The sequence below is a fragment of the Gluconobacter cerinus genome (assembly GCF_002723935.1).
GTDB lineage: Bacteria > Pseudomonadota > Alphaproteobacteria > Acetobacterales > Acetobacteraceae > Gluconobacter > Gluconobacter cerinus.
Map to the genome: position 1 here is coordinate 1 of NZ_BEWM01000003.1, position 115,343 is coordinate 115,343.

Below are 115,343 nucleotides of genomic sequence, written 5' to 3' on the forward strand. Positions count from 1 at the left end.
ATAACAAGAGACGAACCGTCAGCATCCAACAGAGCCGGACGACCGTCGTTACCCTTCAAAGATACAAAAGTTGAATAAACTTCAGCTTTGGCCGTTCCGTCGCTGCCTGCAAAAATGTTGGGAAGATCCCCAGAGTCATTTTCTCCGGCATTGAGCAGCCCATGCGTGACTGGTTTTGTGGTGTGCACATGCGAGCCTGCGCTGGTAAACGCAGGTGCGCTACAATTTCCTTTTTCATGAAAATGCATGCCATGCCAGCCAGGTGTCAGTCCACTGACTTCAATGTGGAGCACAACGCCTCTTGGAGCCTCAGTAATCTGTGCAGTGCCAACCGTTTTTCCGTCAGTTCCTGTGAGGGATGCGGTAGCTGTCTCTGCTGAGAATGCTAGTGAAGGCGTAAGAGCTATTGATCCCGCTACAAATGCGAGACGCTTTAAGCGTGCGAAAGTCATTGAAGTCTTTCTCCGGTCTGTAGATCGTTAGAACCATCTTATGACATGATTGGTTGGTAGTGGATTTTGTCGCAACTGCGACGCAATAGCAATAAGCGCATTTCATGCGCCCCGACATATCCGAGAGAACGCTAACCATTATCCCGCAATGCGACGTTCACATTGTCATGAGTTACAAAATTTCGGATGTGAGGCTGGTCGGCTACAGCCGATAAGTACTTTTATTATGTAACATAATGTTGGTAACGAGAGAAAAAAGAACCTTAAGTGAACTTCATTTCTTTCGTTTTGTTTTGGAAGAAAGCATGGCAGAAGGCGCGCTTGCGTAACGCGATTAATGCTGCACTGTATTCAGGGAAATTATGCTTTTCAAAACTCTCCCCAAGCAGACCATTATTGGTTTGTGCGCACTATTCGCGTGCACGTTCACGGCACTGACAAGTGAAGTGGCACCTGTCGGTCTACTGATCGATATGGCGCAGGGTTTTAGCATTTCAGAAGGGCAGGCAGGACTGGCTGTAAGTGCTTTTGCTCTTATGGTTGCTTTGGGTGCAGTGCCTCTGACCATCCTGACGGCAAAGGTTGACCGTAAGAAACTCATGCTCCTTTCATTGGGAGGATATGTTCTTTCCAATTTGATTGCAGCGGTTGCTCCGACATTTCTCGTTTTATGTGCTGGGCGTGCTATCGGCGGAATCGCGCACGCCCTGCTAATGTCAATTGTTTCTGCCTATGCTGCCCGGCTTGTCCCGCCCAAGATGACGGGAAGAGCTATTTCGTTTGTATACGGTGGGACGTCTCTCGGCTCCATTTTAGGTGTGCCTGGGGCAGCGGCCATTGGCCATTTTGCAAGCTGGCGTATTGCCATGCTTGTGATGACTGGTATTGCCGTCCTGCTGACGGTTTGCATTGCTGTTTTCCTGCCGCCAGTCGTAACGTCTGGAGATGCCAGCACGAACCTGCCATCGGTGGGGTCACGCAAGGCTATGAAGATCTTTCTCATAGTTGTGGCCATTGATGCGATCTTTTTCGTAGCTCACAACATGCTTTATACTTATGTTACACCACTTCTTCTGGCGCATGGTCTGCCCAAAAGTGCTCTGAGTATCGCTCTCTTGTTGACAGGTGCCGTGAGTATTCTAGGGCTATGGGGGGCGGGTCAGATTGTTGATCGTTGGCCAGCTGCGGGCATGTTGGCAGGCGGAATGGCCATGCTTATCGGAATGGGCCTCATGTATGGTCACATTCTGTCTGGCTGGGGTTCTGTTGCATCTGTTGCGCTTTGGTGTACCGGCTATTCAGCACTCATTCCATTTGTGATGTCCGGCGCAATTCGTGCGAGAGCGACACGCCCGGATGTGGCGGGAGCAGCGATCAACGGCGGGAGCAATCTTGGGATTTTGCTTGGATCGGCACTTGGTGGTCAGGTGCTAACCTGGAGTGGGTTCGGCGTTCTAACGCCAATTGCCATTGTCATTACGCTAACCGCTATCCTTCTGGCGATTTTTAATCCAGAGGCATTTCCAAGAATACTGAACTCTTCAGAAGAAGAAGCTGCTTCCTGACAATGAGAAAGGGCCCCCGGATAGACATCCGGGGGCCCTTTTTTTATTTATCCAGTCTCGGTGTACCGAAGCTGATCAGAATGATGTGGACAGTGTGCCCATCATCGCGAATGGCGGCATGATATAATAGGTCGGTGCCGTGTCTGCGCCGATCTTGTGGCCATAGACACCCGTTGTCGCCCGGGCATTATTCGAGAAGTAATAGACGCCACCCAGCTTGTACTGGCTGGTTAGGTTGGTGAAGTTCAGCTTGAATGTCGGGGACTGTGCAATGAAGAACTTTGGCAGATGATAGCCAAGCGTCAGGGAGTCCGAGAAGTAAGACGGCATGTACTGATCGTTCATGAAGGATGATGCCTGCTTGGACGTGTAGTGCACGCTGGCATTCATGAAGAACGGGCCTTCATTATAGGTCAGGCCAACGCTGCCTGAGAACTTCGGAGACATGACGGCTGTCTTGCCCTTGGTCCGTAGATAGTCAACGGAGCCATCGTCTGCCGTGGTCTGCAGGTTGTTGTCCATCGTTGTGTGCAGGTATTCGAATGCGAAATACGGGCTGAAACGATGGAACAGTGGACGGGTGGACAGCATGACATCCACGCCGCGGATTGTTTCACCACCTGCGTTGATGGTCTGGCTGACCTGAACGTCATTGCTGAACATGTTAACGGACAGCAGACGGTTAGAGACGTTCATGTTGAAGAAGCTGATATCAGCCAGGAACAGATCGTCGCTGTAACGATAGCCCAGTTCTTCCTTGATCGAGTACTGCGGCTTTGCCCCTGCACCTGATGTTGTCATTTTGCCCGTGCTGGTGCTGTAGCGCGAGATCATGTTGATCGGGGAGGGTGCACGGAAATCGCCTTCAGCATTGATGTAAAGCTGATGATGAGGGGCGAAATTGTACGACCAGGAAAAGCGCGGCGTCGGCGAGACATAGGTGTGATTGGTGTGGCTGGCCGTGCTGGGCAGGTAGTCCTGACCTTCCAGCGTCATGGACGTCACCTTGATGCCGGCTGTGATGTTCATCTTGCGGTTCAGCAGGTGGACCGTGTCTTCCAGGAAGCCCGAGTTCAGGCTGTAAGACCCTAGGTAGTCAACGGAATTGTAAATGCTGCCGCTGGTTGTACGGTAATAGGACGACTTGTCCGTGTCAGACGGCTGCGCACCCGTTGTCTGGTTCATCTTGGACATAGGCGTCTTCAGGGAATAACGATATTCCTCGTGCCAGTAGCCGATTTGACCGTCGTTATTCTCGGAGTGCCAACCCAGTGCAGCAACAACGCCGCCCTGCTGGGTCACGGACATGGAGTTTGTGGAGACTGCGGCACGCGTTGCCGTGCTGATTTTGCCGTCGCCGTTCAGGTCAACCCGCTGAAGCGCTGATCCGGCATAAGTATAGCCTTCCTGCAAACGGGATGCACTGTTCAACGTAATGTCGGAGCGCTCGTAGTATGGTGAGATGTTCAGCGTGAAGGTGTTGTTCAGCGCAAACTTCATCGGCATGGAGATGTAGAACTGGTCCTTGTCCGTACCGTGCACGCCATAATAGCTGCTCGGAGACGTGGCGCTGAACTGGGCATTGTAGCTCAGAGGCGTGGAGACCGGACGTCCATGCTTGTCGTTCTGGAAGTTGGCCAGTGTCGGATAGCGGTTCAGGTAGTAGTGTGAGTGGTTGTAACCGGCGAACAGATCAATGGAGCTCCGGTTGCCAATCAGCTTCTGGGCACGGAAATCCATATGCTTGCGATCGCTGTCGCCCGACCCGCGCCATGCATCGGAGTGGGTGTTGGAAAACGACGCGTAGCTTGTGATTCCGGTATGCCCGATTTCACCGGAGTCCACACGGATGAAGCCTCGTGTGCGGTTAAAGGACCCGTAGCTGCCGGACACCAGGCCGCCAAATTTCTTGGAGGGTGCGCGCGTGGTGATGCTCAGGGCGCCTGCGCCCGCTGAAGTCACCGGATCTTCCACGGAGATGGAGCCTGGGCTCATGCTCTCGGCAGAGATGTTGTTGCTGTCGATGTAGTTCTGGACGAAGTTTGAGGCCGATGACGTGCCGCCGTTTGCAATCGGCATGCCATTCAGCATGATGCCGATATCGTTGTCATACAGACCGCGGCTCTGCATGGAGCCGCCTTCATTGCCGCTCGGGTCCGGCGTCGTGATGTTCACGCTCGGCAGATTGGCAATCAGGTCGAGCGGGCTGCTCGTCGGGCTCTGCATTTCGATATAGTTCTGCGTCACGGTCTGTACAGCGCGGGATGCTGTCTCGGCGCGCATCATGCCTCCGCCAGGCTGATGATGTGTTCCTGTGACGCTGATGGACTCTTTGCCTGCTTCGACTTCTGTGCGTGCTGCGTGCGCACGGTGCTTCGTAGGCTCTGTTGTCGCAGATGTTGCGGCATAGGCCGTTGGAACAGTCACGGAAAGACCGCTCAGAAACGTAGCTGCCGCAAGAGCTTTCTTTCCCGGCCCGAAAAGAGCGTTAAGCGGAACGGACATTCCGGAACGGCTGGAGCGACTGGGAGAGAAAGTACAGGAAGACATTTCTGGAACTCATTCTGCAGGAGACTAACGCTTCGATAGCGTTATGAATTTGGTAAACGAAGATAAAGGAGAGAATTATAAGAACATTCCAAAGAAAAAATTGATAGTTTCAATTTTTGTCTGAAGGGATGCCTGTGTCAGGAGCGGCGTGTCAGCAAAGGCTTAGCCAAAAGCACGCTCATGAAAGAAATAATGGCCGTCAGGATCATATAAAGTGCCGGAGCATGGCTCATCCCGCTCCATGCAATCAGCGCGGCGTTGGTCATGGGGGCGAGGCCTCCGAACAGCACCACGCCGAATGAATACCCCATCGTGAGGCCGCGTCCTCGCCGTTCGCTGGGGAAGATCTGTCCGATGAAGCCATCGAGGGCTGCAAAATAGAAAAGCCCGCTGAGATTGAAGATTAGCGGCATGAGCAAAACTGTAGCCGGAGCAATGCGGATCAACTGAAATGCAGGCAATGGCAGAAGGATTAAAAAGGCGCAGGACAGAAGCATGGGACGGATGCTGTGTGTTCTGTCAAAGCGGTCTGCCAGCTTCCAGCGCAGGGGCGTGAAAAGCAGTTGTCCGCCATAGGTCAGGAGTGGCGCAAGGGACGTGCTGATGCTCGAGAGACTATATTGGCTGCGCGCATAATGCGGCATGTAGAGGCCAAGATAGGTGATTCCGCTTCCGAGTGCGACAGACCCCATGATGAGCGCAGTCCGCAGGATCGTGTCAGACTGGAAAAAGGGTGCCACAACAGCAGGGGCGGGCTGACGTGTTGGCGGGTTCTGACGGTTCAGGATGAGGCGTAAAATCAACCCACCCGTGCCCACAGCCGCACCAAGTCCTGTGGCGATACGAAAGGCATAGTCGTTGAATGCTGCTGTCGGGAGGCATAGGTTCAGAGCAAGGACGACAGTGGCAGCGCAGAGAGAGGCCGTAATTTGCCCGATAGCCTGCCAGCTTGCAGCACGCGCTTCATGGTGAGGCGCATGCTCGATCAGAAAAGATGTTGCGCTGCCAAATTCGCCACCAAGCGAGAAGCCATGAATAAGCCGAGCCACCACAATCAGAACAGGTGCCGCAATGCCGATGCTGGCGTAAGATGGCGTTACGGTGAGGAGTAGACTACCTGCCGCCATGAGAAGAATGCAGATCATCATGGTGGGGACGCGCCCCCGCCGATCTGCATAATTGCCCAGTACGATAGCTCCGAGCGGGCGAGCAAGAAGCGTCAGGCCGAACGTTGCAAGAGAAAGGCCAAGCTGCGACAGCGGAAGACCCGACGGAAAAAAGGTTCGGCCAATCGAAGCGGAAAAATACGCGTAAATGACGAAGTCGTAGTACTCAATGATATTGCCAATGATCGAAGCAATAACAGCCTGATCTGGCTTTTTTTGGAACAGGGTACCCGTCTTCGCCATCAACCCTGGATGCCCCCGAGTTTCTGGATCAGGAACTGAATGAACGAACGCAGTGTCGGCGCGGTGTAGCGCTCCTTGTGATACAGAAGATAAATAGGCCGAGACGGAAGCGTATAATCCGGAAGCAGGGCCTGGAGTTTTCCGTCCCGGATATCTTCGCGCACCAGATCTGAGGGCAGCATGGCAATTCCCATGCCCGATAGCGCGGCGCGGCGCATGGCCTGCGTGTTATTGAAAAGACCCTTGCGGTGCATTTCCACCGAGACATGACCTTGCGGCCCTTCAAAATGCCATTCCCGTCGAGCCCAGTGCCAAGGTGATGCGGGGGTATAGGAAAAGGCCAGAGCGTCATGTGTGGCCAGTTGCTGAGGCGTTAGAAGCTCTTCACGGCGTGAAAGATACGCGGGAGAGGCGCAAAGCGTCATGGTGTAGTTGGAGAGCCGACGACAGATCAGGGAGGAAGGCTCCGGCACGCCCAGCCTGATGGCGATATCGAACTTCTCATGCGTTAGATCAACGCTGCGTTCCGTCAGAACAAGATCGATATCCACGGAAGGATGCTCGTTCAAGTAATCCGCAATGCAGGGCGTGATGCTTTGTGTGCCATACGTGACCGGAGCGGTAATTCTCAGGGTGCCAGACGGCAGACTCTGGGCGGCTTCCGCCATGCGCTCCGTTTCGTCCAACATGCTGAGAATTTTCTGGCACTTGGCGAAGTAAACGGCCCCGAATGCGGTCAGGCTCTGTCGACGCGTTGTACGTCTCAGCAGACTGGTGCCCAGTCGCTCCTCCAGCAGGCGCACGTAATTGCCCACCATTGTGGGTGAGATGCCGCATCGCTCTGCGGCAGACGTCATGCTTCCTGTTTCAACGACCGCGATAAAGGTCGTCATGGCCTGAAAAACGTTCATTGCAAACCGCAGATTAGTAATTATCGCACCATAACAGCATTTATCGAAGAGATCGAAGACCGTAACGGTTTGACGTAGATGCTCCCGATCAGGAACTGAAGGTTGATGTTTTCCATGCGTATCAGAAGTGCGGCTCTCTCCCAAAGAAAGCTTTCTGCCAGAACCCCGGTTCTTGTCGGCCTGCTTGGAGCAACGGCCCTCGGACTGAGCGCCTGTGCACATCAGCTTCAACCTGTTCAGCCTGTCTCCCAGCCCACAGTGGCCCATGATTTTATGGCTGCCACAGCCAATCCCATGGCATCCCGTGCTGCTTCTGATGTTCTGCAGAAGGGTGGAAGTGCAGTCGATGCTGCCATTGCGGCCCAGATGGTTCTTGCCGTGGTGGAGCCCCAGGCTTCCGGTCTGGGGGGTGGTTCCACCATCCTCTACTGGGACAAAGCGGCTGATCATCTAAGCTTCTTTGACGGTCTGGCCAGTGCCCCAGCCGGCATGCATCGGGACTACATGCATGATCGTAATGGCGTCCGGATTCCGGAAGTAACATTGCAGCGGACGGGCCGTGTGGTTGGTGTTCCTGGAACCTTGCGAACGCTGGCACTTCTGCATGAGCGCTATGGCAAGCTGCCTTGGAGCGACCTTTTCCAGCCCGCAATTTCAGCTGCCAGAGACGGCTTTCCGCTTGCCGGATATCTGCATCTTGTCCTGACCGAACGTCCGGAACTCGCGAAAGAACCGCAGTTTTCGGCATATTTTGATGCCAGCGGTCAGCCTCTGCCTAAAGGTACGATCCTGCACAATGCCGACCTGGCAGGCACCCTTGAACATGTAGCGCACGATGGGGCGGAATACTTCTATACGGGCGCTTTTGCGAAAAAGCTGTCCGCTGCGGTTACGAGTGGCGCTTATCCCGGGGCGCTGTCTCCTGCGGATTTGAAGAACTACAAGGTGCGTGAGCGGGCTCCTCTGTGTGTTACGGCCTTTAATCGTCGCATTTGCTCCGCGGCTCCCCCGGTTGCGGGCGGACTGTCCGTTCTGCAACAGCTTGCCATTCTGGATCGTCTGAACATTGGTCAGTACAAGCCGGGCAGTGTGGAAGCTGCCCATCTGCTGCTTGAAGCCTCCCGTCTGGCCGAGGCCGATCGCCGGAAATATGCTGCGGATCCGGATTATACGCGTGTGGATACGGCAGCTATGCTTGATCCAGCGTATCTCGATCGCCGGGCAAAGCTTGTGTCAATGGGTGAAGCGGCCAGCCGCGTGGTGGCAGGGCAACTTGCCGGGAAGCTGGCGCTTTTGCCATCGTCCGACCCGATGACTGTGCCTGCAACAACGCATCTGTCCATCCGTGATGCATCTGGCAATGCACTGTCTTTCACAACCACGATCAATCTGAATTTCGGATCGGATATTATTGTGGATGGTGTCGTCCTGAATAATGCCATCACGAATTTTGCGTCCCATCCTTTCGTGAATGGGCAGCCTGCGGCCAATATTGCAGCACCGGGGAAGCGTCCTATCACCACCATGTCTCCAACCATCGTCTTTGGGCAGAACGGGCAGCCTGAAGTCATCGTTGGTGCGGGCGGTGGTGCCCGGATTATTGATTCCGTCGTGCAGACGCTTGTGGGCTATCTGGCGTGGGGACAAAATATCCGCACGGCTATTGAGCAGCCTCGGATTGGTGCCCAGAATCATGCCGAGGAACTGGAGCAGGGCACATCTGCCGCTGGGCTTGCTTCCGCTTTGAGTGCCATGGGGCATCACCCGAAAATTGACGTCATGAATGCCGCCGTGCAGGGCATCACCATTCATCCGGACGGCCTTACGGGATGGGGTGACCCGCACCGTGACGGCGTCGCCGTCGGTCAGTAATATCTGCCTCGATCTGCTGGAGACCACAATGAAGCTTTCTTTCCGCGCTGCCCTCAGCGCTGCCACACTCCTGTCTCTCGCGGCCTGCGCCGAACCTGCCCAGACTGCAAAGCCTGCAGGTGTGGCAGAGGTGGATCGTGCTCTAGGTGATGGTGGGGTCAGCGATTTTTACACACCGCCCGCTCAGGTGCCGGCAACGGTGGGTCAGATGATCCGCACGCAGCCTATTACCGATCGTCCGCTGCCGGAAAATGCAGGCCAGGCCGTGCGGACGCTTTACACGTCCATCAGTGGGGTGAATGCTCCTGATCCCGTCACGGTTTCCGGTCAGATCATCTTTCCCAAGGGTACGCCCCCTAAAGGTGGCTGGCCTGTTGTGGCATGGGAACACGGCACAACAGGGATTGCGGATATCTGCGCCCCGTCCTGGCGGGGATATCTCTCCCGGGATCGTGCCTATCTGGATCATTGGCTGAAGGCGGGCTTTGCCGTTGTGGCCAGTGATTATCAAGGACTGGGAACACCGGGCCCGCATCCGTATCTGATGTACCGGCCGGAAGGTTACAGCGTTCTGAACGGGTTGCGCGCCGCTCTGGCTCAGTACAAGGGCACGCTTCAGAACCGTATCATTCTTGTTGGTCAGTCGCAGGGCGGTGGCGCTGCGTTGGGTACGGCCTGGCTTTCACCGCAATATGCACCGGATCTGCATGTCCTTGGAACGGTTGCAACAGGCGTCGTAACGCAATTTAAGCTGCCGGATCATCCCAAGCATGAGCCGCTTCCACGCCTGAATGTCGAACCACCGCACATGGCTGCGGCTTTTGGTATCCTGACGATTGAGGGGGCGCGGAAGAGCCTGCATCCTGAGGTGGATGTCCGTGCGAACATGACGGATAAGGGCAAGGATCTGTCTCATCAGGCTCGTCAGACCTGCCTTGGCGATCTGTTCCGGTACACGGAGGCGCATGACATCACCGAAGACAATGCGTACGCAGGTGATACATCCAGGCTTGAAGCTGACTTTCAGGACGCATTCACCATCCCGGATGCGCACATGACGATGCCGGTTTTCGTGGGTACAGGCCTCGCCGATAATGAGGCTGGTGTGGCCCAGCAGTACAACGCTGTGGCGGCCATGTGTGACGCAGGCACGAACGTAACGTGGAAGACCTATTCCGGTCTGACTCACAACGGGGCAGTGAACGGCTCTGCGGCTGATTCTGTTCCGTTTGCGCTGGCGCTGCTGAAAGGCCATCATCCGAAAGGAAACTGTGCAACGATCAAGCCCGTTTCCGAAGTGGAGAAGGCATTGCCGGGAATTCGCTGGAACAACTGAGTTCTGTCGGCCTGTGCGTTCTCCTGTCTGGGAAAGGAACGTTTATGCCGACGCTTGAAATCTGTGTTGAAGATGCCGTTGGGTTACAGACAGCCCAGCGGCCCGGCGTCTCGCGGATTGAACTGTGTTCTGCTCTGGCGCTAGGGGGCCTGACCCCTTCCGCAGGGCTGATGCACCTTGCTGCAAAATCGACGGTTCCAGTTTACGCCATGATCCGCCCCCGAGAGGGCGGCTTTGTGTTTGCCGAAGCGGAAATTGATCAGATGCTGGCTGACATTGATGCCGCCCGTGCAGCAGGGCTGGCTGGTGTAGTTCTCGGAGCGTCTCTGGACGATCACACGCTTGATATCGCGACTCTGAAGCGTTTGTCTGAGGCCGCCGGGTCAATGGGGCGCACGCTTCATCGCGTCTTTGATCTCACGCCTAACCCACTCATGGCCGTGGATCAGGCGGTTGAGTTGGGTTTTGAAAGAATACTGACGTCCGGGCAGGCAATTAGCGCCCCCAAGGGACATTCTGTTCTGAAGAATATTGTGCATCATGCCGCCGGGCGTATCGAAATCATGGCGGGAAGTGGTGTGCGTGTCGGAAACGCGCGTGATCTTCTGCGCGACACAGGTGTCACCAGTCTTCATGCCTCCTGCCGGGGGCCATCTGTCGGGCAGGCCTGTCGCGTCTGGGACCTGGGATTTGGGCGACTGGCATCTCGAACCAGTGGTCGGATTATCGACCAGATGCTGGCTATTTTGGCTGAAGAAACAGCATCGGCAGATGCTTGAAGAAGAGTGATCCTAGACGTCACTCAGCGGTTCTCATGAAAACCGCAATGACGCTAATGGATTATAGTAATCCGTTAGCGTCGAAGAAAACCGAAAGCCAAATTAGCTTCAGGCTCTCTTGGCGGCCTCACGTGCGGCAAGCTTTTCTTCTTCAGTCCAGACTTTTCGCTCTCGCTTGACTTGTGGTTTGACCTGCTTGACCGGGCCACCCCCTAAGACGGGAGCGCGCATGGTGGAGTGCCGTGCGGTTTCTGAGTGCCATGGATGGTCGGTGTGAACCGTCAATGTACGACCGATTTCTCGTTCCACATCGTGCAGCCACGCACGTTGTTCGGCATCGCACAGGGTGATGGCGAAACCACTGCGCCCGGCGCGCCCGGTTCGGCAGATGCTTGAAGAAGAGTGATCCTAGACGTCACTCAGCGGTTCTCATGAAAACCGCAATGACGCTAATGGATTATAGTAATCCGTTAGCGTCGAAGAAAACCGAAAGCCAAATTAGCTTCAGGCTCTCTTGGCGGCCTCACGTGCGGCAAGCTTTTCTTCTTCAGTCCAGACTTTTCGCTCTCGCTTGACTTGTGGTTTGACCTGCTTGACCGGGCCACCCCCTAAGACGGGAGCGCGCATGGTGGAGTGCCGTGCGGTTTCTGAGTGCCATGGATGGTCGGTGTGAACCGTCAATGTACGACCGATTTCTCGTTCCACATCGTGCAGCCACGCACGTTGTTCGGCATCGCACAGGGTGATGGCGAAACCACTGCGCCCGGCGCGCCCGGTGCGGCCGATGCGATGGACATAGCTTTCAGGCAGACTTGGAAGATCGTGGTTGAAAACATGTGTGACGGTGTCAACGTCGATGCCACGGGCGGCGATATCCGTGGCAACGAGGACTTGTACGGTTCCGTCACGGAATGCGCTGAGTGCGCGTTCCCGCTGGCCCTGGGACCTGTTGCCGTGCAAGGCTTCTGCGGTGATCCCGGCCTCGGTCAGGAAAGCACAGACCTCATTGGCAATATTCTTTTGAAGTGTGAAAACGACGGCCTGACCGACATCCTGTGTTTCAAGCTGGGCTAGGAGAGCCGTTTTTTTGTGAGCTGCATCCATAAACATCACGGATTGCTCAATGCGGTCCACGGTGGTTGATGGAGGAGCAATTTCGACTTTTACCGGATCATTGAGAAGGCTCTCAACCAATGCCGCGATAGATTTCGGCATCGTGGCCGAAAACAGAACGGTATGCCGATCTTTCGGTAGTGTTGCGACGATACGCTCAATCGGTTTTGCGAAGCCCATATCCAGCATCTGATCGGCCTCATCAAGTACAAGCGCTTCAAGCTGCGATAGATCGCATAAGCCTTGCTCGATAAGATCCAGAAGCCGCCCTGGGGCGGCGACAATAATGTCCACGCCATTCTCAAGTGCATTCACCTGATGAAACTGGCTGACACCGCCGAAAATCGTCGTCACGCGAAGATTCAGATGACGACCAAAGCTCTCAAAGCCATCCGCAATCTGGGAGACAAGCTCGCGTGTCGGTGCGAGCACGAGGACGCGTGCGCCACCCTTTGGTGCTGTGCGAGGATCAGCCGCGAGGCGGTGCAACAGTGGAAGAGCGAAAGATGCTGTCTTCCCTGTACCAGTCTGCGCCATACCCAATAGGTCACGGCCCTCCAGCAGCATGGGAATTGACTGTGCCTGGATAGGGGTAGGTGTGACATATCCTTCTTCAGCCAGAGCGCTCAGAAGAGTGGGCGCCAAGCAAAGATCGGCGAAAGTCATGGACATGGACACGCGGCGCCTCCGGCGCTCAATAATGCTGCGCCTGGTTGGGCTTCGCTGTTTCAGAACGCGGAGTTCTACGGGTGATGCCGGCCTGGGTCAACGCGCTACAGCGGCTCTTTTATCTCCGTGGAAGCATCGAATTTCCAGTCATCCTTACGACTGCATTCATCCATGATCATAATTTATGATTTGGCGACATCACGCATCGCAACCACCAGGTTCATATGAGAGGCCAGAAGTCGCTGGGGAAGCGTGGGGAGATAAATGCGGATGGCTTCCAGTCTTTTGGACTCTGGTAGAGTAGCAAAAGGTGGACGCGAGCCTTCGCCATCGCTGCCCGCATCGTAGCTCTTAGCGATCGCATTAATGAGGGAGGCAGGCACGGAAGCCAGTAGTGTCCTTTGGGCAGGACTTAAAACTTTGTCCCGAAGAGGGCCAGATAGAGTTCGAATTTCAGAAACTTTTGGAGGTTCGTAAGGCTTCAACTGAGACAGTGGGAATTCAACTTCCACACCATTGCTTTGCATCACGTAGCCAGTGGAACCTTCAATATCCACAAGCTTGCCATCATGGGCGCCTTTGAGGTCTGAAACATGATCGCCGATTGATAACTGTGCCATGGTTAATTTCCCAGTAAGATGCGTCATAGGGGGCCATGAAATGCCTGACCGTCAAGCAGGCAACACCACCCGAGGCGCGTTTCTTCCTCTGGCATCGGGATCGATCTCTGTTAGTTTCTGAGTGCCTCCCTTAGGGGGATATTTCTGGCAGTCAGCAGTGCCGGTATGACACGCTCATTTCCCAAGGCCCATGCACTCGATATGTTTGTGATTCATAATTTATAAAAATAATAATCGTTTGTTCTTTAGTAATTAAAAAATGAGATTTTATACAAAACAATTACAAGCCGAACTGCTGGAAGATTTTATGGCGATAGAGAGCTTGCTTCTCAAGCCGCTCTTGCGAAAAAGGTAATCGCTTTGCAAAAAGCTCATGCATAAAATTTATTTCTTCGAGATGAGTAGCCTGATTTAACATATGTGTCGAAGATGATTGATGTCGTCTATGGATGTTCATGGCATCGCTGACATAAACAACGCCAACGTCAGGGCTATCGAGCAACTCAAGATAGACTCTCCAGTCACCAGCCACTTTCAAGGTTTTCAAATCTTTTTTGCACGTTTTGAGCGCCGCTTGCATGGCCGTTCGTTGGAAAATTGCGCCGCTGACATTGAGAACCAGATTGCGCTCAGACAGGCATGTTTGCAGAAAATCCCGCCCGCTGAATTGGCCATCATGCTCAAGAAGATTTCCAGCCGCCTCTACACAGTATGGCTGATAGGAGGCGAAGAGAGGCGCGCCGCTCTCATCTATTGAGCGGCTATCGCAGAACGCCATGACCGCGTTCGGACACTGGTGCACAGCGTGAACAAGCTTTTCCAGAAAATGAGGATCGCAAAGGTCATCTGCTTCCGCAATCCAAACCCATTCGCCCTGTGCCTGCTTGAGTGCTTTCTGCCATTGAGCAAAGACGGACCCGGACGGCTGTCTTCCTTTGATAATACGAACGTCACGCCCCCATTCGGCGGCAGCGCCCATGGCGACTTCGATACTGTTATCCTCGGATGCATCATCAAGGACGATAATTTCCAGGACTGGGAATGTCTGCGTGAAAATAGAGACGAGCCGGGCTTCTAAATAACGCGCATAATTATACGACGGTACCACGACGGAAATTGACGGAATTTTTGGTGCGGCCAAGCGCAGGAGTTGCTGGGCATAGGGGCGGAAAAGAAACGATTTTCCAAGTTTGCGTGCGGCAGCCTGTCGGGTGTTTTGACCGCGAGCTTTTGACCACTCGGCAAGCTCCAGCGCCGCCAAACTCATGGCTCTCACATCTGCGAACGGAACGACCATATTGAAAGTCGTCGGATTGTTTTGAAGGCTTTTAAGTAACTCTGGAATGCCGCCATTATCGGCAAAAGATGTGCATGGCAGGCCTGATGCCAGAGCCTCAAGGACGACGGAAGGATAGGGGTCTTCGCGGGACGTCAAAGTAAAGACGTCCGAAGCAGACAGCCAGTCCGCAACGTTATGCACACGACCTGGCATATGGAAGGTGCCGCTTGCGCGGGCATGATCGATTTCGGTTCTCAAACCATCCTGAAGAACCGGATCAATCGCGCCGACCCATACACAGTGTGCTTGCCCAGCGAGTTTCCGCCAGAGCTGGAGAAACAGGTCAAAGCCTTTCCGCATATCCGCGTAGCCAACGCCAATGACCAGCAGATCCTGAGCGTTAAGGCCCAACTGCGATCTGAGTGCTTCCCGGGAAGACCGGTTGAAGGTTGTCTGATCATACAGACCCTGCGGCAGGATCGTTGTGTGAGGGTGTTTCTCCAATCCCAGGCGTGCCGCACAGGAGTGTGCGGGGACGACAATTGATTGTGCCGCCTCGCATGCGTCCCGCATGGCTTTCCGTAGATCTCGGCTTTGCAGGAGATGGGGGAGCTCATGAATGAGGAATGTGTAGGTGATTGCATTGTTATGCAGTGCAGGAGCAATGGCTGATGATGCCGCGCTGTTCAATATCGCACATTCAAAACCTTCTGCCCGCAACGTATTGAGGCGCGCCATCACGTCACTGGAGGTGGGAGACAGGATTTCAACAGGAGCAACAGCCCTGTAGTCTTCCATCATTGCGCCGCCTTCGAGAAGCACGAAGCGGATATCAACACCGAAAGATCGCCGGAATGTACGGCCTGTCTCCAGAAGGAGTTTTTGGGCTCCAGCCGGGAAGGCATCGTGGCCAATCAGCAGCAGGCGCACCTTATTTGAGGAGCTGTTAAAGCCGGTGCAGGCTCTGGCTGTTGCATTCAGATAGGCGCTGCCGAAGTGAACGTCAGGCTCCAGATAGGCACCTTCTGCCCATTCGTTCCATGCGTTAACGCAGACAATAGATTCCCCGAAAAAACGGTTTTTCTGCGCTGAATTGACGAGGCTATTGAGCCATTTCTCATAAAGCTCAGGAGTTGAGCCGTGCATGACGAGACCGTTGCCCTGACGTCGTGCGTCATTATCCCATGAAGGTGCCGCTGTGCGGATAAGGGGAAAAGACGGACTTGGCTGTCGGAGCGCATTTTCTACAATATCGGCGTAATCGTAGATCTGCCCTCTGAAGTCTTCGTCAAGAATTTGAACGTTTTCATTGATGAGGCGGCAGTCGGAAACAACTTTGTGGGGAGGAAATTCGATAGCTCCTTCAACACCAAAGGAATGAGGGTCTTCATCTCCAAAGGCCTGCCCCATAATAAAGATAGGGTTAATGCCGTGCCTCTCCCGAAAGAGTTCACGCCAGCGCGCAAAGGCTTGGCGTGCATTAGGAATGGTTCCAGGGCGATACACCATGAGGAGAGGGCGATCCCCAATCCTGATATATCGGGGATCGTGCATATGTCTGGAGAAGCAGTCTACGAGAGCGATGTCATCCGCATCTCTGTAATGCTGGGCAATCAGAATATCATCTTCTGACCCGTCCCAGCGGCGGCTCCAGTTCTCGTTGGCCCACATCAGGCAGAATGGAAGGTCAATCTGAGGGTTGGCCAGAAGCATTTCCAGCGGCCCATCAAGCAGACGCTTTTGATTGAACCAGTAAAAATAGAAGACAAAACCTTCAATTCCGGCGGCCTTGGCCATTCTGGCCTGACGGTCGAGAAGGTCTGGAGAATTCAGAGTGTAATGACCCAGGTCACGTGGAATGCGGGGTTGATAATGGTCTGCGAAGCGAGGGAGCGCGCGCGATGTGTTGGTCCACTCTGTAAAACCCTTTCCCCACCATTCATCGTTTTCTGCTGTGGCATGATATTGGGGCAAGTAATACGCAAGGACACGGGCGCGTCTGATTGCGCTCTGGGGAAGTGGGTTGAAATCCTCAAATGAAGGGCCTGGCGCGCTACGCCGCCGAACTTCCCGAAAGACGGTGACTTCATTCGCCGGGCATGAGGAATGAATTCCCGAACGGTTCTTGTTCTCAAGGTAGTGAAGAAGCGGATTACTTTCTGGGGCATGCCGTAGATAATTCTTCCGGTAGTAAACCGGATCAAAGCCTTCGAACGGCTGCCTGGCCTCACGAAAGCCCTGGATCATGTAATGTTCCAGCGGGTCGAGACCGGCGGCGGCTACATCGGGGTAGGTTTTCAAATAGAAGGCTGGATCAAACTCAGCAATAGGTTTCAGTTTCTGTGTATGGCGGTTGAGCAGATAATGAGCGAGCGCCAGCATCCCTTGCGGAATGGCGTAAGTCTGAGTGTACCAGCCAGGATCAAACCAACCGATTGGTCGGCGGCCTTCTTTCTCGCCTTTTGTGACGTAATGTAAAAGTGGGTCTCCCAGAACATCCCGATTTTGGGCGACATACCAGTGAGGATCAAAAAACGGATTGGGTTTACGACCCTCTCTCCAGCCATGCTGGTGATAATGCCGAAGGGCTGCTGTTCCGAGGTTGTGGAGGTCCGGATTGCTCTTCAGATAATATGTTGCGTCAAATACTCCCGAATACCCAAGAATTTGGAGCGCACTTGGTGCGAAGGCATCCGAGGCTGCAGAAACGGCTGGGCTGGATGAATCCGGGAGGGCGTGAAGCATGAAACGGTTTTTTACTGTTTCTTAATGAATTTCAAGTGCGTTAATTTATCGTCAATAAGAAGGGTGATTTGCCGTGGGGTGCGGAGAATGTCATACCGTCGGCCCCGAAGGGCATCGACGCCCTCCCGTCGGCATCGGAGGTGGAAGACTGATGGACCGCAGTGTGTCTTCCTTTGAGGAAGATAGTCCCGTTTACACGCATCAGACCATGTACCTGGAAGAGGGGATGGATCTGGAATGTGGCGTTCATCTTGCGCCGCTCGAAGTTGCTTACTGCACCTATGGCACCCTCGCGCCTGATCGCGGTAACGCCATACTGGTCTGTCACGCTCTGACCGGAGACCAGTATTTAGCCGAGCCTAATCCATTGACTGGCAAGCCAGGCTGGTGGAACCGCATGGTTGGGCCTGGCCTTCCAATCGATACGGACAGATTTTTTGTTATCTGCCCCAATGTATTGGGCGGGTGCATGGGGTCTACCGGTCCGAAGTCCATTCGGGCAGAGACCGGGCGGCCTTGGGATAGTGAATTTCCTCCCATCACCATGCACGACATCGTCGCCTCTCAGGCATGTCTGTTGGACCATCTGGGCATCCAGCGTCTTTTCGCTGTCGTGGGCGGCTCCATGGGAGGTATGCAGGCACTGACGTGGATTGCCGATTATCCCGAGCGCGTTTTTGCGGCTTTGCCGATTGCAACGTCGCCGTTCCACTCAGCCCAGAATATTGCATTCAACGAAGTCAGCCGTCAGGCGATCTTTGCGGATCCTGACTGGCATGATGGCCATTACAGAGACTTCGGCGCCATTCCGGCGCGTGGCTTGGGGGTCGCGCGGATGATGGCCCACATTACTTATCTGTCTGAAGAGGCTCTGAGCCGGAAGTTTGGACGTAAAGTTCGAAGTGAAGCTCCAACGGCTGTGCCAGCTGCCAGCAGTCCTTCTCTGTTTGGTGAGATGTTCGAAGTTGAGAGTTATCTGCGGCATCAGGGCTCAACATTCGTGCGCCGGTTTGATGCAAATTCGTATCTGACGGTAACGCGGGCGATGGATTATTTTGATCTGGCCGCTGAGCATGATGGCGATCTTTCGGCACCGTTTCGCAAGTGCGAGACGCGTTTCTGCGTTGTGTCCTTTAGTTCAGACTGGCTTTTCCCCACGTCTCAGTCCCGTCTTCTGGTGCGGGCTTTGAACAAAGCCGGCGCAAACGTCTCTTTTGTGGAAATCGAGAGCGATCGTGGACATGACGCGTTCCTGCTGGACGAGCCTGATCTGGATCGAACGGTTCGGGGTTTCCTGAATGGTGCAGCTGAGCACGCAGGTCTGACGAAAGTGGAGGGGGTCTGATGCGGCTGGATCAGCGTCTGATTGCGGAGATGATTCCAACCCGGGCCCGCGTTCTGGATGTCGGAAGTGGTGACGGTACGCTCATCGATTATCTTTACCGGACGCGAAACTGTGACGCCCGTGGCATTGAAATCGACATGCAGAGCGTGACGCAATCCGTTGCCCATGGTCTGCCGGTTATGCACGGAGATGCAGATCACGATCTGTCCTACTATCCCGATGACTCGTTTGACTATGTTGTTCTGCAAAGAACACTGCAGGCGGTTGAGCGTCCCCGGGAAGTGTTACGGCAAATGTTGCGGATAGGGCGTCATGCGATCATCTCCTTCCCGAATTTTGGTCATTGGAGATTGCGTTTACAGCTTCTGACCACCGGCCGCATGCCGATGACATCGGTATGGAGTACGCCTTGGTATTCCACGCCCAATATCCATCCATGCACCATTCGGGATTTCCTCGCGTTATGTGAAGAGGAGGGGTACATTGTGCAGCAGTGGCTCGCCATCGACGAGGATGGATTGAAGGCTCCATGGCGCCGCTCAATCCGCTTCGCAAACCTTTTCGGTGAACAGGCGCTTTTTCTGCTGCGACGCGGGTAGAGGGTCAGTTCTTTTCTCTCTGTGCATCATTGATGCGCAGGAAGTTCGCGATTTTGCAAAACGCGTTAAATAATAATGATTTTTTAGAAATCGGACCTCTCAACTCCCTTGCAGGGCAAGGGAAGCTGCCTTACATCCGTTTGCAGATATCCTTGTGTGAAAGCAGGGAGATGCTGACGGTCTCTTCGTTATGCTGGTCGATTGAGCACACGGTGCTTTGCTTCTCTGACTTTGGTGGGGAAAGTGAAGTGGGCAATGTGCAGGGCTTTTTGGGCTCTTGCACATGTCCAGCTGTGTGTCTGCGTCTCAGTTTGACGGTTCGTCTTTCATCAACTTTCTAGGCTCAAAGCAGGCATTTTATTCGTGCATTCAAAAGTGCGAACTAGCTGTGCGAGCCAGGCCTTGTTATCCCTCAGGAGGGGTCCATGACCAGTTTCGCAGAGCTCAAACTTGCCGAGCCACTTCAGAAAGCACTTGCTGAAGAAGGTTACACCACGCCAACGCCGATTCAGGCTGGCTCTATTCCTTACTTGCTGGAAGGCCGTGACCTTCTTGGTCTGGCTCAGACTGGCACGGGTAAGACAGCTGCCTTCGCGCTGCCAATCTTGGACTACCTGCTGCGGCATCGCCGCCCGGCAGCTCTCAAGAGTGTCCGGGTGCTGGTTCTGGCGCCGACGCGTGAGCTGGCTTCCCAGATCGACGAGAGCTTTGCTGCATACGCACGCCACATGAAGCTGACTCATGCAGTCGTGTTCGGTGGGGTAGGGCAGGGACGCCAGGTCGAGGCAACGCGCCGTGGCGTGGATGTTCTCGTGGCTGCGCCGGGCCGTCTGCTGGATCTGGTTGGGCAGGGTCACATCGACCTTTCTGCCCTGGAGGTTCTGGTGCTGGACGAAGCCGATCGTATGCTCGACATGGGCTTCGTTCGTGATATCCGCCGCATCATGGCTCTCTTGCCTGCGCGTCGTCAGACGGTTCTGTTCTCGGCAACGATGCCGCAGTCCATTAGCGATCTTGCGCATTCCCTGCTGAAGGACCCTGCTACTGTTCAGGTAACGCCTGAGTCCAGCACGGTTGATCGCATCCGTCAGGCTGTGATGTTCGTGGAGACGGACAAGAAAAAGGATGCGACACTGATGCTCGTTGAGAGCTCAAATGTCGTACGTGCAGTCGTGTTCACGCTGATGAAGCATGAAGCGAACAAGGTTGCGGAATTCCTGAACAAGAACGGCATTACGTCCGAAGCACTGCACGGGAACAAGTCTCAGGGTGCGCGTGAACGTGCCATGGCTGGCTTCCGCAACGGGACGATCAAGGTTCTGGTCGCAACGGATATTGCCGCACGTGGCATCGACGTTGATGATGTTTCTCACGTCTTCAATTACGATCTGCCAAATGTTCCTGAATCTTACGTTCATCGTATCGGTCGTACGGCGCGTGCAGGCCGTGATGGTTGGGCAGTATCACTCTGCGATGCGGAGCAGCGTGCATGGCTTCGGGATATCGAGAAAAAGATCGATAAGGCTATTCCTGTCGTAACTGATCATCCGTACCACTCTGACGCTGCTCAGAATTCCACAATGCGTCCGCCAGTGCTTGGTGGTGGTCGTGGTGGTGGCGGTCAGCGAGGCGGTGGTGGAAATGGCGGCGGGCGCCGTCGTTCCGGTCCCCCTGCTGGTGGACGCAGTGGCGACGCCGCTCGCCGTGGCGGCGGTGGTGGCCGTCCGACGGGGCGTCGTTGATCTGTTAAATATGAAGTGATTGCGCGCAATCCTTAGAAAATTTTCTACGTCTCCGCCCGGTTGTTCGGGCGGAGATTTTTTATATATGGCGCATGACATTCATGATTAATTTGAAATTAAGTAGTAATTTTATTTTCTAATCTAGGTAATATTTCTTATTTTTAAATAGCGCCTCTATTAACTTGGGGCCCCATCAGGTCTCGTACATGATTAGCCAGTGTATGCAGGCTACTCATGGAAGTGTCTGCTACCATACTAATTCCCAAACCGTCTTGCGCCCAAAGATAGCCTGGCAGATGACGCATCGGACGCATAGGCGCTGTGACGTCCATGCCATACATCGGCCGCACGAACAGAGAAATTCTGGCACCGCTGTCATCCTTGTAGAAAAAAACGCAAGCTGGCCCATGATCCGTTGTGATCAGTTGTCCTCCCGTAAGGCGATAACCTGCTGCAGACAGGTCCGGTGGTCGTACAGGACGGCCTAATGTTCTTCCTCCCCATGCTGCCAATTGTGCAGAGAGTATCTCGCGGGGGATTACTCAGTGGCCGATATCGCTTGTATTGGCTGGATCGTGCCGCATGAGAAGCAGAGCCAGCATCTTGGAAATTTTTTCCCCGCTTGAAAATATGGTTCGATACCGTGATGGCAAGGCCCGCTGTGATACGCGGTATGGCAGTCGGACGCGAGCAACGGGAAAAAACCGACTTTGCGGCAATTTCCGGCGTCCGGGGGCATCATTCTCCCTGAGAACAAAACCTTTTACTCATTAGCCCCAGCCCGATACAGATACGGAATACGTAGAGAGGCTTCAAACGCCTATATGCCGGACATCTGGCGGTTGCATTATGCTTCCGAAGGCAGACTACGTAGATAGATATTCTTCAGTCGTCATTCGCTTTATGAGCGATGCAGTAGCTTTTGATCCAATCCGGAGCCTCCTGCTCTAAAGCTCCATTCACTTTAATCTGTCTTTCTCTTGCCCAGCGGTATCCCCATGCAGGACCATATTTCGTCGTCACTGCGGGTTCCAAGTTATAGACAGGATCAGACTGCGCTTGGGACAGAGTGACAAACCTGTAGTTGTTCTGTCGAAAAATCTTAAGAACCTCTTTTAGAACAACTGCATTCAACCTGCTCGCATGGAGAAGCATCACGGCAGGAGTATCCCGCCCCATAACGGTTTCATTCAGGTGTTGGTAGTACGGTACCTCAATACGAACATAATCAAGAAAGGCGCTTCTGATTTTTGTCATATCTTCATCATAGTGATGACTATATGCACAGTCGTAGGCCTGGGCGAATAGGTAGTCTTCAGTATCTATTGTTGTCGCAGCCAGAGAGTAGCCATGTTTCTTGAGAACGTCGGCAAGTGCAATCCTCTGTTCTTCAGTGTCTCCAGTATGATTGTAGGGAAAGCGGAAAAACTTTAGATCTCTACCAACGCTTTCTGCCAGAGGGCGAATATGCGTCTCACCTCTCACAATTTCCTGCTCAATATCGGAAACGCTCAGGTTATTACTATCAAAGTGATGATAACCATGATTGCCAAGCTCAAGTTCATTTTGGTTCCATTCCGTCAGAAGGTCGATACCTGTCTGGCCAAGAGCTTCTACTTTGTCTTCATTTACAAATCCCGTTGCAGGAATATGCTCCGTGCGAAGAGTTAAAAGGATATGCTTCTCTGTATCGAGAGCATCGCGCTGGTTGATCGAGGGCCTGTCATGGCCACCACTAACAAATGGAAGATCATCGAAGGTTATGGCCACTTGACGCTTTGCTTGTTTAGGAACGTCAGTTGCAAACGAGAAACTGCTAACATATATCGGAGTCATTATACTTAAAGACAAAAGGGAACATATATAAACGATTTTTCTCATCACCATAAAATCCATTATATTTTAATTATCAATTCGTAAAACATGAAAATATCTACTTTATCCGTCAAAATTATGTCTTTGGTGAAACCATTTCCGCTTTTCGTGGTGGAAGCCCGAAAGCAGACGTTCCACTTCCCCCCCCCAAAAAAAAGCTGCCGCGACAACCAGAATGGTTACAGACCTGCGTGGGTTAAAATGTCTCTCGCAAAGAGGGCCAGAGACGATCACGCTGTCTTTCCAGGAGTAAACTTTATCCTTGCATAAGCGTCCTTGGAACACGCTTCGAGAGACCCTCGCGGGTCCTATTTTTATGCTCCTTACCCTATGTCTAATAATAAGAAAAAACCAAAATAGGCTATAAAGAATGAGTGATTGTTCAGAAAAAGGCGGAGGATTACGCTTTTAAAAGCGTTAGGGTGTCTTAATGTCAGGCTTGTAAGAATTTTGGAGCGAACGGCACATTGAGGTATTTCTACTGTACTCGCCAGTATTCGGCTTATTTTAAGGTGCGGTAGGAGAACATTACTGCAGCGCTGCAGATGATCAATACGAGCATTCTTCCCACGAGGCCAGCATGAGAGCTTTTCCTGCACGACAGTTAGAAAACACCATCATCAATCCGGACGTTTTTTTGGAAACCGATACAGGCCGTATCTGGACGCCCGAACGAAATGTTCAAGCGTGGCAATGCGCCTTTGCTGCACTCCAGCGTCTTCTTTCCACAACTCCCGATGCCACGGTGATCGTCGTCTGCGGTTTGCAAGGGGCAGGCAAATCAACATGGATTGCAACTCAGCTGCCTCAGCGTAAAAAAGTTTACTTCGACGCAGCTCTCCCAGGTGCTCGGCATCGCCAGCCGATCATCGACATTGCCCGCTCAGCCGACGCCGTGCTGGAAGCCGTTTGGATCAGGGTTTCTCTCGACACTGCGCTTGCGCAAAACGCGCTGCGGGCTCCCGACAAGCAGGTTCCGGAAAAATCCATACGCTCTGTTCATAACCTGTTTGAGCCGCCAACGATTAAGGAGGGCTTTGAAAGCGTTCGGATCATTGATGTTGCCAACCCATCAGACCACGGAATTAAATACCACGCGGGACGTGCTATGGCAGGCGGAATTTAGTCTATATCGGATTTCGCTGTTGGGTTGAAATGGAGCACGTGGGGCACTCTGATGAATGGAAGCCACATCGAACAATTCTCAGTCAGCTGCATGCAAATGCGCCGTATCCTGCCTCCGCACTGCTCATGAGCAATTTCTTTGTCGGCGCGACTGAGAAACCTTTTCGCAGCTCAGTCCGCGGCTCTTGCTGTGGCTATGTGCTCTAGCCTGAGAGCATGCTTGGAAAATCGGCCTGATGTGATTCAAGTGCTGGACGTGGATGCCAAAGCATAGGGGCCGGCTCGCTAGGATCACCCGTAAGGCGAAACGCTACCCTTCGATTGCGGCATATTCTGCAGTGGGATGCGGCATCTCCCATAAACTAGAGTTATATACGTTATATAAATTTTTCATTTGGCGCTATGTTATATTTGTTGCTCTTCTAAAACGGACAGTTCTTCTGTGGGGTAGGAAATTCCTCTTCCACAGGAACATCTGTGTTCTCAAAGAGGGGCGGACGGACATGCGGCATGATAATCCATCCGAAAACCGGGCTTTCGGTTACGGGCTTCAGCGCCGCTACAGGGCTGCGCAATGACGACGCCTGTGACCTCCTTTTCCGTGTCTGCATGGGAAACCCGAAGCCGCTCCTTCAGGAAAATCTATTTTCTAGGCAAGGTCGTCGGGGCTTTCTTCCTGTCGAAGGACTGGAAAAAAGCCTGGCCGCTCCTGCTATTGTGCCTAGGCATCCAGTTCGGTGGCGTTTATCTTTTTGCCATTGAGACTGGCATCAACAAGGCGCTGTTCGATGCGCTTCAGTACAAAAACATTGCGGTCATCCCCCGCTATGCCATCGAGTTCGTGGCAGTCGGCTCACTCGTCTACAGCCTGACATATTTCGGGGTTTATCTTGAAAACGTTCTCGGGATGCTGTGGCGCAACAAGATCTCGGTGCTTGTGACGGAAGCATGGCTCAGCAATGACCGCTTTTACTTCATAGAGCGGGCTGAACGCGTTGAAAACGCGGATCAGCGTATTGCGGAAGACGTCCGGCTCGTTATCAGCGGCGTGTTCGGCATCTTCATGGGAAGCCTTCGGTCCCTGTATTCCATTGCGATTTTTACCGCGTTACTGGTTCGCAGATCGGCGCCTGTGACATTTCATCTCTTCGGACATGAGATCACAACGCGCTATGATATCGTCCTTGCGGCATATGTGACGTCCATTCTCGCGACCGGGATCATTTTTCGGATCGGCCGCAAGCTGACGCGCCTGAACATGCGCCAGCAGCATTATGAAGGCGATCTGCGCTTCATTCTGGTCTCCGTCCGCAAACACGCTGAGCAGATCGCCTTCATGGCCCGCAGCCGGATCGAGCATCTGCGGATCGTGACGGCTCTTTCCGCGGTGATGCACAACTATTTTGCGCAGCAGCGGATGAGCGTCGTCATTTCCTTCGTCATGCAGATTGTCAGCCATTTCCAGCGCGTTCTGCCACTGGTCCTGACCATTCCGCGTTACATGGCCGGTCGCATGACCTATGGCGACATCATGCAGACGCAGTCGGCGTTCCAGACGCTGAGCTCTTCCCTGACCTGGCTGATGCAGATGTATCCGATGTATTCCGAGACGAATGCATCCTTCGATCGACTGTTTGTCCTGTTTGACGCCATTCAGATGCCCGAGGAGACGGGGATTGCTCTGAGCCACACCGCCTCTGACGACGTTTCCGTCTCGGGTCTGGTGCTGTCTCTTCCCGGTAAGAGCGCTCCTTTGCTGAAGATCGGGCATTGGGAGATCGCGCCGGGCGACAAATGGGTCATCACGGGTGCTTCCGGAAGTGGGAAAAGCACTCTTCTGCGGGCCTTGGCGGGGCTGTGGCAGATCGGGGAGGGCGCGATCACCCTTCCGCAGGACGCCCGGATTACGTTTCTGCCGCAGCTGCCTTATCTGCCGCACGGGACCCTGCTGGAACTGATGCTTCAGACGCAGCCGCCGTCCAAAGAGGCCCGCGAACTTTGTGCGGATCTCCTGTGCCAGTTCCGCCTCTCTTGGCTCGTGGCCCAGCTGGACATTGGGGGAGACTGGAACCAGCGTCTCTCGCCCGGTGAGCAGCAGCGCTTCGCACTGGCGCGGGCTTTCGTGTCTCCCCCTGACATTCTCATTCTCGATGAGGCTACCTCCGGGCTGGACCAGAACACGGCAGACGCCCTCTACGCCAATCTTCTGGCACGCCCTGATCTGACACTCATCAGTGTGGCGCACACCCCCAATATCGTGCGGCTGCATGACAGGCGCCTGCATATCGCGAACGGGACCGCCACCCTTTCTGAAACTGCGCCGACATCGCCAGTTTCTCTCCTCTCTTCAAACAGGAAGCTCTGACATGCTTCATCGCAGCGAGATCGTCCGTCTCCGGCAGGACTTTGAACAGATCGCAGACCAGGCCTTCACCTTCGGGAAGATAGCGGGTGCCGATGATGTGCAGATTTCCCTGCAGGAAACCGAAAACTGGACCGTGGGCGCGCGCAACGGGCAGCCGCTTCAGCGGAACAACTCCATCCGGCGTAATGCGCTGATCAGCGTGATTTGCAAGGGCATCCGGGCTTCGGCCGCCACGACGGATTTTTCACCCGATGCCGTCAGGCGCGCTCTGGATGCTGCGATCGATATCGCCCGGTACGGTGAGCGTGACGATCTTGCAGCGTTTTCCGATGCGTCCGACTACTGCGCCGATGTCCGCGATCTGGACCTTTTTCATCCGTGGGACATCCGCTATCCGGACGCGCTGGCAATGGCGCTTGAAGCGGAGGAGAGTGCGCTCGCTGTCGATCCCTGCATCCAACAGACGGAAGGCGCGTCCCTGTGGAGCTCGACCGGACTGTCCTTTCTGGCATCGAGCAAGGGTTTCATGGGCGCCATTCCCTGGACCCAGCACGGGATTTCCTGCTCCCCCATCGCCATGCGCGATGGGGCACGTCAGGTCGAGGGCTGGTCCAGCAGCGAGCGGAGCGTAGAGCAGCTTGAGACGGCAGCGGATGTCGGCCGCATCGCGGGTGAACGTGCGCTCGGCGCAATCGGTGGCCAGCAGATCCCGACCGGCACATATCGCGTCCTAATCGATGCGCCCACGGTCACGGGGCTGCTCGGTGAGTTCATGCGCGCCGTTTCCGGTCCGCTGCTGCGTCAGGGAAACTCGTTCCTTGCCAACACGCTGGGCGAGGCGGTTTTCCCCGAACATGTCAGCATTTCCGAAGATCCTTTTCGTCTGAGAGGGCGCTCCAGCGCGCCTTATGATGCGGACGGGATCGCCGGGACGGTCCGTAACGTGGTGGATCGGGGGGTGCTGCGCGGATATTTTCTGGATCTGTATTCGGCCCGCTCGCTGAAGATGGCGCCGACCGGAAATGGCGGACAGACCTACAACATGGAGATTGCCAGTGCGCTGACAGCCCCGTCCGATACCCTGCAAGAGATGCTCAGGAAGCTCGATACCGGCCTCCTAATCACCCATATGGCCGGTTCGTCAGACCTGACCACCGGAACATTTTCCCGCGCGGTACGGGGGGCCTGGGTGAAAGATGGAAAGATTGTGCATCCGGTTGCCGGGGTCACGGTCGCCTCGAACCTGCGGGAGATGTTCTCGGGTCTCGTCGCGGTCGGTGCGGATACGGTCGAGCGCGGGCCTTTCCGGACGGGATCGTGGCTCCTTGCCGATATGTCCGTCGGGGGGAGCGTCTGAGATGTCAGGTCTTGCGGAAAATAGCATGAAGAGCAGTCGTATTGCAGGCGCGCGTTCCGCCCTTGTGGAGCGCTACGGGCTGGATGAAGCCTTTCTGCGGAAGGTTTCTGAAAACGCGTTGGGGAAATGGGGAGATTTCGCGGATATCTACCTCCAGTCCCGTGCGTCCGAAAACTGGCGGATCGAGAACGGCAAAATCAAGGCGGGGACCTTCGGGATCGATCTCGGATATGGCATGCGCGCGATGCGGGATGCGGAGGTTTCTTTCGCCTCGTCCCAGCGGATTGATCGTGCCGCCATGGAGATGATGGCGCGCCAGTTGACCGAAGGATATGGCGACGCCACCCCGGTCGCGCCGACTGGTACCATGCAACAAAGCAGTTCCGAACGGGCGGATCTGTACGGGATTGCGGACCCGCTGCTGTCCTGGAATGCGGATCGCAAGATTGCGCTGCTGCGTTCGATCGACGAGCTCGCCCGTTCGCTGGATCCGCGGGTCGTGTCGGTCAATGCCAGCGTGCAGGCCTCGCACGAGACAGTTTGGGTCACGCGGCATGACGGGTTTTCGAGCGGCGATATCCGTCCGCTCGTCAAGCTGGCTGTTGTCGTGACGGTTCTGGCCGATGGTCGCCGTGAAATGTCCGGCTCCGGATTTGGCGGACGTGCCGGATATGAGGTGCTGACCCCTGATGCGGTCGAAATTCTTGTCCGGAAGGTTGTGTCTTCGGCATTGACGAAGCTGGAAGGCCGCCCCGCGCCCGCAGGCCCGATGACTGTAGTCATTGGCGCAGGCTGGAACGGCGTTCTTCTGCACGAGGCGGTGGGCCATGGGCTTGAAGGCGATTTCAACCAGCGTGGCAGTTCGGCCTTCTCAGGGCGGATCGGAGAGCGGATCGCGGCACCGGGCGTTACGATCCTTGATGATGGCACGGTTCCCGGCGGCCGGGGATCCCTTAACATGGACGATGAGGGTGTCGGGAGCCATCGGACGGTTCTGGTCGAGGACGGTATCCTTCGGGGATACATGCACGATCTGCTGAGTGCGCGGCAGATGGGCTGTGCCTCGACCGGAAATGGCCGCCGCCAGTCCTATGCGTCCCTGCCGCTGCCGCGCATGACGAATACCTACATGGAAGCCGGCACCATGGACCCCGCGGAAATCATCGCATCCGTCGGGCATGGACTTTATGTCGACAACCTTTCCGGCGGTCAGGTGGACGTCACAAGCGGTCGCTTCGTGTTCGAGGCGTCCGAGGCGTTCCTGATCGAAAACGGAAAACTCAGCGCCCCTGTTGTGGGTGCTACGATCCTCGGGAACGGTCCGGATACGCTGCGACAGATCAGCATGATCGGCAGCGACCGGATGCTCGATGGTGGCGTCGGCGTGTGCTCCAAATCCGGTCAGACCCTGCCGGTCGGGGTAGGGCAGCCAACATTGCGCGTGGACGACCTGATCGTGGGCGGGAAGGGATCATGACTCCTCTTTTGCACCGATATCGTCCCGAAAAATCCAGATCCTGAGAAGAGAAGATCCATGAGCACTATCATCACTGTTACACAAGAAAACTTTGACGATGTCGTCCTGAACTCGGAACTCCCCGTTGTTGTGGATTTCTGGGCGCCGTGGTGCGCGCCCTGCAAGCAGCTGATGCCCATTCTGGATGATGCAGCCGAGACGTATGCGGGGGAAGTGGTGGTGGCAAAAGTCAACGCCGATGAGAACCCGGAAATCGTCGGCAAATATCATGTTCGTGGCCTGCCCACCGTCGTCCTTTTTTTAGATGGCGAGGAGCGCGAGCGTTTTGCAGGTCTTCAGACCAAAAGCCGCATTGCTGCTTTCATTGACCGTAACCTCGGGTGCTGACCATGATGCAGTCTTTTCAGGATAATCCGGCACTCAAGTGCTCCATGCTGCAGAAAGCTCAAGCCTTCCAAGCATCGGGCGATTGGAACAGCCGTCCCGTCTACTGGGATGGGAAAGGTGGAAGTCTGGTCGGCGGTTTGCTGGGGAGCGATGACCTTGATCAGTGGGTTGAGGAGTCCGGCCTGCCGAAATGGATGGCCCTTTTGCTGGATATGGTCGCAGTGATACTGCCTTCCGCTGAAGACGCCAAGGCAGCACAGATTTCTCTGCTGGAAGCGCTGCCGGTGGGTGCGGATCTGAATGCATGTGGCAATGTTGTTCTTGTCCATTTCTTGAAAGAGACGGAGACAGATATCGCCTCTCTCTCGGAAAATCACCCTTTGCGCGCTGCCCTGACGGATGTGATGGCGTTGCATGACGCTGAACTGGCAGGAAAATCGCCTCAGCCTGCGGAATGGCGCAAGGCTCGGTCCGAGGCGATTGCTGCAACAGATCAGGCAGTCCCGGACAGTCCGGAAGCCAAGTTCGGGGCGGTGATTGAAGCGGCGGCCTGGAATCCGCGGACATCACGCTCTGTCGTGGCAGATACGTTCCGTTCCTGGATCAATGCGCGCCGGGACGCTGCGGTTCAGCAGAAAGTCGGTGAGCAGGGTCTGATCAGTTTCGAGGAAACCAAGAAGCTTCTCGACAGGATCCACACCGAAGAACGCAAGACAAGAAAAGATCCAAAAGAATTCATTCATGTTTTTGGAATTCTTGAAGAACGTTACCCCAAAGAACACAAGGATATGATGGATTTTCACCGGATCCAGCATGAAGAAGCCATCAGACAAAGACAGGCGGCGTTTCAGATTATTATTTCCACGCTCCAGAATTCACAGGATCAGGTCCGATGTACATGCTGAAGAGCACCAGCTCTTCAAATCGGCTTCTGGAATTTTTTAAATAAGGACTGAGAATTGCGTGCAACAGGTCCACGCAATCATGGTGGGGTTAATATGAACACTTCGTTGCTAAAGCGAAACGTATCACTGTATGTCACGGCAGGCCTCATGGGGGCTTATGCTCCTGCTTACGCAGCAGAGACGGGGGCTTTGCAGAGCAGCTTCAAGCAGGTTTCTGACACAATCGTCGTGCTGCCCCGCCAGTCCCTGAAGAAAACTGTTACAGAGATTTCGCTCCGGATGCACGTTCCAGTGACTATTGGGCCGGATGTGCCTGACACGGTCTATGCGGCGCCGGTAAAGTCCCGGATAGCGGGCGAGGCGCTGGAACAGGCCCTCGTTGGAACGGATTATACCATTTATACGGACAAAGCGGGGGCGGTCTATATCCAGCCGGCCAACCGGGAAAGCATGAATGTCCGCGCCAAGCGGAACGAGGCCGAAACACAGTACAATGTGGACTCATCTGCGTCTTCGACGAGAACTGGCGGCTCAATCCGGGATCTGCCCCAGTCGTCGCGTACGATCACCAGCGCCCTGATTGCAGACCAGCAGATCCAGACCATTGCGGATGCCATGCGAAACGCCAGCGGCATGACCGTCAACCGCAGCAACCTTCAGGGCTCCAACAGTTATACGGTTCGTGGATGGACAGCGACCGGCATGACGAACGGCATGCTTGACCCTACAGGAGCCATGCAGCCGACGGCGAATGTCGAACGTGTCGAGGTTCTCAAAGGCCCCGCTGCCCTGCTTTCGGGGGGAAACAACATGGGCGGATCCGTGAATGTGGTCACGAAGAAGCCTGTCGCGGAAAACCTTCTGAATGTTGAGGGAATGTATGGATCCTACAACGATCGGAAATTCACTGTAGACGGCTCCACAGCACTGAACCGCGCCAAGACCTGGAGCGCGCGGATTGTTGGCGATTTTGCGGATCAGAAACTTAACTGGGCCGGATATAAAGGCAGAAAAGAATACTCGGTTGCGCCTTCGGTCAGATTTAAAAATCGTACAATTGACGTAACGGTCGGCGTGGAAAACTCGAAGGTCCGTCAGCCACAGACCGGCTATGCCGTTATTCCGGCCGTAGGGGCGGATCCCCAGATCGTGACTTACGGCAAAGAATACGGTCCAAATAATCAGGGAATTACGGCGTGGAACACGCGGTGGTTCTATGAAACAACCTGGAACATCAATCGCTGGTTGACTTTTGTCAGTCGAAGCCACGTCTCCAATTCGACAACGCTCGTAAACATGTATGGTCCGGCGGCCAATGTCGGGAGCGGCAACTACCTGATCATGCAGTCCATCGACAAGCAGGTTTCAACACAATATGCCACTGATGACTATTTCAGGGCAAAAATTCATACTTTTATGCTGAAGCATACGATCTCTGTTGGATTGAATTATTCCGATTATACCGTATCGGATTATGCTCCGAAAGCATCTTTGCTGACGACGTTCACAGTGGCTCCTGTAAACAAGTCACCAAATCTTGCGGGCTTTATTCCGGCTACGGATTTTCAGTACAGCCTCGGGTCTCGCCAGCTCGGTTTTTATGGCCAGGATCTGATAGAGTATGGGCGTTTCCATTTCTTTGGTGCGGTCCGCAATACCAGCTATCGGTCGTGGGGAAATACATCAAACGCCAAAACCATCAGCAAGCTCTCCCCGATTGCCGGTCTCGTTGTCGATATCAATAAACAGATCTCCATCTATGCGAGCTGGACAAAGGGATTCACGCCGAACTTCTCGATCGGCACAGACAACAAACTCCTGCCATCTCAGACAACCACCAACCTAGAAGCCGGTGTTAAGGGGCAATTTTTCAAGAAGAAGCTGGATGTTGTCGCGTCCGTATACCAGCTGGATCAGAGCAACTACCCTATTCTGGCAGCAGGCTCGACCAATCGATATATTGTTCTCCCTGGCATGAGAACGCAGGGTGTGGATATTGATGTCAGTGGTACCATTCTGCCGGGCTGGCAGGTGTCGGGAAGCTTTACATACGCAGGGTTCCGCTTCCTTTCGAATAGCCTGAATAAGTATATTGTGGCTGCCCAGCCTAAGGTGAAATACAGCCTCTTTACCAGCTACACACTGCAAAGCGGTTTTCTTAAAAATGCCGGGGTGTCATTCGGGGTATATGGAAATGGCAGCAGTGCTGCGGTTTCATATTATCCAAAATACATGATTGGAGCTCAGCATGAAATTGATATGAATTTTCTGTATTCGTACAAAAAGCTGAAATTCAATTTCGGGATCACGAATCTTGAAAACAGGAACATTTTCGGGGTTACCAGTACTCCGACTTATGTCTCCGTTAGTGGCCCCCGGATGTTCCGCGGTACGATATCCTATTCGTTCTTCTGATCGAAAGCGGCGGTATATCTTTTCCAAGCGCTTTTGGAGACTTTGTCATGAAGCTTGCAAAAGCGCCTGATCACGGGAACAGCGAGAGCCGGTTCCTTCAGGTTTGCAGCGATCTTTTCTTCGTTTCCGATGCTCTTGATGAGCAGATGTTGCGTTATAGAATGAGAGATCAGTCCGTCGCCACAAGTACAGGAGCCTGAATTCATGATGTCTAAAGATGAGCCGGACCGCATGTCTCTCAGGCGCCTGAACCTGAATATGCTTTATACGCTGGATGCCATATTGAATACGTCGTCGCTGACAGAGGCCGCCCAGTTAACCCATGTCAGTCAGCCTGCAATCAGTGTTGCTCTGAAAAAGCTGAAAGGTCAGTTGAATGACGATCTCATTATTTATTTAAACGGGAAAAGGGTTCTTACGCCGCTAGCGCAGGGATTGCGAGCCCGGGTCCGAAAGCTCTTGATCGAGGTCGATGAGACCTTGAATTTTCAGGTTACATTTGATCCGCAAACGAGCCGGAAAACGTTTAGGCTGGCAGCTTCCGAAAGTCTGGCCACAATGCTGCTTGGGCGTGTTGTTCCCAAAATGCTGTCTGAAGCGCGTGATATCAGTGTTGTGGTCTCTACGTTAAACAGGACAACACATGCGGACCTGTTTGAAACAGGAGTAGATCTGATAATTTCACCTGAAGCTCTGGTAGATCACAAGTTTCCATCAACGGAACTCATGAAAGATCGCCTGTCGTGCATGGTTTGGGATGAGCATCCTTCCATAAAATCCACGATCAGCATGGAGCAGTATCTTGATGCGCGTCATGCAGCAGTCTCTGAAACATCCAACTTCAATGTCGTGCCGCAGGAAATTTTTTCCAAAATGCGCGTCTCGGCCACTACAGGGCGCTATGGAACGCTTGCTGAACTCATTATCGGAACTGATCTGGTGGCCACAGGAAGTAGCTGGGTTCTACAATATTACGCCTCCAGATTCCCAGTAAAGGTTTTGAAATTGCCATTTGCAACAATGGAAACCCCAATTTATGTGCAATGGCCTTCTCATTTGACTAATGATCCAGCTCATATGTGGCTCATGAGATACCTCAATGATTTCGCAGAGCCTCACCGAATTGCGCATGCAACGTTCATGAAGAAATAGAAATCTAATATTTATCAAGAAATATTAAGGAATTTCATATAATGAATAACGGAATTGTTAAATTATTTCGTATGGCTTTCGCTTGTGCGGGGTTCGCAAGTATTTCGACTGCGTCCCCAGCCATGGCGTGTCAGCCTGGATCACCTGTCGTAATGGCGTCCAGTCCTGAAATTGGCACACATGCGGTAGCAACGTCTGATTTTCTGGTGCCCAGACCGAATACGACGCCCTGTGAGGTAGAACTGTTTTCCAATATTGCCTTTGAAGGCAGCCTTCCAAAGCCGATTGATTACATGCCGCCCCCAAATTGTCCCACGCCATGGGGAAAGATCGTTTTCGAAGCTGATTTTCATATCAGCACCGGTCAACAATATGATCGTACGGCCCGTGTCAGTCTCGGTGGTGTTAATCTCTTTACGGGAACCACAGCTGAGCCTGGTGCGTCCTTTGCACCGCTATGGCATGTGGAGCGGGACATAACCGATTATGCGTCCTTACTGCACAAGCCTGTTTCTGGTGAGGCTGAGCTCGTCAATGGTATCGCCGGAGCCAACAAGGCACGAATAGTCGCTTCCGCCCGACTGGTTTTTTATCCCTTAGAAAGCGGCCAGAAAGCTCCTGATGGACCCAATCTGGTTTTCGCACTGCATCAGCAACCTGTTGCTCTGAATGCCAAGGCACCCATTTTCGACAGCACTCAGAGCTTTCCGCGAAACATGACCCGCCTTGCGCTTGATGTTCTGGCTATGCCGCAACAGGTGGACGAATTCTGGTACATGTGCATGCCAATGCGGGAAAACGCTGCCGCTGTGACGCCTGATGACAACACCTGCGGTTACCCTTACCGGGAAACCGAGGTCCGTATTGATGGGAAGCTCGCTGGCGTAGCTCCTGTCTTTCCCTGGATTTATACGGGTGGCCTCAATTCCGTTTTATGGAAGCAGATCCCGGGGATCGAGACCCTCAATCTCTCGTCTTATCGCATCAATCTGACGCCTTTTGCAGGAACTCTGAATGATGGGAAGCCGCATCATGTCGCTCTCAGTGTCGTTGGGGTCCGGCGGAGTGAGGTGGTCACGGCGACAGTGCTGGCCTGGCGCGATCCGGTAAGGGAGATCGTCTCCGGACGCCTCATTCGAGGTGATGTCGAACCTGTCATCATCTCGATAAACAGGAAGTTGCCGTCAAAACCGGATTTTTCTGGGAGGTCTCTCACCGAAGCACACCGGAATATTTCTCTTGAGGGTTTTGTAGAGACTTCTAAAGGGCGCGTACAAACAAAAATCACTCAGGAGATATCATTCAATAATACATATTTGACGTCTTATACAGGAAGTAAAATCGACCAGAGTACAAACATAGAAACGCATTTTTCTCAATCCGGAGTGGGCTCTCGCGCGAACTACGATACCATCGAGCGTTTTCCCCTTGTCATTCTCCAAGGGAGATCGGGTGCGGGGAACGACCAGAAGTATAGCTACGATGTTCACCAGGGGCTGGTACGAAACATCAACACGGATTTCCCGTCTTTCAGGAGCAGGGAAATGCAAACATCCGTAGATGCAAAAGCGGAAATTCCACTTGTTAAAGACGGGACCAGAGCGCTGCCCAGTCTCAGCTCATCAAGGGCAGAATCCAGAATAAACGACAGTGTTGCAGGCTGCTATGACCGGACGCTCTTCAGTCAAAATCTAACCCTTGTATCGGTTACTGATGGCTGTGCTGCATCAGGTCCATCAGTTCAGCATTAGCTTGCAATATGGCCCGGTAAAATAACTCTGAATGCGTGCTCCAGAGTCTGTAACAATGCGGAATTTTCCTGATGCTGCTTGATTGCTCACTTCTCGACGAGCTGCCACCCATCGAAAATTCGTCATTTGCGACGCATTTTGATCGTTTTTCGGATGCGAAGCTGCTGCTTCTGGGGGATGCGAGCCATGGGACCGGCGATTTCTATACGGCGCGTGCGGCGATTACGAAGCGCTTCATCAGCGAATACGGTCATAAAATTCTGGCAATCGAGGCAGACCCTTGTGACGTGATGGTGCTTGATCGCTTTGTCCGGCTCGCACTTGGAGAGGTGGACTGGGATAAAGCGTTCCCCCATGCCAATAACTGGGTCTGGAAAAACGAGGAATTCCGCGCCTTGATTTCATGGATCAGTGAGTGGAACAGACATTTACCGCTCAAAGAGCGTGTTGCGATCTTTGGTCTGGATTGTCTTAAAACGGCTTCGTCCATGAACGAATTGGTTGGGTATCTGGAGGGAAGCAACTCCCCTTTGGTTGAACAGGCCCGTCATCTTCGGTCTGGGATGCTGAATTTCAAAGATGATCCTGCCGCATATGCATCGCTGGCTTCCGATCCATTCCGGATTGAAGCTGCTCAATTGATTTCAGAACTGCTGTCGTCGTTTCGGCATACAGAACCGAAAGCTCCCGGGCCAGAGCGCGAACTTTGGTTCAATGCCCTTTTGTGTGGAGTGTCAGTCGTCAATAGCGAGCGCTTCGAACGCTCCGAAGCAAAAGATTTCGTGACAAAGTGGAATGTGCGTGACACGCATATGTTCTTAGTTGTTCACGAAATACTGGAAAAATTCGGCTCTGATGCCAGAATTATTATCTGGGCGCATAATAACCATGTTGGTCATGCGGCTTTCAGCGAAATTGGCTATCGGCGGCACCAGACCAGTCTTGGCGAGCTGCTGAAAAATCAATTCGGAGATGAAGCCTGCCTGATCGGTTTTGGCACTGGCCAAGGATCGATTTTCGCATCAAGAGGGCGTGGCCATGCTCCTGAAGCTATGAGGATTGGAATACCTATTCCTGAAAGCTGGGAAAATCTCTGTCACAATGTGTCTTTTCCTCGTTTCCTGATGGACACCACACAGAGGCGTGCCAGACCTTCCGAGTTACGCCCTGGACGCACATTTGGGACTTTCTATCATCCTGAGCGGGAACGTGACGAATGTTATCTGGAAGCTGACCTTTTCAGGCAGTTTGACGCATGGGTGTGGATTGATGCGACGTCGGCTCTAAATTCGGTATGAGATGGTGATCTCCGCTGTTCAGGCTTTTCGAGCCCGCCACTTAGGTGGCCAAAAATCTGGTCTGACGCTGGACGGCATAGCTATTTTGTTGATCTTCTAGTCGTCTGTTGCTAAGAGAATAGTATTCAGATCGATAAAAGTGCGTCGACCAAAGTACTATTCTGTCATTGACCAGTGCGTGAAATTGAGAAGGACTAGAGGGGGAGGTGGTTTCGAGCATTCTTCGCGTTGGGGGCAACGTTGTTCTGGAAAGTGGCGTCGGCAGAAGCTAATGCACCTGAGAAGTTGTTTTATCTACTTAATAGCACTCAATCCTTCGACTCATTCAGTAAGCATCTGGACAAGATCGATGTCGTGGCCCCCGCTTGGTATTCAGTGGGTGCCGATGGAGTGGTGACCGGCCATGTAGATAGGCGTGTGCTTGATCTCGCGGTTACTCATAATATAGATGTTGAACCGATTGTCGGTGCCAGTGAGCGGGGGGCGTTGCATGCGCTTTTGAACGATCCAAAAGCGCATCGCCTGCTGATTGATCAGTTACTGAAGACGTGTCGAACGTATCATTTCGGTGGGTTTCAACTCGACTTTGAAAATATAGCCCTTACGGATCGAAACGCGTTGAGTGCGATGGTGCGGGAAGTAGCTCAGGTCTTTCATACAAACCATCTTATCTTTTCTATCGCGGTGGTGCCGAGTGCTCCGGGCTATCCGGGTGAAGGCAAGTTTTCTCGCTGGATGTGGGATTACTGGCGTGGTGCGTACGATATGAAGGCGCTTGGACAAGTAGTCGATTTTATTTCACTCATGACCTATGACCAGAATATGCGATGGACGACGCCCGGTCCTGTGGGTGGGTGGGATTGGATGGTAAAAAACGTCAATTATACGATTAGGTTTGTCCCGGCACACAAAATATCATTGGGGATTCCCCTTTATGGTTATCACTGGTCGACGGGCAATCCCGTCCGTCCGGACAAAAGCGAGGCGCCGAATATTACTGTCGATTATATCGATGCCGACGAATGGATTCCTTTGGCGAAACGTTCCGGGGCACTGATCCAGTGGGCTTCAAGTGCCCATGAGGCGTTCTTCTGGTTTGAGCGGGATGATTTACGAGAATGGGTATTTGTGCCCAACGCACGGAGTACGAAAGAGCGCTATGATTTTGCTGTGGAACGTGGCTTACGTTGGTACATCTGCGTGGGCGCTTGGGGCCGAGGAGCCTAGTACCTGGGATATGCTACCAGCGGTGCGCCGGTGATGGAAAACCAGTATATGACAGGGATTAGCCGTCTGGCACCTTTCTTCCTATATTGAGCGAGGTTGAGCCTGATTATGTTTGGTTCAATACTTTAGTATCGACAACCTAGGCTCAGGACCCATTGATTTGATTACGGAAATCTGATTCAGGCTCTGCGAGGAGACTGGAGATGAGCGACTTGTTTTGGCTGACGGATGAACAGATGGATCGTCTGCGGCCCTTTTTCCCGAAGAGCTATGGCAAACCTCGCGTTGATGACCGTCGAGTGTTGAGCGGGATCATTTTCGTGAACCGTAATGGCTTATGCTGGCGTGATGCGCCCCGGGAATACGGTCCACACAAGACACTGTACAACCGCTGGAAGCGCTGGGGCGACATGGGCATTTTCATGCGGATGATGGATGGCCTGTCTGCTGCGAAAGCCGAGCCTCAGACGATCATGATTGATGCGACGTATCTCAAAGCGCACCGTACGGCTTCAAGCCTGCGGCTAAAAAAGGGGATCCAGGTCGTCTGATCGGAAGGACAATAGGTGGCATGAATACGAAGCTGCATGCGATTATGGATCAGAACGGACGACTGCTGAGCTTCTTCATGACGGCGGGACAGGTCAGCCGATTATACCGGTGCCGCTGCTCTGCTGGACAGTCTTCCTATGGCACAGTGGATGCTGGCGGACCGAGGTTATGACGCCGTCTGGTTCAGGGACGACCTGGAAGAGAAAGGGATCAGTCCCTGCATTCCGGGGCGAAGATCCCGAGAAAAACCAGTCAAATACGACAAGCGAAAATATAAACGTCGCAACCGCATCGAGATTATGTTCGGAAGGCTCCAGGACTGGCGGCGTGTTGCAACGCGCTACGACAGATGCCCCACCGTCTTCTTCTCCGCCATCTGCATTGCAGCAACCGTCATGTTCTGGCTATGAGTCCTGAGCCTAACCTAAGCGGTGGAAGTCTCCAGCGGTAACGGCTTGGTTACCTCCATAATTCTCGCGACGAAATCTGCGAATTGACGGGCCTTGGCGGTCATCATCCGTCCTGCGGGAAAGACGGCCCAGAGATCGATTGTCGGCAGGGCCCACGCGTCAAGAACACGAATGACGGCGCCACTCTCCAGTTTTGGCGCAAACATCCAGTCGGGCGCGATGGTCAGGCCCATATCCGCCAGAACGGCGGCCCTGAGCCCCTCCGCAGCGCTGAGCTTGAGGCGCCCACTGACAGAGACCGACACCGCGGCACCTTCTCGCAGGAATGACCAGGCGCTTGGTAACTGGCTGTAAATGATCGCCTCATGGTTCGCCAGATCCGCCGGAGAGCGGAGGGCGGGTGACCGTTTGAGATAGGCAGGCGTGGCGAGGACCGAGCGTCGTCCTGTTGCGATCTTCCGGGCGATGGCCGTGGAATCCGCGAGTGTCCCCATCCGCAGGGAAATATCGACGCCTTCCGCCACAAGATCGATCATCCGGTCATCAAGAATGATTTCGACGGTCAACTGAGGATGATCCGCAAGAAACTGCGATAATTCCGGGATGATATGCAGCCTTGCAAACGTCGTTGCCGCCGAGACCCGCAATCGGCCTGACAGACCTGCACCAGCTCCCTTTGCGGCAAGTTCCGCTTCATCAGCCTCCTGAATGGCGTTTCGGGCCCGCTCGTAGAAGTTCTGTCCCACCCCAAGTTGTCGTGTGGCGGCCGAGAACGATCCCGTGTCCACCACGCGTATGAACGTGGCCATTGCCTGATAACGGTCCATGATATTCCTCCAGGGAATGAACCTTATCGCCTCAAGCGCTCTGCCCTGTCGAGTGCGGAAGAGGCATCTCTTAGGCATCAACCCGGACAGGCCGGGTTTCGAAGGAGCCCAGAGATGTCCGGTTCATTCATACGCGCTACGTCTGCGCTGGTAGTCGCAGACAGTCTTCTGGCTTTCCATCTGACAGGCAGCCTATTGCACGCTGCATCTGCCCTTCTGGGGCATGTCATTTCCGGCCTGTCTTCTACAAGACAGGGAGAAACCGCCGATGCTTGATGTCTACGCTTTCGCAACACCCAATAGCGTCAAGGTGACAATCGCACTGGAAGAGCTTGATCTTCCCTACACGCTTCACCGCGTGAACGTCCATAAAGGGGAGCAGAAGACCCCGAAATTTCTAGCCCTGAACCCTAATGGTAAGGTGCCGGTTCTTGTGGAGACGGAACAGGCATTTTCTCTAACAGAATCAGCCGCCATTCTCGTTTTCCTTGCAGAGAAAACAGGCCGGCTTCTTCCCGCTCAGGGCGAAGCCCGTGCCCATGTTTTTGAGCAGCTGTTCTTTCATGCCTCTGGCCTCAGCCCAGCCTTCGGACAATCCGGCTTTTTCCAAAGGTTCGCAGCAACGCCCGAGCCGATTGCGCTAGAGCGTTTCGCCACCGAGGCAAACCGCACGCTGCATGTGCTCAATACGGTTCTGGCGAAAAACCGGTTCGTGGCTGGAGACGAGTTTACCATCGCCGATATCGCCCATTTCGGCTGGCTGTGGCGTCGCGGCTTTCCAAACATCACGCTCGACGACACGCCTTATGTCGCCCGCTGGTATGCGGACATCGAGAGCCGACCTGCCGTGCAACACGGCATCGCCCGTATCGAAGCCCTCGTTCCCCAAGACTGAGCGGGCCAAAATCTCTGAATGACAGCCATTCCGACATGGAATGATCAATAGTCCTCCATGCCATCATCCCTGAAAAACCAGCAGCCCTAACGTCAGGCATCGCCTCATTTCAAAGGAAACACCCATGTCTCTTCAGACAAAACTCGACGCTTTCAAGGCTGATTTCGAAGCGGGTAAGCCGCCTTATAATGTTCCGGCTTCGGTGATTGAGGTCATGCACCGTGCAACCGCTGAACTGGTTGCTTCGGGTGCAGCGGAAAACACGCTCAAAGCAGGGGACCAGGCTCCTTCCTTCATTCTGAACGACCCGGAGGGCAATCCGGTGTCCTCCGCAGATCTGTTGTCAAAAGGCCCACTGGTCATCAGTTTTTATCGCGGTGTGTGGTGCCCCTACTGCAACATGGAGCTTCAAGCTCTTGAGGCTGCACTTCCGTCTTTCCGTGAAGTCGGCGCAAGCCTGATTGCCATCTCACCGCAGACGGCCGTGAACAGCCGTAAGTCGGTCCGTCAGAACCATCTCGACTTCCCCATCCTGTCAGATCCGCATAACGACGTTGCAGCAGCGTTCGGTCTGCGGTTTGTCCTGCCGGACTATCTCGTAGACCTCTACACCAACCTGAAAAACGATCTTCCGTCTTTCAATGGCGATGACAGCTGGACGCTGCCGATGCCTGGCCGTTTCGTCATCGGGCAGGACGGCGTAATCCTCTATGCCGAGGTCAATCCGGACTATACCCGACGCCCGGAGCCGGAAGACATGCTGCCAGCACTTCGAAAAGCAACACAGACTTCGGCAAACTGATTATCAGCCTTTTGGCGTCTGGATATGGCCCTATCAGCTCCTAGTAGGGCCATCCCAGTCGCCATCAGACAAAAACTTTTCCTGCACTGAACCCAAGGGAGTGGCTCATGATTCACTTCTACTATGGCCCCGGTCCAAATCCGGCAAAAATTGCGCTGTTTCTGGCTGAAACAGGCATGGCTTTCGAAGCCATCCCGGTCGATACCTATCGTGGTGCCCAGCATGATCCCTCATTTCGGGCTATCAATCCCAATAGCAAGGTTCCTGCTCTCGTAGACACGGATGGTCCGCAGGGCAGTCCCGCAATCCTGTTCGATTCCACGGCTATCCTTCTCTATCTGGCTGAGAAAACGGGACAGTTCCTCGGAACGGCGCAGGATCGCCCCCAGCTTCTGTCCTGGCTGATGTTTGTTGCAACGGGTCTTGGTCCCTTCTCAGGACAGGCGGTGCATTTCCAGCATGCAGCGCCGGAAGGCCTGGACTATGCGGTCCATCGATACCGTCGTGAAGCGGAGCGGCATTATCAGATCCTGAACGATCATCTGGAAGGACGATCTTTCATTGTCGGCGATCATTATACGATTGTGGACATGTCGGCCTGGGGCTGGCTGGACCGGGCAGTGCGGGTCATGAAAGGTGAAGACAGGCCGTTGGAACGCTGGCCCAATCTGAGCCGTTTCATAGACATAATGAACGCTCGTCCTGCAGTCGATCGTGCCCATGCCATCATGAACGGGCACGCATTCAAGACTGTCATGGATCAAGACGCGCGTCAGGCCATGTACCCGACCAGTTTCTCCTCAGCGTCAAAAGGAACAGCGTCATGAGCGGCCCCTCCGATTATACACCCCCCAAAGTCTGGACATGGACGGCACCAAGTGGCGGCAAATTCGCGAGTACGAACCGCCCGACTGCCGGGGCCACCCATGAGCAGACACTTCCGATTGGCCAGCACCCGCTTCAGCTCTATTCCCTTGGCACCCCCAATGGCGTCAAAGTCACGATCCTACTTGAGGAACTGCTTGGTGCGGGTCATACGCAGGCCGAATATGATGCTTGGCTTATTCGCATTGGCGAAGGGGAGCAGTTCGGCTCCGGCTTCACGGAGATCAATCCGAATTCCAAGATTCCAGCCCTTGTCGATCACAGCGGCGATCAGCCTCTGGCCGTTTTTGAGTCCGGGTCAATCCTGTTGTATCTGGCCGAAAAATTCGGTGCCTTCATCCCCCGGGATATCGCTCATCGGACGGCATGCCTGAACTGGCTATTCTGGCAGGTAGGCAGTGCACCTTATATTGGTGGCGGTTTTGGACACTTTTATGCTTACGCGCCAGAGAAAATCGAATACGCGATCAATCGGTTTGCCATGGAAGCCAAGCGTCAACTGGATGTGCTTGATCGGCGTCTTGCGGAAAGCCCCTTCATAGCTGGCGAAGAATATACAATTGCCGATATGGCCATTTTCCCGTGGTACGGTGGCCTGGTAGAGGGTTTGCTCTACAATGATGCGGCCACGTTCCTGAGCGTTCAGGGCTATTCCCATCTCAGAGCATGGGCAGACCGACTTCTAGAACGGCCTGCCGTTCAGCGCGGCCGTATGGTCAACCGGACATCCGGAGACCTCTCCAGCCAACTTCATGAACGTCACGACGCTTCCGATTTTGAAACGAAGATGCAGGATCGCCTCGGCAGCAAGGCATAAATCATCGACGTCCGGTTTTTTCACGCACGTCCGAAACCGGACACTCTGCTCTCCCTCCTAATTCTCCTGTATGTTTAAGAAAATCAGAACAGAGCGGCGGCAGTCGCCTTTATGCAGACACACGCCCCACTCTCAACAAGGCTCGCTGACCGTCGCGGGTTTCTGTCGCAAGAGATCGATCGTATCAAGCGGCAAGAATGTCCGACAAAGGTAACCTACCGAGGCGCGGAGAACGCGCCCCGGTAGGCGAACACATCAGGCAATAGCTAGAAACTGCGCCTTACCGTCATGTAGGAAGCAGGCTTTTGAGAAAAGTCCTACATCTACTGTGTTAGGCAACCGTATGTCCTGCATATCCGGCAGGGGTTTCACCTCTGGATCGTATCCACGGTCGATCTGGGAGACGAAGGCTAGAATATTACCGGTCTTTCGTGCGAAATTTTGAAGGGAAGTTATTTGCTCCGAAAGCTCGGGCTTATTTCTCCGCTGATCGAGAATTTGCAGGTAGTCGATAACGGCGACTGTGCCTGGGGAAGCATCGGCAAGGTAGCGCATGATATATTCAGCGCAAATCTCGTCAGAGGTCACGATTTCCAGAGCGGTGCCGAGGCCTGATGACCCGCCTTCCAGCGACCGGATGCGGGCATGGGTTTCCTGCTCGGTATATTCGAGGGTGAAGAAGACACCTCGCCGACCGTCACGGATGGCATCGAGCAAGAGCTGAAGCCCGAGCAGGGTTTTGCCATGACCGGGCCGCGCTCCCATCAAGAGCATATCGCCATCAGAAAGTCGGGACAGCATTTCACTCGCCGTCGCAGCCGTTGCAACTCGAGCAGAAAGCAGACCCCACCTTGCAAATCCTTCATCGCGTGCCACACGGTCTAACGCCGTATGAAGGGGAACATTTTCATTGCGAGCCAGCAGTTTGGCTCGACGCTTCAGTTGATAGATTGGGGCAGACAGCTTCATCAAGGAACCTCCATTGCGAGCAGTAAACGCAACCCCTCCTTATGCGGTGCTCGAACAGATGGTTCGATGATCTCAATACCCCGTATGAACGATACTGCCCCGATGGGAGGGAGGAGGCGCGGGCCAAGCCTGTTCACTTGCTATAGCCGAATGTGGGTGCCGAGAAAATCCCCCAACCTGTGGCGGAACAGGTTGGGGGATTTACGCCACAGTCTCAGCCACGGCATAGGTCTGCTTTACCAACCGGGACGCTCCTAAGCGGAAAGGCAGCAATCCCCCACTAAGAAGATATTATGCTCCCGTTAAGAGCTGACCTCATCAAGCTCTCTGATCTGGTATTGCTTTCTACTGAAAGATGGGGGGCTGTCTATCGCTTTTGGTGATCGAGCAAACCAGTTGGAGGTGAAGCGTTCTCCATAAGAAGATCGGCCCAGATCTGAGCAAGTTCTTTTCGTCGCTCACGATGAAGAGCACGATTATAGGCTGCTTCCACCCGATTCTTGTTCTGATGCGCCAGCATGAGGTCGATGATGGCCCTGTCGGACGGGTAGCGTTCGTTCATGATTGACGAGAATGACGCCCGGAATATCCTGCCCGCTGAAGAAGATAACTGAGCGCGTTCTCACTCATCGGGCGATGCGCCCATCGGTTGTTTGGGAAAACGAGCGGCCCTTTGCCTGTCAGCAGGAAAACTGCCTCGAGAATCTCCCGCGCCTGTCGGGAAAGGGGGACTTCATGTTCCCGACGCATCTTCATGCGCTCTGCCGGAATCAGCCAGGCGGATCGATCCTCTGAAAGTTCGTGCCATCCCATGGCATGGGCCTCGCCAGAACGTACAGATGTCAGGGCCAGAAAGCGGAGCGCCAGTAACGTCACAGGGTGAGCCGGGATGGCTTCAACCTGACGGAACAGATCGCGCAGTTCCCCCAGATCGGTGATGGCGGGCTGACGACCTTTTTTCAGCGGGACGAGTGCCCCCTTGACGATCGCTGCGGGATCCTGCGTGCCCAGACCATGGGCGATTCCGAACAGGAAAATCGCGCTCAGTCTCTGGCGTATCCGGCGTGCCGTTTCCCTGGCTCTTCCGGCTTCAATCTTTCTGATGGTCGCGAGCACCATTGGCGGAGTGATATCGTTAAGATTGAGAGAGCCCAGATCAGGCCAGACGAACCGCTCCAGACTCGTTTCGACGTCTTTCCGGTGGCGCGGAGTCCAGCGCGAAGCCTGTGAAGCAATCCAGATTTCTCCAACGTTTCTGAGTTGGCGATCTGTCTGGCGGGCTTCTGCCTGACGCTGTTTGCGGGTCAATGAAGGATCCCGACCGGCACGGAGTTCGCTACGCGCCTGATCCCGGGCGTCTCTGGCTTTTGCGAGCGTCACTTCAGGATAAGTGCCAAATGCAAGGAGCTTCTCCTTGCCACCAAAGCGATACTTCATACGCCAGAGGCGCGATCCGTTCGGCTGGACGAGAATAAAAAGACCACCTGCGTCTGCAAGCTTGTAAGCCTTGTCTTTCGGGGCAAGGCGCCGGAGCTGGACATCTGTCAGCATCGATACCCCCAAGACCAGTCTGATACCCCCATAACTACCCCCGCATTGCATGCGCTTCAAGGATTGCCACAGTACGCTCTGGATCGTTAAAATCGTCGGTAACCCGCCGAATTCAAGACCGGATGCGCATTATGGAATGTCATGGAATATATCTTCTGGCGGAGAGGGTGGGATTCGAACCCACGGTACGCTTCCACGCACGGCGGTTTTCAAGACCGCTGCCTTAAACCACTCGGCCACCTCTCCAGACCCCAACCGTAGAATCGGGAGTCGTGTCCTGCGTGCAGGACGTGGGCGGCTACATGCGATGAGATGGCGCTCACGTCAAGCCTCCTTCTTTGTTACATACCTTGGAGGGGTTTACTCTTCGAAACAGGACATGGGGCGTTTTGTAACGAAAAAACTGTCATCTTGAAGGGAATGGGGCGGGAACGCTTTTTCGCCTCTCATCACCATCAAGGATATAGCATCCATGACGGCATTTCGTCTTTCTGTTCTCTTTCCGGCTCTAGCTTCCGTTGGGCTGTTGGCTGGTTCCGCACTGGCGCACGCCCATCCGGGTGCGCCTGGACCGCAGCCTGATGGCATGCATGGCAGGCCGGGCCCCGGGGGCATGCTTCCGCCGTTCCCGCCGGGAATAACTCTGACTGAGGCCCAGAAGGCTCAGGTCCATAAGATTTTCAGCCAAAGCCATGAAGAGATGAAGGCTCGGCATGAGAAACTGAAGGCTCTTCGAGACAAGATCCGCACGGCTCTTTCTGTAGAGGGTGATCTGGATCGTACGCTTCTCGCTGATCTGACCAAGCAGGAATCCGATCTGCATGTGCAGGAAGCGCAGGCTCGACTGGAGACGCAGGAGAAGCTTCATGATATCCTGACGCCTGAGCAGCGCCGCCAGGCGAACGCGACCATGGAGAAAATTCGTTCGCTCCATGATCAGTTGGACGCCATTATGGGCCATCCGCCCGAAGACGGGCCGCCGCCTGCACCCTGATTTCTAAGGTTGAGGCGCTCTATTGCTTGACGTCCGCGTCACGAAGCGATAGAGCGAACCTGTTTCCGGACACGCCACATCGCGAAGGCTCGCGCAGTGGCGTGTTTCTGCTTGCTATAAGGTGGCCCGTTGTTCGATCAACTCTCAGGTAAGATGTCCGGTGTCCTCGAAGGGCTTTCCAAGAATGGAAAGCTCTCGGAGGCTGATGTCACCGAGGCCATGCGTGAAGTTCGTCTCGCGATGCTGGAGGCGGACGTCGCGCTGCCTGTCGTGCGGGACTTCGTCAATAAGGTGCGTGAGCGTGCAGTTGGTCATGAAGTGCTGGAAAGCGTTTCTCCTGGCCAGGCTGTCGCCAAAATCGTTAACGATGCCCTGATTGACGCGCTCGGCGGCGCCGGTGTTGCTCCTCTGAATCTCTCAGCCGTGCCGCCAGTTCCATTGCTGATGGTTGGTCTGCAGGGTTCGGGAAAGACCACGACGTCGGGTAAGATCGCCCTGCGTCTCTCTTCCCGTGAGCGCAAGAAGATTCTTCTGGCGAGCTTGGACGTGCAGCGTCCAGCAGCGCAGCTCCAGCTTCAGCAGCTTGCTGAGCGCGTCAACGCGATTACAGGGCTGGTAAAGTCTCTGCCAATCGTGGCGGGGCAGTCGCCGGTAGGTATCGCGAAGCGTGCGCTGGAAACAGCCCGTCGCGAAGGCTACGATATCGTCATTCTCGATACCGCTGGCCGACTGTCTATCGACGAAGCTCTGATGGACGAGGTTCGCGAGATCCGTTCTGTTACGAACCCGGCAGAAACGCTGTTGGTCGTGGACGCGATGACGGGGCAGGACGCGGTCAATACAGCCAAGTCCTTCAATGAAGCAGTCGGTATTACCGGCGTTGTCATGAGCCGTATGGATGGTGACGCCCGTGGCGGTGCTGCACTGTCCATGAAGGCCATTACGGGCGCACCGATCAAGCTGACGGGTTCTGGCGAAAAGCTGGAAGCGCTCGAAGAATTCCATCCGGAACGTGTGGCTGGTCGTATTCTGGGGCTGGGTGACGTTGCTGGCCTTGTGGAACGCGCAGCGGAAACGCTCGACCACGAAGAAGGCGAGCGCGTAGCCAAAAAGATGCTCGCCGGTAAGTTTGATCTGGATGACTACGTGTCCCAGATCAACCAGATCAACCGTATGGGGTCGATCTCGGGCATTCTCGGCATGCTTCCTGGTATGGGCAAGATCAAGGATATGCTGGGTGACAAGGAGATCGACACATCGATTTTCAAACGTCACAAGGCCATCATTTCTTCGATGACCAAGCAGGAGCGCAAAACGCCGGGAATCATCAAGGCATCCCGTAAAAAGCGGATCGCCTCCGGTTCTGGAACGACGGTTCAGGAAGTGAACCGTTTGCTCAAGCAGTTTGACGACATGTCCACAATGATGAAGCGCATCAGTAAAATGGGCCTTGGTGGCCTGATGCGCGGAATGGGTGGGGCAGGTGGTCTGGCCGACATGATGAAGGGGATGGGCAAGCCCGGTGGGCGCCCGCCTTTCGTCTGATCAGCATCAAGTTTTCAAGTTTGTCTTTCAGGAGTTTTTCATGAGCCTCAAGATTCGTCTTTCACGCGCTGGTGCCAAGAAGCGTCCGTACTACCACATCGTCGTTGCAGACAGCCGCAGCCCGCGCGATGGCCGTTTCATCGAAAAGGTTGGCGCATACAACCCGATGCTGCCGTCCGACCATGCTGATCGTATCCGCCTCGATGGCGAGCGCATCCAGCATTGGCTGTCCAACGGCGCGCAGGCAACCGACCGCGTTGCACGTTTCCTCGGTAACGCTGGTCTGGCTCCGAAGCCTGCTTACAGCGAGCAGCCGAAGAAGTCCGCTCCGAAGGCCAAGGCTCAGGCTCGCGCTGCAGAAGCAGCCGCTGCTGCAGCTGCCGCAGCCTGATCTACTGCTGACGTTTCAGGACGCTTGATCCGTGCCACCCTTTAAACCTGACAGTGATGTCCTGATCGCGACCATCGGTCGTCCGCATGGCGTACGCGGTCTGGTTCATCTTCATGCAGCTACTGATGATCCGGCTTCTGTCGAGATGTTCGGTGCGCTGCATGATGAGCGTGGGGTTGTATGGACAGCAAGCTGGGTTTCTCCGGGAGTGGCTGCTCTGACAGACGCTCAGGGGAACACTCTGCCAGACCGCACAGCTGCCGAACGACTGGTTAACCGTCGTTTGTATGTTGCGCGTGAGCTTCTGCCGGCCGTCGAGGAAGACGAGTTCTATCATGCCGACCTGATCGGCATGACTGCAGTTTCCGAAGATGGCGAAGTGCTTGGAACCGTCTCCATAGTTCATGACTATGGTGCGGGTGTCAGCATCGAGATTGATCGAGGTCTGATCGTTCCATTCACGCTGGCCTGTGTGCCGCATGTCGATCTCGCGCACCGTCGCGTGACCGTCGTGCCGCCAGTTGAAGTCGAGGTCGCAGGTGATCTCGATGGAGAGGTACAGGTTCGGGTATGAGTTGGCGCGCTGACATCCTGACCCTGTTTCCGGACATGTTTCCGGGGCCGCTTGGATTTTCCCTAGCGGGCAGGGCGCTCGAACGTGGCATCTGGTCCTGTGAAGCGCATGACCTGCGTGCTCACGGACAGGGCCGCCATCGTGCGGTGGATGATACGCCATTTGGTGGTGGAGCTGGCATGGTGATGCGGGCGGATGTCTTGGATACGGCTCTCTCGGCGCTTCCCGCGCTGGATGGTCGACCCGTCATCTACCCAACACCCCGCGGACGTCGTCTCTCGCATGAAGATGCGGAGCGGTTTGTGGCTGGGCCCGGTGTTGTCGTCCTCTGCGGGCGTTTTGAAGGGGTAGACGAGCGCGTACTGGAAAAGCACGACATCGAACAGTTCAGTATGGGCGATGTCGTACTGTCAGGCGGAGAAATTCCTGCTCTGACTCTTCTGGATGCGTGTGTACGGCTGCTTCCCGGAGTTATGGGGTCTGAGATCAGCGGACAGGACGAGAGTTTTGCCGAAGGTCTGCTAGAATACCCGCAATATACCAAGCCGGCAGTCTGGGATGGGCGCGAAGTGCCTGAAATCCTTCTGTCCGGCCATCACGGCGCCATTGCCCGCTGGCGTCATGAACAGTCAATCGCAGTCACGAAGGCGCGTCGCCCCGATCTCTGGGATGCGTACCTGGCGCGACAGCAGGTTCATTGAATTTTTGTTTCCAGGAGTTTGGTCATGAACATTATCCAGCAGTACGAGGCGCGCGAAATCGAGCGTCTTTCCGCGGCTCGCGCCGTTCCGGAATTCATCGCAGGTGACACGGTTCGCGTTGGCGTCCGCGTTGTTGAAGGTACGCGTGAGCGCGTGCAGAACTTCGAAGGCGTTGTCATTGCCCGTTCCAACAAGGGCCTGAACAGCAACTTCACGGTTCGCAAGATTTCCAACGGTGAAGGCGTGGAGCGTGTATTCCCGCTGTACGCTCCGTCCCTCGCCAGCATCGAAGTGGTGCGTCGTGGTAAAGTGCGTCGCGCAAAGCTGTACTACCTGCGTGGCCGTTCGGGTAAGTCTGCACGTATTGCAGAGCGCCCGCGCGATCTGCCGAAGGCTGGCGAAAAAGCCGCTTCCTAAGTCAAGGTTGGAGTATAAGGATGCCCGTTTCTTCTTCGCCCAGAACCCTGTTTGACAAGATCTGGGCCGATCACGTTGTTGACCGCCTCGAAGACGGGACGTGCATCCTATACATCGACCGTCACCTCGTTCACGAGGTGACAAGCCCGCAGGCTTTTGAAGGTCTGCGGATGGCCGGACGTCGCCTTCGCCGTCCGGACGCAACAGTCGCCGTGGTGGACCACAACGTCCCCACGTCCGACCGTTCCCAGCCGATTGAAGAGCCGGAAAGCCGCCTCCAGATCGAAACGCTGGAGAAGAATGTCGCTGAGTTCGGCGTTCCCTATTTCCCGCTGCGTTCCGCGTCTCAGGGCATCGTTCACGTTGTCGGGCCAGAGCAGGGCATTTCCCTGCCAGGCATGACGATCGTTTGCGGTGACAGTCATACCTCGACGCACGGCGCACTCGGCGCCCTTGCATTTGGTATTGGCACGTCTGAAGTCGAACACGTCATGGCGACCCAGACGCTGCTCCAGAAGCCCGCAAAGAACATGCGTGTTTCTGTTGAGGGTAAAGTGGGTCCGGGCGTGACAGCCAAGGACATCATGCTGGCCATTATCGGTAAGATCGGTACGGCAGGTGGCACTGGCCATGTAATCGAATTTGCCGGCTCTGCAATCCGCGATCTGGACATGGCAGGGCGTATGACGCTCTGCAACATGTCCATCGAGGGCGGTGCAAAGGCTGGTCTGGTTGCTCCCGACGAAACGACCTTCGCATACGTGAAGGGGCGTCCGTTCGCTCCGAAGGGTGAAGCGTTCGAGCAGGCCTGTGCTTACTGGCGTACGCTGGCATCGGATGAAGGCGCTCATTTCGACACGGAAGTGACGTTGAAGGCCGAGGACATTGTGCCTTCCGTCACTTGGGGTAACAGCCCGCAGGACGTGCTGCCGATTGATGGCATCGTGCCGTCCCCGTCTGATTTCAAGGATCCGGCTCAGGCTGCGCAGGTTCAGCGCGCTCTGGATTACATGGGTTTGACGGCTGGCCAGAAGATTGCCGGAACGCCCGTCGATGTGGTCTTCATCGGCTCCTGCACCAACAGCCGTCTGGAAGATCTGCGTGCTGCTGCTGAAGTCGTGCGCGGTCGTCATGTTGCAGCAACGGTTCGTGCCATGATCGTTCCAGGCTCAGGCCTTGTGAAGGCTGCTGCCGAAGCCGAAGGGTTGGACAAGATTTTTCTTGATGCCGGTTTTGAATGGCGCGAGGCAGGCTGCTCGATGTGTCTGGGGATGAACCCGGATCGTCTGACGCCGGGACAGCGTTGCGCTTCTACGTCCAATCGTAACTTTGAGGGTCGTCAGGGGCCGGGTGGCAGAACGCATCTGTGTTCACCATCCATGGCTGCCGCGGCGGCTGTCACGGGCACGCTATGTGATGTGCGTGAGCTGATGAAGGAAACCGTCTGATGGACAAGTTCACGGAACTGACCGCCATTGCGGCTCCGATGCCAAATGAGAACATTGATACCGATCAGATCATTCCGGCGCGCTTCCTGAAGACCATCCAGCGCACGGGTCTTGGCAAGAACGCCTTTGCCGCGCAGCGCTACGACGAGAATGGTAACGAGAACCCGGACTTTGTTCTGAACAAAGAGCCGTATCGTCAGGCTGAAATCCTCATCACTTATGACAATCTCGGTTGTGGCTCCTCCCGTGAGCATGCTCCGTGGGCTCTTCTGGATTTCGGTATCCGCTGTGTCATCGCGCCCAGCTTTGCCGACATTTTTTTCAATAACTGTTTCAAGAACGGTATCCTGCCGATCCGTTTGCCACGGGAAATCTGTGACGAACTGATGGGTGATGCACGCCAGGGTTCGAATTCGCGTCTGACGATCGATCTGGAAAAGCAGATCATCATTCGCCCCGAAGGGAATGTTGTGCCGTTTGAAGTTGATCCTTTCCGCCGCCATATGCTGCTCGAAGGTCTGGACGATATCGGCCAGACGCTGGCGCATGATGCGGAAATCAGCAGCTTTGAACATCAGGCCAGCCGTGCATGGGTGCCGTCAATCAGCATGGGAACTGCAAAATGAGTGAAGCCCACAAGCTTCTTGTTCTTGCCGGTGATGGTATCGGCCCGGAAGTCATGCGTGAAGTTGCACGAATTGTGCATTGGCTGGACGCAAACCGTGGCCTGAAGCTGGACATCACGGAAGAGCTCGTTGGCGCGGCTTCCCTTGCAGTCCATGGCGTTCCTATCCGTGATGAAGTTATCGACCTTGCCCGGAAGTCCGATGCGGTTCTGTTTGGCTCGGTTGGTGATCCGGCCTGGAGCCATGTCGGTTTCGACAAGCGCCCTGAAGTGGCTATTCTGAAGCTGCGCAAGGAGCTTGAGCTTTTCGCAAACCTTCGTCCGGCCCAGCTTTTTGATGCGCTGATCGATGCATCTGCCCTGAAGCCGGAAGTGGTGCGTGGGTTGGATATCATGATCGTCCGTGAGACGGTTGGTGGTATCTATTTCGGTGAGCCGCGTGGCATTGAGACGCTTCCGGATGGTTCCCGTCGTGGAATCAACACGGAAGTTTACACGACGTCCGAAATCGAGCGTGTTGCCCGCGTTGCTTTTGAGATGGCCCGTCAGCGCGGCAATCGCGTCTGTTCCGTCGAGAAGTGCAATGTGATGGAAAGCGGCCTCCTGTGGAAGGAAGTCGTCACTGATCTGCACAAGCGCGAATATCAGGATGTGGAATTGTCCCACATGCTGGCCGATAACTGCGCCATGCAGCTCGTTCGTAACCCGAACCAGTTTGATGTAATCGTTACGGGCAACCTGTTCGGTGATATTCTGTCCGATCTGGCGTCGATGCTCACGGGTTCTCTGGGTATGCTTCCGTCTGCAACGCTCGGCATTGTCCGTGAGGATGGCAAGCGCAATGCGCTTTACGAGCCAATCCATGGCAGTGCGCCAGACATCGCCGGGAAGGGCATTGCTAACCCGCTGGCGCAGATCCTCTCCTTTGCGATGCTGCTACGTTACTCGCTCAACCGGGCTGAAGATGCGGAACTGATTGAAAAGGCAGTGTCCAATGTGCTGGCAAGCGGCCTGCGCACCGCTGACATCATGTCTCCAGGCATGGCTCGCGTTGGTACGGATATGATGGGACAGGCCGTTCTGCGCGAAATGGAAAAGCTGGCCTGATTTTATCTTAAATTGTTTCTGCTTAAGGGCCGGGTAGTTCCATGAAGGAGCCGCCCGGCTTTTTTTGTGCACAAAAAACGTGTCAGTCATGTGCCGATGGGCTGTGGTCAAATGAGGGCGGACGGCGCTAGGGTCTCTGCGCGATAAAGCCACCGGGAACCCATCATGTCTCTCATTGCCGACCGTCTGAACCGTATTCTGCCGAGCCAGACGATTGCGATTACCCAGAAAGCCCGTGCCCTGAAGGCAGAGGGCCGCGATATTATCAGTCTTTCAGCTGGTGAGCCGGATTTTGATACGCCGGATTTCGTCAAGCAGGCCGCCATTCGGGCCATTCAGAATGGCGAGACGAAATATACGGATGTTGCAGGTACGATGCCGCTGCGTGAAGCAGTTGCGGCCCGACTGAACGCTGATTTCGATCTGGATTACCGCGCCGAGGAAATTTGCGTTTCGACGGGTGGCAAGCAGGTTATTTATAATGTGATGGTTGCTACTCTGAATGCGGGCGATGAAGTCATCATTCCGGCCCCGGCCTGGGTGTCTTACCCTGATATCGTCTCACTGGCAGACGGAACACCTGTCGTAATCCAGACAACGGCTGAGAATGGTTTCCGCCTGACGGCGGACCAGCTTCGCGCTGCCGTTACGCCGAAGACGAAATGGCTGATGCTGAACTCGCCCTGCAATCCGACAGGTGCAGCTTATGACGAGCATCATCTCAAGGCGCTGACTGAGGTTCTGTTGGAGCATCCGCATGTATGGATCCTGACGGACGATATGTACGCCAAGCTGATGTATGAAGGCGCCGTGGCCAAGACGTTTGTGCAGGTTGAACCGCGTCTGCGGGACCGGACGGTGACGATGAATGGCGTGTCCAAGGCCTATGCCATGACCGGTTGGCGAATTGGCTTTTCCGCAGCGCCTGTAGAGCTGACGCGCCAGCTGATCAAGCTGCAAGGACAGAGCACGAGCAATCCATGCTCCATTGCTCAGGCTGCGGCCAAGGAGGCCGTTTCAGGCCCGCAGGATTTCATTGGGGAAATGGTGAGCGTTTATGAGCAGCGCCGCAATCTTGTGGTGTCCATGCTCAATGACGCACCTGGCCTGAGCTGTGCAAAGCCGGAAGGAGCGTTTTACGTCTTCCCATCGATTGAGGGAACGCTTGGAAAAACGAGTAAGGGTGGCCATCTGATCGACAGTGACGAGGCCTTTGTCACGGCTCTTCTGGATGAGACGGGCGTTGCCGCAGTTCATGGAAGTGCTTTCCTGACGCCCGGATATTTCCGGATTTCCTATGCCACCAGCACCGAGCTTCTGAAGGAAGCCTGCACCCGCATTCAGCAGTTCTGTCAGGGCCTGTCATGACGTTTCGCATCGCATCCCGTCTGGCAACACTCCCCAAGCCAGCCACTATTGCTATGGCAGCGCGGGCCCGCGAATTGCGGGCGGAGGGTGAAGACGTCATTTCACTTGCCCTTGGACAGCCGGATTTTCCATCACCGCCAGAAGCCATTGAAGCCGCTTATGCAGCCGGGTTGGCTGGTGATACGGGTTATCCTCCCATTCCGGGCCAAAAGGCGCTGATTGACGCCATTATTCATAAGTTCAAGCGGGATAATGATCTGACGGTCACATCTGACCGTATTATGGTGGCCAATGGTGGCAAGCAGGTCATCTATAATGCTTTTGCGGCAACGCTGGATGACGGGGACGAAGTTATCGTTCCTGCGCCTTATTGGGTCAGCTATCCACTGATTGCCCGGATGCTGGGTGGGACGGCTGTTGAAATTCCCTGCCCGGAAGAAAATGGTTTCCGGCCTGATGCAGCGACAATCAAGGCTGCGATTACGCCTAAAACCCGTTGGCTGGTTCTCAATTTTCCGAACAATCCCACCGGTGCCATCCTTGAACGTCATGACCTTGAAGCCATTGCCGATGTCTTGCGAGATGCGCCGCATGTTCTTGTCATGTCTGATGAAATTTACGAGCACCTGACGTTTGATGGTCGCAGGCATCTGTCCATCTTGCAGGTGGCGCCTGATCTGGCAGAACGCATTCTGGTCATTAACGGTATGGCCAAGGCTTATGCCATGACGGGCTGGCGCGTCGGTTTTGCATGTGGCCCGATGCCGCTCATCAAAGCGATGATTGCCGTGCAGGGGAACACAACGTCCGGTGTCTGCACACTTGCTCAGGCAGGCTCTGCCGCAGCGTTGAAAGGTGGGCTGGATCGTATTGAGCAGATGCGCGAAACCTACCAGCGTCGTCGGGATACGATGGTTGAAGCGCTTCAGGCTATTCCAGGACTGACATGTGCCGTTCCGGAAGGCGCTTTCTACGTCTATCCAGGTGTTGGCGGACTGATTGGCGGCACTTCTGCCAGTGGGCGATTGCTGGATACGGATGTGGCGTTTGCAGAGGCCTTGCTTGAAGAGGCTCATGTTGCGACCGTTCCGGGAACTGCGTTTGGCTTTAGCCCTTATCTGCGCCTCTCATGTGCAGCGTCCGATGACCAGCTTGCGGAGGCATGCCGCCGCATTGAAGGGTTTGTAAAAGGTATCCGCAAAACCTGAGAAGCATGGACGGAAACGGAGCGGAGTGTCAGAATTGGATCATGACACAGACAATCCCTCCGTTCTCTGACCTGTCTTTCCCCCGTCCAGACGAAGCGTCTCTTAAGGCGCGCTACGCGGACATTTCGTCGCTGCTTGATCGCGGGCAGCGCGAAGAGGCTCTCAAGGCTTTTGATGCCGTTCGGCGAGAGTATGAATCCTGGGCCTCCCACGTTCATCTCCAGTTTTCCCGCAATACACAAGACGAGACGGCGAAGACGGACCGTGACTACGCGGATCGCCTTTCGCCTGTTGCGACGGACCATGAAGTCATCATCAAGAAGCGTCTGCTGGCAGACCCTGATCGTGCCGGTCTGGAAGCGCTCCTGACGCCACATGTGGTTCATTTGTGGGAAGCAGACACCACGACGTTTGATCCTCGGATCAGCACGGATCTGGAAGAAGAAGCGCGCCTGACGGGTGAATACACGGCGCTTCTGGCCTCGGCGAAAATTGCTTTTGATGGCAAGGTTCTGAACCTGTCAGGGCTTGTGCCATATTTGCAAGGGGCGGATCGGGACGTCCGCCATGCCGCCGAACAAGCACGCTGGGCCTTTTTTGAAGAACACGGCGAAGAACTGGATACGCTTTACGGGCGTCTGGTTGAGCTGCGTGACCGGATGGCGAAAACGCTCGGGTTCGAGAACTATATCGGGCTGGGTTACCGCCGGATGCGCCGGACAGATTACGGTCCGGAGCAGGTAGCATCCTTCCGGGAAAAGGTTCTTAGTTCAGTTACCCCGTTGGTTCAGTCACTGCTGGAACGTCGTCGCCTTAAAATGGGATGGGACAAGGTCTGGGCCTGGGACGAGGCACTGATCGATTTGCAGGGGAATCCGGAGCCAGCAGGAGATCATGATCTGCTCGTGGCGCGGGCAGAAGGCATGTTCCGTGCGCTCGACCCCAAAGGCGAAATGGGTGATTTCTACGTTCAGATGCGGGATCTCGGATATCTTGATCTAAAAAACCGGGACAACAAGGCAGGCGGTGGCTTCTGCACCTCATTCCCGACCATTGGTAGCCCTTACATCTTTGCCAATTTCAATGGCACTCATAACGATATCGGCGTGTTTACCCACGAGATGGGGCATGCCTTCCAGAACTGGAAAAGCCGCGATCAGGACTGGGTCGATCAGCTCTGGCCCACCATGGAAGCCGCCGAGATTCATTCCATGGGTCTGGAATTTCTGACCTGGCCGCAAATTGATACGCTGGTCGAAGACGGGGCCAGGGACCGGTATCGCCGGATGCATCTCATCGATGCGCTCTCATTTTTCCCATACGGTGTCTGTGTCGATCACTTCCAGCATGAAGTGTATGCCAATCCGCAGATGAAAGCGGCAGAACGGCACGAGACCTGGGCACGCCTGGAGAAAATGTACATGCCCTGGCGGGACTGGGGCGATCTGGCTTATCCGGCAAAGGGTGGCCGCTGGCAGGCCCAACTCCATATCTATCGCCTACCATTTTATTACATTGATTATGCTCTGGCTCAGTGCTGTGCACTGCAACTCTGGCTTCGTTCCCGTATGAACCGGGAAGCCACGTTCGAGACATATCGCAAGCTGTGCTCGGAAGGCGGCTCCAAGCCGTTCTCACAGCTTGTGGCTGATGCTGGTCTGGTATCCCCTTTTGAGGAGGATGCTTTGGCGGAAGTCGTTCATGAAGCCGAGCAGGAACTCGGAATCTGAGGCAACGGTTCTGGCTCTGAAGGGTAACTTCAGAGCCAGAATGAACGGTTTATCCCCGGCTGTTCCACTCGGAGATCAGGTCAAGAACGGCCTGTGGGGACATGCTGCGAGCATTCCCGAGAGCTTTGGAGCCGTCGCCGTTCAGGGCCTTTCCATCTGGCGTCACAATAATGACGGTCGGAACAGCCTTGATCGTCACATCGTATTTCTGAGCCAGATCGAGATTGGTGTTAATGCGGCCAACATTCACCGGGACGATCACAAACTGGCTGTCCAGCCATGCCTTGGCGTCGGGCAGGGCAAAAATGCCGGAGAGCATTTTGCAGTCCGGGCACCAGTTGCCGCCGAAATCGAGAAGCACCTTACGGCCCGTTTTAGCAGCGAGCGCAAAGGCATCGCGCACCTGCTCCTGGGCGACGGACGTATCTGGATAAGGTGTTGCGACCGGCGGGGCTGATGTTTCCGTCAGTTTGGGCGCAGGCGTACTTGCAGCCTGTGCTGAAAAAGGTGCGGAAAGCGCCAGACCCAGTCCGGCGGCGGCAAGAAGGGAAACGCGCATAAAAAAGGCTTTCATTGATCGAGTGGTCTGCATCACATAACGCAGTGTCACAGCAAAACGATTAAAGCCTACTTCATTCGGAAGGTCATGCTTTTGATAACGCAACACGGTTCACCCTCATCGCCCTCCACTCAGCAGGGTGCAGAAGTCAGTATTCTGGAGACGCTCCTGAGGACTGTCGTCCTCGTTGGGCTTACTCTGGCGCTTGCCGCTATCTTTCGTTTCTGGGAACCTGCGGTAAAGCTTTCTCAGAAGACTGCGGCGACCCATGCCTGGCAGTCGCTTTACAGCGTGTTTCATATTGAAACGGCGCTCGGGCGGGAGCAGCTCATTCTTTTGGGTATTATTCTGTTCTGTTTTGCCGTGGCGCTGGTTGTTCAGGTGGCCGGGCTTTTTGTTCTTAAGATGATCAGAAACAGATCCTGAAGTCTCAGGCTGAGCGCCGTCTTAGTCCAGACAGTGCTGCAAGAAGCCATGCTAAAATCAGCAAGGTACCGCCATAGGGGGCTATGCGGGCTACTGAGAGTGTCCCGAGTTTCAGATCAAAAAGCGCGAAAAGCGTGACGGAGACACAGAAGAGCAGCGTGCCTGCCAGCATTGTCAGACATGCAAGACGCGCCAGGCGTGGCACCAGAAAGCGCGCTCCTAGTGAAAGCGCGCAGAGTGCGATGGCGTGCCACATGAGGATGTCCACCCCGGAGTGCAGAACAGAACGGCCATTGGGGATGGCAAACATATGGTCCGGGAGGTGAGAGGCAAGCGCCCCGAGAACCACTCCGGATGCGCCTTCGACAGCTCCTGCAATGAAACAGAAGCGGAAGGCACCGGAAAAATCATGCGTGCTAGAATTTGCGGACATGGCCTGAATGTATCATGAGTGGTGCCGAACATGAATGGACCGCTTGAAGCCGGGACCATTCAGCCAGAGTGGCTGGGACATTGTCCTGGTCTCGCAGATGGAAGGAATGTCTCTTCATGACAGTTACTGCACGCTTCGCAGCTCTTGCCTCGATTGCCATGCTGGCAGGCCTGAGCGCCTGTAATGCCCCGGATGCACCGCCAGCACCAGCGCTGCCGTCTGCTGCATCAACCTATACGCTTTCGACGGCGGATGCCGCATTTCTTCAGCAGGTCGATGCCATGGATCTGACGCAGGTGAGCATTGCGACCCTGGCTGCAACGCATAGCAACAGCGATGTTGTGAAGGCTTTCGCTGCAACGGTGGTTAGTGATCACACGACCAATCGCAAGGCTGTTGCCAAGGTGGCGAGCGACGCCAACCTGACCGTCACTGACAAGCTGAATGCTGGCGATGAGGCGCACGTTGCATCCTTCGGTCATCTGTATGGCGCTGCTTTTGATCGTGTTTTCCTGCGTGAAATCGTGAGCGTTCAGACGCCTGCTCTCAGCAGTGCTCTGACAACGGCATCGCAGTCTGGCGGAACGGCCGATATCAAGACGCTGGCATCAGACACCACGAAGATGCTCAAGGACCATACGACTCGTGCGCAGGACCTGAGCGGCGCGAAGACTGTTAAAGGTCATCATCATCACTTCGGTCGTCACTAAGCTTTAGAGGGCAATTATGACGGGTGTTCGGCTTGATCGTATTGTAACGCGTGGCGGCGATTCAGGGCAGACTTCACTGGGAGACGGAACCCGTGTCTCAAAAGCCTGTCCGAGAATTGAGGCCATGGGGACGGTCGATGAGCTGAACGCTCTTCTTGGTTTGCTCGATTGCTCTCTGAGATCAGAGGAAAGTATACGAGATCTTTCCTCTGATATTCGGAAGATACAGTCCTGCCTTTTTGATTTAGGGGCAGATTTATGTATTCCGGACAAAGAACGTCCTCAGAGTCTTACAGTAAAGGCTGTTAGTTGGCTGGAAGAACGCATTGAAGACATGCGTCTTCAGCAGCCGGCGCTTAAAAGCTTTATTCTGCCTGGCGGTTCTCTTGTTTCTGCACATGCCCACATGGCCCGGACTGTTGCGCGGCGCGCGGAACGGCGGATTGTGATTTTGGAGCATGGTCCACAGGAAGGGCTCAGGTTTCTAAACCGCCTTTCTGATTATTTCTTTGTTCTTGCACGTCATGCCAATGCTCACGGAGCAGATGACATTCTCTGGCAACCGGGTCAGTGGCAGTAAAAGAAAGATGAATACAGTCTTATTGTGTTGATGACAGGACATATAAGATCTGATAAAAGAATTCAGTCTGATACACCGGAATGAGTTAGAAACCCGGCAGTGTCGACTTTCATTTCCTTGTCAGGACATGCTTTTTTCTGATCGGCTTTACGCCTTTCAGAGCCTCCGTCATTCTAGGTGGGCATTCTGATCAGGTGACATAGAACAAATTTTATAATTGGTTGAAAAAACGAAGAATGCAGGACGATCAGCAGGTTAGTGAAGACAAACTGCGAGAGGCGCTTGCTCGTCTGGGATCAGGATCTTCCCGTCCCCAGAAGGCGCGTCCCATCACGCCAACAACAGAACGTCGCCGTCGCTTTGTGCGAGATGGTCAGGTTGTTGTTGAGCATCAGGCCAGCCGTGGATTTGCACAGCGTAGCAATGCTCCGAGCCAGGACGACCAGGACGAAATTGAACGTCTTCGCCAGTCTGTAAAGCGTGAGCAGCGTCGCTGGGAAGAAGCAGAGCGTTATCTGGCTGAAGCCCGCACGCAACTCAAAACATATGAAACGCGCGAAGCTCACGCCAAAATCCAGATTACGGAACTCAACCGTCATCTGCGTGAGCATCAGGACCAAATTCAGTCTCTGAAAGCACAGCTTCACCAGTCCCGTGAGCAGGCTGCTGAAGCTGCCCGCCGTTCGCCGCGCCCTGTTGGACGTCCGCGTAAGGAAGTGCAGGACGAAACTGTGGTGAAAAAAGTCGAGAAGGCCGCTGTTGAGGCCCCGGCTGTTCTTCTTGATGAGCCGGAACCTGTTCAGTGGTGGGTAAAGGCCTGAAGTTCAGGCTGTCGGGCGTCTTACAGAGCGCCCGAACCATATCATGATGCCTAAAAACACAGCCCAGCCTAATCCTGACCGAACCATGTCCGGAATGGGCAGGGCCAGTGTTTCCGTGCTGCCTGTGGCACCTACAAGGGCTGCCACGGCCACGCCAACCAGACTTTCTCCCACAATAAAGCCCGATGCGATCATTGTGCCCTGTTCTTTTGGGGACTTGCGCAGCAGCCAGCCGAGGCCTGCTCCGATCGCGATCGTCACGGACACGTTGGCCGGCAGGTAAATTCCCATACCAACGGCTAGAGGCGGCAGAGCGAGATTACGTCGCTTCAGAAGAATATCCGCAATAACCAGTACAATCCCGATCACCGCCCCGATTTCCAGCATCAGCCAGTCGAGGTTGTGTGAGAGAATACCTGTCGCGATGGCAGCCATGAGCGCGGGTTGTGGCGCTGCGAGAGCTCGGGTCGGATCCATATCCGCGCGGGGCATCGCTCCAACAAATCCGTAGGCCTGATAAAGTGTCTGCAAGACCCATGGAATAACCACGGCACCCACAGCGCACCCTATGAGGAGAGCAACTTCCTGCTTCCATGGAGACGCTCCAACTAACTGTCCGGTCTTGAGGTCCTGCAGGTTATCATTTGATACGGCAGCAGACGCCGTGATGGCAGACAGTACGAATAGTCCGAATGCAATAACCGTCGGGCGTTGGTCGGGCGAAAGAACGCCGCCACTTTCCAGTCCCCAGAGTGTGACGGAAATGGCAATGATCGCGATAATTCCGACGCCCGAAATCGGGGAAGAGGATGATCCGATTATGCCCGCCATATAACCGCAGGCACTCGCAACCAGAAAGCCGAGACCGAAACAGGCGCCCAACCCCAGAACAACGAGCGTCACAAGGGATGCACCGTGTGGGATTGCGGGCCACAGGAACTGGGTAAACAGTCCAGAAAGAATGAGAGCCAGCCCGATGCTCAGGCCGATCAACGTGCGCGGCGCGAGATCCAGGTCGCTCTCATCCTGTGACGCGCGATGCTTAACGGACAGAGATTCTTTCAGTCCGATCGCAACAGGTTTGGCCAGTGCGAGCAGCGTCCAGATTGCGGCAACGGCAATTGTTCCGGCGCCGATGAAGCGCACTTTATGAATCCATAAACCTGTCGCCGCGGCCATAGGGTCAGCGGCCGGGTTCAGATGCCCCAGAATGGGGACCATGACGCCCCAGCCCATCAGAACACCCAACAGCATGGCAATGCCACCGCCGATGCCGACAAGATAACCCGTTCCCAGAAGTGCGAGGGAGAAGCTGATATCCAGACGAAACACGGACGCGCCGAAGCTGGTAGCGGCCGAAACGCCGTCGGACAGTAGCCTGAGCCCTGATGTCGCCAAAGCAACGGCAGCAGAGATTAGGCTTCCTTTTGTCAGGGAACGCAGGCTCTCGGCATCGCCTTCCGGAGAAGAGGCTCTCAGGATTTCAGCGCAGGCTGTGCCTTCCGGATACGGGAGGTCAGAATTCTTCACCAATGCCCGACGCAGCGGGATCGTGAAGATGACGCCGGTCATGCCTCCTGCAAGTGTCAGCAGGAGTGAGACAAAATATGGAAATTCGTGCCAATACCCGACCATGATAAGGCCAGGCAGCGCTGCGAAGACGCAGGAGAGTGTTCCTGCCGCAGAAGCCTGCGTCTGCACCATATTGTTTTCGAGCATCGTCCCGCCGCCCATCAGGCGGAGTACGGCCATTGAAATGATGGTCGCGGGAATAGAGGAGCCAAAGGTCAGGCCGATCTTCAATCCCAGATAGACATTTGCTGCCGTGAAGACGACGGTAATCAGGGCACCCAGAATGATGCCCCGCAAGGTCAGTTCGCGGCTGTCCATAAGTTTCATGGTGGGGCGATCCTGTGATGTCGCGTTGTTTTTTCGGGCATTACGCTGCGGAGGCCCGCACCGCAACCATTCATCAAAAAGCAAATGACAGGCTGGACTGATAATAGAGCCCGCTTTTTGCCCCGGCATTTTTCAGATCATGCGATGCCGCAAACCACGCGACGACATGTGTCCAGTTCCAGTGTCGGGATACGGCCCATGTCAGCAGACCATTAGGGGCTACGCCTATGAAGTGGCTACGAAACCTGGGGAAATTATAAGCAGAACTGATTGAATAGACGGAAGACGCTGTGGTCTCCCTCCACAGAATCGGGACTTTGATCCGCAAAGACACCTTACCGTAGGACCCCACGACAATGGGGGACAGATTGATCAGGTTCGCTGCGCCAATATAGCCCGTGTAGTCCAGATACGGATTTTGAGGGGCAAACGGCGCACTGTAAGTCCCGACTGTTCCGGTACGTCGGTTTTCATTCCCGCCGGAATAGACGTCCGTCTGAATTCCGAAGAAGGGTTTGAGAGGCAGATTGGAACGTCTGTATCCCAATGTCGTATTCACGGAATAAGCAGAGACCTGGCGCCGGGCAGTGGTTCCGTATTGTGTGAAATTGCCTTGCTGCCACAAGACGCCGATGGCGTATTCCAGTTGCTGGGCTGTGCCGTACCACCGAAAACCGAAATTGTTACGATTTGTCGCGCCCGTTACGGAGTTGATTTTGCTCGCACTGACCAGCGGGACAGAGCCTGTTTTTCCACCAAGATGAAAGCCAATCCAGAACAGATCGAGATAGGATTGAACACGCTGTTGGCCCAGATGGAACGCGGGGACGTCAAAGGTTGTGTTGAAGCCATAGAGACGCGTGTTCCAGTCCTGCGTGTCGTGGAACATGGCTGTTGGGGTGATGTCTGTCGCAACGAAGTCATAGAGATCGAACCGGACATGCGGGAAAATCGCGTAAGCGCGCGGTCCGTTCCAGGTAATTTGGATATTCGGGGGCTCCCGGTCATACAGGACATAGGATGGCGCATCGAGAAACTGCTGCCTTCCAAACATCAGGCCCGTCTTTGCTGTGCCAATCGTGCGTTTGTATTCGATAAAGGCCTGATGCAGGTCCAGACGCTTACGGTAAGTGCCACCATAGCCATATCCGTTCCAGCCTGCGGCCGTACCGTTCACGAGCTGCGCGAAGATACGCCAGTGTTCTCCGATATGAAGGTCGGCCCCCAACATATTGCGCGTCACAAAACGGCCCGATCCGGAATGGGTATTCGTCCCCAGCATCGGATAGTCATTGTACCAGTTGCGGAGGCGGGTGCGTTCGGACAGGGACAGCCAGATTGTGCGTTCATTATTCAGAGCAATGAACTTCAATGGATCGAAAATGTCGCTCTGATGGCGCTTGTCACGCAGATATGACCAGTCTTCGGCCCATGGCGCGACACCATAGCGTCCGACAGGCCCAAAGCCCGCACCTTCGCCGTTGCCGCGATTGAATCCACCCCATCGGGGCTGGCGTCCGATCGGCGCAACATTCTGGCTCGGCGTCAGGCGGCGTGGCTGTTCCAGGAACCCTGCATGGGGAAAGTTCTGGATTTCCGGACGTTCTGCGTGATGGACCTTGATCCTTTCTTCTTTCGATGCCGAAACGTCAGGAGTCGCAGAAAAGGCTGAAGACCCAAAGCCTGCCAGGCAAGCCAGGGTCGTTTTCAGCGTAATCCGGATTTTGACGTCAGGTGAAAGAGAAGGAAAAAGGCCCTTACTGCGTCCGGCCACGGAACTTTACGACAGGGAGGTGCTGCTGATTGTAAGTCAGCTCATCCTTGGTCAGCTGATAGCCGATTTCGAGCGTGTAGGGATTTTCCTGAATATTTTTGGATGCAGGAAGATCAACAAGGCGCAGATCCGTACGAACAGACTGGTTGCTGACATTCGGTTCCAGCTTGAATGTGTCCGTGAAGACCTTCTTATCCACGATTTTTCCGTCACGCATGATGACGATGAAATAGGGGACGTCGATGGTGCCGGTCTTGGAGGCAGGTCCTCGCGTCAGGTTCATTGCCAGGCTGACGCGGGTACGAATCATCTGCTGGTCTTTGGGGCCTTTGGGGCCACGTTCACAGTCCCCCGAAATGGCGGTGAGCTGTGCATGGCTGACCAGATTCCCGATATCCGGATCTTTTCCGTCATAGACAAACCGGTCTGCTGCGGCGCTGGGAATATCCGTGACCGGGCATGTGGGGGCAAAGAAGCCCGGATTGGATTCGTCACATCCCGCGAGTGTTGAAATCGCGACGACGGCAAAAGCCGGGACAAACAGGGACGTGGCAAGGCGCCGAAAGGCTGGCATCTGCTGTAGAAACTCCCACAAAGCGGCCCGGACGTTGCGACATGCGTCAATCCGGTCGATACTGGTCCTACATATCGAACTCCGCCCGCTTGGGGAACACCATGTCAGATCAGACAACTCTTGCACCTGAAGGTGCTGCACACCAGAAGACGCTCCGCGTCCTGCTGGCCGGGCCTCGCGGCTTCTGCGCCGGTGTGGATCGTGCCATCCGTGTCGTTGAAGAAGCGCTGCGCCGCTATGGCGCGCCCGTCTATGTGCGTCACGAAATCGTCCATAACCGCACTGTGGTTGAAGGACTGGAGGCCAAGGGCGCCATTTTCGTTGAGGAACTCGACGAAGTGCCGCCCGACGGGCATGTCGTTTTCTCAGCGCATGGCGTGCCGAAGTCAGTTCCAGCCGAAGCGCAGCGCCGCAATCTGCTTTACCTAGATGCAACGTGCCCGCTGGTTTCCAAGGTACACCGCGAAGCAGAGCGTCACTTTGCAGGCGGCGGCCCAGAGCAGCTCCATATTCTGATGATCGGTCATGCCGGCCATCCGGAAGTAGTGGGCACAATGGGCCAGCTTCCGCCGGGCGCTGTCACGCTCATCAACGATGCTGAAGAAGCCCGTACGATCCAGCCAAAGGATCCGGCGAAGCTGGCCTTCATCACGCAGACGACGCTGTCTGTGGATGATACGGCTGAGATCGTCGATATTCTGCGGACTCGCTTCCCGCTGATTGAAGGCCCGAAGCGCGAAGACATCTGCTACGCGACGACCAATCGTCAGGAAGCTGTGAAGGCCATTGCGCCGGAAAGCGATCTGGTGATCGTGATCGGTTCGCCGAACTCTTCCAATTCGCAGCGTCTGCGCGAAGTAGCCGAGCGTTCTGGTGCCCGCCGTGCACTGTTGGTGCCGAAGCTGGAAAATCTGGACTGGTCTGTGCTGGAAGGCGTTGAAACGCTGGGCATCAGTGCGGGTGCGTCCGCTCCGGAAAGCCTCGTGCAGGAAATGGTGACGGCGCTTGCTGCGAAGTACACGCTGAAGATTGAAGAGCGAATCATGAAGGAGGAAAACATCAATTTCCGTCTTCCAGGTCCGCTTGCTGGTGAGGACAACTGAGTCTTCATGGCCGTCTATACTGAACTGGCGGCCGAGGCGCTTGAAGCGTTTCTTGGCACATATGACATCGGTGCCCTGGTTGCTTTCCAGAGCATTGCCGAAGGCGTCGAAAATAGCAACTTCCTCCTCCAGACCACGGAAGGGAAGTTCATCCTCACGCTCTTTGAACGGCGGGTCAAAGCGTCTGACCTTCCATGGTTTCTGGGGCTGATGCAGCATCTGTCGGGGAAGGGCATGAACTGCCCGCAGCCCGTACAGGCAAAAGACGGAATCGCTCTCAGGGTATTGGCAGATCGGCCTGCGGCGATCACCACGTTCCTTCCGGGGCAAGCTGTCCTTCAGATTACGGCATCTGCCTGTCATGCACTGGGACAGGTCCTCGCGACATTCCACAAGCTGGGGCAGGACTACACAGCGGAACGCCCTAATGGGCTGTCTGTGGAAGCTTGGCGCCCACTCCTTGAGAGCTGTCAGGGCAGTGGGGATGACCTGCTGCCGGGCCTCACGCAGGAACTGTCCGATGCACTGTCACGGATTGAAAAGTCTTGGCCTGCTGCGGGCAGTTTGCCTCGTGGGCAGATCCATGCAGACCTCTTTCCCGATAATGTCTTCTTTCAGGGTGACCAGGTCTCTGGGCTGATCGATTTCTATTTCGCCTGCACGGATCTGTTTGCTTACGACTTGGCGATCTGTCTGAACGCCTGGTGTTTTCGCGATGAGAAAATTTTCGAACCTGCTTTCGCTCACGCCATGATCGAAGGGTACGAAAGCGTCCGCAATTTAGAGGTGGCTGAAAAGGAAGCTTTGCCAGTTCTGTGTCAGGGGGCTTCAATCCGGTTTCTGCTGACGCGCCTCTACGACTGGATCAATACCCCGGCTGATGCATTGGTGACCCGCAAGGATCCACTGGCCTATCTGGGTCGTCTCCGACATTTTTCGGGTGTCGCGCATGTCTGATGCGAGCGCGGATCAGCTTCCGGTGGAGATCTGGACGGATGGTGGATGCAAACCCAATCCCGGTCCAGGAGGCTGGGGAGCACTGCTTTGCTTTAAAGGCAAGGAAAAGGAGCTATGGGGCGGGCATCCGGAGACGACCAATAACCGCATGGAACTGACGGCTGCGGCTGAGGCTCTGGAAGCTCTGAAGCGGCCGTGTCGGGTCACGTTGCATACAGACAGTGAATACCTTCGGAACGGTATCACGCGGTGGCACAGTGGTTGGGTACGGCGGAACTGGCGTAATTCAGCTGGTGATCCTGTTGCCAACATGGATCTATGGCAGCGCATTCTCGATGCAGCCAAACCTCATGAAATCGAATGGCTCTGGGTGAGGGGACATTCTGGTGATGTGAACAATGAACGTGTGGATGTATTGGCAACCCGGGGACGGGAAGAGCTCTGAAAAAGTCATGTTTTCTGCGGGTTACTGAAGAAAGTTCAGAAAAATGCAGAAATATGAAAAAAGGGGCTTTACCGACCCCGGCGGTTGGACTAAATACCTCCTCACCGGTCCCGAATAGCTCAGTTGGTAGAGCAAGCGACTGTTAATCGCTGGGTCGTAGGTTCGAGTCCTACTTCGGGAGCCATTCTTTTTTCTTGAAAGATTTGGTTTGGTACAGTGAAAAGCCCCTTACGGGGCTTTTTTCATATCTACTGTACTGATTGACCATCACCGGAGGCTTGATGCCGTTCCGGTGATGAGTTCGTGGGATCTGCTCAGAGTTCTTCTGGCCTAACGTCTTCCAGGCGATCCAGCGCCCACAGGCTGGGAAAGAGACGAATCCAGGTTGCCGCGACAAGAATTGTTCCTACGCCGCCTGCGATAACAGCTGCTTCTGGCCCGATGGCTGTTCCCAGCATTCCGCTCTCAAATTCGCCCAGCTGGTTGCTGGAGCCAATGAACAGCGAATTTACAGCAGAGACTCTTCCGCGCATGGCGTCTGGTGTAGCCAGCTGAATGAGTGAAGACCGGACGACAACACTGATGACGTCTGCTGCTCCTAGAACCATCAGGGCGACGACTGAAATCCATGTGATGTGCGAAGCGCCGAACACGATGGTCGCGATTCCAAAAACAATCACGGAAACAAACATCGTAATTCCAGCACGGCCCCCAAGTGGATGGCGAGACAGCCAGGCCGATGTAAAGAGCGCTCCGAGGGCGGGGGCTGCGCGCAGAAAGCCTAGCCCGATTGGTCCCACATGGAGAACGCTATCCGCATAGACGGGGAGCATGGCAGTGGCGCCGCCAAGAAGAACGGCAAACAGATCCAGGGAAATTGCACCAAGAAGGTCGCGGCGTCTGTTTAGAAAACCAAGACCCGCAAATACAGAGGCGAACGTTACAGGTTCTTTTGATGCGACCTTATGGCGCAGCTTTAGAGCCAGCGTTCCTAGAAACGCCAATGCGAATCCAAGCGTCGCGAGGCTGTAACAGATGACTGAGCCGAGCCCGTAGAGAAGGCCGCCCAGGCTGGGTCCCACAATGGATGCCGTCATGAACAGCGAGGACATCAGGGCCTGTGCTCTGGGCAGAAGCTGAGGGGGGACAATCGCTGGAAGAAACGCCTGCTGGCACGGCATCTCGAAGCTGCGTAGCGTGCCGTAGAACGCTGCAAAAGCGTACACGTAGGCCGGGGTCAGGCAATGCATAGCTGCGATGGCGGCAAGGGTACCCGTGCTGAGCACTTCCAGAATTTGGCAGATCAGCACCACGCTACGACGATTAAAACGATCCGCGACGTGTCCGGAGATGAATGTCAGGGGAACCATCGGTAGAAACTGTGCAAGGCCCAGATAGCCCAGCGATGACACGCTATGGGTCAGGGCGTACATCTGCCAGCCGATGGCAATTGTCAGCGTCGTCGCAGAAAGCTGGGAACAGATTCGGCTGATAATCAGTGGGCCGAGGCCGGGCAGGGCCCGTAATGCTGGTTCAATCATTCAGGCACATTAGTCACTTCCGGCGTGCAAGTTTATTGCAAAATTCCGAGCCGGAAGGCAGATGAGAGACATGAATGCTACATCCACACCCAAACCCGTAACGTACGCAACTGTCACCTGGGACCAGCTCCATCGTGACGCCCGTACTCTTGCTGCGACGCTCATGGAAAAGCACGGTCCGTTCCGCGGTATCGTGGCGATTACGCGCGGTGGCCTGATCCCCGCAGCTATTCTCGGTCGTGAAATGGGCTGCCGCCTGATCGAAAGCGTTTCTGTCATCAGCTACGCTGGTGAAGAAGGCACGCAGCACCAGCCGAAGGTTGTGAAAGCACCAACCGCCGCAGGTGACGGTGAAGGCTTCCTGATCGTCGATGATCTGGTTGATTCCGGCATTACGGCTCAGTTCGTGCGTGAAATGCTGCCCAAGGCTGTTTTTGCCTGCCTATATGCCAAACCGGACGGAAAACCGCTGACCGATCACTATGTCACGGAAGTCGCTCAGGACACTTGGGTGCTGTTTCCGTGGGATACGGCACCACTTTTTGTGCCTCCGCTCGTAAGAAATGAAAAAGATTGAAAAAACCCTATTGCGTCCGGAACTTATACCACCTAAGTTCCGCCTCGGTTCGGGGCGTGGCGCAGCCTGGTAGCGCGCCTGTTTTGGGTACAGGAGGCCCCCGGTTCGAGTCCGGGCGCCCCGACCAGTCTTTGAGGTTTCTTTACTGCGCCCTTAGCTCAGTTGGATAGAGCAACAGCCTTCTAAGCTGTGGGTCGCTGGTTCGAATCCAGCAGGGCGCGCCAGCCTGCTTAACAGCAGCGCCGCGCGCCTAGCAATTTTCAAAAAATTAGTTGGCAGGATTATTTTTGCTATAGGCATCTCGAAGAACCTTTTCCATTGCTGGTTCTGGTGATCCGAGAAGTGTCTGCTTCAAGGCGCTGTTAGCCTTGATCGACAAAAGCCCCCATGCACCTGAATGGTCGTTTGCCATGACGATTTCGAGCTGCTGCGTCGCACAGTCGTGGGGTTTGCACATGTGACCCAGTGCATAGCGTTTTCCATCTTGGGAAAAATATTCCACAGGCGTTGATGTGCCCTGTCCTGATACGACCCAAGCCGGCAATGTAATCATGCTTTTATAGGCCTCCTTGAAGCCCGAACGGCTCAGGAGCTCCTGTGTCGTTGGAACTTCTGCAGACGCAAGTGAGGTGGAGAGTGCGATAAGGGGTAACATCGCAGCGAATAATTTCAGTTTCATATGTAGTGTCCTCTCCAGCCGAGTTCGTTCAGTCAGACAAAGTGATTCCGTTGCTCCTCAGTGTCTGGAGGAGGGCGCTTTGGTCCGCGTTGATGCCACGGCAGGCCTCAAGCGCGATGTCTGTCCTGAAGCCACAGCGCATGGCGTCCTCAGCAGTTGCCGCGACACAGAAATCAAGCGCCAGACCACAGATCACAACATGGTTGATGGAAAGGCCGCTGAGGAGCGCATTCAGGCCGGTAGAGGTGACACGGTCATTGTCGAAGAACGCTGAGTAGCTATCCCGATTCTGCGCCATTCCTTTGTGAATGATATGGCTGATCGGGCTAAGATCGAGAGATTTTGGAAAATCGGCACCTGACGACGCTGCAACACAATGTTCGGGCCAAGGTCCGCCTTGTGGCGCGAAAGAGCAGTGATTTGCGGGATGCCAGTCCTGAGTGGCAATTACAGCCCCAAAGCCAAGATGGGACAGGGCATTAACCTGGGCAATGATTTCATCACCTCTAGGAACAGCCAAGGCTCCATGAGGCAAAAAATCATTCTGGACGTCGACGATAATCAGAGCTGAGTGCTGAAAATCAGGCAAAGGAGCAATCTTCCAAGGCTGAGGCAGGAACCATGTCCTGCAGAACGCATTGTGCGATCTTAATCAGCCTCCATGCCTGGAAGAAAGGTTTCCCGTTAGAGGCGTGTCACCAGAAGCTGGTTAATCCGGAAGCCCTCAACATCCACAACTTCGAATCGGAAGCCTGAAGATTCGACGCTATCGGCCTTTCGGGCCATACGACGCAGCCGATTCATGACGAAGCCACCAACGGTATCGAAATTCTGGGCATCGTCGAAAATCGGAATATCCAGTTCGCGAATAACGTCACCGATTGGTGCTGCCCCATCGATGAGCCAGGAGTTGGCATCGCGGCGGACAATGGCCTGCTCCTCAAATGGGCTGACGAGACCATCCATCAGAGCGCCCATGATGTCCTTGTAGGTGATAAGGCCCACGACTAGGCCATATTCATTCACGATCAGTGCAAAGCCTGCGGAATGAGCATCAAACTGCGCGAGAGTTTCCCACAGGTTCAGCGTGTCGGGCAGGGACAAGACATCACGGCGCATCTTGAAGATCTGGCTGGCGACGGGCGTCAGGCTCTCCTTGGATTGCGGCTCATCCACAACCGCAACCAGAACATCTTCTGCGCGAATAGACCCGATCACGCGATCCAGACCGCCATCGCAAAGGGGATAGCGGGAGTAGGGACGCACGCGAACCTTATCCCGCTGGCTCTCCGGTGTCTCTTGAACGTCCAGAAAGACGATCTCATCACGCGGGGTCATGGCGGACGTTACGGAGCGATCCTGAAGGCCCAGAACATTCTGAATCATCTGATGCTCCTGCTCCAGCAGGATACCAGAGGCTGTGCCTGCGGCGAGAATAGCGCGTAGGTCTTCAGGCGTTACAGGCTCGACAGTGGCCGCAGCTGGGATTTTCATCACGCGCAGAAGCACATCCGATACGCGCGAAAAGACCCACACCGCAGGATACAGAACCTTCAGGGCCAAGGCAGGGAACCACCCAACCTTAAGAGCGATCCGATCCGGTGCATTCATTGCAATCCGCTTGGGAAGCAGATCCGCGAACAGGACGAAAAGTCCCGTAATAAGAATGAAGGAGCAAGCCGAGCCGCCCTTTGCCGAAAGAGACGGCGAAAAGCCCATGAGCTGAAAGCCGTCTGCGATAGGCTCGCTCAACATCGATTCGCTGATGATACCGCCAAGAACGCCAACGGCATTCAGGCAGATCTGCAGGACAGTAATGACCTGCCCGCTGTTGCGACGGAGCTTCAGAAAGGCAACGGCTCGTGGATCGCCGGCTTCTGCTTTCGAGCGAAGCCGGACGTCACGAGCTGCGGCGAAGGAAATCTCTGAAAGAGAGATCAGGATAGAGACCGCGATCAGGACGACGGTCGCGAGAAGGCCCAGCAGGAGAAGAACAATCATGTGCTGGGTGTAAGAAGAAACTTGCATGCAGGCGGCATCATACTCCGAAGATACCAGAACACGCCAATTATCTTCGGGTGGCAGCCATGCAGGTCCTCAATGTCTTAAAACTGTCAAATCCCTGTCAATGTTCTCCAACCGGCTTCATCAACAGTTTCAAGTCCCAGATCAGCAGCCTTCTTTGCTTTTGATCCGGCTTTTTCTCCCAGCACAACCAGAGACGTCTTTTTGGAAACACTATCGGTTACCTGTGCCCCAAGACGCTCCGCGATCGCTTTTGCTTCAGGGCGGGTCATTGTGGTCAGGGTGCCAGTGAAGACGATGGTTTTGCCCGAGAGGTGGCCTTCGGACGGTGCTTCTTCTGCTTCAATTGTGTGAAGTTGCTGCCGAAGATCATCAAGAGTTTCGACGTTGTGGGCTTCTGAAAAGAATGCGACCAGTTCGTCTGCAATCGCACCACCGACGCCCATGATGGAATCTAACGCTTCCCGCTCTTCACTGCCCGCGTTCGCGGCTACCATTGCGTCGCGCCAGGCTTCGAAGGTGCCGTAATGCCGCGCAAGAAGCTGGGCGTTACGCTCCCCGATCCGGCGAATTCCAAGACCGAAAATGAGCCTGGCCAGAGATATGGTCCGTCGCTCATCAATCGCCTGGAGAAGATTCCTGACCGAGAGCTCTCCCCAGCCGTCCCGTTTCTGAAGTTCATCCTTATGTGCGCCCAGGCGAAAAATATCTCCTGGGCGCAGGACGTAGCCGGCAGCATGAAATTCTCGGATGCTGCGGTCTCCGAGGCCATCAATGTCGAACGCGCCCCGTGACACCATGTGAATGAGGCGTTCCACGACCTGTGCCTCACAGGTCAGTCCGCCGGTACAGCGGCGCACCGCTTCTCCATGAACGCGCTCAGCCAGTGATCCGCAGACCGGGCAGTGATCAGGGAAGACATATCGCGGGCTGCGTGGCTCATCGCTTTCCACAACGCCCAAAATTTGTGGAATAACGTCTCCGGCACGTTGAAGGCGAATCAGATCGCCATCACGAACGTCCTTACGGGCGATTTCGTCTTCGTTGTGCAGGGTTGCGCGCGCAACAATCACGCCACCAACATTGACGGGCTCCAGATGAGCGACAGGGGTCAAGGCGCCAGTTCGTCCGACCTGAATTTCAATCCGCAGCAGCCGGGTGATGGCCTGTTCAGCCGGGAACTTCCAGGCGATGGCCCAGCGCGGCGCGCGGCCCGCAAACCCCAGTCGGTTCTGGAGGGCTATATCGTTCAGTTTGAAAACAATGCCATCGATATCATAATCGAGGCCGGAGCGATCACGAGCGAGCCTGTCCACATACGCGGGGATATCCCGGGCATGTTCGATTAGTTCGGACAGGGGATTAACCGTGAATCCCCAGCGTGTCAGGGCTTCAAGATATCCTGAATGTGTTTCGCTTATAGAGGACGATGCGTAACCCTGAGCGTAGGCGAACAGGGACAAGGGTCGGCTGCGTGTGATTTCCGGGTCTAACTGCCGAAGAGATCCTGCTGCGGCATTTCGCGGATTGGCGAACGGTTTGATCCCGCGCTCTGCCTGTTGCTCATTCAGGGTCAGGAAGTTCTTCTTTGAAAGGAAAACTTCACCACGGATTTCTATGACATCTGGTGCATCATCAGGGAGAGTGTGCGGAATATCTTTGAGCGTCAGCAGATTGGCCGTGACGTCTTCACCCTCAATACCGTTTCCGCGCGTGACGCCCCGGACGAATTTTCGATTTTCATACGTCAGGTTGATAGAGAGGCCGTCAATTTTGGGCTCGGCGACAAATTGAAGCGCTTGAATTCCGTCGTCATCCAGTCCCAGAAAGCGACCGGCTCGGGAAACAAATCCTTCAAATCCGTCCGACCCAAAAACGTTATCCAGAGACAGCATCGGAACAAGATGACGGTGCTTTCCAAAAGCCGAATCGGGTAGAGCGCCTACGCGATCGCTCGCTCCTCCCTCACGGCGAAGCTCAGGGTTGGCGTCTTCCAGTTCCAGAAGCTCACGCCGGGCAGCGTCATATTCTGCGTCAGAAACCTCCGGGTCGTCCTTGCCGTGATAGGCCTCGTCCCATCGGGCGAGCAGGGTCTCAAGTTCGGCGTGACGATCGGCAGAATTCATGCGGTCTGTTCCAGAAGGCTATCTGCGGCGCCGCGTGCCGCATCAGTAATGACGTCACCCGCAAGCATCCGGGCAATTTCTTCGCGGCGGGCTTCACGGGAAAGAGGCTCTGCAAGTGTTTCAGTGCGCTCGTTGCGGATGCGCTTTGCAATGCGCAGGTGATGGTCACCTCGCGCGGCAACCTGCGGGCTGTGCGTTACGACGAGGACCTGCACGTCCTGTGCGACCTTGTGCAGCCGGTCGCCGATTGATGATGCGGTTGCGCCGCCAACGCCAGAGTCCACCTCGTCAAATACCAGTGTTCCCACATCAGAGCGCTGAGCCAGCACAACCTTCAGCGCCAGCATCAGACGCGATAGCTCACCGCCAGAGGCCACTTTGGCCAAGGGACCGGGCGCCTGACCGGGGTTTGCCGCGATAAGAAAAGAGGATTGCTCCATGCCGCGGCTGTTCCATTGTTCGGGTGCGAGCGGGAGCAGCGAGACAATGAAACGGGCGCGTTCAAGCTTGACCGGCTTCAACTCACGGCTGACGGCCTGCTCAAGTTTCTGAGCAGAGTGTTCGCGCGCCTTGGACAGAGCTTTCGCGGCTTCTTCATAGGCCAGCCGCGCTTCTGTCAGAGCGATTTCAAGCCGTGACAGTTCGGCATTACCCGAATCGAGCGCAGCCAGACGGCTTTTCAGGGACGCGAGAAAGGACGGGAGTTCGGCGACCGAGACATTATGTTTTCTGGCTTCGGCCCGCAGGGAGAAAAGACGCTCTTCTGTCTCTTCCAGCAGCCGTGGATCGCTCTCCGTATCGGCAGCAAGACGCGTTAGCAGCATTTCTGCTTCTGCTAACGCTTCCTCAGCTTTTTCCAGCGCATCCAAAGCTTCCTGAGCCTGCGCCTGATGAGTGGAGGTGCTGCCCTCAGTTTCTGCAGAAGACGGCAGCAGCCGGACCAATGCCCTGCTGGCAGACCGCAAAGCTGCGGAAGGGTTTGATGAGCGTCGGTCACGCGGCGTCAGTTCAGAAAGGGCTGCGGCAACAGCCTCTCCGCGACGTTCATCTTGCTGAAGACTGACACGGAGCGCGGCAAGCGACTCTTCTTCGCCTTCCTGAGGAGCCAAAGTCGAGAGGTCATCAACAGTTGCACGCAGCCACTCTTCCTCGCGCGCAGCAGCATCCATTTCGGAACGTGCTTTTGCGAGGGCTGTACGAGCATTGGCCCATTGATGAAATGTTGCGGCAGTTCGCGCCAGAAGATCCCGTTTGACGCCAAAGGCATCCAGCAAATTCAGGTGAGTGCTCTGATCAGCGAGACCCATCTGCTCATGCTGACCCTGGATTTCCACGAGTTGAGACGCGATACGCCGCAGCAGGCTAATTCCGACAGGCTGATCCGAGACATAAGCGCGCGAGCGTCCATCAGGTGTGACGATGCGGCGCAGCACCAGGGGCTCTGAAGCTTCTTCGAGTGCGATTCCTTGTTCACTCAGGAGAGTGAAAACAGGATGCCCGGACGGAACTTCAAAGATGGCAGCCACACTGGCTTGCGCTGCCCCGGAGCGGATCAGTCCAGCATTGGCGCGGTCGCCGAGGGCAAGGCCAAGGCTATCGAGCAGGATGGATTTACCAGCACCGGTCTCGCCCGTCAGAACGGTGAGACCAGCGGCCAGGGTCAGATCGAGCTTTTCGATCAGAACGACGTCACGGATCGAGAGATGGGTCAGCATGACGGGAATGTTGTGTGTGGTGAGGCGTGTTTCAAACGCCTCACATCAGAATACGCTATGCCAGGCGCGGGAAAAGAATCCACGCGGCTTGCTGGACGTCTTGGTGGGCTGCTTGAACTCACTGGACAGCAGCTTGTTATCCCGCAGATTTGCATAGGCATAGCGGTACCACTGACTGTCCGGATAGTTGTAACCCAGCACGGATGCCGTCTGTCTGGCCTGATCCTTGAGACCGAGAGCCAAATAGACTTCCACAAGACGCTCCAGCGCTTCAGCCACGTGGTTCGTGGTCTGGAAATCCTGCACGACACGCTGATAACGCGTCATCGCGGCTTCATAGTTGCGCTGCTGCTGATACCAGCGGCCAACCAGCATTTCTTTGCCTGCAAGATGATCACGGCAAAGATCGATCTTCAGCTGGGCATCACGTGCGTACGCTGTCTGTGGGAAGCGGGTAATAACCTCTTCCAGCGCATCAAGGGCTTCAACCGTTCCCTGCTGGTCACGCTGCACGTCAGCGATCTGCTCATAATAGCAAAGTGCGCGCAGGTAGAAGGCATAGGCCGCATCAGGGCTGGTCGGGTGTAGCTGGAGATAACGCTCAAGCTGCTGAACCGAAAGCGCATACTCACCTTGCAGGTAGTAGGCATAGCCTTCCATCAGCTCGGCATTTCCGGTGAAGCCGGAATACGGATAGTTCTGCTGAAGCAGCTCGAATTCGCCGCCTGCCAGTTCATATCGGCCGGAATGAAGAGCATCGATACCGTAATTATACAGCGTCTCTGCGTCAGCAGCCTTTGGAATGACTGGCTTCTCATGCTTGTGAGAAAGCAATGAACAGCCTGACAGAAGCAGCAAACCGCTTACGGCCGCAGCCTTCAGAACAAGACCCCGTCCGTTCCAGGACACTTCGAAATGATGCTGAGTGCTGCTTGCCATACCTGCTCTTCCCGTGAAGCCCGTCTTATATCACGGGAATGCGGGGACGAAAGACCCGCCATTTAACCTTAGGCTGCGACGCGTGTGCGACGATGGCCACGTGCCGAAACGGTAGGGGTCTCTGCTTCAAAACGCCAGTTTTTCTGGTCTGAGAAAACGCTGCGCAGAAGCTCGTTATTGATCTTGTGACCAGATTTATGGCCGATAAATCCCGCTCTCAGGCGATAACCACAGCAATAGAGATCACCGATAGCATCCAGAAGCTTATGTCGAGCAAATTCCCGTTCGATTTTCAGGCCCGCTGGATTAAGGATGGTCTTGCCGTCCACTACAACAGCATTGTCGAGAGAGCCGCCGCGAGCGAGGCCGATACTTTGAAGATATTCAATGTCTTTGCGGTTCACAAAAGTACGGCAGAAAGACACTTCTTCCAGAAAACGCGCCGGATCGAGCTGCATGGCATAGCGCTGACACCCAATGGCTTCAGCATCAAAATTTAACGAAATTGCAAGAGAAAGACCGCGTTGAGCCGGGCGTAGCTCAGCAAAAGCCCCGTTGTCGCCCTCAACTCTCACGTTTCGAAGAATTTCAATAATTTTTCGTGGCGTATTCAGCGTTTTCTTGCCAGCGCATCGTAGGAGGAAGGCAAAGGCATCTGCCGACCCGTCCAGCACAGGCAGTTCCGGCCCGCTGACCGAAATAAGCGCATTATCGATTTCCATGGCGTTAAGCGCCGCCATCAAATGCTCAATGGTCGCTACACGTAAAGAAGGATCGTCTTTGCACGCGACAACAGTCGAAAGTTTGGTGTCGATAATCCGGTCATAGAGAGCGGGAAAAGAAGGAGAGCCGGGGTAATCGCTTCGCTGGAAACGAATACCAGTATCCGCTTCGGCTGGAGAAATTTCCAGATCGACATCAAGCCCACTGTGAAGGGCGATGCCTCGGCAGGATATGGCAGAATGAAGGGTTGTTTGCAGGTTCTTCAAATCGGGACGCTCAGAGAAAAGAGGCGTCTGCGTGCTGTCAGACGCGCTGGAAAGTAGCGGGCGGACCTTTCGATCTGCTGGAACCGACTTTCCATGATGCGCTGGCGTAACCTGCATGAATCCCCCGACGATTTAGACTGGCTTATAATAAAACCCAGTCATCGCCGGAGTGCCATTCAATGATTGTTGCCGGATATTACCTGACTGCTTTCCTGCGATGCGCAAGGTTTTGCAGGAAAGCAGTTTGCTTATTCAGCGACGAAGATAGGTGGGGATATCGAGCGTGGAATCATCGCTACCGTCAGACGGCGCTTGGTTATGGCGCTGGTCGGAGGGGTTATGATGCTCCGTCTGCTGATATGCGTCACGGCTGTTCTGCTCCGTGCGCGGGGCTTGGGGAGCTGCTTGCTGCGGAGCCGGACGGCTCCGGAAAGCGCCTGTCATGAGACCGAAAATGCTGCGTGGGGCTTCTGGAGCTGGTGCACGCGGCGGCTCGGAAAACAGGCCAGCGCGAGGGGAGCGCGGCGCTGCATCGTCCTGCGGGGCTGCGACGTGCGGCTGCTGAGGGGCCGCATGCGGCAGTGGTGCAACCGGGCTTTCTGCTGCCGGTGGGGGCGATGCAGGCTGCTGTGACGCGTTAGGGTCAAGGTTGAAGTTCGGGCGTGGGGGGCCACCTGCGTAGGTTGATCCCGGCTGAAACGTCTGTGGTGCCTGGCGGCTTTGAGCAGACGTATCACGTGGAGCCGAGGCAGATGGGGCCTGCTGAGGAGGCGACGCAGGAGTTGTTTCTGTGTGGCCTGGATCGTTTCTGGACTGGGTGTCGATGCCCGTTGCCACAACGGACACGCGAATACGTCCGTTCATGTTTTCATCGATCAGAGCACCAAAGATGATGTTGGCTTCTTCGGCAACTTCTTCGCGAATACGATCGGCAGCTGCGTTCACTTCGTAAAGTGTCAGATCTTCACCACCTGTGATGTTGATCAGCAGGCCGCGGGCGCCAGCCATGGACGCATCTTCAAGCAGTGGGTTGGAGATGGCGCGCTCGGCAGCGGCAACGGCGCGATCTTCACCGTCGTCTTCCGTGGTGGCTTCGCCGGTGCCCATCATGGCCTTGCCCATCTCTTCCATCACGGCCTTCACGTCCGCAAAGTCGAGATTGATGAGGCCAGGAGAGACCATCAGGTCCGTAATGCCGCGAACACCCATGTTCAGGACGTTGTCAGCCATTTTAAAGGCTTCACGGAACGTCGTGTTCTGGTTCGCGGAATTGAACAGGTTCTGGTTCGGAATAACAATCAGGGTGTCGACGTGCTTTTGAAGCTCGGCAATACCGGATTCAGCAGCCAGCGTGCGGCGGCGACCTTCAAAGTTGAAGGGCTTCGACACCACACCAACTGTCAGAACGCCGCGTTCACGGGCCATGCGCGCAATAACCGGTGCCGCACCCGTACCTGTACCACCGCCCATACCGGCTGTGATGAAGACCAGATTTGCCCCTTCGAGCTGACGCTCGATTTCCTGTGCCGCTTCTTCAGCAGCTTCGCGGCCGATCTCCGGCTTGGCGCCTGCGCCGAGGCCGCGTGTCAGATGGGGGCCAAGCTGGACGCGGCGTTCAGCCTTGGAGTGGGCGAGCTGCTGCGCATCCGTGTTGGCAACAACGAACTCGACGCCCTTGAGCTCCGAATCGATCATGTTGTTGACGGCATTCGTGCCACCACCACCAACACCGACGACGGTAATGCGCGGGGCCAGTTCAACGTGAGAGTTCGGGGTCGGGGTAAGGTTCAAAGTCATGATCAGGTCCGGAACTGCGAGGAAGCAACGGAAAAAAGGGCGTTATTTTCTGTGTAGCTCATCCACGGTCGCGGATGAACCCCACGAGACGTTTCAGAAGGCTGCCAGATCGAGGTTCCGGGGTTGAAATGTCCCCAAAGTCCCGATCTGCGCCCGCTGCCCAGGCCAGAAGCCCCGCAGCGGTGGAAAAAACGGCCGAAGCTGCAGCAGTCTCCGGCAGGCCATGAACGTTTAGCGGTTTGCCCATGCGAACCGGCCGGGCAAGAATGCGTGTTGCGACAGGCACAATGCCTTCCATCAGGGAAGCTCCGCCTGTCAGAACGACACGCCCGTTGGCGAGACGCCCCAGACCTGCATTGTCCAGAGCATGGCGCACAAGTTCAAGTGTCTCTTCAACGCGAGGCTGAATAACGGAGATCACTTTCGAGCGCGGAATACGGGCCAAACGGTCCCGACCTTCCCCAATGAGGGGCACGGACAGGATTTCGCGTTGATCATCGGACCCGAGCTGCGCTGCACCATACATGGTTTTCAGGCGCTCTGCAGTTTCCAGAGACGTCGAAAGAACGCCCGCAATATCACGGGTAACATGAAGGCCGCCAACAGGGATTTGCGCCGTATGGATCAGTCGCCCTTCACAGAAAACTGCGAGAGAGGTCGTTCCGCCTCCCATTTCCACGACGGTAACGCCCAGATCACGTTCTTCGTCAGCCAGCACGGCAACGCCAGAAGCAAAGGGACTGGAAACCAGTCCGTCAAGTTTGAGCTCTGAATGCTGAAGAACGGTATCCAGTGTGCGGAGAGCACTGGAGTTCATGTCAACAACATGCAGTTTCGTCGCCAGCTGTTCACACTGATGGCCACGCGGATCAGCAATGCCCGGCATGGAGTCAACGACATACCCGATGGGAAGGGTATGGATGACGTCCCGACCTTCTGACCATGCACGAGCCTGACCGTCCGTGATCAGGCGCTGAACATCTCCATCCGTCACTTCACGACCACCGATGGGCATGTGGGCATCGATCAGGCGGCTTCGGGGATGACCGCAGGACAGATTGACGACCAGTGAGTCCATTCGTCGCTCTGCGGCTTCCTCTGCCTGACCAACGGTGGCGCGAATGGCAGCCTCAGCTTCACGAATATCCACGATCGACCCAGATCGAATACCGTGGGAGCGCCGCCAGCCATAACCCAGAACCTGAATGGAACCATCCGGCTCACCCTTGCCAATAAGGCAGGTCATTTTCGTCGTGCCGATATCCAGCGCACCGAAAACGCCATTGCGCCAGACGCGAGGTTTGGATGTCTCTTCCGGAGGCAGCGGCAGGATTTCACGTGATGCGCGGTTCAGCGCAACTTCGCGTTCGCCGCCCACAGGGATCAGGGACCGGCCCCGCAGACCACCCCGGCGGCGAAAGGCCGGAAGATCGGACGTTGGTGTAAGATCGGTCATGGCTGCTGTGTCGTCTGGCTGCTGTCAGAAGGAGGGGCGGGTGTGTCTGTTTTGGGTGCGTCAGGAGGAGGTGTGGGCGCGGGTGTCTGATGAATGACCATGCGATCTGGAAGGCGCATGTCAATCGAGACGACAGGACGATCCAGCAGGTTCATGCTTGTCTGGTATTGCGCGAGACGTGCAAACGCCGCGGCCTCTTCGCCTTCGGGGAGCATGACAGTTGTCCCGTCTTTCAGGGTCACATTCCAGCGCCTGTTTCCCACACGAATGAGAGCCGTCACACGGGATTTGACATCCGGCTGTTTGGCTAAAGCGTCAATGACGACGGACGCGGCAGTATTTGCACCATCTCCCACGACAAGCGGTAGCTGAAGGAATGCCTGAGCATTCTTGCCCGTCATGCCCTGATCGGGAACTTCTTCGCCGGCCTGATTAATGAGCGAAAAATGCCCATGCGTTTGCCAGACGGCGATGGGTGTACGTTCGGTCAGGTTAATGATGATTGTATCCGGCATCCGCCGCTCGACGGTTGCATGATCCACGAAGGGAAGTTCATCAATGCGCTGGCGTGCGGCTTCAACAGAAAAACCGAAAATTGGGTGGCCAGTACTTGTTCCCAGGGCTTCGTAAATTGACGCCTCGCTGGTCATGCCACGACCATTGATGATGACGTGCCGAATAGGCAGTGGCTCCATAGCCACAAGTTTGGCTCTTAGCGGAGCAAAACGCTCCTCCGACGCTGCGTCATACAGGAGGCGCGCTCCAACTCCTCCCAGTCCGACCACGACAAGGAATACGATTCCGGGGCGAATCAGTTTCCGTTGACGGCGCAGGAACAGTTTCGTCCGTGACGGCCGGTCCTCGTAAGGCGGCATCGGCGCCGGGCGGAAAGCCGGGTCACGTCGGAAATCGGGTTCCTGAGGGCGGGAGTCCCTGCGCATCAGCGGGTCAGTGCCTCCTGAACCAGCCAGTCACAAAGATCCGGGTAGGAGATGCCGCAATATGCAGCTTGTTCCGGCAGCAGTGAGGTCGGGGTCATGCCGGGCTGCGTGTTAACCTCGAGAACGATCAAAGTGTCTGTCTCGTCGTCGTAGCGGAAATCCGTTCTGCTGGCGCCGGAACATCCCAAAATCTGATGAGCGCGCAGAGCGTAATCCAATGCACGCTCCGTCACGCTTTTTGGCAGCTCTGCTGGGACGACGTGCCTAGAGCCACCAGCTTTGTACTTTGCTTCGAAATCGTAGAATGCAGCCGTTTCGGCAGGCAGAATGTCGGTAACGGCCAGAGCGCGATCACCCATCACGCCCGCAGTCAGTTCACGGCCCGGCACGAAGGCTTCAACAAGAGCTTCTTTGCCGAAGCGCCAATTTTTTGCAATTTCGGCACGACGGTTGTCGCCCTGGCGGATAATTTCAACGCCGACCGACGATCCTTCCGCAACGGGCTTCACAACATACGGCACGGGCAGTGGGTCTGCTTCCGCCAGTTCTTCAGGCGTGATGACACGGCCTTCCGCAATGGGAAGCCCCGCAGCCGCGAGCAGCATGCGGGTTGCTCCCTTGTCCATTGCGACAGCAGAGGCGCGGATGCCGGAGTGTGTGTAAGGAAGTCCCATCCATTCCAGCACACCTTGAATGGCGCCATCTTCGCCTTTGGGGCCGTGCAATGCATTGAAGACGACGTCAGGGGCGGCCGATTTCAAAGCCTGAATGGTGACGGCAATATCGGCGCCGACATCGACTGGCGTTACCTCATGCCCTTTCTCGCGCAGGGCAGAGATGGCTGCATTGCCACTGACAAGGCTGACAGGTCGCTCGCTGGACGTACCGCCATATAAAACTGCGACCTTCATACTGTCTTCTCTCCTACGTCACGACGACCAATGCGTCTGATCTCCCAGTGCAGGTCAATTCCGCTGCGGTCCAGAACTTTCTTGCGAACAGTTTCCCCAAGCGTTTCAAGCTGTTCGCTATTCGCATCACCAATGTTCAGCAGGAAATTGCAATGCTTCTCACTGACCTGAGCGCCACCCAGCGTCAGGCCACGGCAACCTGCTTCATCAATCAGCGCCCAGGCTTTGTGACCGTCTGGGTTACGAAACGTTGAGCCACCAGTGCGGGCACGAACAGGCTGGGATGCTTCGCGAGAGGCACGAATTTCTGCAAGGCGTTCCCGAATGGCATCTGGCGCGTCCGGTGTGCCCCGCAGTCTGGCCCGGATGACAATAGCGCCTTCCGGTAAGTCCGAATGACGGTACGCAAAGCCCAGTTCTTCACAGGTGAGGCGACGCAACTCGCCATCTGACGTGAGAATATCCGCCCAGTCGAGAACGGCATTGATGTCCGAACCATAAGCGCCAGCATTCATGCGTACAGCGCCGCCGATGGACCCGGGAATCCCGACCAGAAACTCCAGCCCCGCCAGCCCGGCGGCGGCACTGTGCTCGGCCACCGTAACATCCAGAGCTGCGGCGCCCACTACCAGGCCGTCAGTCTGGACTTCAATGTCCGAGAAACCACGGGCCAGCCGGACCACCACGCCTTCAATACCACTATCGCGGATGATGACATTTGAGCATGCGCCCAGAACTGTCAGGGGCATGTCGACGGGGCGGTTCCGCAGCAGGTCAGCCAGATCATCTGTGTCTTCTGGCACGAACAGCCAGTCAGCCGGGCCGCCAGTGCGGAACCAGGCGCGGGCTCCGAGCGGTGCATTGGCGGTCAGACGTCCGCGAAGGCCCTGAACTGGAAAGTTGTCGCTCATACAGCGCTTTCCGGCGCCGGGCTCTTGGTGTTCAGAGCTTCCAGCTCTTGCGGAAGGGTCTGTGCCCACTGGGTGATTGTTCCGGCACCGAGGCAGACAACATAGTCGCCGGGCTTTGCGATCGCATTCACCATTTCAGGAAGAAGCTCAGGTGAGGGCAATGGCACAACAGACCGATGTCCACGATCCCGCAGGCCTTCAACCAGAGCATCACGATCTGCGCCTTCAATCGGGCTTTCACCAGCCGCATACACGTCAGCCACGATAACGGTGTCAGCATCGTTCATACAGGTGCAGAATTCGCCGAACAGGCCTTTCAGACGGGAATAGCGATGCGGCTGCACCACGGCGATGACGTTCTTTGCGCCTGCCTGACGGGCAGCTTTCAGGACAGCCGCAATCTCGACCGGATGATGACCATAATCATCAATGATTGACACGCCATTGAATTCACCCGTCCGCGTGAAACGACGCTTTACGCCCTTGAAGGACGCAAGGCCTGAGGCGATGACGGAATCACTGATTTCCATTTCCAGCGCCACGGCAATGGCTGCCAGAGAGTTCAGAACGTTATGATGGCCCAGCATTGGCAGGCGGAACGGACCGGCGCGACGCGTCCGGTTGCGGGCGCGGTTCGTGACTACAACCTCGAATGTTGCGCCACGCTTGTCCATCACGACCTTCTCAGCGCGAACATCGGCTTGCGGGCTGAAACCGTAGGTGATGATGCGGTGATCCGACAGGCGCGGGATCATCTGCTGAACCTGCGGGTGATCTACGCACAGCACCGCAAAGCCATAGAACGGAATGTTGGAGACGAACTGGTCATAGCCCGCCTGCATGGCTTCTTCCGTACCCCAGTGATCCAGATGCTCGGGGTCCATGTTCGTGATTACAGCAATGACCGCTGGAAGACGAAGGAATGATCCGTCGCTTTCGTCGGCCTCAACAACCATCCAGTCACCAGAGCCCATACGGGTGTTGGTTCCGTATGCCTCGATGATGCCGCCGTTGATGACGGTCGGGTCCAGCTTCGCATGCTCCAGAACACACGCCACGAGGCTTGTCGTCGTGGTCTTGCCGTGTGTGCCCCCGATCGCGACAGACCAGCGCAGACGCATCAGTTCTGCCAGCATTTCCGCACGACGAACGACCGGGATCAGCTTCGCTCTCGCCGCAACAACCTCAGGGTTGTCTTTCTTGACGGCTGTAGAGGTCACGACAACCTGGGCGTCACCCAGATTGGAGGCATTATGTCCGATGTGGATCTGGATGCCAGCGTGTCGCAGACGCTGAACATTCGAGCTTTCCGCAATATCTGAACCCTGAACCCGGTAGCCCAGCATGTGCAGGACTTCTGCAATGCCGGACATTCCGATACCGCCGATACCGACGAAATGAATGGTTCCGATGTTCAGGGGCAGGGCGCGCATGGGGCAGGTACTCTTGAGGTAATAGGGTAAAAAGAGATGATCAGGACCGAAGGCCAGCTTCGATCCGGTCTGCTACCTTTGCGGCAGCATGAGGGCGAGCAAACTGACGTGCAGCTTCGGCCGCAGCGGACAGACGCTCAGGATGGGTAATCAGGTCAGCGACAAGAGCTGTGAGAGCCGCAGATGTGAAATCCGGCTGACGAACCATCCAGGCCGCTCCCGCATCCTGTAACGCTTTTCCATTCGCGCCCTGTTCGTCAGAGGCGGCGATGGGCAAGGGCACTAGAATGGACGGAAGTCCGGCCATGGCCAGTTCCGCGACAGAAGATCCACCTGCGCGACCAATAACCAAATGTGCTGATTTCAGTCGCTCGGGAACATCGTTGAAAAAAGGTTCAACCTCAACCGCAATACTAGCATCTTCATAGATGGCACGAACGCGATCGGTGTCTTCCGCCCGAACCTGTTGCGTGACATGCAGACGTGTGCGGAAGCCAACTGGCAGGGCAGCCAGAGCCTGTGGCACAATATCTGAAAATACGCGGGCACCGAGAGAGCCACCCCAGACCAGGAGCCGAACAGTCTCTGTCGGTGCGGTATAGGGTTGTCCGAACAGGGCTTCGATCCCGGCCCGAACAGGCATGCCCGTCAAAGTGATGCGGGCGCCCTGCGGGAGGCGCGCAACGCTGTCATAAGACGTAGCGATGAGCGGAGAAAAGCGCGACAGAAAGGCGTTTGCTTGCCCGAGAACCGCGTTTCCCTCGTGAATAACCATTTCCGGACGCTGCGATTTTGGCAACATGCGAGAGGCCAGAAGCGGCGGAATGGATGGATATCCTCCAAATCCGACAACAGCGGCCGCATCGAGTGTTTTGAGGATCCGGCGTGCTTCGAGCATGCCTCGGAAAAGTGCGGTGATACCCCGCACTTTCCCCCCAAGGCCTTTGCCAGCCACGCCCGCGCCGTCCAGCACGTACTGCGGCCGATCTTTGAACAGACCAGTCTCACGCCGTCCATGCCTGGCGTCCGTCATGAGAACAAGGTCATGCCCACGTTCTGCCAGGACGGTTGCAACAGCTTCAGCCGGGAAAAAATGCCCTCCGGTTCCACCGGCAGCAACGACAATCGGACGTTTCATGGGGTGTTTCTCTCAAGAAGGGAACCAGGGGTGTAAGGGGTGGCGACGCGCTGGGCAATCTTGCCCGGACCAACGTGATGGCGCGTCAGGGCAAGGACCATTCCCATGGTCAGAGCAATGGACATTGCCGAACTTCCACCATACGAAATGAATGGCAGCGTCATGCCCTTTGTTGGGATGAGGTGAAGTGTTGACCCCATGTTGACGAACGCCTGTAGCCCGAACCCTGTCACCAGGCCTGCCGCAGAGACAATCACAAAAGGATCTTCTTCCCGCATAAGCTTCAGCAGGGTGCGCAGGACAATAATGCCGAACACGGTGATAATGCCGAAGCAGAGCAACAGGCCGTACTCTTCGCCAGCAACGGCGAAAACAAAGTCGGCATGAGCATCAGGCAGCAGATCCTTGACGCGCCCTTCGCCCGGACCACGCCCAAGAAGACCACCGTTCCCGAAAGCGCGCAGAGCCGTGTCGATCTGATAGTGATCGCCGACATCCGGATGCAGGAAGCGCTCAACACGGGAGCGCACGTGCGGGAACATGACGAACGCCATGCCAAATGCACCAATCATTCCTGCAACACAAAGTCCAACCCAATACAGACGCAGTCCGTCGACGAAGAGCTGCGTCATGAAAACCATGGTGATGACGGACAACATGCCGATGTCCGGCTGGGACTTGAGGAGCGCCAGAATGACGCCAAAGCATGCGAAGGCGATCAGCATTCCGGGGAACGCTATGTTCCCCCGCAAAACGACCGTCCGGCGTGCGGAGAGCAGCCAGCCCGTCATGACGGCAAAGCAGGGCTTTAGAAATTCTGAAGGCTGCACGGACATCATAGGCAGGGCGATCCAGCGGCGCGCGCCTTTGATCTCCATCCCGTGCACCAGTGTCATGGCTGTGGCGGCGAGGGCAAGAATACCCCCGATAAAGGCCAGTTTTTTGACACCCGCTCGCGAAAGATAAGACACACCAAGCACGATCGCCCCAGCCAGTGCCAGAAAGATCACCTGCTTGAGGATGAACATGTTGCGGGATGCGCCAATTCTCGAAGCCACGGCAGGGCTGGCCGCGAGCATCAGCACATAACCCAGGCCGATCAGAATTCCGACACAGGCGAGCGTGACCCGGTCGGTATTGCGCCACCAGCGGGCGATTGCCGATGAATCGACACGGGAGGAGCCCGCCATGACCGTCAACCTTCCTGTTCTGCTTTGAGCATTTCGCCCGAATGGCCTGATTTCACAATATTATCGCAAATCTGGAGAAAGTGTGACCCTCGATCCTCAAAACTGCGAAACTGATCAAAACTTGCACAGGCGGGAGACAGAAGAACGGTTTTGACCCCACCCGTTAAGGCTGCGTCAAACGCTGCGGGAACTGCGCGATCCAGCGTGTCACACATCGTGTAGGGAACGTCATTGGCTTGAAGTGTTGCAGCGAGAACAGAGGCATCTCGGCCAATGAGGAACGCGTGGGCAATGCGGTCAAACCACGGGACAAGCATCTCGATGCCTCCCGCTTTAGCCGTTCCCCCTGCAATCCACATCACACGGTCGTAGGACCCAAGCGCCTTGGACGCAGCTTCGGCATTAGTTGCTTTGCTATCGTTGATGAACGCGACACCATCCCGCTCGGCTACCTTTTGCAGCCGATGTTCCAGACCGGGAAATGAGGCCAATCCGTCATGAATAGCCGCGTCGCTCAAACCAAGATGCTTTGCCATCGCCCAAGCCGCGGCGACGTTCTGACGGTTGTGCCGTCCAGGGAGTGCCGGGCCGTCAAAGGATGGAACCGCATCCGGCGCCAGCGTCGTGACGGGAATTCCTCGTGACGAAATTTTCTCCGCGATCGTCAGGCACCATAGATCGTCTTCTCCGATGGCCGCCAGATCTTCAGACGTCATGTTGTCGAAGACATGCGCTTTCGCTGCCGCATAGCCATCCATGTCTCCATGACGATCAAGATGGTCCGGTGTGATGTTCAACAGGCAGGCAGTTGCAGCGTGGAACTGATCCAGCCGTTCCAGCATGTATGACGACATCTCAATAACGTAAACGCCGGTATCAGCCAGAAGAGGTAGTGCCAGAGACGCAGTGCCCAGATTGCCGCCCGCGACACAGGGAACTCCGGCAGATTGCAGCAAATGCGCCAGCAGAGCTGTTGTTGTGGATTTTCCGTTAGTACCGGTTATGGCTGCAAAACGCGCTTTGGATCCGGCTTTGCGAACATTGCGATAAAGCAGTTCTGCATCTGACAGGATCTGCACATTCTGAGCGCGAGCCAGTTCGGCCACGAGATGCGGCTTAGGCAGAATATGCGGAATACCAGGAGACAGGACGAGCGCTGTCATGCAGGAAAGGTCTGTCAGTGGCGCAAGTGTCAGTCGCTCATGAGGGGGCAGAGACGGGGCATTATCATCCCATGCCTGAACCTCGGCACCCATGTTCAGCAACGCGCTGACTACGGCCGCACCGTTACGACCAAGGCCGCAAACCGCATAGCGCTCGCCTGCGAGAAGATCTGTCGGAAAGCCTGTCATCTCAATTTCAGCGTGGCCAGACCACACAGCCCCAGAACGATGGAGACAATCCAGAATCGTACGACGATCTTCGGTTCCTGCCAGCCCTTCTTTTCAAAGTGATGGTGCAACGGTGCCATGAGGAACACACGCCGGCCTGTACGCTTGAACCAGAAGATCTGGATCACGACGGAGAGTGTTTCTGCGACGAACACACCGCCAACAATGCACAGAACAAGCTCATGCTTGACGGCGACAGCAACGGCACCCAGTGCGCCGCCGAGGGACAGGGAGCCTGTATCACCCATGAAAACGGCAGCCGGTGGCGCATTGAACCACAGGAAGCCAAGCCCCGCTCCAATCAGTGCGGCGCAGAACACAGCCAGTTCTCCGGTGCCCGGAACAGGGTGAAGCTGGAGGTAATCAGCAAAAACATGGTTGCCCACGAGATAGGCAATCAGCGCAAAGACGAGCGCTGCAATTACGACAGGAACAATGGCCAGCCCATCCAGGCCATCGGTGAAGTTCACGGCATTGCCGAAGCCTGTGATCGTAATCATGGCAAAAAGTGGGAAGGCATAACCGAGCGGAAGGAGGATATCCTTCACGAAGGGGAACGCGACGGCATTACGGAGTTCCGGCGGCGTCAGATGCTGGAGCCAGATGCCTGCAATGAGAGAGGCTGCAAACTCACATCCCAGCCGTACGCGCTTGGACACACCTTTCGTATTACGGCGGGAAAGCTTCAGATAGTCGTCTGCAAAGCCAACGGCACCAAATGCGGCAGTCGTGAGCATAACGGCCCAGACAAAACCGTTTGTCAGGTCTGTCCACAACAGCGTCGCGGAGAACAGCGCGATCAGGATCAGCATCCCGCCCATCGTTGGCGTGCCAGCCTTTTCCAGAATATGCCGTTCCGGACCAAGCGTGCGGATAGGTTGCCCCTCACGCTGGATCCGTTTGAGCTGTGCAATGAAGGGGTTGCCAAGCGCCAGCGAGATCACCAGCGCCGTCAGGCACGCACAACCCGAGCGGAACGTCAGATAATGGAAGAGGTTGAAGAACCCGCCATGCGATGAGGCATGAGAGGCGACGAGATTGAACAGCATCAGGCAGAGACCGGGTTGGAAGCGTTATCGAGGGCCGCAATGACATCGCGCATCCGGCTGCCCAAACTGCCTTTGACAAGCAGAAGGTCACCGGGGCGGAGAGCATCACACAGAAGGGGGGCGAGGGAAGACGCGTCCGGGGCATAACCACCCCGCACGGTTTCGGGAAGAGCTTCGTAAAGCGCGTGCATGTGGGTGCCGCAGCAGAAAGCCAGTGCATCTGCTGCGATTACGGCATCCGCGAGAGAACGATGTTCTGCCTCTGCGAATTCGCCAAGCTCACGGATGTCTCCCAGAGCGACCACGCGCCGTTTGGCGGGAAGAAGCGAGAGAGTTTCCAGCGCCGAACGAATGCTGGTCGTGGAGGCATTGTAGCTTTCATCAAGCAACTGCACCCCGTTCAGCACAGTACGTATCTGTCCGCGGCCTGCTCCTGGAACAAACCCGGTCAACGCTTTAGCCGCATCCTGCACATTTTCGCCAAGGGCTGCGACAGCTCCGAGAGCCAGCGCGGCATTTCGCGCCAGATGTCGGCCTGGAGCTGTTAATCTGACGGACACGCTCGGAGCATTAGGGAATGTCAGGGTAAAAGTGCTGCCTTCCGCGGTGCAGACCAGGTTTTCTAACCGGACTTGGGCGGCGGCAGAAAAGCCACTTAACCAAAGAGATGTATGGTCAGGAAGAGCTGCCTGAAACAGGTCTTGCCCCACAGCATCGTCTGGAGCAATGGCCGTCCCGTGTGGTGGTAATGCACTGAAGAGCTGGGATTTTTCACGCGCGATTTCTTCCACGCTTCCCATGTGGCCCAGATGTGCTGTTCCGATAGTGGTAATGATCCCGACGTCCGGGCGAACCTGCGCAGCCAAGGGGGCGATTTCCCCCACATGGTTCATGCCAATCTCACTCACGCAAAAACGTGCGTCGCGGGGGAGGCGCGCTAAGGTGAGAGGGACGCCCCAGTGATTATTGTAGGAGGCAATGGCAGCATGTGTCGGCCCGAGCGCAGAAAGTGCGGTGCGGAGCATGTCTTTTGTCGTGGTCTTGCCGACGCTGCCAGTAATCGCAACGACTTTTCCATCAAAGCGTGCGCGTGCGAAGCGTCCCAGTGCTTCCAGACCCGCCATCGTATCGGCAACGATCAGAAGGCGTGGATCCGTCAAGCCTCTGGTGTCATGCACCATTACACACGCGGCCCCGGCGTTGAGGGCCTGCACGATGTGTGCGTGGCCATCACTGACATCGCCTTTAAGTGCGATGAAAAGGTCGCCAGATTTCAGTGTCCGCGTATCGATGGAAATTCCGGTGACGGCAACCTCAGCTTCAAGGCGGCCATTTGTCGCATCACGAAGCTCTTCGGATGTCCAGAGAACGCTCATGCTTCACCTGCGAGTTCACGGATAACGCTGCGGTCATCGAATGGAAGAACGGTTTGACCAACAATCTGTCCCTGCTCATGACCCTTGCCGGCAACAACCAGAATGTCACCTGGCTGAAGCGCGTCCAACCCTGCGGCGATCGCAGACCTCCGGTCCCCGATTTCGTGTGCTTCCGGGCAGGCTGCATGAATGGCGGAACGAATACTCTGCGGATCTTCCGTGCGCGGATTATCGTCTGTGACAATCGCCAGGTCTGCCATGCGCGCTGCAACTTCGCCCATCAGTGGGCGCTTGCCACGATCGCGATCTCCGCCCGCACCAAACACAACGACCAGCCGTCCCTGAGTGTGTGGACGGAGGCTGGCGAGAACGCGTTCCAGTGCATCCGGCGTGTGGGCATAATCGACGTAGGCTGCTGCTCCATTGGAGAGCTCAGCTGCGCGCTCACATCGTCCGCGTACACCGGTCAATTGCGGCAGGTATTCGACAACACTTCGTGCTTCGCTTTCATCCTGCCAGCACATCGCGGCTGCCAGCATGGCATTATCAGCCTGGAACAGGCCAGGTAATGCCAAAGTCATTTCCGGAAGCTCTTCTCCATAGAGGGAAAGCCGAACGATCTGACCGGTCGGTGTGGGCGTGGTTTCAAGGAGGCGTAGGGCCGTGCCCGTCTTGCCCACTGTACGAAGTGCCATACCACGCTGGGCTGCTAATGCCTTCAGGGCGTTGAATGTCTCCGGATCCATATCCGCATTGACCGCGGCGATGCCGTCTGTTGGCAAAAGGTCTTCAAAGAGACGCAGCTTGGCTTCACGATAAGATGAAATCGTGCCGTGGTAATCCAGATGGTCGCGCGTCAGATTTGAGAAGCCCGCTGCGTTCAGTGTCACGCCATCGAGGCGATGCTGTTCCAGTCCGTGTGAGGATGCTTCAAGCGCAACATGATCCACACCATACTGTGCCAGAGAGGCAAGCGTTTTGGCCAAAGACACGGGATCGGGCGTTGTGAGCGACGGTGGGGGCGGGACGTCAACGTTCGCAACCAGTCCGAGCGTTCCAAGGCTGGCGGCTTTAAAGCCCTGAAGCGTCCAGATCTGGCGGAGAAACTCTGCCGTGCTGCTTTTGCCGTTTGTTCCCGTGACCGCGGCGATACAGGTCGGCTGCGGACCAGCAAGAGTTACAGCAGTCAACGCGAGCAGGCGCTTGGCATCAGGGGTGAGCAGAACAGGAATATCTGCTTGCGCCGGATGATCAGCAATAACGGCAGCCGCACCATTCGCGACCGCTTGTGGGATGAAAGCTGCTCCGTCCTGTTTTGCGCCACGGAGAGCGAAAAACAGCGTGCCCGGCCGGACCTGTCTGCTGTCTGCTGTGACCGCGCAGATTTCAGGGTCAACGGAAGGCGACAGAACGGAACCATTCTGCCGGAGGAGTTCAGAGAGACGCATGGGCAGGCTCAGTGCTGTGTCTTGGGAGTGTGCGCCTGATTGCGCGGATCCCCAGGGTCGTTACCAGGGCCAAGGGCACGATAGCCCGCTGGCACGGACGGATTCATGGGGATGGCGAGAGATGCATCAATGGCGTCCTTGTTGGCCGTATCCGGGAACTGGTTCAGGATAGGTCCAACACGGGAAATAATTTTCTTGACGGTCGGCGCTGCGTTCCATGCGGCAGTGGTCCAGCCATGTGTGGCCGCAGTTCCCTGTGGGCTATCGAGCATGACATACACCGCGTAATGCGGGTTATTCATCGGGAAAACACTGGTGAAGGCCGAAACGTTGACGTGTTTCAGGTATCCACCATGAGCACCGATTTTTTCAGCCGTGCCTGTTTTTCCACCCACGTAATAGCCCGGAACTTCAGCCGATTTGCCGCTTCCCAAGGTAACGTCAAGACGCAGCAGTTTGCGCAGCAGGGCAGACGTCTTTTCTGACAGAACCCGCGTTCCGACAGGTGTCTGTGCACCAATGTCATCGCCGCTATCTGCCTCGTCGGGCTTGTAAACAACAGGGCGCACCTTGGCATCAGGTGTCTGGCTTTCGTCCTGCTGATCCCGGGCCACCAGTGTGGGCTTCAAAAGAATGCCGCCATTCACGGTAGCCGCCGTGCCGCGCACAATGGCTAGCGGAGGCTCAGCCACACCATGACCGAAGCCGACAGTCATGACAGTGGAGAGGCCCCAGTTTTTCGATGCGGGTACTAGGGGGCGTCCGGCTTCCGGAAGCTCTACCGGGACGCGGTTGAAGAAGCCCATGCTCCGCAGCCAGTCCTGCTGACGCTGGGCGCCGACATCCAGTGCAATATGAGCCGCAGCCGGGTTGGACGAATAGGCCAGCACACCCGGCAGAGACAGCCATGGCGCAAAGTGATCAGTCTTCATATCGCGGATGGTGAAGCGGCCAACACGAATGGGAATGGTCGAAAACCGATCCCAGATATGAACTACACCAAGTTGAAGACCCATCGCGGCTGTCTGGAGCTTGAATGTCGAGCCTGGCTCGTACATGCCTGTCACAGCACGGTTGAAGCGCGCGTCGTTCGGTGCATGGTTGAAATCATTGGCGTCATAGTCAGGGAGGCTGACCATGGCCAGAATTTCACCCGTTCGAACATCCATGACAATGGCCGAAGCACCAATAGCCGAGAACTCGTCCTTGGCGGCCATCAGTTCATCATGCGCGACAGCCTGAACGCGAACGTCCAGAGACAGGCGTAGAGGCGTGCGATCTGAATTCAGGCGCTGATCAAAAAAGCGCTCCACGCCAGCAATGCCATGATCATCAATATCCACGCTGCCCATGATCTGAGCGGCAGTCCGGCCCAGCGGGTAATGACGGCGCTCACCGGCTTCAAAATAAATACCGGGAATACCAAGATTATTGATCGCGATTTCCTGCACAGGGGAAATATCACGAGCGATGTAAACGAACTGCTTCTTTAGTGAGAGACGACGAACGGTTTCGGCTTCATCCAGCTTGGGCAGAACGGTTTTAAGCTTCTTTGTCGCGTCCTCTGGATCAATCAGTTCCATCGGATTGGCATAAACCTGCGCGACGGGAAGAGACAGCGCCAGGGCCTGCCCGTTACGGTCGGTAATGGTGGCGCGTTTGACTGTAGGCAGGACGAAATCGCCTGCCATTTCACCACGTGGATCGCTTTTCGGAATTTCTGGAACCTGAGGTGCAATCTGGCGCTTCTCGGGCTCCATGGGCATCAGCACCGTTGCGAACGTGGCTTTGAGGGCAACTGCGCCATAAATGGCCAGAAAACCCATGCCGACGCCCAGAAGGCGACTATGCATCTGATCCAGATTAAGACGGCGGGAAGGCGTTCGCACTGCCGTCTGTGAGTCGCGCCGCTCTTCCCGTTTGCCCGGGCGCGCTGCGCGACGCGAACCTGATGGGGGTGGCACGTCCTGAGGCATCGTGCGGCGTTGCGTCCTGTCTAAGGTGCTCGCCCGAAGCTATCCGGAAAATACTGAACGAGCAGTTAATAAAGAAGAGAGGGTCTCAGTTAGCCAACGGAACTGGCGGGGGCAATGCGTCTTCGTCATTTCCCAGCGCAGAGCTGGCATGATGGTGCGGGCGTGGGCGCTCTTCAGCAACGCGGGTCAAAGACGCCTCACGAACCTGATGGACGGGTTGCGTATGCCACGCCGCAGCGACCAGCGGTGTCGGGCGTGCGCCATGATAGCTCACAAGGCGGACGGTCGGCGTTACGTCCGAACGGGGTGTCGCGCTGACGTGCGGTGTCACAGGACGAGCAGAGGCCAGATCCATGTCTGGGGAATGGACAATCCGGTCAGCATGCGGGTGAGCAACATGCGTCGTGACGGCACGGGCTGTCATGACATGAGGTGTGGGAGCTGCAGGCGTGGCTGCAGCAATAACCGGAGCATGCTGAACAGGCGCAACTGGGTGAACAACCGGAGGAGCCGGCAGCGGAAGATGTGCCTCGGTCGCCGCACGGTTGACGACTTCATGCAGGCTTTCTCGCGGATCTGTTGGAACAGGGCGAGAGCCCGGGTTTGGAAGGCGTGATTCAAGACTGGCCATGCGGATGAACTGATCCGGGGCCATAGGGTGAAGGTCGGGAAGAAAGCGCGCGGCCAGAGTGTTCAGACGATCCGGCTGGTTCAACAGGGCCCATTCCGTGCGCATCATGGCTGTCTGCGCGCGGACTTTCTGCGTTTCCTGTACGACCTTGGTGATCTTCTGGTCGAGGACCGTCGTCTCATGCTTCTTGGTGTAGAGAAACAGGCCAGACCCTGCGGCGAGAACAGCGCAGGCGATGGTGAAGGGCCGGATCATGCTCGGTTTCCTGAGGCGGGCGGTTGTGGGGCGGAATTACGAACCAGGGCGCGCAACCGGGCGCTGCGTGCTCTGGGGTTATCCCGCGCTTCCTCTTCCGTGGCAGGCAGGGGGCGGGAATACAGGAGAGAAAAAGCCGAAGGCTCTTTCCGGACAGGCGCCGGGTCATAGCGGGACGGATTGGCGGTACGACCTGCCAGTTCCGCCATGGCGCGCTTGGCTAGACGATCTTCAAGGGAATGGAAGGTCACAACAACGAACACGCCGCCTGGAGCCAGAAGGCGAGGGGCTGCCTCCAGCGCGCGTTCCAGTTCGCCCAGCTCGTCGTTCACAGCAATCCGGAGGCCCTGAAAGCTGCGTGTAGCGGGATCGATCTTGGAGCGGTCTTTGGGGACGCAGGACCGAACAATATGCGCGAGGCGGCCCGTGGTCGTAATGGGTTCTTCCGCGCGGGCTGCCACAATGGCGCGTGCGATGCGACGGGACAGCTTCTCTTCGCCATAACGATAGAGAACATCCGCCAGATCACCTTCCTTCATGGAATTTACCAGATCGGCAGCAGAAGGGCCTTCGCCTCCCATGCGCATATCCAGCGGGCCATCATTACGGAAAGAAAAGCCGCGTTCAGCCTGATCAATCTGGAAGGAAGAAACACCGAGATCCAGAACGATGCCGTCAAACGGTCCGTCCTGGCCCACAAGCGCTTCCATGTCCCCGAATGTTCCCTGATGCATGAACAGTCGACCATTGGCCTGCTCGACCATGGCTTCACCACGGGCAATCGCAGTCGGGTCACGGTCAATGCCGTGCAGGGTGCAATCTGCGCTGTTGAGTATGGCACGTGCGTAACCGCCGCCGCCAAATGTTCCATCCAGATACCGGCCGCCTTCACGCGGGGAAAGTGCTTCGAGCACCTCCTTCAGCATGACGGGAACATGTCCTTGATGGACGAGCGTGATTGCGTTCATGCCGCATCTCCGGTGGCCGGTTTGCGGCTGCTGGTAAGTTCTTTTGCCCGTGCGCGGGCCTGATGACGACGCTCTGCTGCTGCGGCGGGATTCCAGATCTGGAAAACGCGACCCAGTCCCATGAAGGACACTTCGTCGCTTAACGATGCATGGGCGCGCAGAACATCGGGAAGAATGATCCGGCCTTCCTTGTCGCTGTCGAGCGGATACGCATCTGCGTAAAGGCTGGCCGCCAGATCTTCGTGGTCTTCAGAGAACGGATCGTATTCGTCCAGAGGCTGCGCCAGAGAGGCGAAAGCGGCGGACGTCCAGGCCTCGATGCACGGATGAAGATGTGAGGGCCGAAGAATGACCAGCGCTTCGCCAGGCTGAGCCTGCGTTCTGAGAGCGGATCGGAAGGGGGCCGGAATGGAAACACGTCCCTTGGCGTCAAAGCGGTTCTGATGTGTGCCGAGGAACATGCTCATTGATGATGTGCCTCCCTTCACTTCAGGACTTGCGCAAGGTGATCAGGTATTTCTCTGTTCTTTCTTGGGATACCATGGGATTTCATGGGACGTCAAACATATATCTGCGAAAAACCGCAGAAAACTGCGGCTATTTTCATAGTGGAAATTGTGACGCGATTTTTTGCTGTTTGTTAGGAATTATCAGGGATAATCGCACGGCGAGATCTATACCTGCCGTTATTTGTTCCCTTTATGTTCTCATGGCGTAGCTTTTGAGAATTACTGGAGAACGTTTTTCATCAGAGGTGCCAGACGGCCTGTAAGCCGGGTTCTGTCCGCCAAAAGGCGGGACGATCATTCCTCTGGGACATGCATCGCTGCATGCCTCACGCAACCAACCCGAACGACGGAGTGAGACGCTCCCGGCTGCCTTGCGGCAGCCTGCCGTTCCTATTCGGTTTTGCTCCCGGTAGGGTTTACCGTGACCGACGCCGTTGCCGGCATCGCGGTGTGCTTTTACCACACCGTTTCGCCCTTACCCGCGACGTATTCCAAGAAGGAACAGTCCGGCGGGCGGTCTGTTTTCTGTGGCACTGTCCCTAGGGTCGCCCCCGCCGGCTGTTAGCCGGTACCGTTGTCCCATGGAGCCCGGACTTTCCTCCATGACGGGGATCCTCATCCCAGTCACAGCGACCGTCCAGCCGTCTGGCGGTGCGGACCTTGCGCCGGGAGCGTTTGCGGGTCAAGGGCAGACTTTGTTCTGGTTTCTCTGCATGATGCTGGAATGAAACCAGTATTTGCCCTGAGGCTGTTTCTTGCATGGCTCGCATGGCAGGCTCGCCGCCGAGGTATTGTACGTCCGGCAGTGCCTGTTGAGGTGGTGCCAGAGATCCCCGGTCCGGTCCCATCGCCGGATGTGCTGAAGCAGATCCGGAAGATCACCGGGCGCCCCAGCTTTCCGCAATGCCTGTCATCGCTGCGGATACGCAAATGGGTAGACATCAGGGTTCCAGGCGAAGAAGGATTGCGACCTGCACGCCTGTATCGGCCAAGAGGGACCGTATCGGGCGTGGTGCTGTTCCTGCACGGTGGCGGATTCGTACATTGCGATACGACGTCACATCACGGAATCTGTTGCCGCCTGGCTGCGTCTTCAGGCGCGATGGTTCTGTCTCTTGATTACCGTCTGGCACCAGAGCATCGCTTCCCAGCAGGCCTAAGAGACGCGCAGGCAGCCCTTCAATGGCTTAAACTTGCGGCGCCGGATCTGCCGATTGCTGTAGCAGGGGATAGTGCGGGTGGAAATCTGTCAGCTGTTTTGGCGCAATGGAGTCGCTCACAGCCTGATCTGCAACTGGCTGCCCAGGTTCTTTATTATCCAGCCCTGAGTGGCCCGGTCATTCCTTTATCCCGGCATGATTACGCTGAGGGTTACATGCTGACGACAGACCTTCTGTATTGGTATTGTTCTCAGACGCTCTCATCGCCCGATCAACTGTTCGATCCGGAATTTTCGCCTGTTTTTGCGGATCATCTCAGTGATCTTCCTCAAGCGATGATCGTGACAGCCGGGTTTGACCCTTTGCGTGGAGAAGGTGAACTTTACACGCGATTACTCAGGGAGGCTGGAGGAACCGTTAAATACCGGGTGTTTCCACGTATGATTCATGGCTTTCTGAACGGGTATACCCTGTTCAGGGATGGGCGGACGGCATTGCGGGAAGGGGGCGTATTTTTACGGGAGGCTTTCAGGAAGGCCGGATCACGACCTTCCTGAGTAGAAGCTTTAAAGCCGCAGTTCGTGGAACGTACCAGGCGTTCCTGCATCGGTTTGAATCGTGCGCTCACTGCGATCAACCTTCAGGCTGAACAGTTTGTCAGCTGACGGTTTATCTCCGGGGCAGCCATTACCATGGCGTCCCAAGACATCAATGTCCGGATTATTCTCGGCAGCATTGCCATTCACAACGAACACGAGACAACGTTTGGGCATGTCCGTCAGTCCGTCGTTGGTCACGACAAGTCGCAGATGTTCCACAAGGGCTGTATTATCGAACCAGCTCAGCTTGTTGAATGTGAACTTGTCGTAGGAAAAATCCAAAAGTCCGGAACGAACGACCACGAACATCAGCAGAAACGCCGGCACCACAATCAGGAGCCGGCGCATCAGGTGCTGTTTGAGTGTACGGGGCGGACGCCGTGTGCCCCGTGTAAAACGGGGCTTCGCGTTCGCGGGGTCAGTCAAAAGCAATTACTCCATGTCTTCGTGCCACTTGTCGCCCTTGTCGGCGAGCAGCGCTGCAGATTTCTCCGGACCGTAAGACCCGGCGCTATAAGTCTGCATCGGCACCTGGTTCTCGCTCCAGGCCTTGAGCACAGGTTCGGCCCAGCGCCATGCCGCTTCAACTTCGTCACGGCGAATGAACAGAACCGGATTCCCACGCACCGCGTCAAGCAGAAGGCGCTCATACGAGTCCGGGAAGGGGAGGCCGCCTTCCATGCGGATTGTCGTGTCGAGATCTGCCGTACGCAAGGTATAGGCGTCCAGAGCCGGGTTCTTGACGTTCAGCTGTAGCTCAACACCCTCATTCGGCTGAATGCGAATAACCAGCCGGTTTCCCGGTGGCGTCGCACCAAACAAAGCTGTCGGCGCAGCACGGAAGCGAATAACGATCTCGCTAACCTTGCGTGCAGAGCGTTTGGCCGTCCGGATATAGAAAGGAACGCCTTTCCAGCGTGGGGTATCAACCCAGGCACGCACTGCGGCGTATGTTTCCGTGTTGCTCGGTTGTCCCAGCTCTTCCAGATAGCCTGGAACGCTCTGGCCACCGACAACGCCAGCAGTGTACTGCGCGCGGACGGTCTCAGAAGCGACAGTCTCATCCGTAATCGGGCGCAGTGCGTTTAGCACGGCCAGCTTGGCATTACGGACGGTATCGGCTTCCAGGGAATCAGGCGCTTCCATCGCGACCAGACACAACACCTGCAGGAGATGATTCTGGATCATGTCTCGCATGGCGCCTGACGTGTCGTAGTAGGATGCGCGACCTTCAACCCCGACGGTTTCAGCAGCCGTGATCTGAACGCTCTCGATCTGCTCGGCAGACCAGACGGCGTTCATGATCGGATTGGCAAAGCGAAGAGCCAGAACGTTCTGGACCGTCTCTTTCCCGAGATAATGGTCAATACGATAGACCTGATTCTCAGGGAAATACTGGCCCACGCCGTCATTGATGGCTGTCGCAGTCGCCATATCCGTGCCGATCGGCTTTTCCAGCACGACGCGCGAATGCGGCGATACGAGATTGTGGCTGTGAAGATTTTCGCAAATTCTTCCGTACAGCTGAGGTGCCGTCGCGAAGTAATAGACGCGGATCCGGTCAGCCGGGGCTTCGGAGAGAATGGAGGACAGGGCGCTCCACTCACTGTCGGCTTTCGTGCCATCAAGTGTGACGTAGTGTAAAAGTCCGAGAAAACGGTCTACGAGGACCGGAGATCGGACATCATCGGGGATGAAGCGTTCCAGCGCCTCTTTGGCGCGGGCAACATAGCCGTCCCGGTCGATATCCGTACGGGCGGTACCAATGATGCGGGCATCGTCTGGTATCTGTCCCATGCGGAGACGGTTATAAAGCGCAGGCAGAAGCTTGCGCATTGTGAGATCGCCGGTGGCGCCAAAGATAACATAGTCGAATGGTTCGACTTGCTGGACGTGTTCCATGGGTGCTCTCTGACCTCTCGAACCCGGATTGTCGGGGGAAAAGGGTTTAGGGTTCAGGCCTTTGCAGGCAGGGTCTAGTTCCGCTCTGGGGGGCTTTATGTCAAGGGAACGGGCATGCACGACATCGGGAGGAGGCATCACGGAAACGCGTGCGTTCCCTAAATGTGCACATAATTCCGTTGACCTCCCAAGCCTTGGCGCGATAAGCCGCGCGGCTGGTGTCGCATCTCTGCGATGCCCCGGACTTATGCCTGAAAAAGGAAAATGAACATGGACGCAGAAAGCAAAATCGAAGGCGCCGCAACGGGTGGCATTGCTGCTGACCGCCTGCGCTCCATCATTGAGCGGGTCGAGCGTCTGGAGGAAGAACGCAAGGCTTTGGCGGGTGACATCAAGGATATTTTCTCTGAAGCGAAGTCTGCTGGTTTTGACGTGAAGGTGATCAAGCAGATCATCAAGCTGCGCAAGCAGGAGCCTGCGGAAGTGGAAGAGCAGGAAACGCTTCTTGATATCTATCGCCGCGCTCTTGGCATGTAATCCGGCGTCTCCGGATCGAACCCGCATTGTCTGGCTCTCTTAATATCCGGACCGGAGCATGATGCCCGATATTTCATGGTTGCCCTTATGGGCATTGATGTCTCTGCTGATCATTGTCGGCCTGTTCGCGCTGGCTCTGGTCTGCATGCCGTTTGCCGTTTTCGGTGTTAAGCCACGGTTGCAGGAACTCGAGTTCCAGATTGGAGAACTGCGTGCAGAGCTTCAATCCCTGTCCCTGCGTCTGACGGCCCCGCCGTCAGACCGGATGGTTGCCGCCGGGCGCCTTGCTGACGAGAAGAGCCCGACTGCCGGTGTTCGTGCGCCTGTTCAGAAAACGCCCTCAGTTGAGCGCGTACCTTCGGAGCCGGCAGATTATTTTGAGCCTGCCGCTGTCGTGCGTGCTGAGGGACCGTCCTATGAAGACGGTCCGTTGGTGGCTGACCCTGATGCTCTGCGCAGAGTGGCCAAGAAGCCTGAGGCCTCTAAAAAAAGCTGGTCCCGCGCTCCTTGGGAGGGTGAGCAGACGCGACAGAGCGCTGCGCGGGAGCGGGAAGAGCTTGCCCCTCGGTCTGTATCTACTCGAAATGACGATGATGAGGCTTTTAGAGCCCGTGCGGAGCCGAAGCTCCGGTGGCCTCCAAGAGGCTAGACACAAATTTGTGCTGGAAAGGCTTTAGTGCTGATCCAGCACAAGGTCATCGCGATGAATCAGAACATCGCGACCACGATAGCCTAGAAGCTGCTCCATTTCCTCGGAGCGATGGCCGATAAGCTTCGTGCACTCTTGGGCTGTGTAGGACGCTAGGCCGCGACCCAGCACATCTCCCTGCTCATCTTTGATCAGCACCAGATCTCCGCGCTCAAAGTGCCCGTCAATCGCGGTAACGCCGGCAGGCAGGAGTGACGCGCCCACAATCAGGGCATTTCGCGCTCCCGCGTCAACCACAAGAGCTCCCTTGGGATGCAGGCTGCTTCCAATCCAACGTTTGCGAGCAGAGCCAGTATCCGTCTGGGGAAGGAACCAGGTGCATAAACCACCATCCAGGAGTTTCTGAATGGGATTCTGTGCCTGTCCTGCCGCAATAACCATGGATGCGCCCGCACGGTTGGCAATGCGGGCTGCCATAAGTTTCGTGCGCATTCCACCAGACGAATAGCCAGGTGGAGGCTCGCCCCCCATAGCCATAATGTCGTCCGTCACTTGCTCAATGACTGGAATATGACGCGCCGCTGGATCCGTGCGCGGGTCAGCCGTGTAAAGACCGTCAATGTCGGAAAGGAGCACAAGACAGTCCGCTTCAATCATCTGTGCCACACGGGCACCTAGGCGATCATTGTCACCAAAGCGGATTTCTGAGGTGGCGATGGCATCATTTTCATTGATGACGGGAATGCAGCCCAAGTCCAGCAGTGTCTGGAGTGTGGCGCGAGCATTCAGATGGCGCTCACGGCTTTCTGTATCGTCGGGCGTGAGAAGTAGCTGACCGGCGACAAGTCCATGCTGGGCGAGGGCATCGCTCCAGCCCTGAGCAAGGCCAATCTGACCGACAGTAGCAAGCGCCTGCTTCTCGTCGAGGCGCAGGCGGCGGTTCATCAGACCCAGTTGATGTCTTGCAAGTGAAATTGCCCCTGAGGATACAACAACAACTTCTGTGCCCGCTTTCTTTAGGCTGGCGATGTCCTCACAGACACTGCGCAGCCAATCGGCCCGCAGCGCTGCCTGTGCGCCATCAACAAGAAGAGCGCTTCCAACCTTGATAACAATCCGGCGCGCCTGCGCCAGTTGAGGGGCAGGGGCCTTGGCGGTCATGCCAGCTTGCTTTCCTTTGCTGCATTGACACGATCCTGAAGGAGCCGGAGTAACTCGGGCAGGCCTTCGCCTGTCACGCCGGAGAGTGTCAGCACTTCTGCGCCAGATGCTTTTGCAAGAGCCCGTTTTTTTGCTGATTTCTGTTCGGCGGTCAGAGAATCGCACTTGTTGAGCACAATGATTTCAGGCTTGGCGGCCAGCACCGGATCATACGCTTCAAGCTCATTCCGGATCAGGCGCCAGTGCTTTACAATCTGCGATTCTGTTCCATCAATCAGATGAAGCAGCGTTGCACAGCGTTCGACATGGCCTAGGAAGCGGTCTCCGAGGCCTGCGCCTTCGCTTGCGCCTTCGATCAGTCCCGGAATATCCGCAATTACGAACTCTTCAGTCGTATTCAGGCGTACGACACCAAGCTGCGGATGCAGAGTGGTAAACGGGTAGTCTGCAATCTTCGGTCGTGCGCGGGATGCTACGGAAAGAAGCGTAGATTTGCCTGCATTCGGAAGGCCAACCAGGCCCACATCCGCAATGAGTTTCAGGCGAAGCCAGACCCAACGCTCTTCGCCCGGCCAACCCTTGTCGGCTCGGCGTGGCGCACGGTTGGTGCTGGTCTTGTAATGGGCATTGCCTCTGCCACCATCACCGCCGCGACACAGGAGGATCTCCTTGCCGTCTTCATCCAGATCCGCAAGGAGTGTCTCGCGGTCTTCATCGAAGATCTGCGTGCCGACGGGCACATTGATGATAACGTTTTCCGCAGCTGCGCCAGTTCTATCGGAACCTGCGCCGTTGCCGCCTTTACGGGCCTTGAAATGCTGTGTGTATCGGAAGTCGATCAGCGTATTGAGGGCAGGGACGGCGCGGAAAAGAACATCGCCACCACGCCCGCCGTTACCACCGTCAGGGCCACCGAATTCGACATACTTTTCCCGACGGAAGGCGATCACGCCGTCACCGCCATCGCCGGAACGTACATAGATCTTGGCCTGGTCGAGAAATTTCATCGTATTATCCGCAACATATGAAAAAGGCCGGCCCTTGGGAGGACCGGCCCTTCCGCTCGCGCTTGGGGCGCGGTGACTTACTCGGCGGCTTCCGGCAGCGCCACGGAAACGTGGACGCGGCCTTCGGCGCGACGCTGGAACTTCACATGTCCGTCCACAAGGGCGAACAGTGTGTGATCGCGACCAATGCCGACATTGCTGCCAGCCTTCATCTTGGTTCCACGCTGACGGACAATGATGTTGCCTGCCAGAACGCTCTCGCCGCCGAACTTCTTGACGCCGAGACGGCGACCGGCGCTATCGCGCCCGTTACGACTGGAACCGCCTGCCTTTTTTTGTGCCATGGCTGTGTATCCTTCCTAGTGCGGCTTCAGGCCGCGTTGATCGCGTCGATGCGCAGCACGGTAACGTGCTGGCGGTGGCCATTCTTACGACGGCTGTTCTGACGGCGACGCTTCTTGAAGATGATGACCTTGGCCAGACGATCCTGTGCGACCACGGTGGCCGTCACGGTTGCGCCAGCAACCAGCGGCGCGCCAACGGTCACGCTGCCTTCGCTGCCGACCATCAGGACGTCGGAGAAGGTCACGGTGCTACCGGCTTCAGCCTCAAGCTTTTCAACCTTCAGGATGCTCTCAGGAGCAACACGGTACTGTTTTCCGCCTGTGCGGATGACTGCAAACATTCTGGAAACTCTCGCTGTTCCGATCTCTTGGCCGCTTTTGCCGGGGTATTCCCGGTCTGGCGCAGCCCAGTCGCTTCTTATCGTTGGTTCCTGACCGACCACATGGGACGGCTAGAACAGGCGGGTCGATACAAGGAGACAGCCTTCCAGTCAATCAAAAACAGCAAATTGTGAGTAGGTCATGCCATACTTTAATTAGGGAAAGAGTGGTGGCTCCCTCTTGCATTATGCTGAAAAGCCAGTCATAAGCCGCGCCATCGATCAGGTCTGCTTCTGTAGGCCGTACGGAGAGGTGCCAGAGTGGTCGATTGGGGCGGTCTCGAAAACCGTTGTGCCTTCGCGGGTACCGTGGGTTCGAATCCCACCCTCTCCGCCAGATAAATTAAAAACTTCAATATTTCTCAGAGAGTTATTTGATTTATCAAAATCCATCCCACCTTGGGCCCCATCTTAAAAAATGCGTCATCGTGCAGCATCCGGACGCGATATGCGTCGTCCTGTAAATTTATCGACGCGACCTGCTGACTGAAGTCCTGTCTTTCCCAACCATCCACAGTTGGTCCGAGCACGCAATGGAAATAGCACCCTGTAAAAAATGCTCAAAAAAACTCTTGAAATTATCACGAATGTTCGGCTAATGTTCACGAATTAGTTGACGCTCACAATATGTAAAACCGAGAGACTAAATCCGCTTAAATGCGGAAACGCCACGAAATCTCGTGAACACCAACGAACCCAAGATGAAAGAGCGTCATCGTTTGTCTCGCAGAGGCAATTGGGATTGGTGTGTGATGAATTCGATATGGCCTCCTCGTCGCTCTGAAGACATCTTTATAACGCGTCGTGAAGCTTCTGAGCGGCTACGCGTGTCTCTCTCCACAATCGACAGATACGTCGCAGCCGGCGAACTAGAACGTTTTAAGATCGGTCCGCGCCGGACTCTTTTTCGATTGCTTGATATCGAAAAACTCGTGCGTCATGACGACAGTCACTCTCATGCCGCCGCACAGCGCCATTAGGGGCCGATTTTTAACCCCCTAGCCAACCAGAGCCAAACATCTACAAGTCTCATTTCATGACGAAAGACGGTCCTATGTTCGATGCCGCTCACAGCGATTTTTCGTGGGAATGCCCTTGGGAAACCCTCGAGGACAAGGCTTTATGTCAAGATATCATCTACTGGATTCTCAGTAATATTATAAGACCCCCTTCTGTTCGAGGAATATATGAGTTTTCATGCCCAAGAAGAAGAGAAGTAATTTTATTGAATAATATCAAAGATATTTTTGAAAGTTTTCCTAAGGAATTAAATCTTCGATGGTCCGACCGCTATAATAATAGTGAAAACTTCTCGGATAAAAAAATTTATGAAATTCTCGAAGAATTTACTCCGATCCGGGACGACAATGGAAATTTAAAACAAAACAAAGACAAAGCAATGGAGTTTCTATTTGCAAATATTTCTTATTGGTCTGATGCAATCACGATTAAGGACCTTCTTCCCCAACTGGGCTCTGGGCGCCTAATCGCAGTCTATGATGAATATAAGCATGAAGGACTGCCTCTAAACGTTATTGCTGAGCACGTTTTATATTACAAAAGGCCCATCCGCTCTGATGAGCAGCAGATTCTCGCACGCGCTTTGATTGATCTTGGCTGGAAACGACATCGGACAGCTCAGACAAGGCTGTGGCAGGCTCCTCCTGACTTTCCGACAAGAGACCCAGACAGATATAGATGGATTTATAGATGATCAAATATACGGCGAAAAACGTTTCGTGGATGATTGGTTTTTTATAGGCGATGTCTGAGGAATTCCCAAGCCGTCCTCCGATTGGCCTTCTCGACCAGTTGTGTGACAGCGAGTTTGTCTGTCGGCTCGATGGCAACGAAGAGGTACAGCTTATCCTCAGCGGTCTCGATCTCCACAATATCGATATAGAGAAACCGATAGGATAGCGCTTGAAACGCTCTCGTTCGGGCCTATGTCCCTTAATGTCTGGCAGCCCTGAGATCTCGTGACGATGAAAACAGAAATGCAAGGCGGGAAACACATAAAGGTGTTTAGTCCCGGGATTTGATGGGTTGGATTCTCGGCTACTGGCTGGAATCGACCAGGCGCTTAAACTGGATGGCCGGCACGCCGGAGGCGTGATCGAACAACTCAGTGCGCGGACCTCCAATCACCTTGTCGGCAACGTGAAGCGACGCCACGTTCTCGCGATCGACCACGGCCTCGAAATAGAGCTTCGTAATGCCGTTCCGGCAGAGCCCGCGGCATAACTCGTCGATCGCAGCCATCGCGACGCGCTGCGCGCGCCCGTTGCTTCGACGCGATTCTATCACTGCATAGCCGAGTTGGAAGGTCGGCACGCCCTCGATAGGTTCGGTCAGGGCGAGGAGCGCGACAGCCGTGACCTCGCCGCCTTCAACCAGCGCATAGGTGTATCTTGGTGCGCCTGCGGGCTGGTCGACATGCAAGAAGACGTCCGGATAGAAGGCCGCCGGCTGAACACGAATCTCCTGCTGCGCGATCGCTCGGCGGAAATCGATCAGAGCGTTCATCGGATCGGCCATGCTGGGCATCCTATTTCCTTCCATCGGGACCACAACCAGCAGGTAGCAGAGCTTGGCCTAATGCTCCGTCGCATCAACAGCTGCCATTCGGCGCCGGACAGGATAGCATCATGAAGGTAGCTCGAACAGGATCCCGACGACCTCCATCAGCGCGGTCAACTTGGGCAATCCCTGTTCCCCGCCGAAACTCAGCAACTCAGCTGACGTCATTCCATCTGGGTTGAGGCTCTCGAGAACAACAAACTGGCCATGTGGCCGGAACCGCTTGAGATATCGGGTACCAGTATCATCAACGGCGATCACCAATCGCCCCTCCAATTGTGCGATCGCGGCACTCGTCATCACGACCGAATGGGTGATGATGTACTGACCATCCAGCGCGACGGGTTCGGCACTACGACCTGCGACCTGAAACAATCTGGCGTCCTTGAGCATCGCGTGGACCACCGCGAAATTGGTGAGCGCAACGAACTCCACATTGTCCGCCTGGGGCGGCACGGGCAATTGGTGTTTCGCAAAGAGCGTCCCAATTATCTTACGCATATGGATCTGCTCCTTCGGAGCGATTACAGGTTGCGCAAGCGACGTCGGATCAGTGGCTTGGCCAGTCAGAACGGCGATGTGTGGATGTACCTCAGTTTCGTTATACCGGCGTGCGAGTAGCTGGTCCTGAAACGTGGTGACGACGAGATTCCTCTCATGCACTTTTGCATAGTTGCTCACTATGATCACGTCGCCGACATCAGCCACCGGGTCGAGCGTTCCCGCAGCCAACTGAAAGGCGGCGTGGTTGTGTAGAGTGACCCGCTGCGCTTCTGATAAATCTGCCATCGTGATCAGGCCATCGCCGGCACGCCCATCGGTTCTCGCTGCCGCAGCGATCCCTGTATGGAAAAACGTGGCCGCCCTGAGATCGGCAGCATCGGTCGTCGGGAATTCCACCACGTTATCCATCCAGGCAAACAAGCGCGGCTCGCCCACATGGGCTTCGAATTCGGAAAATATCTTAAAGCAGGTGTGAAGCCGTGATTCGACCTTTTCTTCCCAGAATTTCCTTACATCGATCGCCTGCGCGACACCGATTGTACCATCAAAATGATGATGCGCTTCGTTGATATATTGCATCGCCTTACCACCACCACCGCCTGCGATATATTCGAGCAACTTGCCGAATGACGGGTTGGTGAATGGGGGCACGCTCGCAGTACGCCGCGCCTTCATCAGCGTGGCCAGTTCGTCCAAGGTCTTATTGACGATGTCTGGATCCTCGGCGCGAAGCATAATTTTGAGGAGATCTTCCAGATAGATGCGAACCTTCTGGACATAGGCGTGCCCCTTCTGGTCGTCGTTCGTGGCCTGTGCATCAGCGAAAGTGCTGGAGAGGGAATCTCCGAATATGATCGTCGCCACCTTGGAAGCGTCACACAGGCGTACAACGAGGCCCTGCTGACCGGGCAGCTTCTCCGAGTTGACCAGCATCTGAAAAAACTGGCGCTCATGGGTAATTATGAGGATCTGCGCCCCCGCAATGTCGACCTGATCCGCCTTACCCATCCTCGCGATCTCCTCGGCCCACTTGCGCTTGTTACGCGGATCGAAGGTCACCTGAGGATCGTCCAGCAGCATCAAAGGAAACGGATTGGCCCCAGCGTCAATGATTGCCTGCTCGCGCACGGCGAGCACGAAAGCCCATAGGATCGCGCGCAACCAGGAGCTGTTGGCGACCACGGACGCGTCGACCCGCACGCCAGGATCGAAGCTGCCAGCGATGAGGACAGACTTCTTCGCCAAGACGGCATCCTCGAACGACAGTCTCTCCTTAAAATGAATTCGCCCTAGGATTGCCTTCATGCGGTCGGACAGCGCCGAGATCGATCCGGCAGTTTGGGCGGCGACGAGCAGACGCAGATCTTTCAGAGGCACCAGCGCCGTCGCTATCGCTTCCCGAACGAGTTGCTGCTCGTGGATCGGAAGCCACAGATCGGCTTCCTTCGCGGCGGCTCCCAAATCCTTGGCGAGTTGATCGAGCGGGGCGGCGCGCTCCAAGGCTGCCTCAAGCGCCTGAATCTTGCCCTCAATGCAGTCGGCCGGATACATTCCGTCTTCTGCCGCACTGCCCGTCACCTGGCGCCAAGCGGTCGCGAATTGGGGACGATGCGTCTGCCACCACATAGCCAATGCCATCACACGTTCTACCTTGGCGATGTAGCTCAGCAACCCGGCCGTCGCCGGGGGCATAAGCGGATCTGGTGCCGTCATGGAGTGCACGAAGGCAGGAAGTTTCTGAGCTAAGCTATCCGCGGCAGCCGAGGCAAATACAGCTATACCGGTCAGGACAGTCGAGAACGGCGCTCCTTGGACAAATACCTGCTTGACGGCCTCCGAAAAAGCGTGACGCGGCTGCATTGTTGACAAGGTGTCGAAATACGCGTCAACGGCCCGCGGTACGAGATCGCGGATCGACTTCTCGAGTTCAGTACAAACGTCGGCCAATCTACGCTCTGCGACGGATGCAGCCCGCTTCAGGGTTGCAAGCTCGTCGGCGAGCGCAGCGCGATTTTCGCCGGTCAGTTTTCCCTCACACAAAGGACAATCAGCACTCTCATGAGAATGCTGTGCCGGCTCGTAGAAACGAGATGCGAGCGCCTTCAACCGAAGCTTTTGATCCTCGGCCTGTCGCTTGTCCCATAAAACCGCTTCGGCGAGCCGGGCCCTTACGTCTGTAAGCAGACCTGGGAGCGCCTGAAACGGCGTGTCCCCCGGAGCATTTGCGAGCGCCTTCCAAGCCGAAAACACGTCGGAGCCTTTGAAACTATCTTCCAAGATCGCACGCGCCGAATTAACCGCGGCCTTGATCCTACCTCGATCGTCCGCATTCGCCGTGTCTAGCGTCGAAGCGATCTCCGAGGTCAGCACGCCGAGATATCCGGCAGCCTGGCCCGAAGCCGTCTTCGCGACATCGCGGAGTTCCTGAGCGTAGCCCTTGTCCTCGCGCTTGCCCTCAACCTTCAAGTTGAAGTCGATTGCGACCGCTGTTCGGGACGCACGTTCAAGAGCGGCTTTAAGTCGCGCCGCGATGGTGTCACCCCCCTTGTCTAGCGCATATTTGAGAAAGCGCTTGGATCGGTGAGTGAGATTGGCCGCGCCATCGGCAATAGCAGCCAGTTGATCGAGCCCAGTCAGGAGCTTCACCGCTTCATAGATCGACTGGCTTCCCCCGCCGAAACCGATACGGGCAAGGCGAGCAGGCATGAGGAGCCCGACTTCCAAAAGTTGGGGGGCTATCAGGAGGTCGGCCGAAATATCGACTTCGATTACGGGTTGGACGCCCGGCGCGGCAACCAGTCTGCGATATGCGTGGGCAGTGTTACCGGTCAGATCATGGAAGGTCAGACGTACCCAAGTCTCGGCAGTACCGGCCAATGCCATTGCGCTGTTCGGATAGGACACAAAGGAAGGCCAACTCCCGATCGTTGAGCCAGCATCGTTTTCGACAGGAGATCGGACCCCCGTTTCAAGATACAGCCCATCCTGATCACGACAACGGTAGCCGGTCATCGCCCAGATGATCGCGCTGGTCAGCGACGTCTTACCTGATCCGTTCTGCCCTTCAAGGCACCAGTTTTCTCCGTCGAACGGCACAGAAAAACTAGGCCCCCCGATCTGGTTCAATCCCCCGAAGCCGCTGGTTTCAATTCGGGTGAGGCGCCAAGGGCCGACATTCGTCGCCGTCCCGCTCTGTTCTGTCTCGGTTGCAGGGTCGATAGTCTCATGCTCCCAAGCCGCTACCAAGCCGTCAAAGAGACTCTCGTGCGCGTCGGCGACTTTGGATTGGTCGCAGGTGAGCAGGAAGCGAAACAGTCGCCGCGCACTAGCAGAGGCGAGATGTACCGAGCCTGCTTTATGGTCGCCGAACTTGTCCCAAGTGAGCGGCAGACCAGATAGAAGCTGCTGTTTTGCCTCGTAGAATGAAAGCACCATATCCTCTCCCGCGGCGGCAATATAAAGCTGCGACAGCTTGTCAAGCCAGAGCAACAAAAGCTTCAACTTGGCGCGGCCAAGTCAGACCCTACTCGGCCAGCTCTAGCCACAGTGCTTATAAAACTGCCTCTTACTCAATAGCGGTTGTCAGATTGGACCAAATCGATGGCAGCATCTCAGGATGATCCGCTCATCACGTGAACGACTTCAATGGGGCGCGAAGCTATCATGGGCCTCAACGGCACGTATGGCCGCTTTCCATTCATTCTATCCTACAGCGGACAGACGGCTCCCCCCCCCCTGAACTGCCTGTCCGTTTGCCGGAAGCAAGCAGACAGGCAGCCGTCGCCTACATCTGGGACACAAAACTGCCTTGATGGTTTTCCGCATTGTGGACATGACAGGCTCAAAATCTCGTTGCCACTTTGGGCCTGAAACGGACCGTCTGGTTCCGGCAAGAAATACCGCAAAATGGTCACTGAATGCGGGGCCGCCGCAGTCCACCATCGAATCTAACAAGACATTGGCCAAAGTATAGCGACTGCCTAATATGAATTGAAAACCGATCATCTGGTGCGGAACACTTACTATAGTAAGCAATTACATCTATTTCGTGGCTAGCGGCAATGTATCGATGCAGTCGGTATTTGTCGCAACGTACAAGCAGCCAGCCAGTAAGTATTGTTTTGATACAGACCGTTCTTATATTGAGGTCAAACTAACATTTGACATCCTAGCCCAGTGAATTCTGTTACCCGTTAGACAAAGTCGCTAGACGTTGGAAGTGCCGTAGCGGAAGCCCTCGTGAATTGTAGGTCAAAATGGACAAGCATCATTTCAATAAAACGGCCATGATAAACACCGTAAACCATCTTCGACATTTTTTTCGTCTTCGTGCCAAGGATATTAAAGGCTATGTGGTCGTCGAATATTGTGGGTCGCATCCAAGCTAAATGCGCCCACTGAGTAGGAGAGTGAGTGAAATCGCCGTCACTATCGACTTTCCATGTCTCGACCTCTCCTGTATTTATTGCCGTTCTAATGCTTTCGAGTAGTTCATGTGGATTGTTGCAATAGACTCGAACAGCCATTTTATGTACCTTTATAATCAGGAGTAGTTTTAGTCTTATCGATTATCGATGGCGAGTGCTTATCCTCACTTGAGGAATCTAATCGAGGCACATCAGGCTTTGCACGCTTAGCTTCCTCCTCTTCGCGCTCTTGGGCGACTCGAGCCTCAACTTCTTCGATAACCTTTTCACCAAATTGCGCTTTTAGGTATGTTTCGGCGGAAGATAAAAAGCGATCGGATGGATAGAACCATACCCTCTGCCCAGAGAGTTTCTTGAACTCCAACAAAAGTTCTGGCCTGGGTCCAATCGTTCGGCCGCTCTCTATCCGCCACCAATCAGCTTTGGCATCGTCCGTGACGAATATTAGGTCGCGTTTCTCCGTGGCCGCAATGTTAATTAGCTGCGCCCATGCGACGTAGTCGCCATAGCATTCAGGTGGTGCTTTGGTTTTCGCATCTGCAAACCCTGGAGGGATGCTTGTCCTAAACCGGTCAGCCGCTTGGACGTGCAGCTTAGACAATTCAGATTCGCTTGGTTCCTGGCCGATTTTTTCTGAGATCGCTTCATGAAGCGAGTTCACGTAATCGTCGTTGGAGATCAGGCCCTCCATCTGCTTCCGACTAGTGGACAACTCTTCCTTTATCAACGCTATCGCTTCTTGTGCTGGGGCTGACAGATGAGGGTGCTCGCTTTTGGGGCGACAGCCTTGCTCTATTTTTTCCAATGCATGATATGCGGCCTGATATTTATTTGCTTCCGCAACGATGACCTTTGCACGGTTCCGCATGAATTCGAGTGCAAACTGATGGGGGAGGCGAACCTTGTCGGCTTGCATTATAAAACTAAGAAGAGCCTTACTTGTTTCCTCGGAATACCGATAAATACTAAGCAAGACGTTCGCATCAAAAGAGAATATTCCATTCTCCCACATGCTGCGAAATTCAGCCTCGGTAGGTGGAAATAAATGATGAAATTGCTCTTTCATAGCTACCTAGATGATTCCAGTGTTAAAATTCTGTGTATTACGTCTAAAACTCGATTCAAGACGCTCTCGTTTCAACCTCTATCACTATAATATAATACATATCTATAAGATTGGCCACGGGCCGTAATGGGCGTAGAACATCACTATCGTAGTCCGCTATTAAGCACCTGCTCTGAGGCCAGTAATGATCAGTATGGGCGCTTAGCTATCATGAACGTTGGCCACACGACTGGCCGCTTGCTAATTTTCTGCCCAGCAGCCGACTTTCTGCTTTCCCCCCCCCCCTAACTCGCCTGTCTGCTCAAGAGAACCAGAACAGACAGGCTGCACTCGCTCTCTTTTCAGACATACAGTCTCTCGTACCACTCTCCGTGTAGCGGACATGAAATGTCCCATGGTCTGCCGGTCAAAGCGGATAGCGAACTCGCGTATGCATTCTACCCATTCAAGGTTTGAATCTCATCAGCAGGACTGAAGTCGACGAAACCGAGAACTGCACCTACGCTATAGCCCTCTGAATTCAAGGCACGAACAAGTACAGCTATGGGTGGGATGACCATTCGTCGCGATAACAAAGCCTTCCTTTGGTTCTCAAGAGCATGATGCCAGGCAGAGTGTAATGGACGCGGCCGTTGACGA

At 55.5% G+C, this 115,343-nt stretch carries 99 protein-coding genes, 5 tRNA genes, 1 other RNA gene and 3 pseudogenes; 54 read left to right on the forward strand and 54 right to left on the reverse strand.

The window, feature by feature from the left end; genetic code table 11:
* A partial coding sequence (locus tag GCE01_RS07130; protein ID WP_099212036.1) for a superoxide dismutase family protein occupies positions 1 to 452 on the reverse strand: 452 nt, incomplete at its 3' end.
* Positions 453 to 814: 362 nt separating this feature from the next.
* On the opposite strand from GCE01_RS07130, the gene GCE01_RS07135 reads away from it, so the two are divergent.
* Complete coding sequence (locus GCE01_RS07135; RefSeq protein ID WP_099212038.1) at positions 815 to 2,017, forward strand: MFS transporter; 1,203 nt, start codon at positions 815 to 817, stop codon at positions 2,015 to 2,017.
* A gap of 75 nt (positions 2,018 to 2,092) precedes the next feature.
* On the opposite strand, the gene GCE01_RS07140 is transcribed toward GCE01_RS07135, so the two are convergent.
* From GCE01_RS07140 to GCE01_RS07150, 3 genes are all read right to left on the reverse strand, one after another.
* Positions 2,093 to 4,567: a TonB-dependent receptor gene (locus tag GCE01_RS07140; protein ID WP_086634254.1), complete on the reverse strand. Its 2,475-nt coding sequence runs from the start codon at positions 4,565 to 4,567 to the stop codon at positions 2,093 to 2,095.
* A gap of 137 nt (positions 4,568 to 4,704) precedes the next feature.
* On the reverse strand, positions 4,705 to 5,976 hold the full coding sequence (locus tag GCE01_RS07145; RefSeq protein WP_099212040.1) for an MFS transporter: 1,272 nt from the start codon (positions 5,974 to 5,976) through the stop codon (positions 4,705 to 4,707).
* A complete protein-coding gene (locus GCE01_RS07150) occupies positions 5,976 to 6,869 on the reverse strand; it encodes a LysR family transcriptional regulator (protein WP_244591126.1) in 894 nt (297 codons plus the stop codon). Before GCE01_RS07150 ends, GCE01_RS07145 begins: the two co-directional genes overlap by 1 nt.
* 132 nt (positions 6,870 to 7,001) lie before the next feature.
* Here GCE01_RS07150 and ggt point away from each other — a divergent pair, with 132 nt between their 5' ends.
* From ggt to GCE01_RS07165, 3 genes are read left to right on the forward strand one after another with little or no spacing between them, the layout of a single operon-like run.
* A complete protein-coding gene (gene ggt / locus GCE01_RS07155; RefSeq protein WP_099212042.1) occupies positions 7,002 to 8,759 on the forward strand; it encodes a gamma-glutamyltransferase in 1,758 nt (585 codons plus the stop codon).
* A 28-nt stretch (positions 8,760 to 8,787) separates the two neighbouring features.
* Positions 8,788 to 10,095 carry a lipase family protein gene (locus GCE01_RS07160; protein ID WP_174694817.1) on the forward strand — a complete coding sequence of 436 codons (1,308 nt, stop codon included), beginning with the start codon at positions 8,788 to 8,790 and terminating at the stop codon, positions 10,093 to 10,095.
* A 44-nt stretch (positions 10,096 to 10,139) separates the two neighbouring features.
* Entirely contained in the window at positions 10,140 to 10,874 is a 735-nt protein-coding gene (locus GCE01_RS07165; protein WP_099212044.1) for a copper homeostasis protein CutC, read from the forward strand.
* Positions 10,875 to 10,982: 108 nt separating this feature from the next.
* Here the strand turns inward: GCE01_RS07165 and GCE01_RS07170 are convergent.
* The 4 genes and pseudogenes from GCE01_RS07170 to GCE01_RS07185 form a co-directional block, all read right to left on the reverse strand.
* A pseudogene (locus GCE01_RS07170) lies at positions 10,983 to 11,264 on the reverse strand (DEAD/DEAH box helicase); the annotation flags it as partial.
* A 114-nt stretch (positions 11,265 to 11,378) separates the two neighbouring features.
* Positions 11,379 to 12,659 (reverse strand): DEAD/DEAH box helicase, encoded by a 1,281-nt coding sequence (locus GCE01_RS07175; RefSeq protein ID WP_099212046.1) that lies wholly within the window; start codon positions 12,657 to 12,659, stop codon positions 11,379 to 11,381.
* Positions 12,660 to 12,838: 179 nt separating this feature from the next.
* Positions 12,839 to 13,276, reverse strand: a complete 438-nt coding sequence (locus GCE01_RS07180) for a hypothetical protein (protein ID WP_099212049.1) — start codon at positions 13,274 to 13,276, stop codon at positions 12,839 to 12,841.
* A gap of 280 nt (positions 13,277 to 13,556) precedes the next feature.
* On the reverse strand, positions 13,557 to 17,300 hold the full coding sequence (locus GCE01_RS07185; RefSeq protein ID WP_099212051.1) for a glycoside hydrolase family 99-like domain-containing protein: 3,744 nt from the start codon (positions 17,298 to 17,300) through the stop codon (positions 13,557 to 13,559).
* Positions 17,301 to 17,451: 151 nt separating this feature from the next.
* Here GCE01_RS07185 and metX point away from each other — a divergent pair, with 151 nt between their 5' ends.
* The 3 genes from metX (at position 17,452) to GCE01_RS07200 (ending at position 20,986) form a co-directional block, all read left to right on the forward strand.
* Positions 17,452 to 18,645 (forward strand): homoserine O-acetyltransferase MetX, encoded by a 1,194-nt coding sequence (gene metX / locus GCE01_RS07190; RefSeq protein WP_099212053.1) that lies wholly within the window; start codon positions 17,452 to 17,454, stop codon positions 18,643 to 18,645.
* Positions 18,645 to 19,244: a methionine biosynthesis protein MetW gene (gene metW / locus GCE01_RS07195; protein WP_064273068.1), complete on the forward strand. Its 600-nt coding sequence runs from the start codon at positions 18,645 to 18,647 to the stop codon at positions 19,242 to 19,244. Before metX ends, metW begins: the two co-directional genes overlap by 1 nt.
* A 425-nt stretch (positions 19,245 to 19,669) precedes the next feature.
* Positions 19,670 to 20,986, forward strand: coding sequence for a DEAD/DEAH box helicase (locus GCE01_RS07200; RefSeq protein ID WP_099212055.1), 1,317 nt, complete (start codon positions 19,670 to 19,672; stop codon positions 20,984 to 20,986).
* Positions 20,987 to 21,871: 885 nt separating this feature from the next.
* Here the strand turns inward: GCE01_RS07200 and GCE01_RS07215 are convergent.
* Positions 21,872 to 22,882, reverse strand: a complete 1,011-nt coding sequence (locus GCE01_RS07215) for a polysaccharide deacetylase family protein (protein WP_099212057.1) — start codon at positions 22,880 to 22,882, stop codon at positions 21,872 to 21,874.
* 559 nt (positions 22,883 to 23,441) lie between these two features.
* Here GCE01_RS07215 and GCE01_RS07220 point away from each other — a divergent pair.
* The 13 genes and pseudogenes from GCE01_RS07220 to GCE01_RS07280 all read left to right on the forward strand — a co-directional run bounded on the left by GCE01_RS07220 (position 23,442) and on the right by GCE01_RS07280 (position 39,282).
* Positions 23,442 to 23,987 carry a kinase gene (locus GCE01_RS07220; RefSeq protein WP_099212058.1) on the forward strand — a complete coding sequence of 182 codons (546 nt, stop codon included), beginning with the start codon at positions 23,442 to 23,444 and terminating at the stop codon, positions 23,985 to 23,987.
* A gap of 585 nt (positions 23,988 to 24,572) precedes the next feature.
* Positions 24,573 to 26,351: an ABC transporter ATP-binding protein/permease gene (locus GCE01_RS07225; RefSeq protein WP_167386134.1), complete on the forward strand. Its 1,779-nt coding sequence runs from the start codon at positions 24,573 to 24,575 to the stop codon at positions 26,349 to 26,351.
* Between the two features lies 1 nt (position 26,352).
* Positions 26,353 to 27,708, forward strand: coding sequence for a TldD/PmbA family protein (locus tag GCE01_RS07230; RefSeq protein WP_167386135.1), 1,356 nt, complete (start codon positions 26,353 to 26,355; stop codon positions 27,706 to 27,708).
* 25 nt (positions 27,709 to 27,733) lie between these two features.
* Positions 27,734 to 29,185 carry a metallopeptidase TldD-related protein gene (locus GCE01_RS07235; protein WP_099212689.1) on the forward strand — a complete coding sequence of 484 codons (1,452 nt, stop codon included), beginning with the start codon at positions 27,734 to 27,736 and terminating at the stop codon, positions 29,183 to 29,185.
* 57 nt (positions 29,186 to 29,242) lie between these two features.
* Positions 29,243 to 29,572 (forward strand): thioredoxin, encoded by a 330-nt coding sequence (gene trxA, locus GCE01_RS07240; RefSeq protein ID WP_099212064.1) that lies wholly within the window; start codon positions 29,243 to 29,245, stop codon positions 29,570 to 29,572.
* A 2-nt stretch (positions 29,573 to 29,574) separates the two neighbouring features.
* Positions 29,575 to 30,477 (forward strand): hypothetical protein, encoded by a 903-nt coding sequence (locus GCE01_RS07245; protein WP_145995779.1) that lies wholly within the window; start codon positions 29,575 to 29,577, stop codon positions 30,475 to 30,477.
* Between the two features lie 93 nt (positions 30,478 to 30,570).
* Entirely contained in the window at positions 30,571 to 32,892 is a 2,322-nt protein-coding gene (locus tag GCE01_RS07250; RefSeq protein WP_145995780.1) for a TonB-dependent siderophore receptor, read from the forward strand.
* Between the two features lie 47 nt (positions 32,893 to 32,939).
* Complete coding sequence (locus GCE01_RS16845; protein WP_167386136.1) at positions 32,940 to 33,092, forward strand: hypothetical protein; 153 nt, start codon at positions 32,940 to 32,942, stop codon at positions 33,090 to 33,092.
* A 4-nt stretch (positions 33,093 to 33,096) separates the two neighbouring features.
* A complete protein-coding gene (locus GCE01_RS07260) occupies positions 33,097 to 34,044 on the forward strand; it encodes a LysR family transcriptional regulator (protein ID WP_099212072.1) in 948 nt (315 codons plus the stop codon).
* A gap of 152 nt (positions 34,045 to 34,196) precedes the next feature.
* Positions 34,197 to 35,795, forward strand: a complete 1,599-nt coding sequence (locus GCE01_RS07265; RefSeq protein ID WP_167386137.1) for a peptide-N4-asparagine amidase — start codon at positions 34,197 to 34,199, stop codon at positions 35,793 to 35,795.
* A 71-nt stretch (positions 35,796 to 35,866) separates the two neighbouring features.
* Positions 35,867 to 37,093, forward strand: coding sequence for an erythromycin esterase family protein (locus GCE01_RS07270; RefSeq protein ID WP_099212076.1), 1,227 nt, complete (start codon positions 35,867 to 35,869; stop codon positions 37,091 to 37,093).
* A gap of 240 nt (positions 37,094 to 37,333) precedes the next feature.
* Entirely contained in the window at positions 37,334 to 38,320 is a 987-nt protein-coding gene (locus GCE01_RS07275) for a glycosyl hydrolase family 18 protein (RefSeq protein ID WP_211516768.1), read from the forward strand.
* A 203-nt stretch (positions 38,321 to 38,523) separates the two neighbouring features.
* A pseudogene (locus tag GCE01_RS07280) lies at positions 38,524 to 39,282 on the forward strand (IS5 family transposase).
* A 14-nt stretch (positions 39,283 to 39,296) separates the two neighbouring features.
* Here GCE01_RS07280 and GCE01_RS07285 read toward each other — a convergent pair.
* Positions 39,297 to 40,109: a substrate binding domain-containing protein gene (locus tag GCE01_RS07285; RefSeq protein ID WP_099212078.1), complete on the reverse strand. Its 813-nt coding sequence runs from the start codon at positions 40,107 to 40,109 to the stop codon at positions 39,297 to 39,299.
* A 114-nt stretch (positions 40,110 to 40,223) separates the two neighbouring features.
* On the opposite strand from GCE01_RS07285, the gene GCE01_RS16850 reads away from it, so the two are divergent.
* The 5 genes from GCE01_RS16850 to yghU all read left to right on the forward strand — a co-directional run bounded on the left by GCE01_RS16850 (position 40,224) and on the right by yghU (position 43,508).
* Positions 40,224 to 40,385 (forward strand): hypothetical protein, encoded by a 162-nt coding sequence (locus GCE01_RS16850; protein ID WP_158092997.1) that lies wholly within the window; start codon positions 40,224 to 40,226, stop codon positions 40,383 to 40,385.
* Entirely contained in the window at positions 40,378 to 41,004 is a 627-nt protein-coding gene (locus GCE01_RS07290) for a glutathione S-transferase family protein (RefSeq protein ID WP_099212080.1), read from the forward strand. The genes GCE01_RS16850 and GCE01_RS07290 overlap by 8 nt, the downstream gene beginning before the upstream one ends.
* 124 nt (positions 41,005 to 41,128) lie before the next feature.
* Entirely contained in the window at positions 41,129 to 41,806 is a 678-nt protein-coding gene (locus GCE01_RS07295; protein ID WP_099212082.1) for a peroxiredoxin-like family protein, read from the forward strand.
* A 107-nt stretch (positions 41,807 to 41,913) separates the two neighbouring features.
* Positions 41,914 to 42,633: a glutathione S-transferase family protein gene (locus GCE01_RS07300; RefSeq protein WP_099212084.1), complete on the forward strand. Its 720-nt coding sequence runs from the start codon at positions 41,914 to 41,916 to the stop codon at positions 42,631 to 42,633.
* Positions 42,630 to 43,508 (forward strand): glutathione-dependent disulfide-bond oxidoreductase, encoded by an 879-nt coding sequence (gene yghU / locus GCE01_RS07305; RefSeq protein ID WP_099212086.1) that lies wholly within the window; start codon positions 42,630 to 42,632, stop codon positions 43,506 to 43,508. The genes GCE01_RS07300 and yghU overlap by 4 nt, the downstream gene beginning before the upstream one ends.
* A gap of 255 nt (positions 43,509 to 43,763) precedes the next feature.
* On the opposite strand, the gene GCE01_RS07310 is transcribed toward yghU, so the two are convergent.
* The 4 genes from GCE01_RS07310 to GCE01_RS07320 form a co-directional block, all read right to left on the reverse strand.
* Entirely contained in the window at positions 43,764 to 44,477 is a 714-nt protein-coding gene (locus GCE01_RS07310) for a DNA helicase (RefSeq protein WP_099212088.1), read from the reverse strand.
* 367 nt (positions 44,478 to 44,844) lie between these two features.
* Positions 44,845 to 45,039 (reverse strand): hypothetical protein, encoded by a 195-nt coding sequence (locus tag GCE01_RS17400; protein WP_306310176.1) that lies wholly within the window; start codon positions 45,037 to 45,039, stop codon positions 44,845 to 44,847.
* Positions 45,036 to 46,028, reverse strand: a complete 993-nt coding sequence (locus GCE01_RS07315) for a tyrosine-type recombinase/integrase (protein ID WP_306310177.1) — start codon at positions 46,026 to 46,028, stop codon at positions 45,036 to 45,038. The genes GCE01_RS17400 and GCE01_RS07315 overlap by 4 nt, the downstream gene beginning before the upstream one ends.
* 156 nt (positions 46,029 to 46,184) lie before the next feature.
* Positions 46,185 to 46,274, reverse strand: a tRNA-Ser gene (locus GCE01_RS07320).
* A gap of 226 nt (positions 46,275 to 46,500) precedes the next feature.
* On the opposite strand from GCE01_RS07320, the gene GCE01_RS07325 reads away from it, so the two are divergent.
* From GCE01_RS07325 to GCE01_RS07380, 12 genes are all read left to right on the forward strand, one after another.
* A complete protein-coding gene (locus GCE01_RS07325; protein WP_099212090.1) occupies positions 46,501 to 47,022 on the forward strand; it encodes a Spy/CpxP family protein refolding chaperone in 522 nt (173 codons plus the stop codon).
* Between the two features lie 129 nt (positions 47,023 to 47,151).
* On the forward strand, positions 47,152 to 48,567 hold the full coding sequence (gene ffh / locus GCE01_RS07330; RefSeq protein ID WP_099212092.1) for a signal recognition particle protein: 1,416 nt from the start codon (positions 47,152 to 47,154) through the stop codon (positions 48,565 to 48,567).
* Between the two features lie 40 nt (positions 48,568 to 48,607).
* Positions 48,608 to 48,958 (forward strand): 30S ribosomal protein S16, encoded by a 351-nt coding sequence (gene rpsP / locus GCE01_RS07335; protein ID WP_099212690.1) that lies wholly within the window; start codon positions 48,608 to 48,610, stop codon positions 48,956 to 48,958.
* 31 nt (positions 48,959 to 48,989) lie between these two features.
* On the forward strand, positions 48,990 to 49,532 hold the full coding sequence (gene rimM, locus GCE01_RS07340) for a ribosome maturation factor RimM (protein WP_099212093.1): 543 nt from the start codon (positions 48,990 to 48,992) through the stop codon (positions 49,530 to 49,532).
* Positions 49,529 to 50,233 (forward strand): tRNA (guanosine(37)-N1)-methyltransferase TrmD, encoded by a 705-nt coding sequence (gene trmD / locus GCE01_RS07345; RefSeq protein ID WP_046901338.1) that lies wholly within the window; start codon positions 49,529 to 49,531, stop codon positions 50,231 to 50,233. Before rimM ends, trmD begins: the two co-directional genes overlap by 4 nt.
* Before the next feature lie 24 nt (positions 50,234 to 50,257).
* Entirely contained in the window at positions 50,258 to 50,650 is a 393-nt protein-coding gene (rplS, locus tag GCE01_RS07350; RefSeq protein WP_010504000.1) for a 50S ribosomal protein L19, read from the forward strand.
* A gap of 20 nt (positions 50,651 to 50,670) precedes the next feature.
* A complete protein-coding gene (gene leuC / locus GCE01_RS07355) occupies positions 50,671 to 52,098 on the forward strand; it encodes a 3-isopropylmalate dehydratase large subunit (RefSeq protein WP_099212095.1) in 1,428 nt (475 codons plus the stop codon).
* On the forward strand, positions 52,098 to 52,724 hold the full coding sequence (gene leuD / locus GCE01_RS07360; protein WP_099212097.1) for a 3-isopropylmalate dehydratase small subunit: 627 nt from the start codon (positions 52,098 to 52,100) through the stop codon (positions 52,722 to 52,724). The genes leuC and leuD overlap by 1 nt, the downstream gene beginning before the upstream one ends.
* Positions 52,721 to 53,830: a 3-isopropylmalate dehydrogenase gene (gene leuB, locus GCE01_RS07365; protein WP_099212099.1), complete on the forward strand. Its 1,110-nt coding sequence runs from the start codon at positions 52,721 to 52,723 to the stop codon at positions 53,828 to 53,830. Before leuD ends, leuB begins: the two co-directional genes overlap by 4 nt.
* A gap of 165 nt (positions 53,831 to 53,995) precedes the next feature.
* Entirely contained in the window at positions 53,996 to 55,198 is a 1,203-nt protein-coding gene (locus GCE01_RS07370; RefSeq protein ID WP_099212101.1) for a pyridoxal phosphate-dependent aminotransferase, read from the forward strand.
* Complete coding sequence (locus tag GCE01_RS07375) at positions 55,195 to 56,406, forward strand: pyridoxal phosphate-dependent aminotransferase (RefSeq protein ID WP_099212103.1); 1,212 nt, start codon at positions 55,195 to 55,197, stop codon at positions 56,404 to 56,406. The genes GCE01_RS07370 and GCE01_RS07375 overlap by 4 nt, the downstream gene beginning before the upstream one ends.
* A 41-nt stretch (positions 56,407 to 56,447) precedes the next feature.
* Complete coding sequence (locus GCE01_RS07380) at positions 56,448 to 58,136, forward strand: M3 family oligoendopeptidase (RefSeq protein ID WP_099212105.1); 1,689 nt, start codon at positions 56,448 to 56,450, stop codon at positions 58,134 to 58,136.
* A 49-nt stretch (positions 58,137 to 58,185) separates the two neighbouring features.
* Here the strand turns inward: GCE01_RS07380 and GCE01_RS07385 are convergent, their stop codons facing one another.
* A complete protein-coding gene (locus GCE01_RS07385) occupies positions 58,186 to 58,710 on the reverse strand; it encodes a thioredoxin family protein (RefSeq protein WP_369826510.1) in 525 nt (174 codons plus the stop codon).
* 72 nt (positions 58,711 to 58,782) lie between these two features.
* Between GCE01_RS07385 and GCE01_RS07390 the strand changes: the two genes are divergently transcribed.
* A complete protein-coding gene (locus GCE01_RS07390; protein WP_099212107.1) occupies positions 58,783 to 59,121 on the forward strand; it encodes a hypothetical protein in 339 nt (112 codons plus the stop codon).
* A gap of 4 nt (positions 59,122 to 59,125) precedes the next feature.
* Here GCE01_RS07390 and GCE01_RS07395 read toward each other — a convergent pair whose 3' ends face one another.
* Positions 59,126 to 59,554, reverse strand: a complete 429-nt coding sequence (locus tag GCE01_RS07395) for a DUF423 domain-containing protein (RefSeq protein WP_099212109.1) — start codon at positions 59,552 to 59,554, stop codon at positions 59,126 to 59,128.
* 116 nt (positions 59,555 to 59,670) lie between these two features.
* On the opposite strand from GCE01_RS07395, the gene GCE01_RS07400 reads away from it, so the two are divergent.
* The 3 genes from GCE01_RS07400 to GCE01_RS07410 all read left to right on the forward strand — a co-directional run bounded on the left by GCE01_RS07400 (position 59,671) and on the right by GCE01_RS07410 (position 61,665).
* Positions 59,671 to 60,264, forward strand: coding sequence for a DUF4142 domain-containing protein (locus tag GCE01_RS07400; protein WP_099212111.1), 594 nt, complete (start codon positions 59,671 to 59,673; stop codon positions 60,262 to 60,264).
* A gap of 16 nt (positions 60,265 to 60,280) precedes the next feature.
* The gene (locus GCE01_RS07405; protein WP_064273085.1) at positions 60,281 to 60,844 is read left to right on the forward strand and encodes a cob(I)yrinic acid a,c-diamide adenosyltransferase; all 564 of its coding nucleotides are present in this window, start codon (positions 60,281 to 60,283) and stop codon (positions 60,842 to 60,844) included.
* Between the two features lie 236 nt (positions 60,845 to 61,080).
* Positions 61,081 to 61,665, forward strand: coding sequence for a hypothetical protein (locus GCE01_RS07410; RefSeq protein WP_046901350.1), 585 nt, complete (start codon positions 61,081 to 61,083; stop codon positions 61,663 to 61,665).
* 3 nt (positions 61,666 to 61,668) lie between these two features.
* Here the strand turns inward: GCE01_RS07410 and GCE01_RS07415 are convergent, their stop codons facing one another.
* From GCE01_RS07415 to GCE01_RS07425, 3 genes are all read right to left on the reverse strand, one after another.
* Positions 61,669 to 63,564, reverse strand: coding sequence for an OPT family oligopeptide transporter (locus GCE01_RS07415; protein WP_099212113.1), 1,896 nt, complete (start codon positions 63,562 to 63,564; stop codon positions 61,669 to 61,671).
* A gap of 73 nt (positions 63,565 to 63,637) precedes the next feature.
* Positions 63,638 to 65,338: an alginate export family protein gene (locus GCE01_RS07420; RefSeq protein WP_099212115.1), complete on the reverse strand. Its 1,701-nt coding sequence runs from the start codon at positions 65,336 to 65,338 to the stop codon at positions 63,638 to 63,640.
* Positions 65,322 to 65,912 carry a hypothetical protein gene (locus tag GCE01_RS07425; protein WP_064273425.1) on the reverse strand — a complete coding sequence of 197 codons (591 nt, stop codon included), beginning with the start codon at positions 65,910 to 65,912 and terminating at the stop codon, positions 65,322 to 65,324. The genes GCE01_RS07420 and GCE01_RS07425 overlap by 17 nt, the downstream gene beginning before the upstream one ends.
* Before the next feature lie 101 nt (positions 65,913 to 66,013).
* On the opposite strand from GCE01_RS07425, the gene ispH reads away from it, so the two are divergent.
* From ispH to GCE01_RS07445, 4 genes are all read left to right on the forward strand, one after another.
* On the forward strand, positions 66,014 to 67,015 hold the full coding sequence (ispH, locus tag GCE01_RS07430) for a 4-hydroxy-3-methylbut-2-enyl diphosphate reductase (RefSeq protein ID WP_046901354.1): 1,002 nt from the start codon (positions 66,014 to 66,016) through the stop codon (positions 67,013 to 67,015).
* 6 nt (positions 67,016 to 67,021) lie between these two features.
* Positions 67,022 to 67,972, forward strand: coding sequence for a homoserine kinase (locus tag GCE01_RS07435; RefSeq protein ID WP_099212117.1), 951 nt, complete (start codon positions 67,022 to 67,024; stop codon positions 67,970 to 67,972).
* Positions 67,965 to 68,417 carry a ribonuclease HI gene (gene rnhA, locus GCE01_RS07440; protein WP_046901356.1) on the forward strand — a complete coding sequence of 151 codons (453 nt, stop codon included), beginning with the start codon at positions 67,965 to 67,967 and terminating at the stop codon, positions 68,415 to 68,417. The genes GCE01_RS07435 and rnhA overlap by 8 nt, the downstream gene beginning before the upstream one ends.
* 108 nt (positions 68,418 to 68,525) lie before the next feature.
* A tRNA-Asn gene (locus GCE01_RS07445) sits at positions 68,526 to 68,601 on the forward strand.
* A 130-nt stretch (positions 68,602 to 68,731) separates the two neighbouring features.
* On the opposite strand, the gene GCE01_RS07450 is transcribed toward GCE01_RS07445, so the two are convergent.
* A complete protein-coding gene (locus GCE01_RS07450) occupies positions 68,732 to 69,958 on the reverse strand; it encodes an MFS transporter (protein WP_099212119.1) in 1,227 nt (408 codons plus the stop codon).
* A 61-nt stretch (positions 69,959 to 70,019) separates the two neighbouring features.
* Here GCE01_RS07450 and gpt point away from each other — a divergent pair, with 61 nt between their 5' ends.
* The 3 genes from gpt to GCE01_RS07465 all read left to right on the forward strand — a co-directional run bounded on the left by gpt (position 70,020) and on the right by GCE01_RS07465 (position 70,759).
* Positions 70,020 to 70,535 (forward strand): xanthine phosphoribosyltransferase, encoded by a 516-nt coding sequence (gene gpt, locus GCE01_RS07455; protein ID WP_086633629.1) that lies wholly within the window; start codon positions 70,020 to 70,022, stop codon positions 70,533 to 70,535.
* 50 nt (positions 70,536 to 70,585) lie between these two features.
* Positions 70,586 to 70,662, forward strand: a tRNA-Pro gene (locus tag GCE01_RS07460).
* 20 nt (positions 70,663 to 70,682) lie between these two features.
* A tRNA-Arg gene (locus GCE01_RS07465) sits at positions 70,683 to 70,759 on the forward strand.
* 44 nt (positions 70,760 to 70,803) lie between these two features.
* On the opposite strand, the gene GCE01_RS07470 is transcribed toward GCE01_RS07465, so the two are convergent.
* From GCE01_RS07470 to rnpB, 24 genes are all read right to left on the reverse strand, one after another.
* On the reverse strand, positions 70,804 to 71,214 hold the full coding sequence (locus GCE01_RS07470) for an Ivy family c-type lysozyme inhibitor (protein WP_167386138.1): 411 nt from the start codon (positions 71,212 to 71,214) through the stop codon (positions 70,804 to 70,806).
* A gap of 28 nt (positions 71,215 to 71,242) precedes the next feature.
* The gene (locus GCE01_RS07475; RefSeq protein ID WP_099212121.1) at positions 71,243 to 71,803 is read right to left on the reverse strand and encodes an isochorismatase family protein; all 561 of its coding nucleotides are present in this window, start codon (positions 71,801 to 71,803) and stop codon (positions 71,243 to 71,245) included.
* 95 nt (positions 71,804 to 71,898) lie between these two features.
* Positions 71,899 to 73,242, reverse strand: coding sequence for a hemolysin family protein (locus GCE01_RS07480; RefSeq protein ID WP_046902044.1), 1,344 nt, complete (start codon positions 73,240 to 73,242; stop codon positions 71,899 to 71,901).
* Between the two features lie 86 nt (positions 73,243 to 73,328).
* Entirely contained in the window at positions 73,329 to 75,365 is a 2,037-nt protein-coding gene (gene ligA / locus GCE01_RS07485) for an NAD-dependent DNA ligase LigA (RefSeq protein WP_099212123.1), read from the reverse strand.
* Positions 75,362 to 77,080, reverse strand: a complete 1,719-nt coding sequence (recN, locus tag GCE01_RS07490) for a DNA repair protein RecN (RefSeq protein ID WP_099212125.1) — start codon at positions 77,078 to 77,080, stop codon at positions 75,362 to 75,364. Before recN ends, ligA begins: the two co-directional genes overlap by 4 nt.
* Before the next feature lie 45 nt (positions 77,081 to 77,125).
* Positions 77,126 to 78,019: an outer membrane protein assembly factor BamD gene (locus tag GCE01_RS07495; RefSeq protein WP_046901363.1), complete on the reverse strand. Its 894-nt coding sequence runs from the start codon at positions 78,017 to 78,019 to the stop codon at positions 77,126 to 77,128.
* A 68-nt stretch (positions 78,020 to 78,087) separates the two neighbouring features.
* Complete coding sequence (gene lpxC, locus GCE01_RS07500) at positions 78,088 to 79,125, reverse strand: UDP-3-O-acyl-N-acetylglucosamine deacetylase (protein ID WP_099212127.1); 1,038 nt, start codon at positions 79,123 to 79,125, stop codon at positions 78,088 to 78,090.
* Between the two features lie 135 nt (positions 79,126 to 79,260).
* Positions 79,261 to 80,805 carry a cell division protein FtsZ gene (gene ftsZ, locus GCE01_RS07505; protein ID WP_099212129.1) on the reverse strand — a complete coding sequence of 515 codons (1,545 nt, stop codon included), beginning with the start codon at positions 80,803 to 80,805 and terminating at the stop codon, positions 79,261 to 79,263.
* 58 nt (positions 80,806 to 80,863) lie between these two features.
* Positions 80,864 to 82,261: a cell division protein FtsA gene (gene ftsA, locus GCE01_RS07510; protein WP_099212131.1), complete on the reverse strand. Its 1,398-nt coding sequence runs from the start codon at positions 82,259 to 82,261 to the stop codon at positions 80,864 to 80,866.
* A complete protein-coding gene (locus GCE01_RS07515) occupies positions 82,258 to 83,202 on the reverse strand; it encodes a cell division protein FtsQ/DivIB (protein ID WP_083956191.1) in 945 nt (314 codons plus the stop codon). The genes ftsA and GCE01_RS07515 overlap by 4 nt, the downstream gene beginning before the upstream one ends.
* A complete protein-coding gene (locus GCE01_RS07520) occupies positions 83,202 to 84,113 on the reverse strand; it encodes a D-alanine--D-alanine ligase (protein ID WP_099212133.1) in 912 nt (303 codons plus the stop codon). Before GCE01_RS07520 ends, GCE01_RS07515 begins: the two co-directional genes overlap by 1 nt.
* Positions 84,110 to 85,024: a UDP-N-acetylmuramate dehydrogenase gene (gene murB, locus GCE01_RS07525; protein ID WP_099212135.1), complete on the reverse strand. Its 915-nt coding sequence runs from the start codon at positions 85,022 to 85,024 to the stop codon at positions 84,110 to 84,112. Before murB ends, GCE01_RS07520 begins: the two co-directional genes overlap by 4 nt.
* Complete coding sequence (gene murC, locus GCE01_RS07530) at positions 85,021 to 86,457, reverse strand: UDP-N-acetylmuramate--L-alanine ligase (protein WP_099212137.1); 1,437 nt, start codon at positions 86,455 to 86,457, stop codon at positions 85,021 to 85,023. The genes murB and murC overlap by 4 nt, the downstream gene beginning before the upstream one ends.
* A 40-nt stretch (positions 86,458 to 86,497) precedes the next feature.
* Positions 86,498 to 87,595 (reverse strand): undecaprenyldiphospho-muramoylpentapeptide beta-N-acetylglucosaminyltransferase, encoded by a 1,098-nt coding sequence (gene murG / locus GCE01_RS07535; protein ID WP_099212139.1) that lies wholly within the window; start codon positions 87,593 to 87,595, stop codon positions 86,498 to 86,500.
* Positions 87,592 to 88,785 (reverse strand): FtsW/RodA/SpoVE family cell cycle protein, encoded by a 1,194-nt coding sequence (locus GCE01_RS07540; protein ID WP_086633620.1) that lies wholly within the window; start codon positions 88,783 to 88,785, stop codon positions 87,592 to 87,594. Before GCE01_RS07540 ends, murG begins: the two co-directional genes overlap by 4 nt.
* A 5-nt stretch (positions 88,786 to 88,790) precedes the next feature.
* Positions 88,791 to 90,137, reverse strand: a complete 1,347-nt coding sequence (gene murD / locus GCE01_RS07545; protein ID WP_099212141.1) for a UDP-N-acetylmuramoyl-L-alanine--D-glutamate ligase — start codon at positions 90,135 to 90,137, stop codon at positions 88,791 to 88,793.
* Complete coding sequence (gene mraY, locus GCE01_RS07550) at positions 90,134 to 91,225, reverse strand: phospho-N-acetylmuramoyl-pentapeptide-transferase (protein ID WP_099212143.1); 1,092 nt, start codon at positions 91,223 to 91,225, stop codon at positions 90,134 to 90,136. Before mraY ends, murD begins: the two co-directional genes overlap by 4 nt.
* Positions 91,225 to 92,601 carry a UDP-N-acetylmuramoyl-tripeptide--D-alanyl-D-alanine ligase gene (locus GCE01_RS07555; protein ID WP_099212145.1) on the reverse strand — a complete coding sequence of 459 codons (1,377 nt, stop codon included), beginning with the start codon at positions 92,599 to 92,601 and terminating at the stop codon, positions 91,225 to 91,227. The genes mraY and GCE01_RS07555 overlap by 1 nt, the downstream gene beginning before the upstream one ends.
* The gene (locus tag GCE01_RS07560; protein WP_099212147.1) at positions 92,598 to 94,049 is read right to left on the reverse strand and encodes a UDP-N-acetylmuramoyl-L-alanyl-D-glutamate--2,6-diaminopimelate ligase; all 1,452 of its coding nucleotides are present in this window, start codon (positions 94,047 to 94,049) and stop codon (positions 92,598 to 92,600) included. Before GCE01_RS07560 ends, GCE01_RS07555 begins: the two co-directional genes overlap by 4 nt.
* 8 nt (positions 94,050 to 94,057) lie before the next feature.
* Positions 94,058 to 96,025, reverse strand: coding sequence for a peptidoglycan D,D-transpeptidase FtsI family protein (locus GCE01_RS07565; protein ID WP_099212149.1), 1,968 nt, complete (start codon positions 96,023 to 96,025; stop codon positions 94,058 to 94,060).
* A gap of 85 nt (positions 96,026 to 96,110) precedes the next feature.
* Positions 96,111 to 96,911 (reverse strand): cell division protein FtsL, encoded by an 801-nt coding sequence (gene ftsL / locus GCE01_RS07570; RefSeq protein ID WP_099212151.1) that lies wholly within the window; start codon positions 96,909 to 96,911, stop codon positions 96,111 to 96,113.
* Positions 96,908 to 97,879 carry a 16S rRNA (cytosine(1402)-N(4))-methyltransferase RsmH gene (gene rsmH, locus GCE01_RS07575; RefSeq protein ID WP_099212153.1) on the reverse strand — a complete coding sequence of 324 codons (972 nt, stop codon included), beginning with the start codon at positions 97,877 to 97,879 and terminating at the stop codon, positions 96,908 to 96,910. Before rsmH ends, ftsL begins: the two co-directional genes overlap by 4 nt.
* Positions 97,876 to 98,346, reverse strand: coding sequence for a division/cell wall cluster transcriptional repressor MraZ (gene mraZ, locus GCE01_RS07580; RefSeq protein ID WP_046901379.1), 471 nt, complete (start codon positions 98,344 to 98,346; stop codon positions 97,876 to 97,878). Before mraZ ends, rsmH begins: the two co-directional genes overlap by 4 nt.
* A 286-nt stretch (positions 98,347 to 98,632) precedes the next feature.
* An RNA gene (gene rnpB, locus GCE01_RS07585) (RNase P RNA component class A) lies at positions 98,633 to 99,037 on the reverse strand.
* A gap of 75 nt (positions 99,038 to 99,112) precedes the next feature.
* Between rnpB and GCE01_RS07590 the strand changes: the two genes are divergently transcribed.
* The gene (locus GCE01_RS07590) at positions 99,113 to 100,105 is read left to right on the forward strand and encodes an alpha/beta hydrolase (protein ID WP_099212692.1); all 993 of its coding nucleotides are present in this window, start codon (positions 99,113 to 99,115) and stop codon (positions 100,103 to 100,105) included.
* 9 nt (positions 100,106 to 100,114) lie between these two features.
* Here GCE01_RS07590 and GCE01_RS07595 read toward each other — a convergent pair whose 3' ends face one another.
* Together GCE01_RS07595 and zwf are read right to left on the reverse strand one after the other, a co-directional pair.
* Positions 100,115 to 100,573 (reverse strand): hypothetical protein, encoded by a 459-nt coding sequence (locus tag GCE01_RS07595; protein ID WP_046902046.1) that lies wholly within the window; start codon positions 100,571 to 100,573, stop codon positions 100,115 to 100,117.
* A gap of 6 nt (positions 100,574 to 100,579) precedes the next feature.
* On the reverse strand, positions 100,580 to 102,049 hold the full coding sequence (zwf, locus tag GCE01_RS07600; RefSeq protein WP_099212155.1) for a glucose-6-phosphate dehydrogenase: 1,470 nt from the start codon (positions 102,047 to 102,049) through the stop codon (positions 100,580 to 100,582).
* 270 nt (positions 102,050 to 102,319) lie between these two features.
* Between zwf and GCE01_RS07605 the strand changes: the two genes are divergently transcribed.
* Together GCE01_RS07605 and GCE01_RS07610 are read left to right on the forward strand one after the other, a co-directional pair.
* Entirely contained in the window at positions 102,320 to 102,586 is a 267-nt protein-coding gene (locus GCE01_RS07605; protein WP_007283547.1) for a DUF2312 domain-containing protein, read from the forward strand.
* A gap of 58 nt (positions 102,587 to 102,644) precedes the next feature.
* Positions 102,645 to 103,235: a hypothetical protein gene (locus GCE01_RS07610; protein ID WP_099212157.1), complete on the forward strand. Its 591-nt coding sequence runs from the start codon at positions 102,645 to 102,647 to the stop codon at positions 103,233 to 103,235.
* A gap of 24 nt (positions 103,236 to 103,259) precedes the next feature.
* On the opposite strand, the gene proB is transcribed toward GCE01_RS07610, so the two are convergent.
* From proB to rplU, 4 genes are all read right to left on the reverse strand, one after another.
* Positions 103,260 to 104,396, reverse strand: a complete 1,137-nt coding sequence (proB, locus tag GCE01_RS07615) for a glutamate 5-kinase (protein ID WP_099212159.1) — start codon at positions 104,394 to 104,396, stop codon at positions 103,260 to 103,262.
* Positions 104,393 to 105,403, reverse strand: coding sequence for a GTPase ObgE (gene obgE, locus GCE01_RS07620; protein ID WP_064273106.1), 1,011 nt, complete (start codon positions 105,401 to 105,403; stop codon positions 104,393 to 104,395). Before obgE ends, proB begins: the two co-directional genes overlap by 4 nt.
* 77 nt (positions 105,404 to 105,480) lie before the next feature.
* On the reverse strand, positions 105,481 to 105,747 hold the full coding sequence (rpmA, locus tag GCE01_RS07625; RefSeq protein ID WP_046901385.1) for a 50S ribosomal protein L27: 267 nt from the start codon (positions 105,745 to 105,747) through the stop codon (positions 105,481 to 105,483).
* A gap of 26 nt (positions 105,748 to 105,773) precedes the next feature.
* Positions 105,774 to 106,088 (reverse strand): 50S ribosomal protein L21, encoded by a 315-nt coding sequence (gene rplU, locus GCE01_RS07630; protein ID WP_046901386.1) that lies wholly within the window; start codon positions 106,086 to 106,088, stop codon positions 105,774 to 105,776.
* 286 nt (positions 106,089 to 106,374) lie between these two features.
* Between rplU and GCE01_RS07640 the strand changes: the two genes are divergently transcribed.
* The 3 genes from GCE01_RS07640 (at position 106,375) to GCE01_RS07650 (ending at position 107,841) form a co-directional block, all read left to right on the forward strand.
* Positions 106,375 to 106,464 (forward strand) — tRNA-Ser (locus GCE01_RS07640).
* 415 nt (positions 106,465 to 106,879) lie between these two features.
* A complete protein-coding gene (locus GCE01_RS17405; RefSeq protein ID WP_099212161.1) occupies positions 106,880 to 107,107 on the forward strand; it encodes a helix-turn-helix domain-containing protein in 228 nt (75 codons plus the stop codon).
* 74 nt (positions 107,108 to 107,181) lie between these two features.
* A complete protein-coding gene (locus GCE01_RS07650) occupies positions 107,182 to 107,841 on the forward strand; it encodes a hypothetical protein (RefSeq protein WP_244591128.1) in 660 nt (219 codons plus the stop codon).
* A 44-nt stretch (positions 107,842 to 107,885) separates the two neighbouring features.
* Here the strand turns inward: GCE01_RS07650 and GCE01_RS17110 are convergent.
* The 4 genes and pseudogenes from GCE01_RS17110 to GCE01_RS07670 all read right to left on the reverse strand — a co-directional run.
* Positions 107,886 to 108,133, reverse strand: a pseudogene (locus tag GCE01_RS17110) (IS481 family transposase); the annotation flags it as partial.
* A gap of 52 nt (positions 108,134 to 108,185) precedes the next feature.
* Positions 108,186 to 108,665, reverse strand: a complete 480-nt coding sequence (locus GCE01_RS07655) for an N-acetyltransferase (protein ID WP_145995781.1) — start codon at positions 108,663 to 108,665, stop codon at positions 108,186 to 108,188.
* 108 nt (positions 108,666 to 108,773) lie between these two features.
* Positions 108,774 to 112,700, reverse strand: a complete 3,927-nt coding sequence (locus GCE01_RS07660; RefSeq protein WP_099212165.1) for a hypothetical protein — start codon at positions 112,698 to 112,700, stop codon at positions 108,774 to 108,776.
* Positions 112,701 to 113,738: 1,038 nt separating this feature from the next.
* Positions 113,739 to 114,704 (reverse strand): PIN-like domain-containing protein, encoded by a 966-nt coding sequence (locus tag GCE01_RS07670; protein ID WP_099212169.1) that lies wholly within the window; start codon positions 114,702 to 114,704, stop codon positions 113,739 to 113,741.
* Positions 114,705 to 115,343: the final 639 nt, after the last annotated feature.

Excerpts from the sequence above, each read along its gene's own strand:
- GCE01_RS07135 (WP_099212038.1), top strand. The coding sequence starts at position 815 with ATGCTTTTCAAAACTCTCCCCAAGCAGACCATTATTGGTTTGTGCGCA.
- GCE01_RS07140 (WP_086634254.1), bottom strand. The coding sequence starts at position 4,567 with ATGTCTTCCTGTACTTTCTCTCCCAGTCGCTCCAGCCGTTCCGGAATG.
- GCE01_RS07145 (WP_099212040.1), bottom strand. The coding sequence starts at position 5,976 with ATGGCGAAGACGGGTACCCTGTTCCAAAAAAAGCCAGATCAGGCTGTT.
- GCE01_RS07150 (WP_244591126.1), bottom strand. The coding sequence starts at position 6,869 with ATGACGACCTTTATCGCGGTCGTTGAAACAGGAAGCATGACGTCTGCC.
- ggt (WP_099212042.1), top strand. The coding sequence starts at position 7,002 with ATGCGTATCAGAAGTGCGGCTCTCTCCCAAAGAAAGCTTTCTGCCAGA.
- GCE01_RS07160 (WP_174694817.1), top strand. The coding sequence starts at position 8,788 with ATGAAGCTTTCTTTCCGCGCTGCCCTCAGCGCTGCCACACTCCTGTCT.
- GCE01_RS07165 (WP_099212044.1), top strand. The coding sequence starts at position 10,140 with ATGCCGACGCTTGAAATCTGTGTTGAAGATGCCGTTGGGTTACAGACA.
- GCE01_RS07175 (WP_099212046.1), bottom strand. The coding sequence starts at position 12,659 with ATGTCCATGACTTTCGCCGATCTTTGCTTGGCGCCCACTCTTCTGAGC.
- GCE01_RS07180 (WP_099212049.1), bottom strand. The coding sequence starts at position 13,276 with ATGGCACAGTTATCAATCGGCGATCATGTTTCAGACCTCAAAGGCGCC.
- GCE01_RS07185 (WP_099212051.1), bottom strand. The coding sequence starts at position 17,300 with ATGCTTCACGCCCTCCCGGATTCATCCAGCCCAGCCGTTTCTGCAGCC.
- metX (WP_099212053.1), top strand. The coding sequence starts at position 17,452 with ATGGACCGCAGTGTGTCTTCCTTTGAGGAAGATAGTCCCGTTTACACG.
- metW (WP_064273068.1), top strand. The coding sequence starts at position 18,645 with ATGCGGCTGGATCAGCGTCTGATTGCGGAGATGATTCCAACCCGGGCC.
- GCE01_RS07200 (WP_099212055.1), top strand. The coding sequence starts at position 19,670 with ATGACCAGTTTCGCAGAGCTCAAACTTGCCGAGCCACTTCAGAAAGCA.
- GCE01_RS07215 (WP_099212057.1), bottom strand. The coding sequence starts at position 22,882 with ATGGATTTTATGGTGATGAGAAAAATCGTTTATATATGTTCCCTTTTG.
- GCE01_RS07220 (WP_099212058.1), top strand. The coding sequence starts at position 23,442 with ATGAGAGCTTTTCCTGCACGACAGTTAGAAAACACCATCATCAATCCG.
- GCE01_RS07230 (WP_167386135.1), top strand. The coding sequence starts at position 26,353 with ATGCTTCATCGCAGCGAGATCGTCCGTCTCCGGCAGGACTTTGAACAG.
- GCE01_RS07235 (WP_099212689.1), top strand. The coding sequence starts at position 27,734 with ATGAAGAGCAGTCGTATTGCAGGCGCGCGTTCCGCCCTTGTGGAGCGC.
- trxA (WP_099212064.1), top strand. The coding sequence starts at position 29,243 with ATGAGCACTATCATCACTGTTACACAAGAAAACTTTGACGATGTCGTC.
- GCE01_RS07245 (WP_145995779.1), top strand. The coding sequence starts at position 29,575 with ATGATGCAGTCTTTTCAGGATAATCCGGCACTCAAGTGCTCCATGCTG.
- GCE01_RS07250 (WP_145995780.1), top strand. The coding sequence starts at position 30,571 with ATGAACACTTCGTTGCTAAAGCGAAACGTATCACTGTATGTCACGGCA.
- GCE01_RS16845 (WP_167386136.1), top strand. The coding sequence starts at position 32,940 with ATGAAGCTTGCAAAAGCGCCTGATCACGGGAACAGCGAGAGCCGGTTC.
- GCE01_RS07260 (WP_099212072.1), top strand. The coding sequence starts at position 33,097 with ATGATGTCTAAAGATGAGCCGGACCGCATGTCTCTCAGGCGCCTGAAC.
- GCE01_RS07265 (WP_167386137.1), top strand. The coding sequence starts at position 34,197 with ATGGCGTCCAGTCCTGAAATTGGCACACATGCGGTAGCAACGTCTGAT.
- GCE01_RS07270 (WP_099212076.1), top strand. The coding sequence starts at position 35,867 with ATGCTGCTTGATTGCTCACTTCTCGACGAGCTGCCACCCATCGAAAAT.
- GCE01_RS07285 (WP_099212078.1), bottom strand. The coding sequence starts at position 40,109 with ATGGACCGTTATCAGGCAATGGCCACGTTCATACGCGTGGTGGACACG.
- GCE01_RS16850 (WP_158092997.1), top strand. The coding sequence starts at position 40,224 with ATGTCCGGTTCATTCATACGCGCTACGTCTGCGCTGGTAGTCGCAGAC.
- GCE01_RS07290 (WP_099212080.1), top strand. The coding sequence starts at position 40,378 with ATGCTTGATGTCTACGCTTTCGCAACACCCAATAGCGTCAAGGTGACA.
- GCE01_RS07295 (WP_099212082.1), top strand. The coding sequence starts at position 41,129 with ATGTCTCTTCAGACAAAACTCGACGCTTTCAAGGCTGATTTCGAAGCG.
- GCE01_RS07300 (WP_099212084.1), top strand. The coding sequence starts at position 41,914 with ATGATTCACTTCTACTATGGCCCCGGTCCAAATCCGGCAAAAATTGCG.
- yghU (WP_099212086.1), top strand. The coding sequence starts at position 42,630 with ATGAGCGGCCCCTCCGATTATACACCCCCCAAAGTCTGGACATGGACG.
- GCE01_RS07310 (WP_099212088.1), bottom strand. The coding sequence starts at position 44,477 with ATGAAGCTGTCTGCCCCAATCTATCAACTGAAGCGTCGAGCCAAACTG.
- GCE01_RS17400 (WP_306310176.1), bottom strand. The coding sequence starts at position 45,039 with ATGAACGAACGCTACCCGTCCGACAGGGCCATCATCGACCTCATGCTG.
- GCE01_RS07315 (WP_306310177.1), bottom strand. The coding sequence starts at position 46,028 with ATGCTGACAGATGTCCAGCTCCGGCGCCTTGCCCCGAAAGACAAGGCT.
- GCE01_RS07325 (WP_099212090.1), top strand. The coding sequence starts at position 46,501 with ATGACGGCATTTCGTCTTTCTGTTCTCTTTCCGGCTCTAGCTTCCGTT.
- rpsP (WP_099212690.1), top strand. The coding sequence starts at position 48,608 with ATGAGCCTCAAGATTCGTCTTTCACGCGCTGGTGCCAAGAAGCGTCCG.
- trmD (WP_046901338.1), top strand. The coding sequence starts at position 49,529 with ATGAGTTGGCGCGCTGACATCCTGACCCTGTTTCCGGACATGTTTCCG.
- rplS (WP_010504000.1), top strand. The coding sequence starts at position 50,258 with ATGAACATTATCCAGCAGTACGAGGCGCGCGAAATCGAGCGTCTTTCC.
- leuC (WP_099212095.1), top strand. The coding sequence starts at position 50,671 with ATGCCCGTTTCTTCTTCGCCCAGAACCCTGTTTGACAAGATCTGGGCC.
- leuD (WP_099212097.1), top strand. The coding sequence starts at position 52,098 with ATGGACAAGTTCACGGAACTGACCGCCATTGCGGCTCCGATGCCAAAT.
- leuB (WP_099212099.1), top strand. The coding sequence starts at position 52,721 with ATGAGTGAAGCCCACAAGCTTCTTGTTCTTGCCGGTGATGGTATCGGC.
- GCE01_RS07370 (WP_099212101.1), top strand. The coding sequence starts at position 53,996 with ATGTCTCTCATTGCCGACCGTCTGAACCGTATTCTGCCGAGCCAGACG.
- GCE01_RS07375 (WP_099212103.1), top strand. The coding sequence starts at position 55,195 with ATGACGTTTCGCATCGCATCCCGTCTGGCAACACTCCCCAAGCCAGCC.
- GCE01_RS07380 (WP_099212105.1), top strand. The coding sequence starts at position 56,448 with ATGACACAGACAATCCCTCCGTTCTCTGACCTGTCTTTCCCCCGTCCA.
- GCE01_RS07385 (WP_369826510.1), bottom strand. The coding sequence starts at position 58,710 with ATGAAAGCCTTTTTTATGCGCGTTTCCCTTCTTGCCGCCGCCGGACTG.
- GCE01_RS07390 (WP_099212107.1), top strand. The coding sequence starts at position 58,783 with ATGCTTTTGATAACGCAACACGGTTCACCCTCATCGCCCTCCACTCAG.
- GCE01_RS07395 (WP_099212109.1), bottom strand. The coding sequence starts at position 59,554 with ATGTCCGCAAATTCTAGCACGCATGATTTTTCCGGTGCCTTCCGCTTC.
- GCE01_RS07400 (WP_099212111.1), top strand. The coding sequence starts at position 59,671 with ATGACAGTTACTGCACGCTTCGCAGCTCTTGCCTCGATTGCCATGCTG.
- GCE01_RS07405 (WP_064273085.1), top strand. The coding sequence starts at position 60,281 with ATGACGGGTGTTCGGCTTGATCGTATTGTAACGCGTGGCGGCGATTCA.
- GCE01_RS07410 (WP_046901350.1), top strand. The coding sequence starts at position 61,081 with ATGCAGGACGATCAGCAGGTTAGTGAAGACAAACTGCGAGAGGCGCTT.
- GCE01_RS07415 (WP_099212113.1), bottom strand. The coding sequence starts at position 63,564 with ATGAAACTTATGGACAGCCGCGAACTGACCTTGCGGGGCATCATTCTG.
- GCE01_RS07425 (WP_064273425.1), bottom strand. The coding sequence starts at position 65,912 with ATGCCAGCCTTTCGGCGCCTTGCCACGTCCCTGTTTGTCCCGGCTTTT.
- ispH (WP_046901354.1), top strand. The coding sequence starts at position 66,014 with ATGTCAGATCAGACAACTCTTGCACCTGAAGGTGCTGCACACCAGAAG.
- GCE01_RS07435 (WP_099212117.1), top strand. The coding sequence starts at position 67,022 with ATGGCCGTCTATACTGAACTGGCGGCCGAGGCGCTTGAAGCGTTTCTT.
- rnhA (WP_046901356.1), top strand. The coding sequence starts at position 67,965 with ATGTCTGATGCGAGCGCGGATCAGCTTCCGGTGGAGATCTGGACGGAT.
- GCE01_RS07450 (WP_099212119.1), bottom strand. The coding sequence starts at position 69,958 with ATGATTGAACCAGCATTACGGGCCCTGCCCGGCCTCGGCCCACTGATT.
- gpt (WP_086633629.1), top strand. The coding sequence starts at position 70,020 with ATGAGAGACATGAATGCTACATCCACACCCAAACCCGTAACGTACGCA.
- GCE01_RS07470 (WP_167386138.1), bottom strand. The coding sequence starts at position 71,214 with ATGAAACTGAAATTATTCGCTGCGATGTTACCCCTTATCGCACTCTCC.
- GCE01_RS07480 (WP_046902044.1), bottom strand. The coding sequence starts at position 73,242 with ATGCAAGTTTCTTCTTACACCCAGCACATGATTGTTCTTCTCCTGCTG.
- ligA (WP_099212123.1), bottom strand. The coding sequence starts at position 75,365 with ATGAATTCTGCCGATCGTCACGCCGAACTTGAGACCCTGCTCGCCCGA.
- recN (WP_099212125.1), bottom strand. The coding sequence starts at position 77,080 with ATGCTGACCCATCTCTCGATCCGTGACGTCGTTCTGATCGAAAAGCTC.
- GCE01_RS07495 (WP_046901363.1), bottom strand. The coding sequence starts at position 78,019 with ATGGCAAGCAGCACTCAGCATCATTTCGAAGTGTCCTGGAACGGACGG.
- lpxC (WP_099212127.1), bottom strand. The coding sequence starts at position 79,125 with ATGCAGGTTACGCCAGCGCATCATGGAAAGTCGGTTCCAGCAGATCGA.
- ftsZ (WP_099212129.1), bottom strand. The coding sequence starts at position 80,805 with ATGACTTTGAACCTTACCCCGACCCCGAACTCTCACGTTGAACTGGCC.
- ftsA (WP_099212131.1), bottom strand. The coding sequence starts at position 82,261 with ATGACCGATCTTACACCAACGTCCGATCTTCCGGCCTTTCGCCGCCGG.
- GCE01_RS07515 (WP_083956191.1), bottom strand. The coding sequence starts at position 83,202 with ATGCGCAGGGACTCCCGCCCTCAGGAACCCGATTTCCGACGTGACCCG.
- GCE01_RS07520 (WP_099212133.1), bottom strand. The coding sequence starts at position 84,113 with ATGAAGGTCGCAGTTTTATATGGCGGTACGTCCAGCGAGCGACCTGTC.
- murB (WP_099212135.1), bottom strand. The coding sequence starts at position 85,024 with ATGAGCGACAACTTTCCAGTTCAGGGCCTTCGCGGACGTCTGACCGCC.
- murC (WP_099212137.1), bottom strand. The coding sequence starts at position 86,457 with ATGCGCGCCCTGCCCCTGAACATCGGAACCATTCATTTCGTCGGTATC.
- murG (WP_099212139.1), bottom strand. The coding sequence starts at position 87,595 with ATGAAACGTCCGATTGTCGTTGCTGCCGGTGGAACCGGAGGGCATTTT.
- GCE01_RS07540 (WP_086633620.1), bottom strand. The coding sequence starts at position 88,785 with ATGGCGGGCTCCTCCCGTGTCGATTCATCGGCAATCGCCCGCTGGTGG.
- murD (WP_099212141.1), bottom strand. The coding sequence starts at position 90,137 with ATGACAGGCTTTCCGACAGATCTTCTCGCAGGCGAGCGCTATGCGGTT.
- mraY (WP_099212143.1), bottom strand. The coding sequence starts at position 91,225 with ATGCTGTTCAATCTCGTCGCCTCTCATGCCTCATCGCATGGCGGGTTC.
- GCE01_RS07555 (WP_099212145.1), bottom strand. The coding sequence starts at position 92,601 with ATGAGCGTTCTCTGGACATCCGAAGAGCTTCGTGATGCGACAAATGGC.
- GCE01_RS07560 (WP_099212147.1), bottom strand. The coding sequence starts at position 94,049 with ATGCGTCTCTCTGAACTCCTCCGGCAGAATGGTTCCGTTCTGTCGCCT.
- GCE01_RS07565 (WP_099212149.1), bottom strand. The coding sequence starts at position 96,025 with ATGCCTCAGGACGTGCCACCCCCATCAGGTTCGCGTCGCGCAGCGCGC.
- ftsL (WP_099212151.1), bottom strand. The coding sequence starts at position 96,911 with ATGATCCGGCCCTTCACCATCGCCTGCGCTGTTCTCGCCGCAGGGTCT.
- rsmH (WP_099212153.1), bottom strand. The coding sequence starts at position 97,879 with ATGAACGCAATCACGCTCGTCCATCAAGGACATGTTCCCGTCATGCTG.
- mraZ (WP_046901379.1), bottom strand. The coding sequence starts at position 98,346 with ATGAGCATGTTCCTCGGCACACATCAGAACCGCTTTGACGCCAAGGGA.
- GCE01_RS07590 (WP_099212692.1), top strand. The coding sequence starts at position 99,113 with ATGAAACCAGTATTTGCCCTGAGGCTGTTTCTTGCATGGCTCGCATGG.
- zwf (WP_099212155.1), bottom strand. The coding sequence starts at position 102,049 with ATGGAACACGTCCAGCAAGTCGAACCATTCGACTATGTTATCTTTGGC.
- GCE01_RS07605 (WP_007283547.1), top strand. The coding sequence starts at position 102,320 with ATGGACGCAGAAAGCAAAATCGAAGGCGCCGCAACGGGTGGCATTGCT.
- GCE01_RS07610 (WP_099212157.1), top strand. The coding sequence starts at position 102,645 with ATGATGCCCGATATTTCATGGTTGCCCTTATGGGCATTGATGTCTCTG.
- proB (WP_099212159.1), bottom strand. The coding sequence starts at position 104,396 with ATGACCGCCAAGGCCCCTGCCCCTCAACTGGCGCAGGCGCGCCGGATT.
- obgE (WP_064273106.1), bottom strand. The coding sequence starts at position 105,403 with ATGAAATTTCTCGACCAGGCCAAGATCTATGTACGTTCCGGCGATGGC.
- rpmA (WP_046901385.1), bottom strand. The coding sequence starts at position 105,747 with ATGGCACAAAAAAAGGCAGGCGGTTCCAGTCGTAACGGGCGCGATAGC.
- rplU (WP_046901386.1), bottom strand. The coding sequence starts at position 106,088 with ATGTTTGCAGTCATCCGCACAGGCGGAAAACAGTACCGTGTTGCTCCT.
- GCE01_RS17405 (WP_099212161.1), top strand. The coding sequence starts at position 106,880 with ATGAATTCGATATGGCCTCCTCGTCGCTCTGAAGACATCTTTATAACG.
- GCE01_RS07650 (WP_244591128.1), top strand. The coding sequence starts at position 107,182 with ATGTTCGATGCCGCTCACAGCGATTTTTCGTGGGAATGCCCTTGGGAA.
- GCE01_RS07655 (WP_145995781.1), bottom strand. The coding sequence starts at position 108,665 with ATGGCCGATCCGATGAACGCTCTGATCGATTTCCGCCGAGCGATCGCG.
- GCE01_RS07670 (WP_099212169.1), bottom strand. The coding sequence starts at position 114,704 with ATGAAAGAGCAATTTCATCATTTATTTCCACCTACCGAGGCTGAATTT.